Genomic DNA, 115,343 nt, shown 5'->3' with positions numbered 1-115,343 from the left:
TGTCTCCACCTTTTATAAATTTAGTACCTACTACATAAGCTTTCGCATTATTGACTGAGTCTACTGCTAAAAGCGTGTCGTCTTTAAAATACCAGACTGAAAATTTATGCCCTTCACTGGGCTCTTGTCGAACTAATATTTTATTGTAGCCTTGAGATAGGCCCACCATTTGTAATTTCACGTCGTATTGATCAGACCAGAACCAAGGTAAAGTATCGTAATTGACATCTTTGCCACAGATAGAAGCTGCAGCTATTTTTGCTTGATCTACCGCATTTTGTACTGACTCTAAACGGATGTTACGGTCGTAGTGGGGGTTGTGATGAAAACTACAATCGCCAATTGAGTATATGTCGTTATCACTGGTACGTGCTGCCCCGTCAACCGCTATACCGTTTTCTATGGTTAAGCCTGCTGTTGCTGCTAGTTCGCTATTCACTCGAATACCGACTCCTACCACAATTAGATCGGCTGGGTATTGGCTACCATCAGAACAACTGACAATATTTTTGTTATCACTAGTGACGATTGAAGATACGTCTTTTTGGGTTAGTACTTCAACACCATTTTCAGCATGCAATTTCTGAAAAAACTCAGACATTATAGGCGCGGTGACACGGGCAAGAATTCGTTCTTCACGTTCTAATACTGTGACTGTCGCACCTAATTTTTTCATAGAAGCTGCGGTTTCAAGGCCTATATAACCACCACCAATTATTACTACTTGTTTGCTGGTACTTTGCTCTAAAGCTTGACGAATATTAGTGACATCAGCCGCTGTACGCAATGGGTACAAGTTAGAAGCATTATTAATTCCTTCAATCGGTGGGATAAAAGGTCGTGCACCTGTGGCAATCACTAGTTTGGTATAACTGTGTTGTTCACCAGCACTAGTAGTGATGGTTTTGTTCGCTGTGTCTATCGCGGTAATAGATACGCCTAAATTCAGAGAAATGTTTTCTTTTAGATAACTATCAGCTGATTTTAATAGGTTTTTTTCTATGCCATCGTCACTGGTCAAATAAGCTTTTGATAATGGTGGACGGTGGTAAGGTAGAGTCGGGTCTGCATCAAATAATTTGATTTCACCTTGCCAACCTTCTTTGCGTAGGGCAAATGCTAAATTAACGCCAGCATGACTGGCACCAATGACAATACACTTTTCTTCACTTACAACCATCGAGGGCACCATTTCTATTAGTTAGCTACAGTTAGTTCTAGACCATCTAAGTCTTGTGTAATTTCAATTTGACAGCATAAGCGACTGAATTCGTTAGCGTTATCAGATAACTCTAACATGTCTGCTTCAATTTCACTGGCTTCGCCAGCTTGGGCTACTTGGCTAGGGTTAACGTGTACATGGCATGTTGCACATGAACAAACGCCGCCACAGTCGCCATCAATACCTTTTACACCATTTTCTACCGCTAGGGCCATTACAGAGCCTGAATCAGCTTCTAGGGTGATACTTTCGTTGTCTTGGGTAATAAATGTAATTTTTGCCATTTTGATATTCTCGCTTATTTGTTTAGGTTTATGCTTTATTAAATTTAACCGTTAGGTTTTCATAACCTACTTTACGGTCGAAATCGTCCCAATGCTCGATATTATCTTGGGCGTCTAGTAAATCTATGGTGCTGACTTTTTCACAAAACACATCAATCAAGGTGCTTAATATCTGCCGTGCATGGGTGGCGCCAAGGCAGTTATGATGACTAAAACCAAACCCTACATGGGGGTTTAATTTGCGGTCTAGTACAATTTCGTTCGGGTTTTCAAATACCGTTTCATCACGGTTAGCTGACGCCCAACACAGAGATATGCGAGTGTCGGCTTTGGCTGCATGTTCGCAGACTTGAGTGTCTTCTTTTACTACTCGGCCCATATGGGTAAGAGGGGAGAAATAACGAATAAATTCTTCAATTGCTCGGCCTCTGATTTCTGGCTCATCACGTAAACGTTGCAATGATTCAGGGTGGTCAGCTAAATAAGCAATGGTATTTGATACTGCATTGATAACTGTGTCTCTGCCGCCAGCAAAAGTTAATATGAGTACACCTTTGGCTTCTTCTTTGCTCATTTTTTTACCATCGACTTCTGCGCCCAATAATACAGAAAATAAGTCGTCACTTGGATTAGCTAGAGCTTCGTCAAGTTTCTCATCGAGGTAATCGTATAATACTTGTGCTTTGTCGCCGTCTAAGGCATCGCCTTCACTTCTAAATACGTGAGTTCCCCAGCTGATCCATAATTTTGAGTCTTCAAAGGGGGTGTTAAGTAATAAAGTCAGAGCTCTAGATTGCAGAACTAAAGAAAATTCTTTAATCACTTCAACTGAATTACCAGCCAAATTTTCAGTCACTAATTTATCAACAATGCTATGAAGTTTTTGTTTGTAGTCGTCTTCCAGTGGACGTTTAAACCATGGGTCAAGTAGGCCTCTAAACCCTTTATGTTTTGGAGGATCCACTTCAAATGGAATTTGTCTGGTAGTACGAATGTTCACTTCAGACGGCACCACTATGCGTCCAGGAATATCTTCCGAGCTAAAGGTTTTAGCATTATGTGCACATTTTCTGACGTCTTTAAGTCTTAACATCATGGTGACGGGATCATCTTGATCACTTACTTGTGCATAACCTTTTTGTTGTCTTGCTTCTACAAAAGGATCTTTAATGTCGCTTATTTTCATGACGCCCTCATTTAATGTATGTCAATCTGTACTGGTAATGACATAATAATGTTATTTAAATAGTATTTATGCCATCAATTTGGCTAAAAGTATCGTAATTTTGTCTTGTTAACGGTTTGTTTCTATTTGGTTGAAGAAGTGCAATGTTTTTACTAGGTTTTTATTCCAATATTCCCATTCATGACAGCCCGCTAATTCTTGATATTGATGAAGAATTTTAGCCGCTTGTAGTTTGCTGACTAAATCTCGATTACTTTCAATTAAATCGTCACTGGTGCCACAATCTAATCGTAAAGGTGGGAGATCGGCTTTATTTTGTTGGCACCAGTAAATAATGTCTGACTCATTGGCATCGGCAGTTTGATATTGGCTTAAAGGTACGTCGGTAAAAATAGCGAGATCTTCCACTTTAGTAATAGAAGAGTGGGCAGATATACCACTGAATCGTTTTGCATATTTAGCCCCTAAACGTAAGGCTCCGAAACCACCCATAGATAAGCCGCTTATATATAAATTGCTATCGCTACTTACAGAGTCCACTGTGTCTATAACAGTATTAATTACATCATCCATGATCCATTTTTCAAAATTGCCATGTTGTTGCAGCGGTAAATAACCAGAACCTTCCCAGATACCGCCATCAGACGGCATGACTAATACAAATTCACTTAAACCTTGTTTACGTAAGTTTTCGTATACTTGGTGAGCACCACCTAAATCCATCCAGACCCAGTTATTGCCATATACACCATGTAACAATATGACAATGGGTAAGTCCTTCTGTTGGCTGTAGGGATTATAAACCGTGACATCTTGACGACGGTTTAGATTATCTGAGTGCAAGGTTAAGGTTAATGTATTTTTCCGAGCATACTTGGGATTAGATTTTTCAATACGAGTGACAGTCATTATTTAACCCTTAATTTGAACCTTCAGCGGTATCCATTAACACCACACCTTTAGCAATCCGGCCATTTAATAAATCATCAAAGCCTTGCGCTATATCTTCTAATCGATAGGTTTTGGTAACTAACTCTTCGAGCTTAAGTTTACCTTGTGTATATAAATCTAATACTCGTGGAAAATCACGCTCAGGGTTACACATGCCATATAAAGGGTTAATGTAAATTTTATCCCATTCGAATAATTCACAATCAAAATCGATACGCTGCTCTATACCACTAACTTGTACAGCTGTTCCTGCACTTCGAATAAGGGTTAAAGGCGCAGAGCCTAGGGCAGGGATAGCAGTACATTCAAATGCGTAGTCTGCACCTCGTCCACCATTTATAGACATGACTTGTTGTTTTACTTTGACAAAATCAATATCGTCTTTTTCTGAAATGACGCCATGAGTGGCGCCAAATTCTTTTGCTTGGTCAATACGGTTTTGTGCAATATCGATGGCAATAATTTTTGCCGCTCCTGAGTTTTTAGCTCCTTGGATCACATTTAGACCCACACCACCACAACCTATAACACAGACAGTAGAGCCTGCTTTTACATTCGCCGCGTTAACCACTGAACCCCAGCCTGTCATTACTCCACAACCAACAATTGAGGCGGCAGCAAAAGGAATGTCATGAATCAGTTTTACCACAGCTTCTTGTTTAACCATGGCATATTCACTCATGGCACCTAAATGAAATGAACGTTCAATTGGTTGATTGTTGTGGGTAGACGACTCTATTTTTGCGTGCCCTTCAAGACCACAGCCACAAACAGGGGAGTTGGTTTCGCAAATATGCACATTGCCTTCATTACATTGGAAACAATGGCCACAGGGAATTGCCCAGTTTAAAATGACTTTATCGCCAACCGCCACTTTTGTTACGTTTTTACCGACAGAGTGAACATAGCCAGCCCCTTCATGACCCACGATAAAATTTTTGTTCCAAGTCTGGATTGAGTCCCAGTCTGTATGACATATACCAGCTGCGACAATTTTCACTAATACTTCATTGTCGGCACATTCGCCAATTTGTATTGTATCAACTTGATAATTGCCTTTGCCGTCAGAGATAACTGCTTTAGATGTGATCATACTTGGGACTCTTTAAAAAATTGTAAAAATAATGGAGGTGAATTGAAACATAGTATAGCTTGCAATTACTGTCAGTTATTTATTAAAAAATGTCATTTATTTGATGTTGAATTGTTTAAGACTGTGATAATTTTATTTTTTATAACAGAATCATGTGTGAAATGAATGAAAGCACAAAGAGTATATTGTGAACCTTTTTGTATAGAAAAAAGTCATCTATTTGAAATTCATAAAGTGGTTTATCAAGCACAAGATCCATATAGTTGTTTTATGCATTTTCATGAAGTACATGAATTTATTCTGTTTGAATCCATCACTGGCCAGTACTTTTATAGTCAGGGGGAGTCAAACCTGCAAGACAACGATATAGTGTTTACGCCCGCGATAGAAACACACAACTTTGATTGTGCTGATGGTGAAAAGTCTTGGTACATTTTGCAATTTTTACCTGCTCTATTTGATCATGAAGATTTTATTCATGTAAGAGGTGTGTTTAATCAAGCCTTACATTTGCGCTTGGAGCCTGAACATATACAGGTTGTGCAGCAACAGTTGGCTTGGCTACATCAATGTTACCTGCGGGATCCGCATAGTCCCCTGAGTTTAAACTTACTAAAAACAATAATTTTATGGATAGCTGAGTTTTCTCATACTGTTGATCTACAAGACAATAAACCGATTGCTAAAAGCCCTGGGTTTAAAAAATTACAACCTATAATTGATTTGTTTAGACATAATCCTTCAGTTGAATTATCGCTTAATCAAGCAGCTGAAAAGTGTTATTTATCACCGGCCTATTTCTCTCGGTTATTTAAAAGTGTGTTTCGTTGTAACTATTCGGAGTACAACTTAAAACATAAGTTGTACAGTGCCGCCAGAATGATCAGCCAAAGTGAAAAATCGATTACCGAAATCAGCTATGAATTACATTTTTCTAGCCCATCTCATTTTATTGCTCAATTTAAAAAACAGTTTTCGGTTACACCTAAAAAGTATCGTAGTGAAGTACTTTTGAAATCTGGTTAACCAAAAATAAAACTGGCATGACTTCTTTTTTTGTTAAAAAGTAGGTAACCTAGTACGACAAGTCTTAAACAATTATTTAACAATGAGCATATTATGAAATCAGTACTAAGTATTTTATTGTCTGTTGCACTTCTAGCGGGCTGTGTCATAGATGGACAGCCACAACCCAAATCCCTATTAGATGCTGAATTATCTCAATTTTCTAATATATACGATTACGGAACAGCCGAAATGATAGGCGATGAGTTAGTCTTGAATTCAACAGGTAACTTATTCTTGACCACTAAAAAGCGTTATAAAAACTTTATTTTAACTGGCGAGGTTATATTACCCGACGTCAGCGAATACAGTAACTCTGGCTTTATGTTTAGAGGCAGCGCTATTAAAAAGGGAAAGAGAGTAGAAGCCGCAGGGTACCAAGCTGAAGTTGATCCTAGTCCTCGTAAATGGAGTGGTGGTTTATATCATCAAGCAGGACGCCAATGGTTACACCCAGTGCATAAAACCCGTTCTAACTTAGATGCTGACTTTGAAAAGAATTTTTTGCCCAAATGGACAGATGAAATGGCTAATGCTTATAAACATCTTGAATGGAACAGCTATCGTATTGAGTGTATCGACAACGAAATTAAAATTTATTTGAATGGTGTGTTAACCACTCATGTTTTAGATAATAAATTAAAAGAAGGCTTTATCGGTTTACAGCATCACGGTAGCGAAAAGTTACGTAAAACTGGCAAAACAGATAATATTGTGCGTTTTAGAAACGTATTTGTGACTGAGTTGAAATAAATTGTCCTGAACAATAAAAGCCTATTTAATTTAGCCCAATTTATCCTTGGGCTTTTTTATTCTTGCTTGTTAAAGTTCTATCTACTCTTTCGGCATAATCGATATAGCGATGTTAGTACTTGATAATGATTATAAGAATATTTAATTGAGGACGTCAAAGTCTACCCGCTAATTTACTATTAAATTCCATTACATCGATGTATTTTTCAAAAAAACGAATCAAGGGCTTAGAGTAGATTTAGATGGTTTCTTTTTAGTTTTAATTAACTCTGAAAGGTTTAGAATTGGTACAACCGAGTGGACTCGAACCACCGACCCCCACCATGTCAAGGTGGTGCTCTAACCAGCTGAGCTACGGTTGTATTTTACTATCTTTGTAAAATCTACTACAAACATTGCGTCTGAAGCGGCGCGTATAATAACTATGGTCTGATGGCTCTGCAAGCCATTTTTTCCTATAATTGATTGAATGTTCAGTAAATGTACAATTCAAATGTATTTGATTGGCTAACTTAGGGCCTTTTCTCAAAAACAGATAAACATTGATTAACTTTTGCGCCTCAATAGTTGAGATAATCACAAAAATGGGAAAACCATATTTTCAATGGCTACTACTCAATTCTTAAAGATACTACCCGGGGCGATATTACAGCGCTTAAATAGCCCTTGCCAAAATTGTATATGTTGAGACATTGCAAATTGATATGCGCTAAAGCCTGTTTTGTTATGGTGTTTTACATACATGGTAAAACTGGTAGATAAATTCGATTGTTGACTAAGCTGTGTGAAAATAGGACTTAGTTGGTACTGATAGTCATTTATTCTGCTGGCTATCGGTTGAATTTTTTCAATAAAATATAACTGAAATACATTCGCCATATATTTAACTTTAGTTTCAGCTCTACCATTTTTACATTTTAATTGATGGTTATGCTGCTTTAGCCATTGGGTTGATTGGTTTAATTGCTTAGTTAATGTGGTTTGACTTAACCATAATTTGGCGGGTAGGGCGAAGTGTTTTATTTGTTGTAAATGATGTTCTAATTCACTAGCGTTGATTTCTTGATTTTGCTCCAAATTAATTAAATAATGAAATGCTTCTTTACTGGCACTTATCCCATCTTCTGCTGTGCCCAATACATAATGTTGATTTGTACTCAGTGCATATTTCATTTCACTACTGTTTTGAATGAGTTCTGCCCACACATTCGTGATGTTGTTTAATTTTATTTGTTGCCAGTTTTTTAGTTTTAGCAGTAATTCTTCATTGTTGATGATTTGTATGCATTGCCCTATGGCTGCTAGTAATTGATGTTCGTATAGGTACCGAGTCGAAGGTAACTGTAAGCGACCTAAAGTGGTATTTCGTTCGGCCACTAAAGAATATAACTGACAAGGTTTTAACTGATAAAACTCAAACAGTTTAATAGTCGTTTCGCTGATATTAAGGGGGCGCTCAGCCAAATGAGGGTAGGGCGCTAGACTAACTTGTTTTAGGTTTGGCGTATCTTTATCTATTATATTGGCTAAACGTTGTTGATAGTCATCTATTAAATATGGGAGTTGTTTGTTGTTATTACATGAAAATAAAAAACAACTCACAAACATAGTAATTATCAGTTTAGCTAAGATCATCTACCTTAGCCTTTTGTCTGTGAGGAAATACTTCGCCCTCCATCAACCGCAAGGATTTGTCCAGACACATAAGTTGCAGAAATTAAATACGAGATAGCATGAGCAATGTCTTCAACCTGGCCTAAACGTTGGGCGGGTATGTGTTTTAATATTTCGTTTTTATCTTTATCTGACATATTCTGTTCTGGCCACAATATAGCCCCTGGTGCCACCCCGTTTACTCTTATGCTTGGGGCCAACTCTAATGCTAATGATTGAGTCATTGTCACTAAAGCCGATTTAGCCATGCAATATAAGGTATGTTGTTTTAAAGGTTTAGCTGCATGAATATCAACCATATTAATAATACAACCATTATTTTTGGCAAGTTCTGGCTGGCAATATTGTGATAAAAATAGTGGCCCTTGCATATTACTGCCCACTAAACTGTGCCAATCTTCTCCAGTAATAGTACCGATTGGGGTAGGGTAAAATGATGAGGCGTTATTAATTAATACATCTATTTGACCAAAGGCATCTATGGCTTGTTGTCCCACTCGTTCAATAACGGATAAGTCTGATAGATCACCTTGTACTAAGCGAGCTGATTTAGGCCTGATGAGATTAAGATCTTTGCATAATGTTTCAGCCTCTAAACGGGAGTGATTACAATGCACTACTATATTGGATCCTAAATTATGTAGGTATCTGGCAGTGAATGCGCCTATACGTTTCGCACTACCAGTAATAAATGTGACTTTGTTATTCATTAGCACTTAAATATAAAGAAAAAACAAAGCATATCGTCGAACTTAACTAAAGCCCAGCAATAAAAACTAGTCATCTAAATTTTTCAAAATGACTTTGGCGCTATCTAAGTAATAGCCTTCGAATAATAGTGCATGATTAAGTGTGTGATAAAGTTGGTAAATAGGTTTGCGATATATATAGTCATTATCTAAAGGCCAAATATTATCATATCCCTGATAAAATGAATCTGGAAAACGGCCGAATAATTCTGTCATGGCTAAATCTGTTTCTCTATCGCCAAAATAAAATGCGGGATCAAATATCACAGCTTGTTGCTTATAAAAACCGGTATTATTTGACCATAAGTCTCCATGTAACATTGAAGGTAAAGGATTATGTCCAGCTAATAGTTTTTCCACTGAATGTACTACTTTATCTATATCGGCTAGTTTATGCCCTTTTTCTGCGAGTAACTGCAACATAAAACCAATGCGTTGTTCAGCAAAAAAATGGCTCCAATGTTTATGCCATTTGTTGACTTGTGGCGTCAGTCCAATGAAATTGTCTTCTTGCCAGCCATACATTTGTTGACTATTTTGTTGATGCATATTGGCCAGACATTGACCGAATTTATAATGTTCATCGTTAGACCCTGCACACAGATGTATGTACTCAAGGGCTAAAAAACTGTGATTAGATACAATCCCACTAGTAATTACTTTAGGAACCTTAAATAGATGTGTTTTAGATAAGTGTTCTAAGCCCTCTGCTTCTGCTTGGAAATTACTGAGCTTGACTTTGTCATTTACTTTTACGAAAAATCTATTTTTACCATCAGATATTCGAAATGTTTGATGACTGTTGCCTTCTGGCATTTCTCGCACATCGTCACAAATAAACTCGTGCTGGGTACTTTGACTGATTTGTTCGCTAATAAAATGCCACATAACAATAATCCAAAATAAATGAGTGCTCTTTTATTATGGTGTATTTGGCAGTTTTGTATCTTTGATTAAGTAATCAAATTCGGTTTTTTTATATCATTTAGTAATTAACTTTATGGATCTTCATTGCATAGCTAAAGCATATCTCTGTATAATATTGCGCAATTAATAGTTGTAGAATTTTATCTATTATTACTGACACCCGTTTGGGTGTTTTTTATTTTTGTCTTGGGGTTTACACCCTATTGAAAAACATTCGCATGTGGCGCTTGGTAGGTGTCACCACTGCATTAAGGATTAACTATGCCCATAATTACTCTTCCCGATGGTAGTCAACGCCAATTTGATCATGCAGTTTCTGTACTTGATGTCGCTAATGACATAGGTCCTGGTTTAGCTAAGGCTACTATTGCCGGTAAAGTCGACGGCGTTCGAGTTGACGCTTGTGAATTAATTGAAAAAGACGCTAAATTGCAAATCATCACAGCGAAAGATGAAGATGGGCTAGAAATTATCCGCCACTCCTGCGCCCACTTAATTGGTCATGCTATTAAGCAACTTTACCCCGACGTGAAAATGGCAATAGGCCCAACTATTGATAACGGTTTTTATTACGATATTGATATGGAACATTCATTAAACGATGAAGATCTAGTCAAAATTGAAAAACGTATGCTTGAACTAGCAAAAACCAACTATGAGGTGGTTAAAAAGGTGGGAACTTGGCAAGAAGCCAGAGACACCTTTGAAGCTCGTGGCGAGACTTATAAAATACAGATCCTTGATGAAAACATTGCTAAAGATGATCAACCTGCTTTGTACCATCATGAAGAATATATCGACATGTGTCGCGGTCCTCATGTACCGAACATGCGCTTTTGCCAACACTTTAAATTGATGAAGGTCGCTGGTGCTTATTGGCGTGGTGATAGCGACAATAAAATGTTGCAACGTGTTTATGGCACAGCTTGGGCAGATAAAAAACAACTTAAAGCGTATTTAAATAGATTAGAAGAAGCAGAAAAACGTGACCACCGCAAAATTGGTAAATCACTAGATTTATTCCATTGGCAAGAAGAAGCACCGGGAATGGTGTTTTGGCACAATGATGGTTGGAGTATATATACCGAACTTGAGAAATTTATCCGTGGCAAATTACGTGAATATGATTATCAAGAAGTCAAAGCGCCGTTAATGATGGACCGAAGCTTATGGGAAAAATCAGGTCACTGGGATAAATATTCAGAACACATGTTCACCACAACCTCTGAAAAACGTGAATATGCGGTAAAACCTATGAACTGCCCTGGTCACGTACAAATCTTTAATCAAGGCCTAAAATCCTATCGTGATTTACCGCTACGCATGGCTGAGTTCGGTTGTTGTCACCGTAACGAACCTTCAGGTGCACTGCACGGACTAATGCGGGTACGGGGTTTTACTCAAGATGATGCGCATATTTTCTGTACTGAAGAGCAAATTTTGGCTGAAGTAGGTGGATGTATTGATTCTGTCTATGAAATCTACAAAATTTTTGGTTTTGAAGCTATCTCTGTGAAATTGTCTACTCGCCCAGAGCAAAGAGTAGGCAGTGAAGAAATGTGGGATAAAGCTGAAAAAGAATTAGCAGAAGCGCTAACCACTAAAGGCATTGAATTTCAGTACCTTCCAGGTGAAGGCGCTTTTTACGGACCCAAAATTGAATTTACTTTACATGACTGTTTAGACCGAGCTTGGCAATGTGGAACAGTACAACTTGATTTCTCTATGCCTGGTCGTTTAGGTTCAACTTATGTTGCTGAAGATGGTGAACGAAAAGTGCCTGTTATGATCCACAGAGCAATTTTAGGTTCGTTAGAACGTTTCATTGGTATCTTAATTGAAGAATATTCTGGCTTATTCCCACTTTGGTTAGCACCCACACAAGCTGTAATTTTGAATATTACCGATAAACAGGCCGATTATTCGCAAAAAGTACTAAAAAAACTAAAAGAAAGTGGTATTAGAGCAAAGTTAGACTTGAGAAATGAGAAGATAGGCTTTAAGATCCGCGAGCACACGCTGAAGCGTGTCCCATATTTGCTTGTTGTTGGCGATAAAGAGATGGAAAGTGGTGAAATCGCAGTGCGTTCGCGTAAAGGTGATGACCTAGGTAAAATGTCCATTGAGGCATTTATCGACAAAACCATGTTAGAAGTTGACAACAAACATATCTGATTAATTTTTTGGAGGAATAACATATTAAAAGCGCTAACATGAAGGCTAAAGATTCGAATAAAGCTCGAATTAACGAAGAAATTACATTAAATGAAGTACGTTTGGTTGGTAAAGATGGTGAACCTTTAGGCGTAGTGTCTATCAATGAAGCTATGGCTACTGCCGAACAAGCAAGTTTAGACTTGGTTGAAATTAGCCCTAATGCTGAGCCGCCAGTATGTAAAGTAATGGATTACGGTAAGTTCTTGTTCGAAAAGAGCAAGACACTTAAAGAACAAAAGAAAAAACAGAAGCAAATTCAGGTCAAGGAGATTAAATTTCGCCCTGGCACTGATGAAGGCGATTACCAGGTAAAACTGCGCAACCTGCGTCGCTTTCTAGAAGCGGGTGACAAGGCCAAAGTAACGATTCGTTTTCGCGGACGTGAAATGGCACACCAAGAGATTGGCATTGAACAACTAAAACGTGTTCGCACTGATTTAGAAGACATTGCCAACTGCGAATCTTTCCCAAATAGGGTAGAGGGTCGTCAGATGATCATGGTGCTTGCCCCAATTAAGAAGTAGTTAAGGTCTACAAGTAGTTCGGATTCTGCCCCCGTTCTCACCTTGCTGCTAAATATGTAACTTAAACTTTGAGTGTCTGCAACACGATAAGTTATTAACAATGCGGAGTTTTAGCAATGCCTAAAATGAAATCACACCGTGGAGCTGCGAAGCGTTTTATTAAAACTGCTTCGGGTCGCTTCAAGAGTAAACAGTCTCACTTACGTCATATTTTGACTAAGAAGAGTTCTAAGCGTAAACGTCACTTACGTGGCAAAAAATTGGTCCATGTGGCCGACACTGCGTTAATTCAACGCATGTTACCTTACGTTTAAAACAGGAGACTTAGAATATGGCAAGAGTAAAACGTGGTGTTGTTGCACGTGCCCGACATAAAAAGGTACTAAAACAAGCCAAAGGTTATTATGGAGCTCGTAGTCGAGTTTATCGCGTTGCTGTACAAGCAGTAACAAAAGCTGGTCAATATGCATATCGTGACCGTCGCAACAAAAAACGTACATTCCGTCAATTATGGATTGCCCGTATAAATGCTGCTTCTCGTCAAAATGGTATGTCTTACAGCCGTTTCATCAATGGTTTGAAAAAAGCATCTGTTGAGATCGATCGTAAGATTTTAGCTGACATAGCGGTACATGATAAAAATGCATTTGTTGCGTTAGTAAATGCAGCTAAAGGTGCATTAGCTTAATTTTTTAAGCTAATTTTTTTAATTAATAGTTTAAGTTCTTTCAGGAAACGGCGAGCAGGATGCTCGCCGTTTTTCTTTCTATTATTTACCATCCAGCATAAAAACAATTTTACTTTTAACCCTACTGTTTTAGTTCATGCTTTAAGTTAGCTTCAATGTTACTTTGTTCAAGGTAATTATCATTACTTAAATTCAGCAAAAAATCGTTAGAAATCCGTACTTTCCGTTAATTTCACCTAGCCTCAGCACCTTGCTTTCGTGTAGAATATCTGGCTCTTAAAAATGTCCAAACTTATCGCTTTGCTGCGGAATGTTTAACAATTAAAATATAATGTAATTCGAGGAAACTATGGATCTTGATGCCATAATTAAAGAAGCAAAAACGCAAATCAATGTTGCTCAAGATGCAAATACACTTGATGCCGTTCGCGTTGAATTCATGGGCAAAAAAGGCCGCATGACAGAGTTACTTAAAGGGTTAGGGAAACTTTCTAATGAAGAACGCCCTGCTGCAGGTCAAAAAATCAATTTGGCCAAACAACAAATTCAGCAACTTATCCATGCTAGGGGTGAGTTATTACGCACTCAAGAATTAAATCAAAAATTAGCGGGTGAGAAAATTGATGTCACTTTGCCTAGCCGAGGTATAGAGCGAGGAGGGTTACATCCAGTTACTCGTACCATTAATCGAATTGAAAGTTTCTTTAGTGAATTAGGATTTACCGCAAAAACAGGTCCTGAAGTAGAAGATGGTTTTCATAATTTTGACGCGTTAAATATTCCAGCTAATCATCCAGCTAGAGCTGATCATGATACTTTTTATTTTAATCCTGATGTGATGTTACGTACCCAGACTTCTGGTGTGCAAATTAGAACCATGGAAGTAGAGCAACCACCGTTAAGAATTATTTCACCAGGTAGGGTTTACCGAAATGATTACGATCAAACTCATACACCTATGTTCCATCAAGTTGAAGGTTTAATGGTGGATAAAAACGTTAGTTTTGCGGAATTAAAGGGAATTTTACATGATTTTCTGAATAATTTCTTTGAACAAGATCTGCAAGTACGTTTTAGACCTTCATACTTTCCTTTTACAGAACCTTCGGCTGAAGTAGATGTTATGGGTAAAAATGGTAAGTGGCTTGAAGTCTTAGGGTGCGGAATGGTCCATCCTAATGTACTTAAAGCCGTCAATATTGATCCAGAAGTCTATACAGGATTTGCTTTTGGTATGGGCGTCGAACGATTAACTATGTTGCGTTACGAAGTGAATGATTTGCGTGCCTTCTTCGAAAACGATCTTCGTTTCCTTAAGCAATTTAATTAAGCCGAGCCAAGAATATGAAATTTAGTGAAAAGTGGTTAAGAGAATGGGTTAATCCTTCCATATCTACAGATGCTCTTTCTGAGCAATTGAGTATGGCCGGTTTAGAAGTTGATGGTGTAGAAGCCGTTGCTGGTGAATTTAGCGGTGTGGTAGTCGGTGAAGTAGTTGAATGTGGCCAACATCCAGATGCAGACAAATTACAAGTTACCAAAGTCAATGTCGGCGACGATGAACTCGTTGATATCGTTTGTGGTGCACCGAATTGTCGTCAAGGTTTAAAAGTTGCAGTAGCCAAAGTCGGGGCTGTGTTGCCTGGTAACTTTAAAATTAAGAAAGCAAAATTACGAGGCCAACCTTCATTTGGTATGTTATGTAGCTTTTCTGAGTTAGGCATTTCCGAAGATTCAGATGGTATTTTAGAACTGCCTTTAGATGCACCTATTGGTCAAGATATTAGAGAATATTTATCTTTAGATGATGTCACTATCGAAGTGGATTTAACGCCAAACCGTGCCGATTGTTTAGGTATCAAAGGTTTAGCTCGTGAAGTTGGAGTGCTAAATCAAACGAATGTTACTGAGCAAGTAGTCGCTGATGTCGTGACTGAAATTTCTGATAGTAGAAATATTCAATTAGCTAACCCTGAATCCTGTCCTCGATATTTAGGGCGTATAATAAAAAATATTAACCTCAATGCTACCAGTCCGCTTTGGATGGTAGAAAAATTAAGACGTTCAGGTATTAGAAGTATTGATCCTGTAGTTGATGTAACAAACTTTGTGTTGTTAGAGCTTGGTCATCCGATGCATGCTTTTGACAATGACAAGCTTGAAGGCGATGTAATTGTTCGACTTGCTAAACAAGATGAGAAGCTAACACTGTTAGATGGCAATGAAGTGACTTTACAAGCTAATACACTGGTTATTGCAGACTCTAATAAGCCTTTGGCTATGGCTGGTATATTTGGTGGTTTAGAGTCTGGCGTTACTTCAACCAGTAAAGATATATTTCTAGAAAGCGCATTTTTTGCGCGTGATGCAATTATGGGTAAAGCTAGACAATACGGCTTGCACACCGATGCATCTCATCGTTACGAACGTGGCGTTGATCCTGAGTTACAAAGAACCGCTATGGAACGAGCTACCACCTTATTATTAGATATTGTTGGTGGTCAAGCCGGCCCTATAGTTGAAGCTATTGAACAAAGCCATATACCTAAAACACAATCAGTTAAACTTAGACATAATCGTTTGACGAGTGTATTAGGTATTGAAATATCAGCAGATAAAGTATCAGATATTATTCAGCGTTTAGGTTTTGCTATGTCATTTGAAAATGGCATTTGGCAGGTATCAGTTCCTCCTTATCGTTTTGATATTAGCATTGAAGAAGATCTGATCGAAGAAGTGGCTAGAGTTTACGGCTACAACCAAATTCCGAACGTTTCGCCAGTATCGACACTTAAGATGTCTAAACATCAAGAGAGCAAAGTAGAATTAAAACAGCTAAAAACAGTTTTAGTCGAAAGTGAATACCAAGAAGCCATTACTTATTCATTTGTTGATCCGAAAATACAAACTCTTTTATATCCTGAAATTGAAGGCTTAGTTTTACCTCATCCTATTTCCTCAGAAATGTCTGTGATGAGAGTTAGTTTATGGACTGGTTTGTTGCAAGCCGTTTCCTATAACCAGAAGCGTCAACAACCTAGAATTAGACTATTTGAATCTGGACTAAGATTTATCCCAGATAAGTCAGAAAAAACCGGTGTTAGACAAGAATTAGTATTAAGTGGTGTGATAACCGGTAATCTTAATGAAGAAAATTGGGACAGTGCTACTCGCGCAGCAGATTTTTATGATGTGAAGCGTGATGTTGAAAACATACTTGATAGTGCAGGTGTGACCGGCTACTACTTTACTGCTGTTCAGCAAAACGCATTACACCCTGGTCAAAGTGCTGCAATTTATAAAGATAATCTATTACTTGGTTATCTAGGTGCGGTTCATCCACAGTTTGAAAAAGTATTAGGTTTAAATGGCCGTACTTTCGTATTTGAATTGGAAATTAATGCTCTTGGCGTAAAAAAACTACCTATTTCTGAAGAAATATCAAAATTTCCTGCAAATCGACGTGACATTGCAATCGTTGTAGACGATGATAAAGTAGTTGGTGAAATTTTGACTAGTATCGAAAAATTTGGCGCAAATCAACTAGTTGGCCTAAACTTGTTTGACGTGTATAAAGGGAAGGGAATTGCAGAAGGTAAGAAAAGCCTCGCGATTTCACTTATCTTGCAGGATAAATCTAAGACGTTAGCAGAAAGTGACATTCAGGCAACGGTTGATGGGATTGTGGCCGAGTTATCAGAAAAATTTGAAGCATCTTTGAGGGATTGATTTTATGGCATTAACCAAAGCCGAAATGGCGGAACATTTATTTGAAAAGTTAGGGCTCAACAAGCGTGATGCAAAAGATCTTGTTGAAACTTTTTTTGAAGAAGTACGTGAAGCTTTGGAGTCTGGCGAGCAGGTTAAACTCTCTGGATTTGGTAACTTCGATCTAAGACAAAAAAATGAGCGTCCAGGAAGAAACCCTAAAACAGGGGAAGACATTCCAATAAAAGCACGCCGAGTGGTGACTTTTAGACCTGGCCAGAAACTAAAAAGTCGTGTAGAGAGTTCTAAACCTTTTGAATAAATTGTTTTAATACAAAAAAAACCGGCAAATTGCCGGTTTTTTTATTTTTATAATTTGTACTGTTTATAGCACAGAAACTAAAGCTTTAGCTAACGCATCTACATTAGATTGACTAATGCCGGCTATATTTACTCGGCTCGAACCGACAAAATACACACTGTGCTGATCTCGCATCGCTTGCACTTGCTCTGGAGTGATACATAAGAAAGAGAACATTCCTTTTTGTTTTTTTACAAACTCAAAATCTTTCTGTGAACCGTATTCAGTTAACTTACTAACCAGTAGAGTACGCAGATCTTGCATGCGACTGCGCATAGCTTCTACTTCACCCATCCATTCAGCACGTAATACATCATCATTTAAGATAATATCTACCAAAGCGCCACCGTATGAAGGAGGCATAGAGTAAATACCACGAGCAATTGACTGTATTTGTGTTTGAATAGCTTGACGGGTAGCCGAGTTTTCAGTCACCATTACTGCGATACCAACACGTTCGCGATATAAACCAAAGTTTTTCGAACATGAAGCTGCAATGACAACTTCAGGTAGGTTATTCACCATTAAACGCATTCCGTAAGCGTCTTCTTCTAATCCGTCACCAAAGCCCTGGTATGCAACATCAACAAAAGGAATAAAACCAGTTTGTTGAGCGGTTTCTAAAACCACTTGCCATTGTTCTTTAGTTAAATCTGCACCTGTTGGGTTATGGCAGCATCCGTGTAATAACACCACGTCGCCTTTTTTAACTTGTTTTAGGCAATCAATCATGGCATCAAATTTTATGCTAGCACTGTCTTTATCAAAATACGGGTAAGTTTCGATTTTTAGACCAGCGTTACCAATTAATGGTATATGGTTAGCCCAGGTAGGATCACTTACCCAAACAGTTAACTGATCATCACAACGTTTGATTAACTCAGCTAAGATCCTAAGTGCTCCACAGCCGCCAGGAGCTTGAACTGCTGCTATTCTATCAGCTAATAAAGCTGGACTATCTTTGCCCAGCATTAGCTGTAACATGCCATCTATATACCCTTGCACACCTTGTGGGGTGATATAGGTTTTAGAATCTTCTTTGTCTAATAAAATTGTTTGTGCTTTAGCCACTGAACTTAAGATCGGTGTATGACCTTGTTCGTCTTTATAAACACCTACGCCTAAATCAATTTTGTTAGGATTTGTATCGGCTTTAAAAGCGGTGGATAAACCTAATATAGGATCTGCGGGTAGTTGAGGCAATACTTCAAACATGATGTTCCTTAGTGGTAAAATTGATGACTAGCGTATCGGTGCATTATGCCACTAGTATTGAAAAATTCGAGTAAAATTAACTCTATTTTATATTGAAATGGAAACTTTTTTCAGACAAACAATTTGCTTTATTGTTATACGTCCGTTCGTACCAATTTACTTGTTGATTTTTATCGACTGTAAGTACAGTTGAAGAACGAGTCCCATACTCTTCTCCTAAAATGAAAATTGGTGATAGTCGTCTTTCATGCTCCAGTGAAATGCCAGTTTTAGGAAGATGCTGATCGTCAGCTTTGTTACTATCAAATAGTAGGTCAAATAAATTTTCAGGAGTGATATTTTTTTGAGTTTGGCATAAAGTTTCTAATTTACTTTTACCTTTGTTCATTTTTGGCCAACTACTATCTAGTTTCTCATTCGAAAGACTATGGATCCCCGAAGTTAAAGAAACAATTTGATCAAAATGATTATTATATACTTCTAGCTTGTCCCATTTTCCAAACAATAGGTTATATCCATTGTATTGGTCTTTTGTTTGGCTGAGGTTTGTTGCATAATTTTGACTTGGCTGTGTAAGATAATTAGAGACCAATTTACCTCGACTGATTGCTTTTGTATTATTACGTTGAGGATTGCGAATATTGGTTAATGCAGCCAAAAATCCGCCTTGGTTAATCCCCATCCAACTCCCACCGGCTTCTAGATCTCTGCCTGCTAATATATTGTTATTATCTGACCAAAAGTTTGACTCAGCAGTCGGCCGAGCAAAAAATTCATCACGATTGGCAGCAATCATCAGTGGATAATCTTGATTTTTATTAATCGCAACAAATAATATACACATAATAAAAGCTTATAGTTTTTTCATTTTAGTCATTTCTTAATTTATCAACTCGATCAAATAAACGTTCAGAACTATCGACAAATTCAACACTTGATATAGTTCCTGTTAAATTATAACTAGGAGCAAGTAGGGTAGGATCATAATTAGGTCGACTATTAAAATCATCGTCCTTTAAGTAACCCATAGCGAAAATTGGAATAATAACCATGCATGATAAAGCCGCTGTAATAATGTTACGTCGGTTATCTGGTTGGTGAAAGGCTATAAATAAACTTAACCAAATGAAACTAACCACTATGATAGAAAATACACCCAGTTCAAGCCAATTGAACCATGCACCTGGTTGAATGTTAAAAATGACTACTTTTTCTAATAAGCTGAGGACATATACTAATAAACTAGTGATCAAGGTCAAGTTGACTTGATTCACCAAATGGCTTTCTTTCTTAGAAATTTTAGCCAATGCAGCAAAACATAATGGCCAAATACAGATGATGGCCAGTTGACTTAATTGTGAAGTTAAAACACTGATTAAATTAAATTCTTCAATACTATTGATGAATTTTGCGATTAGCATATAGCTAAGACAAACAAAGGTTAAAAATACTGTTAAGAATGCACGGTTCAACCAATTCAAATTTTCTTCTAATTCACTAAGAGGCATAGCAACAGGTAAGGGAATTTTTGTATCAATTATACGTAGTCTAGTGCGGCCAATTTTGATTATGTCATTGGACGTTAAATTTGCTTGCTTAACATACTTATTATTGACCTTAATACCATTAGTCGATTGACAATCATTAACTACCAATTGCCCCGATTCAGGGTCAATAGCAACTAACATATGGCTAGGACAGACATAAGGGTCGTCTAATCTTAAATCATTGTTAAAATCACGCCCTACACATACATAGTCTTGTTCAAACTTAAAATGTTTGAGAGGAATGTTTTTACGGGAGAGGAGCTCTAAAACTATTGCCATTCAATTGAATCCATAAATTTTTTAGTAAATGTCAAAGCTGATTCTTTTGCTACTCCAGCCAAGGTGAAATGACTTATCAAACCATTTTCATCGTGATCTAATGTGGCTGCCACAAATAATACATCATACAATTTGTCAAAGTCTTTATAGGCCCGCAAACATAAAACAGTCTTGCTTGAAACACCATGTATATTGGTGACTTTATCTTGTTGGCAACGATAATTAGTAATATCAACTTTGCCTGCTTTATTGCCAGGACCTGCACCAGTGATACTGTCGGTATAAAATGAATAGAACCTGTGTTGACCTAATGACTTTCCTTCTAACCATTCAAAGTCCAATTCAAGAGAGCCGGTATTTAAATCTGAATGCAGAAAAATTTGTTCATCTAATCGACAACGGTTTTCTACAGATAAAAACAAGGCATCTTTATTATTCGCATTTGAGTCGCCCCAGCAAGAGACAAACTCTGTAACTTGGGAAGGGACTGAGGCTTTTCCTAAGCTCGCTGTTTTCCAATTTTGATTTTTTAGACGAGAAAATAACCTTTGTTGGTTATCCATCAGTTGTTCTTGGATACGAGGTTTTAGTCGATCGTTTGAAATAGGCTCAGCATCTTGGTTACTGAGTAAATCAATGACTTTGGCTAAAGGGATAAGAAAGCCAATCTGATTACCTGCGGTTGCAACATTCACACCCATTACTTCCCCTTTGTGATTGACTACTGGGCCGCCGCTCATACCAGGATTTATGGCCCCGGTGAAATGTATCCTTTGATAGAAGCTATTTTTTTTCAATCCGTTAAAGGTTCCCGGTACCACTATCATGCCTAAGTCATGAGGGTTACCTAGTGAATAAATATCACTGCCTTGTTCAGGTAATGATAAAGCGATAGGAAAAGCACTTTCTGTATCATTTAGCTGAACTTTTCGTACTAAGGCAAGATCGTTAATCACATCTAAATCAATTAATTGTAATTGCCCTTCTTGACCTAAATGATCCATATATTCAATACGGAATTTTTCTGGATAATATATATATTCTGAAACTACATGATAGTTTGTCACTATATTACCTTGCAAATCTACTTGAAACCCTGAGCCAATTGAAGATTTGTTGCCTGATTCTAAATCAATTATTTTGATTTGATATAAAGCGTTTTGATACTGGCCAAAAAGGCTCTGAGCTGTCTGTTGACTATGCGCCGGAGCGAAAACCAAAGACAACAAAATTACTAATATTCTCAATATCTGCATTCCAATAAAATAAGGTGAATTTGACTAAGATTAAGTACTTTTTTGATGACCTAACATTAGGGCTTCTTCACAAAGAGTAATAGCCTCTATACAGTTAGTTTAAATTGCACAGAGCAAGAATGAAATGGTTTGTCGCTCGAATACAGTGTTTCTTTATAAATTAGTTATAATAAAAATCCATTTTGTTTAATAAAGGTTAACTGTTTGTTGGGTTGTGGTTAAAAATAGCGGTTTGTTTGTTTTCATGCATAACACCGCTTAAGTTACGGTACGGATTTCATGGTGAGTGATATACAATAGGTTTCAATGCTTTATATATGCATTTGATTATAAGAAAAAACATATGCGATTTTGTGTTACTCCTTAGTTGAGTAACAATATACAAAATAAATTTGCCAAATTAACCCTCATATTGAGTGAATTACTTAGGCTCTTGGTTAATTGATAATAGATCTTGTTATCGCACTGGAGATAAAGATTGAAAAATAAAGGTTTTACAACTCGTTTAGTTCATGCCGATCGTTTACTTAATAATCCTCAATATGGTGCTGTGCATCAAGCTACTAGTAATTCAGTTTTGTTTGAATTCTCTGAAGCACAAGACATAGTCGATGTTTTTCAGGGAAAAAAACTCGGTCATGTTTATGGACGTTCATCGAGTGGTTCAACTGCAGCCTTGCAAAATATATTAAACCATTTAGAAGGCGGGATTGGTGCGGTTACATTTGCTACTGGGATGGCTGCTATTTCTTCTTTAATGATGAGTTTATTCAAAGCAGGGGATCACATTATTGTCAGTCATTTTCTGTTTGGTAATACCCGTAGTTTCACCGAAACAATGGAGTTATTAGGAATTGAACTGACTTTTGTTGATGTGACTGATGTGCAAAATGTTAAAAAAGCTTATAAAGCCAATACTAAAGCTGTGTATTTAGAAACGATTGCCAATCCAGTTACTCAAGTAGCAGATTTACGTGCAATTGGACAATATTGCCAAGAGCAAAACGCCTTATTCATAGTTGATAGCACAATGACACCACCTAATATGTTTGATGCTAAATCTGTTCTTGCTTCGCTCACCGTCAGCTCGCTGACAAAATATATGTCGGGTCACGGCAATGTGTTAGGCGGAAGTGTGGTCGACACTGGCTTATATGACTGGTCTACATTCGATAATATCTTGGATATTTATCGCGGTACTGATCCAAGTTTATGGGGCTTAACTCAAATTCGTAAAAGAGGATTGAGGGATATGGGGGCAACATTATCTCCAGAAGCCGCTCATGATATTTCTATTGGCTTAGAGACGTTAGTCTTACGCACCAATAAAATGAATGACAATGCATTGCGCATTGCGAATTATTTACAAAACCACGAAAAAGTAGCCGCAGTCTATTATCCAGGTTTAGCTAATCATCCCCAACATTATTTAGCCCGAGAATACTTCCAAGGTTACGGTGGAATTTTAAGTTTTGATTTGCTTGATGATATTGACCCTATTGCTTTTCTAAATGCCTTAAAGTTGGTTATATGTGCCACTCATCTTGGTGATACTCGAACTTTAGCTTTACCTGTTGCTTCAACTATTTATTATGAATCAACGGCTAAACAGCGTGAAGAAATGGGAGTTAGTGACAACATGATTAGAATGTCTATCGGAATTGAAGACAATGATGATCTGGTTGCTGATTTTGAAAATGCTTTCGCTCAATTTTAAGCGATAACGGCCGCAAAGAGATAAAAAAAGTCAAAGAAGGCATTGTTTAAAAGACGATGCCTTTTTTGATAGATAACCTGAGTTCTGGATAAGAAGTATCGTCTAATCTGAATTTATCATTACAATTCAATAGCTTAATAACGTGCACCCAAATCACCTCTCCTGAATGCTTACTCGGTGACGAAATTTTTGTGTATAGCAAGGCGGGTTGTCGTACGTAATAACGTGTTATTACTAGACAATCCAACGCCGCTAGGCACAAAAAGAGCGTTATCTAGAGGTTCGGCTTATCCAGTATTCAGGTTAGATAGTAAAATTAAATTTGAACTAACTAAACTTGAAGCTTAGGACGCATAAAGGCCATAACCTTTTGCCATATAAACTGCGGACAAAGGTATGATCACCAAACAAGTCAGTTCCAGTCGTACCGTATTGATAATAGATTTAGGTACATTGACCAATTTTTGTTTAGCACGACAGATTTTATTAATATAAATTGTCGGATAAATGGACAGTAATGCCATTACAATGAATAGGCTCACTTTTAAATGAAACACCCAATTTTTAGCATAAAACTCAGCTGGTTTACCCACTCCAAACCAAAGGGTTAAACCAGCCAATAACACGATTAATGCACTTAGGCCATACACTCTATCGATCCTCGCTATTTTCTGCATTTGTGCCAGATTAAGCTCTCCTGTCAGCATCATATGTTTAGCGACTAAGGTACCAGCTAAAACGATAATACCTATAAAATGGCAGTAACGTACCAGTATTTCATCCATGATTTATCCTGCTATTTATCCGTTTTTTTTATTAACGTCACTTTTATTTTATCTAATAAAATACGCTTTTGTTTATATAGCGAGCCTAGCGCTTTTTTATAGACATTTTTACTGACATTAAATCGTTTAGAAATTTCATCAGCAGGGCTTTTATCAGTCAAAGTGGATAAGCCGTCGTGGGCAATAAGATCTTCTATTATTTGTTCTTCTAGGGTGTTTCGTGCAGTGGGATCATGAAATTGGAAACATAAATTGATTTTACCGTCTTCACGAATTGATTTGATATAGCCCTTCATTGAGTGGCCTATTTTGATCGGCTTGAATACTTCATCTCTAAATAATAGGCCTAAGTGAGAACCATTAATGATGGCTTTGTATCCCATATCTGTTTTACCACAAATGAGTAAATCTACTTCTTGTTTTGGTTCAAAAGTGCCGCCTTCCTCACTTGATTCTTCATATAAAAAATCACTTAAACGAGTAGATGCCGCAAGACGTCCAGTTTCATCATCACAGAATACATACACCACGTAAGAAATTCCTTCAGACATGGGGTAAGCTTGTTCGCTATAAGGCACCAATAAATCTTTTTCTAGCCCCCAATCCACAAATGCACCAATTGGGGTAATGCTCACAACTTTTAAATATGCACAATGATCAACGAACACTTTAGGACGTCTAGTTGTTGCAATAATGCGATCATCACTATCGTGGTAAATAAATGCGTGAACCATATCACCCATTTTACATCCCAGTGGTGCATTTTTGGTAGGCAATAAAATTTGCCCTTTGTCTTTACCATCTAGGTAAAAACCAAAAGGAACTTCATTGATGACTTCTAAGGTGTGAACCATTCCAACTTGTAACATAGTTTGAGCAATTATCTTTTTTTGAAAACTTAAGCGTATTGTAACTTATTCCAGTCAATAGCAATAAGCCTATAAAAAATATATTTTGACACATTTATTAGTCAATTAGTAACGGGAACCATGGCATAATCTAATTATAAATAAGTTGACTGAATTTTACGTTTTATGGGCTCTAACACGGATATAGTATTTTTAAATGGCGAATATATGCGGATGCATGAGGCGAAAATATCGCCAATGGATAGAGGCTTTTTATTTGGAGACGGAATTTATGAGATGGTACCTTCATATAGCGGTAAACTCGTTGGCTTTGCTTTGCATATTAAAAGAATGCAACAAGGTTTAGCTACAATTGGCATTCAGTTATCTAAAAGTGATAAATATTGGCGGGATATTGCAGAAAACTTAACGGCTAAAAACGGTAATGGAAATCTAGGTGTATATTTACACGTAAGTCGTGGGGCCGATGTTAAACGTTTCCATGCATTTCCTGATAAAGTTACTCCTACGATATTTGCCTTTGTGTATGAAATACCAACTGAGCCAGCTGCTGATAAAACCCTGACTAAGCAGTTTAAAGCGAATAGTGCTGAAGATCATCGTTGGAAACATTGCGATATAAAATCGACTTCGTTATTAGGTAACGTTATGCATTTTCAATCGGGTCAAGAATCAGGTGTAGATGAGACTATTTTATATAATGCCCAAAACGAATTAACAGAAGCCAGCTCGTGTAATGTGTTTATAGTCAAAGGTACTAGTGTGTTGACGCCTCCTTTGGATAAACAATTATTACCTGGTATAACCCGTTTAATGTTGATCGATATCTTACGTCAAGAGCCAACATTAACGATTGAAGAACAAGTGGTGACTATGGACGAAGTGCGTAACGCAGATGAACTTTGGGTTACCAGTTCGAGTAAAGAAATAGTGCCTGTTGTTGAACTAGACGGTAAACCCATAGGGAATGGAAAAGTAGGGGATATTTGGCAATTGGCGCAAACTTTATACAGCAAAAATAAATTTAATTATTAATCACTTATGTCACGACCTACAAAAATAATTATAGATTTAGCCGCTATTCGGGCCAACTGTCAATTGGCACAATCTTTAGCACCACACTCTAAAACACTTGCGGTTGTCAAAGCTGATGCTTACGGGCATGGTGCTGGTCAAGTGGCGCAGGCGATAGAACCTTTAGTTGACATGTTAACTGTGACTTGCTTGGAAGAAGCCTTAGATTTACGACAAGCTGGTATTAGTAAGCCCGTTTTGTTGCTTGAAGGTTTTTTTACCGTAGATGAGGTTGATCTTGCCTTAGCTAATGACTGCGAATTGGTCTTGCACACTCAAAGACAAGTCATAGAAATATTGAGTATGACATTTTCTCAACCGATCCGTGTTTGGTTAAAGGTCGACACGGGCATGCATCGTTTAGGGATATCTGCAGAGTTTGCCCATTCTGTGTATAGTATGTTGAATGACTCGCCGAATATTAGCCAAATCATTTTAATGAGTCATTTTTCTTGTGCGGATGAACTAAAAAATGGCTTTACTCGCCTGCAATATCAGTCTTTTACTGAATGTCTCGAACTAATTGAATATCACGCAGGGGTGAATAAAAACTGTATAGTAACGAGTTTTGCCAATTCAGCTGCTATATGTGGCTGGCCTGATTATCATTTAGATTGGATACGGCCGGGTTTAATGCTGTATGGAATTAGCCCATTCGATACTCCTCATACACAGGGCGACAAATTGCTCCCAGCTATGACCTTTAGTTCTGAGGTGATTGCGGTTCGCCATATTGAAGCGGGTGATTCAGTGGGTTATGGTAATACTTGGACCGCTTCCAAACCCTCCGTCATAGCAACAGTCGCGGTGGGTTATGGTGATGGGTATCCAAGAAATATAAAATCTGGTGCACCCATTATCGTGAATGGACAAAGAGCAACCTTAGTAGGCAGAGTGTCTATGGACCTAATTTGTGTTGATGTTACCGGAATATCAGATGTTGCAATTGGTGCTGATGTCGAACTTTGGGGTAAAAATCTGTCAGTTAATGAAGTCGCCAAGTGGGCAGATACTATTGGTTATGAATTAGTGACACGCATGCCTAGTCGTGTGAAACCTAGTTACATTAATGAGTAACAGCATTCACTTTGTTCATAAAGCATGGCTTCGCCATTAAAAAAACGTGAACTCAAACCTTGTCATTCCTGTGCCCTTCTAGTCCTAAGTCCATTCTATAAAGTCAGAATGTTGAGATATACACTCGATTCTTGCTATTCACTAAAATCTATCTCCTAGCTACAGCTTTGCCAGCTTTTTTCTTTTACCGAACCACTCAGTTCCAAGCCGATTTTATCTGCTTGTTTCTTTCCCTTTCTTGTAACTCGAATCTCGCTACTGTTTAACCTCTGGAATATCGATCAAAAAATCAGTGACGCCGATATCGACATTTAATTGGTTTAATAGGGTACTGACTTGCCCTCTGTGGTGAGTTTGATGATTAAACAAATGGTTGAGCAGCTCCGCAAAATTACGTGTACTTTGCACCCCTTTAGTATTTGTATATGTGTGGGGGGCTGATAAGTCTTCTTCCTTCACCTCTGTTGATAGCCATTTTATCAGGATGTTATCTAATACTTGCCTCGCCACATATAAGCTTTCTATCTCAGGATAAATGATTGTGTCTAATTTAGTGGTAATAGGAAACTCAGTTAAAGCTTGTAAACTTAAGTAAGTGTCTGAATGTGTGGCGAATCTGTTTAACCAGATCAAATCGCCTACCAATAAATGATTTAAGGTGCCAATAATAGAGCCGAAGTAAGCCCCTTTATTTTCAGTTAAGTCCTGACTTGATAGTTGACGAGCAGCTTCGAATACTTGACCATTCATTCGTAAATTATACTGCGCCATTAATAAGAAGTGATTTGGTTGCTGCATCTACATTTCTTGGTTGGTGAGTAGGTTAGCAGTGTAAAGGGTTTTTGTTGAGTTTTGAAGGAAGAGAGCAGGGGAAATAAAAATCAATAGCTGCCGAAATGCTGATGAATTATAACAGGTCGACAACTACAGACTTCTAAATCAATAATCTAGGTAAACTGAATAGCTTTATTGATCTAGGGGGGTATTAAAATCTTCTGCTAACTCAAAATCACCGGTTACTTCAGTTATTTTATTATCAACAAACTTTATTATTAACTCTTTACGAAAATCTTCTCCGCGTTTTTTCATGCCACGTTTCATTTGATATAAATAATACCAAGTGTCATGATCGAATGAATCTTCAACAACCGGCTTACCTAAGACAAATTCAACTTGTTCTTTGGTCATTTCAATTCGCAGTTTTGCGACGTCTTTTTTATCCAAAAAGTTACCTTGCGGTACATCAATTCGGAAAATCCAATCTGCACAAGATGAGAACATAAGGGTAACGGCGACTACAACTAGTAAATTCTTAAACTTCATTTTCACTCAATATTTTTAGCATTTGAAAACTGCGACTACCTATTTTTAGGTAAAGCCAACCTACTTTTAGCGGAGCATCCTAACCCAGCCCAGTTAGCTCAATCAATGCCTATTTTTCAAGAATTGCTTATTTGTAACAATTCTTTTGCATTAGCAATAGCCGACTCGGTGAGTGTATCTCCAGCTAATAGACGTGCTAACTCCTTAATTCGTTCATTTTCTTTTAAACAAATCATGTGTGTTTCTGTGGTTTTTTTATCGCTAAACTTAGTGACAAACATCTGATTGTGAGCTCTGGCAGCGACTTGGGGCAAGTGAGTAACACAAATAACCTGAGTCGATGTGCCTAATTTTCTTAATAATTCTCCTACTACAGAAGCGGTTGAACCACTGATCCCACTATCAACCTCATCAAAAATCATAGTGGCTACTTGATTGTTACTAGAACTGATAACTTGAATCGCTAAGCCAATTCGAGATAATTCCCCGCCTGATACTACTTTCTCTAATTTATCTTGGGCTTGACCTTTGTTGGTGGAAACCATAAAACTAATGTGATCTAAGCCTAATTTATGTGGCGTGCCAAATTCATCGTGTTTCACTGTAATAGTAAATTCAGCATCAGCCATATTCATTTTATGGATATGTTGTTCAACTTGTTTAGCAAAGGATTTTGCCGCTTTTTGTCTAGAGATATTTAATTTTTGGGCGACAGCACGATACTCGGTTTCAAGCACTTGTAATTGTTCTTTCAAGCCATCTAATAAAGAGTCATCTTGCACTAAGTCTTGATATTCTTGGCTTAACTCTTGGTGTAAGTCATATAAAGTTTCAGGCTGTACATTATGTTTTCTTGCTAAGTCTAGGGCTTGGGAGTAACGAGCTTCGACGTTTTGCATACGCATAGGATCAATTTCAAGCTGTTCGGTATACGCTCTGAGTTCAGTTGACGCTTCTTCAATTTGAATGCTAGCTTCAGTTAGCATAGTAACAATCGGGGTTAAACTGGCATCGTGCTGTTGCAATTCAGTTAATCTGTCTAGGCTATTTTGCACCGCAGACAGGGCATTAAACTCTTCTGCCTCATATAGTTGATGAAAACTAATTTGACTTTGTTCTAGAAGGGTTTGGCTATGACTTAATTTTTTATGTTCTAACTCTAATTCTATAAATTCACCTTCTGCTAACGCAAATTCGTCTAACTCAACAATTTGGTAAGACAGTAACTGGCTACGATCATCTCTTTGTTGCTGACCTTCTAGTAAGGCTTGATATTGTTTTTGTTGGTTCCGTAAAGTTTGGTAATGTTCACTGACCGAATTGATTAATTTTTGATGTTCAGCATATTGATCGAGTAAGTGAAGTTGGTGGTCATTTTTAAGAATTTGTTGATGGGCATGTTGGCCATGAATACTGAGTAAATAAAAACCTAAACTTTTAAGTTGTTGCAAAGGTACAGGTGTGCCATTAATAAATGCCTTAGAACGTCCCTCAGAAGAGATCACTCGTCTAATGAGTACATCATGGTCATCAGCCAATTCATGCTGTTCTAGCCAACTTAAGGCCGCAGGCAGTTTAGAAATATCAAAACTCGCACTTACTTCAGCTTTTTCTGCGCCAGTTCTGACCATTCCACTATCAGCTCTGTCACCTAAGCACAATCCCAAGGCGTCCACAGATATGGATTTTCCCGCACCTGTTTCGCCGGTGACGGCTGTCATACCAAGATTAAATTCAATATCTAGTGTTTTTACAACCGCAAAGTTTCGAATGGAAAGGTGAGTTAGCATAGTAATACCTATACCTGTTTAATTATACAGTGGTGTAAATATAACCATGCTTTGGGGTTGTGTCTAGCATTCAAATAAAAAAGTTTAAACTTTGTTCAGGAACTTGGCTTAATAAAGTTTACTACCCCAACCAAGTTTTGTTCTTAATACATTGAAATAGTTGTAGTTTTCAGGGTGTATTAGAGTAAGTTTAGCTGGGTTTTTACTGATAATAACTTGGTCGCCTGGTAGTACAGTTAATACTATATGGCTGTCACAACTCACTTGTAAGTTGTCTGAATTATCAGGAGAAACTTTTAATTTTACTATACTGTTGGCATCTACCACTATAGGGCGACTACTTAAAGTATGAGGGAACATTGGTACTAAAGTTAACGCATCTAAGGTTGGAGTAAGAATTGGGCCACCACCTGATAAGGAATAAGCAGTAGAACCTGTAGGCGTGGCGACTATTAATCCATCAGAACGTTGGCTAAAAACAAAATGGTTGTCTAAATAGACTTCAAACTCCATCATGTGAGCTACTTTCCCATGGTGTATAACTACTTCGTTGACCGCGGTATCATGGCTTTGTAATTCTCCTTGGCGATAGACTTCGACGGTTAATAAAAACCTTTCTTCTATTTGATAATTTTCATCAAAAATACTATCTAATTGAGGTTCTATATCATCGGGATTAATGTCGGTCAGAAAGCCTAAGTTCCCCCGGTTAATACCTACTACAGCCACATTGTATTCAGCTAAAATCCGAGCGGCGCCTAACATATTGCCATCCCCACCCACAACAATAGCTAAGTCTGCTTGTTTGCCAATAGTGTGAATATCAGCGGCTTCAAAACCTTGAGAGTCTAATTTTTTTGCGGTGCGTTCTTCAACTAACACCCTGCAGCCGCGTTTAGTGAGATAAACGATTAATGCTTTAAAGCTAAGATTAGCATCTGCATGTGCTTGTTTGCCGATTAAACCAACAGTATTAAATTTCATAGAATTACGATATATAGCGATATGGGCAGAAGTATACCCATTGCATGTAATGAAAGTCATTTCTTTCTGTGTATTTAGTGCATTCTTTAAGTTTTCATTGACTGCAAGAATGGATTCTTTTTATAGTCGTTCAATAATTATTATAAATAGGAAAGGATTGATGGGGCCAATAATGTTAGACATTGCAGGTTATGAACTGTCATTGGAGGAAATAGATAAGTTAGACCATCCACTTGTCGGAGGCTTAATTTTATTTAGCCGAAATTATTATGACCAAAAACAGTTGGCCGATTTAGTAAAACACATTCGCATGGTAACGCGTAATGATGTGATCATTGCTACAGACCATGAAGGAGGGCGAGTTCAGCGTTTTCGACAAGGTTTTAGTAAAATACCTGCTATGGGTGATATAGCAATAAAATCGGACTATTATGACCTGAAAGATGAAGATGTCTGTCAACATTTAGGTTGGTTAATGGCAGCAGAATTACAGGCTTTTGATATAGATATTAGTTTTGCCCCCGTGCTCGACATTCATGGCGTATCAGAAGTTATAGGCGATAGAAGTTTTCATCAGCAACCAGCACAAATTATTAAATTGGCTAGTCATTTTATAAAAGGAATGCACCAAGCCGGTATGAAGGCCACTGGTAAACATTTTCCAGGTCACGGTAATGTCTTAGAAGATTCCCATATTGCTATGCCAGTAGATAAACGCACTCGCCAAGACATTTTTGAACACGATATGGCAATTTTTGCCGCTATTCATCAACAAGGCTTGTTAGATGCAGTGATGCCAGCCCATGTTATTTACCCTGATGTAGATGATTTACCTGCTGGATTTTCAAGCACTTGGATCAAACAAATTTTGCGAGAGCAACTTGCATTTGATGGTGTGGTGTTTTCTGATGATTTATCTATGCAAGGTGCGGTACAAATGGGAGATATTGTACAGAGGGCTGAATTAGCGATAACTGCAGGTTGTGATATGGTTTTAGTGTGTAATGATGCCACTGGTGCGACCAAGGTGATTGATGGTTTACCTAGCAATATGCCCCATTCTTTACGAGCTAATAGCTTGCGTAAACAAGCCTGTTTAGATTTTAAATCTTTACAAAAAACAGATAGGTATCTAGGTGTGCAGAAAATATTAGATCAATTCCATGCAGACTAAAAACAAATTACTTCTGCTTTCGATATTTTCGTCTGTGGCTTTTTATTTTATTTTGAATTATTTAGGTAACACCTCAGTTGTTTCGGCTACTGCGGCCATCACCTTATTCACCGCTATGCTCTGGGTGACTGAAGCTTTACCTATTCCTGTTACCTCTTTAATCCCATTTTTTGCTTTTCCTATGGCCGGAGTATTAAGCCATCAACAAGCGGCATCGGCTTTAGGGAGTCATGTCATTATATTGCTGATGGGGGCATTTATGTTGTCAAAAGCATTAGAGAAGTCCAACGTGCATAGTCGTTTAGCTTATTATCTAGTAAACGTAACAGGCGGTAAAAGTGCCAAACGATTGGTGCTAGGCTTTATGTTAACCGCTGCGATTTTAAGTATGTGGATTTCTAACTCAGCCACTACTTTAATGTTATTACCTATCACCCTTGCAGTATTAAAACATGTGAAAGATCCTAAATTGACTGTTGCAATGTTATTAGGGATTGCCTATGCCGCTAGTTTAGGTGGCGTGGGTACACCTGTGGGTACACCGCCGAATATTATTTTTATGAGTGTTTATCTTGAAACCCAAGGTAAAGAAATCAGCTTTTTAGAATGGATGAAAACTGGCGTTCCTATTGTTGTCATTGGTATTCCTATTATTGCTTGGTGGTTAACCCGTAACCTAGAAAATACACAAGAATATATATTACCTAAATCAGGGCAATGGCAACCTGCCGAAAAACGCGTATTAGCTGTGTTTTTGTTTGTGGCATTAGCATGGATGTTTCGACCTTATTGGACCGTATGGCTACACGTCACCACAATCGGTGACAGTAGTATTGCATTGGCGGGCGTGGTTATGATGTTTCTGATCCCCAACGGCAATAAGCCTAAAGAGGTTACTAAAACTGCCACTAGATTTGGTGAAGTGGCTGAAAGTCAAGGATCGAATAAACTACTCGATTGGCAAACCGCAGTGTCGATTCCGTGGGGTATGTTGTTATTATTTGCTGGCGGTATCTGTATTGCTAAAGCTTTTGCTGAATCAGGTTTGAGCCTTTTATTGGGGGATGCATTGAGTGGGTTGTCTAGTTTGCCCATACCTCTATTAGTTTTATCTATTTGCCTATTCATTACTTTTTTAACTGAAATTACCTCAAATACCGCTACAGCCACTTTATTTATGCCGATTTTGGCTGCAACTGGTATAGCCGTGGGTATCGATCCTGCCTTAATCATGATGCCTGCCGCCATTAGTGCAAGCTGCGCATTTATGTTACCTGTCGCAACTGCACCCAATGCAATTGTCTATGGTATGGATAAATTCAGTATTAAAACTATGGCCAGAGAAGGGTTTGTATTGAATATTATTCTTGCCTTTGTGGTGACTGGCGTAAGTTATGTCACCTTGTAAAGATGGTTATTCCATTTTTAATATTGATTCTGTCTATTTATATCGTACAGTTTAAATTTTTGTGAAAGGTTTATTCAATATGTTTAATAATGAATTTGGTCGTTATTTAACAAAATTTTCTAGGTTGGCCACTGTCGTATTTATTTCACTTGTCAGTAATTCAAATGCTAATAAATTAATGCCCGAGATTGATGTCAATAAAGCGGATCCGAATCAACCCAGCTTTACTTCTTTTAACGATCAAACCCCTAAAGGAATGGTTTGGCAAAAAGTAGCAAGATTATCAGACGAGTTCGATCATTGGGATGCTAAAAAATGGACTAAAACTAATTGGAATTATGGCAACACACCCGTCAATATGTTGGATAAAAACTCTGGGGTAAGTGATAGTAATTTATGGATAAAAGCCACATTAAATGACAAGAGTGAAGACAGATGGTTCGAAACATCACGTGTACGCTCCATAGCAAAAATTAAATTCCCTATGTACACAGAAAGCCGGATTAAAACCGCACATATTTCTGCTTATAATACCTTCTGGTTGAATAATGGTAATGTTAATAACCGTGATGAAATAGACATAATCGAGAATAATTCGAACCCTTCTAGAGACTATGTCAATGAAGATTATCCATGGCAAATGAGTTCACAATATTTTGTGGTTAAAAATGGGCAAACGGAACGTGCTAAAGGGAATTTTGACAACCGCAATTTATCTGCTGCAAATACCCTCAAGGGCGTTAAGTGGAATGATGAATATCATGTGGTTGGTGCATGGTGGAAAGATGCCCACAATGTGCAATTTTATTTAAACGGCGAATCTGCTGGTAGCATTAAAACTAAAAAACTATTCACATTAGAGCTACATCTAATTTGGGATCTATGGACCCAAGATTCATCCTGGGTTGGCGGTTTGCCTAAAAAGACAGATTTATTAGATGACTCTATTAATACTATGAAGATTGATTGGGTAAGAACATGGAGATTGACGCATCAATAAATTTCAATTTTGTCATTTAAAAATCTTGGTTACTTCACTTTTTTGCGGTTTTCTATTGAGCTGTGAATTTAGTGAGCAAAAAGCCCAACAACAGCCAGCACCTCAAGTAGGTCAAGTTTCTTTAGCTAATGTTTTAACGGCAGGGCCATTCGGTGCTTGTGTGATTGATCAAGAGCTTAATACCCATTGTTGGGGCAAGAACTACATGCAGAAAGATGCCGATTTTGATTGTCGTTTGCATCCTGATAAGTGGGGCCAAATTACAGAGGTGTCAATAGCTGGGCAACACAAGCCTTATACTTGTTTTGGTCGGGCTTATGCTCCACATGATTTAGGTAAGGTGTTGGCTAATGCTGAAACTCATACAGGTGTTTGTTCCATTTTAGCTGAGTCAAAAAACAGCCTGTCTAATATACGATGCTGGGGCCCAGAGATGAATACTGATACTCCTAACTATAAAGATTTTGTCAGCATATCAGGTGGTGATCGCCATGCTTGTGGTATTAGATATAATGGTGATGTCATTTGTTGGCCAACCACTAGTGATGCTCAGCAAACCAATTACAATAGAAATTGGGCTGGTAAATATCCAAGGCCACCTGCAGGGCTTAAAGCCAAAGCTATCGCAAGTACGGGTGATGCAGTTTGTGCCATTCGTAAGTTGGACGATAAAGTGGTTTGCTGGGGAGGGCTACAAGCACCCCTTGCTCTAAAAGCTAAACAAATATCCGTAGGGGGTGGTTGGCCTGATTATAGCAAAATAGGAAAACCAAAGTTTCCAGCGCAAGCTTGTGCTATTGATATGTCAGACCATGTTATTTGTTGGGGATCCGGTAAAGCATTAAACGTACCTGATAGTTTAACGGCCAAGTCTATTGCCACTTATTCAACAGGTTCTTGTGCTGTGACCCTAAACGGCAAGGGAGTGTGTTGGGGGGAAGATATTAACTTGAACCCTGATTTTTATGTTGATGAAAAGCCTAAAGGGCATAATTTGCAGTATGTTTCGGCCGCTAAAGGGGCTGTTATATTTATTCGTGAAGACAATAGTGTGTATGTATATAGAGGGTACCAAAGTATTGAAAAACCTTACTTTATACCGCCACCTTTGGTTAAAGCATATACTCAGTAATAATCATATTTATCCTACTTGTTATGGGATTTTTAAATAACACTAGAAATTAATAAAAGGAAAGAAAAATGGGAAATACTGTGAATGGCAGTTGTTTGTGTGGAGCAGTAAAAAGCACAGTAACTGGTCCTTTTAATCGCTTTTATCAATGTTATTGTGATCGATGTCAAAAGAAGACGGGCTCTGCTTTTGCGGCTTTAATTTTTACGAGCCCTGATAGAATTGAGTGGCACTCAGGTCAAGAACAAACCAAACGCTTTGATTTACCTAATGCGGTACGTTTTAGTAATAACTTTTGCACTAATTGTGGCTCACAGGTGCCTTACTTGAGTCGAGATGGTTCACAATTAGTAATACCAGCTGGGTATCTTGATGGTGATCCAAAAATACGCCCTATGGCGAATATTTTTTCTGCAGAAACACCTTGTTGGTTTGAAGAAGGTCAAACTGCAGATAGGTTTAAGCAGTACCCAGAATAAGACAATGAAAAAGGCCATTGATAATTATCAATGGCCCCTAATCTTGTGATTAAGGATTACTTATCTCGACCTAAAATGGTTGTTTCCGATTTTTTCGCTGCCTTTGCTGCTTTTTTTTCTTTTGCGGTTAATAAGGGTTGTTTCTTGGCATTTTTTTTACTGTCTTGTCCTTTACTCATAATATTTTACCACCTGTTGTAGTTAAGCCATTTGTACATAATTGGATGTAAATTCGTCAGTAATTGAATTTTTAGATGGAAATTCAATTTAAAAACACGCTTCTTATTCAAAGCCCAGGTTTAGTAAAGCAATGAATAACCTGTTATTAGTCAGTTAAATTAACTTAACTTAAATTAACTAGACCCAAGTCAATGTATAACAAAATCAGTATGGCCTTATGAATGAACAATAGATAGCAATTAGTATTATCGATTTTGATAAATTATCAGCTTTTCAGTTTTTCCTTTGATCTATATACTCTTGGCGGCTCAAAATTTGTCATTAAAGGTCTAAATATGAAATCACTATTTACTATTATCATTGTTATCACATTGGTTTCCGTTGTTTGGTTTATCAAGCAAACCAATAATAGTCCCCAAGTAGTGAAAGAAACTAGTTTCCCTGTTATTTCTAGAGAAGATATTTTGAACGCTACTGATTTGAAAGCAGGCGTTAAACTAGCTGTTCAACAAGTTAATGATCAAGCAATTAGTGAGTGGCTTGAAAAAGCCAGTGATTTAGCCGAAGAAGCCGGTTTACCCGCTGAGGACATCAGCTATCTGCAATCCAATTTAGCCAAAAAATTTGTAGTGTTTCAAGCTAAACGGAGTTTGTTCAACGACGCCGTTGAACAGGCTTATTATGCAATAGAAGATATCACGCCAATAAAAGAGCAGTATCCTGAAGCGCAGGATTTATTTGTCAAAGTGGATGCTTTATTAAAAAAACGCAACAAACTGATCGAACAAATAGCCAAAGAATTGGCCGGTGATAAACCCGTTGATGATGAGTTCTTACAAGCGGCTCAACAACAATGGAAACAACAAGTTGCTAATAGACAAAAGCAATAGTCTCTTACTCGTTTCTTATCAGAGTTATTTACACTGAATATATAATTTATTTTGTGATTTCTAAATACTGTTGGCATATTACCATTTAGCATATTTGTTCATAATAATATTTATACTCAATTGTAGTTATTTTATTACACGACACACTCTTATGGTGTTGCATGAGACTTTTAACATCTGAATTTATAAATACCCAATAAAATTAACTGTTTAGATATTTTCAATAATCCATTCAACGCTATATAAAGACGATCTATCGTGTATTCTGCAAATCTTGATATTAATATATTGTAATACAATATATTTTTTGTCATTATCTGTTTTACAAATTTTTTACATCACTGGGTTAAATTTAGAATGAAACGATTAATAATTGGCTGTAGCCAAGCCTTAATGCTGGCCTTTTTTAGTAGTAGTGGAACCGCACAAGTTAACAGTGCAGAAATTAGTGCTGATGCACTCATGTTACAGGGTAGTGGTTTTTTTATCCGGGAAGGGATGATCGCTTTTCGAGAACGTGATGGCAAAACCACAGGGCAGGTTAGTTCAACAGTGCCAATGGGCAACGGTCGTTTTGATATTAGTTTACATACAGCCGGTGACAAAAATGGGCAATCTACCTATACATTGAAAGTAGGTGAAAGTGTAGTGGGTTCGTTTACTGCACCTGAAACCAATAAAGATATAGATAACTCTGATAAATTTATTGCCACTTTTAAACGTGTGGAAGTAAATGAAGGTGAAAAGTTTACTGTTAGTGTCAAAAATTCTAGTAAAAACGGCAAAGACTTTAGTCGTGGATATTGGTCAAAAATTGTTTTTAAACCGATTGATTATGATCCAGGTAAAGCAAAATCTGATTTAGCCACTTTACGTTTACAAGAAGAAATAGAAGCAGGACCTGCTTTAATATCACCTAGGCATGCTGATGGAAATGCAAGTGTAGTTATCTCGGGTGAGAAAAAACAATGGCATGATGTAATATTAACTATGGATGGACCTTTTGCTTATGAGCAAGATATCGAGCCTAATCCATTTTTAGATTATAGAATGTCAGTCACTTTTGCCCACGAGTCAGGTGTACCGACTTATACTGTACCAGGTTATTTTGCTGCTGATGGTAACGCTGCTGAAAGTTCTGCAGAATCAGGGGTAAAATGGCGTGCACATGTATCTCCTGATAAAGCTGGGAAGTGGAGTTATCGTGTGTCCTTCGTTAAAGGTGAGAATGCTTCTGTCACACCATCTGTAGGAGAATATGTTTTTCCTTATCAAGGTGTTTATGGCACATTTAAAGTGGCTAAAACGGATAAGAAAGGCAAAGATTTTAGAGCTAAGGGCCGTCTACAATATGTTGGAGGACACTATTTACGTCACGCTGGAACAGGTGAATATTTCTTAAAAGCCGGCCCTGATGCTCCTGAAACTATGCTGGCTTATGCCGATATTGATAATACTTTTGGTGTTAAACCTAACCTTGCTATTAAAACATGGCAGCCTCATGCACAAGATGCAAAATCAAATGATCCAACTTGGCAGGGTGGTAAAGGTAAAAACTTATTAGGTGCATTTAACTATTTATCTGACAAAGGATTAAATGCCTTTTCATTCTTAACCTACAATGCCGCAGGTGACGGCGACAATATTTGGCCTTATGTTGAACGTAACGGCAAGTTTCACTTTGATACGTCTAAGTTAGATCAGTGGGGGATTCTATTCTCACATGCACAAAAATTAGGCTTGTACCTGCACTTCAAACTGCAAGAAAATGAAAACGATGATAACCGCAAAAAAGGTCCAGTTATCATCAAAGAATCTTTAGATGGTGGTTTATTGGGTATTGAAAGAAAGTTATACCTAAGAGAAATCATTGCCCGTTATTCACATCACCTAGCGTTAAATTGGAATTTAGGCGAAGAAAATACACAAAGTTATGAAGAGCAAAGAGATATGGCTGAGTACATTTTAAATGTCGACCCGTATGATCATAATACTGTTATTCATTCATTCCCCAATCAACAAGAAAAAGTTTATCAGCAGTTATTAGGTGCTCAATCTGTTTTAACGGGCGCGTCACTGCAAAACAGTTGGAAACATGCCCATGAAAAAACCTTACGTTGGATTACGGCATCTAGAGCTGCAGGTAAACCTTGGGTAGTGGCCAACGATGAACAAAATCCAGCAGGTATGGGTGTACCACCGGATCCTGGTTATAAAGGATTTGATGGCTGGGCTGAAGACCGTGAAATGAAATATAACCTACATGATATTCGTAAGAAGACTTTATGGGGTAATCTAATGGCCGGTGGAGCAGGCGTTGAGTATTATTTCGGTTATCGCCTTTTAGAAAATGACTTAGTGGCTGAAGACTTTAGAAGCCGCGATAAATCATGGGATTATGCGGGCATAGCTGTGCAGTTTTTTGCAGATAATGACGTACCCTTCCATCGTATGCGTAATATGGATCAGTTAGCTGCAACGGATAAAAATGTTGAAGACCCTTATGTTTTTGCTAATGAAGGTGAAATATATTTAGTGTACTTACACACAGCAAACAAAACGACTTTAGATCTTAGTTTAGACAAAGGAAAATTCAGTGTACGTTGGTTCAATCCTCGTACAGGTGGACGTTTGGAAAGAGGCACGGTTAGCAATTTGAGTGCCGGTGGTGTGGTCAATATAGGTCAGCCTAAAACAGAAAAAAATGAAGATTGGTTAGCGGTAATCCGTAAACTATAATTTATATTGAATGTTGCCAACCTTTCGGGGTTGGCGTTTTTTATGTTCCATAAATCTGCTTTAAATCATTATTAATAATTTCCCCATTTAATTAACCCACAGTATTGTTTTTCTTTTACACATAATATTTATACGAATCACAAAATTAAACAATTTCTTGCGTCATATATGGGCTTAAGAGGATATTCTTACGTGCTATTTATTGTAAATTGTTGTAGTTTAAGTATTTATACAAAGCACATAATTTAATAATATCTTCATATAAATAGGTAAGTGGAAAAATTAAATGGCTAATTTTGCAGGCAGTAAAAATTTATCACAAAGAATGACCAGTGAATTAGGAAGAGCGATAGTTTGTGGAGAATATCCTAGGGATGTGAGTTTACCCACAGAGGCCGCATTATGCGATAAATTTGGTGTGAGTAGGACAGCTGTGCGTGAAGCAATAAAAATGCTAACCGCAAAAGGCTTAATTTCAAGTAAACCCAAACAAGGGATCAGAATTTTACCGGAAGAACATTGGAATATTCTAGATGCTGAAATGTTAAGTTGGTCTTTACAAGCTAAGCCTTCTTTAAGTGTGTTGAAAGAATTCACCCAAATGCGGATGGCTGTTGAGCCTGAAGCGTGCGCTTTAGCTGCGCGTCACGCGACTCCCGAACGCTTAGCTGATATTGAAGATGCGCTCACTCGTATGCAATTATCAGTAAAAAATAATGATCAAGCTGCTGAATTACAGGCTGATATCGACTTCCATGTGGCCATTTTGTATGCCACTGAAAACCGTTTTTATATTCATATGCGCGATTTTACTAGCACAGCTTTGAATGTCAGTATTCAACATACTACCCCTGCAATTGATGATCCTGAGGGGGTGGTTGAAGAACATGCTCGTATTTTTAATGCCATAAAAACAGGCAATGCTGAAAGAGCAAAAAATAGTATGTTTTTACTAATTGATGAAGCTCTCAGTATTATAGAAAAAAAATTAGCCCAAGCTTAATCCAGCCAATCATTTAAGCCTAATATCGATCGGTATTAGGCTTTTTTTATGTTAAATCTTTTCATTTTGTTTACATTTCAATCTAATCAACATAAACTAATTAATCATAATGTATTACAATATGATTTCGGTTGTTTACTATGTATAAAATCCTTCATATTGTTGAAATGAAATGTAAAGTCTTAGCTAAAAAGTGAGAATAACCAAATGAAATTATTATCTTTAAGTTTAATTGGCTTAAGTGTATTGGCTTCTGGCTGCAGTAATACAACTGCCGATACCAATAGTACAATGCAAACTATAGTACAAAATAGTCCTACAATCATGAGTAAAACGTTTGTCGAACAAAATGGTTTTGTAGTAATTGAAGCTGAACATTTTGCCTCCCAAACATTGGCCGATACAAGACGTTGGTTGGTGTTTAATGAAAAAGGCCAAGCTAGCGAAGCAGGCTTATTTGCTGATCCAGATGTGCCACATTTTATTGGCGCAAGTGGTAATAGTTATATAGAAATTCTACCTGATAACCGCACTAATCATGATGAAAAACTGATACCAGGTGAAAATTTTTCTAATACAGCAGGAGTTATGGCTGTACTTAGTTATCCTGTTTATTTTACTCAACCTGGCCGTTATTACATTTGGGGAAGGGCGTTTAGTACAGGACCTGAAGATAATGGTTTTCATTTTGGCTTAGACGGAATTTGGCAAGAAAGCTCACAACGCTTACAATTTTGCCAGGGTAAACACATGTGGACATGGTCTTCACAACAAAGGGTTGATAGTAACCATTGTGGTACACCTAAAACATTATGGATTGATGTCGCTGAAGCCGGACAACACAACTTAATGATGTCAATGCGTGAAGATGGTTCAGAATTAGATAAAATCATCTTAACTCTTGATGAAAGCTTTACGCCAAATGGTTTAGGTCCAGCAGAGACCATTTATAATCCTGCAAAATTAGCTGAAAAGAAAACCTACCTTGATATAGATAACTACGCCTATATCTTTCATTCAAATTCAGGGTTCGAGTACGAAAATGGGCCACTAAATAGTTTTTATTTTGATAAAGCCCGTGATGTTTTAGCGGTAAATGCAGCTAATGCAGCTATGAGAAATAAGTTTATTTCTGCTAGTCATAAAATAAAACATAACTGGGACGGTAATAAATTTAATTTAAAATTGGTGACATTAACCGAACTAGACGGTGAGTCTGAATATAAAGTTTTATTAAATGGTAAAGTGTTAGCCGAAGTTAAAAACCCTGAAACTAATGTAGATTATAAAGAGGCTACCTTTGATATTGGTCTAGTAGAGTTATCAAAGGGAGATGAAATTGTGATTCAGTCCAATGCCGTTACCAATGGTAAGATACCAGAGGGTGATATCACTGCATTTTCTCGTGGTAGATGGCGTGGTTTGGTATTACAACTCGCCGAATAAACTGTATCTGATATTGGTCAATATACATTAAGTACGATTTAGTCTTTTTATCATCAGTTGGTGGGAAAATAGTGAGTCGTATATTGGCTTTGTTATGTTAAATCACTCCACGTTCTTAGTGTAAAACCATTAAAGGAGCAAAAAAATATTTTTTGCTCCTTTTTTTATGTTTAATTTTCTCTGACCGAAGCCATCCCACCTTGTGATTCTTTAACATCAAACCATGATTGCCGCTCTAAATATTGCAGGTGCCAACGGCAACGAAATAGAAAAGATAGAAGTTAAACATCTGTATTTTGATGAAGCCACAAAAGCCCCAGTATTAGAAAAGTTAGAATTAGATAAGAGCATTACTGAATATACTGTAGACACTGAGTCAACAGCCATTCTTAAAATTACATATGCTAATGATGTGGTTGTGGATCAAACATCACAAGAAACCAAATACTATTCAGATACTTATCGTCAAACCATCACAGCTAATAACGACATTACCTTTAATGTGAATGGCGTGGATAACTCTGCTGATTTTGGTGAAGCCGTATTAAGAATAGGTCTTGGTCGTGCACATGGTAAGTCGATTACACCAACTGTTAAAATTAACGGTCATGATGTGACAGTGATTGAAGACATTCGTGGATACGATCAAAATACTCGCCCTGAATTTTTTGGTGTAGTAGAAGTGGCCATACCTTATGCTTTGTTAGAAGTTAATAATAAAGTCGACCTATCATTTTCTGATACAGGCGGTGTGGTTAGCAGTGTGACTATGCAAGTCTTTAATATGTCGGCAAGTCCTGGTAGAACTCATTAGCCCTGATAGTTTTACTTAACTAAAATTAAAATGCCGCTTACCTTAGGTAAGTGGCATTCTTGATACTAAAATAAGCATGAATAGGGCTGTTACCTGATAACCCTTGCGTTTTTTCTAAATTATTTGCCTAATACAATCCTTGATAAATTATGATCACAGAAGGCTAATAAAAAGTATATTCGTGGTTAAACGTTCCTTTTGTTGGTTTTCTATAAATGCAATATGTAATATCGAAGTAGGGTACGCAGCCAGTCTATTTGGCATATAGTTAATAACTTGAATTAACTCAAAGTGATTGGTAGATTTTGTAAAATATCTTTTCAAATAACTAGAGTTCTTAATATAAAATTGTTCTGCTGTCTCAACCTATTTTCACACTCTATTTGCTGTATTGTTTTAAATTGTGTAGACGTATGTTTATAAAATGCAGTACCGCCAAAGTCGCCAGTGTTTAAATAGTGTAAAACCGCTAAGGTATAATGTCTTGGGTTAAAAATGAGGTATCTAATAATTGGGGACGAAATCTTGTTCATTTTGTGAACTGTAAAATTATGTTTTTGATGATGGCAGTTATGGTGTTTTGGATTAATACTAAATATGCGGATTTTGTATTGGGCAACGAATTCCGGAGTAGCTACATTGTTCTGGTGGTAGATCACACATGTTTGTAGTGACCTGTTAAATCATTGCTTGAGCTGAAGACAGAAACTTATCAATTACAATGACTTGTGTTTTTTTTTATTCCCAGTTCTAGAAACTTATAAGTTAGGTTTTTTTAACTCCATGGTTTAACCATACTAAAAAATAGCAACAAAAAAGCCAATCTATAATAAAATAGATTGGCTTAAAAGTACTAAATTAACTGACTAGAATGTTGCACGAATGGCTAAACGATATGTAGCACCGCTAGCCCATTCTCGAACTGTTCTCGACTTGTTAGCTTCACCTTCTAAGGCATTACCTTCAAGCTCAAACGTCGCATCAACTAAGTTTGTATAATATTGTCTATATATACGTTCGTTTAGGTTAACTGCATTAAATGTTAACGTGAATGTTTCATTTATCTTATATGTTGCAGACAAGTCTAGAGACCCACCTCCATCATTCCAAATAGCCCCATTGCGGTAAGACCGGCGTGATAACGAATCACTTCTGTGATTATAAGCTAAACGGATTAAATTACCGTCTTTTTCCCAAAAAGTAGAAAGGTTGTACTGGTGCTTAGACACGTTTTCTAACGGTAATGATGAAAGTTGGGTGTCAAAACCAATGATTTCTGCTTCGGTTTTTGAGTCTGAGTAAGTGTAGTTAGCGGAAACACCTAATCCACTCAATATGCCGGGTAAAAAGTCATAGTTTTGGTTATAGCCTAATTCTAAGCCTTGAATTGAGGCACCTTTACCATTTCGTATTACGTTTACGTTAATAATGTCACATTGAGTAACCAAATCGATAGCGTTACTTTCCCATCTATGGCGGAAGTTAGGCATACAGTTTGGCTCTTCAAACACTGTTTTTGGTGAACCATCGTCCTTTGGTTGAATTAAGGCTTCACCAAGCGGGTCAAGCGCTTCTAATTGCTCAGTAGTATAACCACGTAAATCAATCCAGTGTTCACTACGTGTGGCTATTTCTTCAAAGTTGGTCATATCTTTATAGAAAATAGCTGCACTTAATGCGCCACCATCGTTAAAGTACCACTCATAAGATAAATCAAAATTATTTGATTCTAAAGCAATCAAATTCGGGTTGTTAATGGTACCGTTTGAATCTCCTCCACCCCATAGGTTTTGATTCAATGTATAACTTGGTTTTAAACTGTCAATTCTAGGACGGGCCATTGTTGTAGATGCTGCGGCACGTAATACCGTTTCGTCATTTAACTGGTAATTTAAGGATAAACTAGGTAACCAGTTATCGTAAGTATTTGAGCCTGTTGCTTGATACTGGGCAGGATTCTCTCCTAAGCCAGGGGCGTACCAGTAACGCGAACGAGCTAGAGGAGTCGAGTTCCAATCTGCATCATAACAACTTTGTCCTGGAGCGGGACCCCAATTACCATTTTCATCTAAGGCACCAGCAAGGTTGGCACCCTCAATATCATTAGCATCAGGGTTATAGTCAACGCCATTATTATATAGTTGCGCAGCTGTACAAGGGGCTAAGGATGAATCAGCAGCTATTTGTAATAATTTGTAATCAGAAGCAAATGGTCCTGTTTTGTGTTTAACACCTGAATAACCAATGCTGTCTACTGAGCTTTCAACATAACGAATACCAAAGTTACCGGTTAAGTCGTCATCTAATAATGAGAAGTTCATTTTGAAATAGAGTGCTTTGTTCTCTAATTCAACTTGTCTGTCATTAGATAAATCAGGTCTTCTGCGTACATCAGGCGTAGTAAATAGTAAGTCTAACGCTTTTTGACCGTCAATAGTATACCAACCATCAGTAGCGTTATCTCTTGGGTAACCTAAAATATCTAAGAAGTCATCACCGTGTTTAGTTTGCCCTTTAGTTACTTGATCTAAACGTATAGAGGCAACACCTGCGCCTAAACTAGGACTACTTTGTCCGTCAGGTACCCAAGCATCATCAGCATTTTCAAAGAAGTTATTTTGGTTAAACACATCTTTATTACGTTTTTGATATTTAGCCCCAAATTCAATTTTAGTGACTGGGCCCCAATTTGTTTCATAATCAAAATCTAAGAATACCTGTTTTTGTTTATCGCTCAAATCACGATCACGAGTGTTCACTTGTTGCAGGTGAAGGGCATTTAAGTCATCAGGGTTGAACATGGTTGTAGACGTATTATCTAAAGGATCTTCATCTGGTGCACCCGTTTGAGGAACGCCATCAATATCAGGGCCGTAGCCAACTATACCTGAGCCAAAGCGGGCCAAACATATGCCTGATGTACAGTCGTAACCTACTGGTTCAACCACACCAACCGCTAACCCTTCGGTTTGAGCATCGCTAACGTGCGCAAAGTTATTGGTATTGATGTAGGTGTAATAGTCATCATCTGCAACGGTTTTTGAATAACCTGCGCGGAACTTCATACTAAAATTATCTGTAAAATAATGATTAACATCAATGCTATAAACCCGGTTAGTGGTTTCAATTCCGTTTTCTAGTTGGGCAATACGACCACGGGAATATCGATTAAGTACTTTCTCAAACAATTGATTGTCGGGATTATATACTACCCAAGGATCATCGCCAGTTGCTATCGGATCCTCTGGTAAATATTTATCGTTAGGGCCAATAATTGTAAATGTTGCTTCATCATAAGCAACATATTGGTCTGACATGGTGATATCTAGTAGTACTTCTGTTTCTTCAGTTGGTAGCCATTGTATTGCTGTGGTAAACCCTTCGCGCTCTAATTGGTTAGTAGATAATGAATAACCATTTTGGTCATTTATAAGACCTGTAGTTGGGCCGCCCATGGGTTGACCTGTGTTTTTATTTAAAGCGTCGTCAAAAGTTTGCGTTTTATATCCATTAGCGAAAAAGCGGTCTTGACGATATGCCTGTGTTTCTTTAAATGCTGTTACATAAAAACCTAAGGTATCATCTAAGAATTTTTCAGAAAATGAGCCAGAAAGTTTATAATCTTGCTCGTCAGCAAAATCACTATGGCGTCCTTGAAATTCAACCACTCGTTTGTTTTCGCTAGCATCTAAAGGGCGGAAAGTTTTTAATATAACACTTGCACCTAAACTTCCCTCATTTTGGTCAGCCGTGGCAGTTTTTAAAACTTCAATAGAATTCAATATATCGGAAGAAAAAGCACTTAAATCTACTGTTTGGTTTTCGGAGCTACTAGTTAATGTTACCCCGTTTAAACTGATGACGTTTAAGTCAGGGCTCGCGCCACGCACACTAACGGTTGTAGAGTCACCGCCATCGCCAACACCCCCACCACGCTGAATAGATACACCAGTTATACGCTGAAGAGCTTCACCTATATCTTGGTCTGCAGATTTACCTATATCTTCAGAAAAAACAGAGTCGCTTATGGCGTCACTAGATCGCTTGTTATTTAATGAACGAAGTAGACTCCCCTTAAAACCAGTTACTTCTATAACTTCTACTTGGTCTTTTTGGGTTTCTTGAGCTTGTACAAGGCTTGTACTACTGCCTATTAGAATAGGTAACATTGCGATTGCTAACGGCTTGAGTTTAAATTTATTATTCATTTTAGTTGCCCGTGTGTTTGTGGATAAAATCAATATTTTGTATGTGCATTCTCTATACTAGGCTCATGTAAATATTATGTAAAGCATGTGGTATTTTGGTAAACAAGGATGTTTTTTAAAATGAATCTAATAAAGACACACGTAAACTGTGTTAAATTATGTGTAATTTTCTTGGTTGGTTGGCTTTTAGATTAAGCTAATGTCTTTAACATTTAGTTTACATAGTTAATTATTATGAATAATCAAACTAAAATTTATCAAATATAAGAGCTTGGTTGAGTAGAGAAATAGTGGTTTTAATACTCATTTGGGGATTGCTAACTGTGGCATAAATATATGCGCAAATGGTTAGCATGTTGTTCACATTGTTTGTCTTAATGTTCAGTGTTTGTCTTAATGTTGATAACAATGTTAATGTTGCTTTTATAGATGTAAAATAAGTTGAAATATTACAAAAATAAAATTTTTCTATCTAACTGTTTCACATTTTAGCTTTAATTAACCATCAAAATTCCAATGAGCTGGTTTTACACCTGAAAAGTTAGATTCAATTTTACCAATGGAATTACCAAGTAAACACCCTAAGGCCAAAGTCGATAAATTATTTCCACAAAAGGCTAATGAACTAATATTTTGCAGCACTTGGCTTTTGACATTATCTAGGTGAGGGCGGCCCATTGTATGGGCTTTGTAAGCTTCTTCTACCCAAGTTAAATGGGCTGCATCATTGTCTTCTAATATGACTTGGCTGAGCCCAGTTTTTGGATCGACCCGCAGCACTGTATTACTAACTATACTGGTTACCCACAAATAACCTTCAGTATCCATAGTTAATCCATCAGGAAAAATACCTTTATCGTAAGAGGCAACGACTTTTCTATTAATCAGTTGATTATCTGCTGTGATATCAAAGCTAAGTGTTTCTCTAGTAAAGGTCGCGTTAACAAAAAGTTTTGCTCCATCTTCAGTCACATACACTTCATTTGTATAACCTATGTTATCGGCGACAATTGTGGCTTGGCCATTTTCAATTAATGCAATATAACCATCACTCACGTCAGAACGATAAGCGTCAGCTCTAGGTATTTTTCGGGTACTGACTGTAAGCCACAACCTACCTTGGTGATCTAAATAAATGAAATTAGAAGGGGGTAAAGGTTTTCCATCAGTATGTGTAATAAATGGCGAAACTACGCCATCTTGCGTTAGTCTATATATGCCACCAATTTCATCGCCCAAATGAGCAATAAGAAAGTCACCATTTTCTAACAAACAGATACCGTTTGGTTTTAATTCTGGGCAGCCGTTACTTTCCTTAGGTAATATGAGTTGGTGATTACCATCAGGACCGATTTTACATACACCACCTCGAAAATCAGCAGTATAAAAATAACCATCAGCCGTGGCCAAAACACATTCGGGACGCACTAAACCTTGTGCAAAAAACTTTATGTCAGATAGAGGTAACATGTTGGGCTTCTTTGTAATTAATAACTAGGATTGATTAAGTTATTTATAGGTTGATTTTGCGAGATTCTGCGGCAGATTGATAAACGGCTTCTTCTAACAGAATATTTTGTAGATACTGCTTACCAGTATTTTCTAATTTTCCCGCAGCTAAATAATGTTCAACTATGTGCTCTATGGTATTGAATACACAATCGCCACCAAAATTTTGGTCATTCCATGAATAAACCAATTCTTTACTTTTATCTTCAGCAAAAGCACGTAACCAAATTCGAGCTTCGCCATCTAGGGTGAGTTCTCCTTTGGTTCCACAAATACTCAGCTCGCCCATAGTGCGCCTAGGGTTAGTGGTGGCGTGATCTAATAAACGGTTGCCATCAAAGATGGCCCGTAAATTATTATCGAAACCGAACAATATTATACCTGAGTCTTCACCTTTAATGTGTGGATTACAGCGGCGTAAATCGGCATAAACTGATTTAGGTTCGCCAAATAAATAACGAAAAGTATCAATAAAGTGGATAGCCGTTTCGTGCACTAAAAACTTAGGCATTTGTTGAAAATAGGGCTGGCGAGATAAATAGGCCTCGGGCCCTTGACCATCGCCAGTACGCAAGCGAAATTCAGCGTTTAAAACCTCACCTAAAACACCAGTATCCAAGGTTTGTTTGATGCTACGATACCAAGGCATGAAGCGAAAATTTTCATGTACTATAAGTTTAATACCAGCTTGCTCTGCTATCTCGACCATTTGTCTAGCCACCTCTAAGGTTTCTCCAAATGGTTTTTGGCAAATTACATCTATACCTAATTTAGCCGCTATCTTGACTGAGTTTAAATGAGTCGCTGGCGGCGTAATAATATCTAATAGATCTGGTTGAGTTTTCTTTAGCATATTTTCTAGATCATCAAAACTATGGTCTATTTGGTATTTTTTAGCAAAGTCGTCAGCTGATTGTAGGGTACGGTTGCATACCCCCACTAAGTCGACCTGATCAATTCTAGACCAAGCCTGGTAATGAAATTGACTAAAATATCCTGTCCCAGAACAGGCTACCTTTAACTTTTGTTGAATCATTTTTTGTCCTTGCTAGGTAGCAAACGCTTAAACCATGTAAATTGAGCCAAGATAAATATGGTCATAACGATGACCAGTACAACAGCGACAGGGCGTTCAAACATGGGTAGAAAGCTGCCTTCACTTAATAATAACGCACGACGTAAACTTTCATCGGCCATACCGCCTAATACCAAACCTATTACTAATGGTGAAATAGGGAATTTCATCTCACCCAAAATAAAGGCAATGATACCAATGGGCACCATGATATAGAGGCTGAACATGTTCAAGTTAAGAGCATAAGCTCCCAAAATACATAACACAGCAACGACAGGAATAAATAAGGCAGTGGGTAATTGCAGAACTTTTAATACTTGTTTGGCCATTAATAAACCATTGGCCCACATTGCAAATGAAGCCAGCACCATAATTGCGGTGACTTCAAGTAAAAAGTTAGGATGATCAATTTCAATACTGGGGCCTGGAGTAATACCGTGTAATAACAATGCACCCAGTAACATGGCGGCAGGTGGACTGCCAGGAATGCCTAAGGTTAAAAGAGGTATTAAGGCTCCGCCTACACAAGCATTATTGGCAGTTTCTGAGGAGACGATACCTGTTTCTGAGCCTTTACCAAACTCAGCTTGTTGTTCTTTGGTACTGGTTTTTTTGGCAGTAGAATAAGACACCCAACCGGCAATATCTTCACCCACACCTGGCACAGCACCTACACTCACGCCAATAGTGGCGGAACGAAAAATGTGTTTCAGATTACGCCTAATTGCTTTAAATTCAGGCATGATATTGCCGACAAATGCAGGTGGCTTTTTGACTGATTTAGTAGTTAATGCTCTGATCACTTGAGGAATACCAAATGCGCCAATCAGTACCGGCACAATTTCAAGGCCACTGTCTAATTGGGGTTGGTCAAAAGTATAACGAGGGAAAAACTGTAAAGCGTCACGGCCAACAGTGGCTAAGAATAGTCCAAGTAAGCCCATAATCCAGCCTTTAATCACTAAGTCAGGGGAGGTTAAACTACCACTTAATACTATGCCTAATAAGGCGAGTAAGAAAAATTCCCAAGAAGTAAATTGTAAGGCTAAGCTGGCAATTAATGGTGACAGTGTGACTAAAAATAGTAAACCAATGATAGTACCAATGAAAGAAGCTGTAGTGGTTAACCCTAAGGCTTTACCTGCTTGGCCTTTTAAGGTTAATGGGTATCCATCCATTGCTGTCGCTGCGGCAGCAGGAGTACCCGGGATATTAATCAAAATGGCTGGATATGAACCTCCATAAATGGCTCCCACATATAAACCTAACAATGCCAGCAAAGCGGTATCAGCACCTAAGCCATAAGTTAAAGCGGTTAACAGGGCGACTCCTAAAGTAGCGGTTAAGCCAGGCATAGCACCAAAAATGATACCTAAAAAACTGGCGACAAATAACACCACTAGATTGGAAGGGGTGCTAACCAAATCCAGTAAAATATTAAAAAACTGAGAAAACTGTTCAATCACAATTAAAGTCCTAACTGTTCGTAGATTAACCAGTTAAGAAAACTGATAACCTTGCCATATTCAACTGGCATGGGTACATAAAGTAAAAAGCTAAACATCATGACTAAAATCAAAGGCACAACAATCACCGCAATTCCCGTATAAATAAGCTTAGTTCTATGTGAACTAAATCCGTCTTTTATCTGCCAACCTAGTAAAATTAGTAGTGCTACACTTGTACTAATATCACAATATAAAATACTATTTTCTAAGTCATTAATATCCAAAATACCAATGGACGGATCTTCTTTTAATATAGTGCGTATGCTTACCAAGCTAATCACCAACAGACAATTCACTGTTATGACCCATTTTCTACAATTGTTTAGCTGTAAATAAAAGATGCTAGTCAAAGAGGCAACAAAGATTGTGGTGGCTAGATAAAAGTCAGTGGATGGGATCAATATATAAACATACACAATCAATAAAGCAATAATCAGCCATCTATCTTTTGTGTGTTGATTGTTTTTATCACCAAACCAATGAGGCAAACTAAAAAAGTTTTTTGCCCCATTACCTTTTAAAGCGCTAAAAAATAAGGCGCTACAACATAAAAATAACGCACTTAATAAAATTAACGGGAATAAAGCAGGCGATACGTACCACTGGTTATCGACCCCACCATAACTACCTGACATAGGGAACGACAGAGTAATTTTAAGTATATAAGCCAATATAAGCAGTAAAACGATGACAAACTTAAAGTCATATTGCCGGTCTTTTGCTTTGTTAGGATCCTTGTCACTCATGTTTATCATTCTTAATTAGGTTTAGAAATGTTGAACTGAGTTGGCGATATTTTGTTAGCGCCTAAATCATCTAGAGCCCAAGTAAAAATTGACTCCAAACGAGCAAACTCTTGTTCAGCTTCCTGGCCAGACATGCCCGATAGTTGATAATGATTCTGTTTAGCCCACTCTTGTACTTTATTCGATTGCATAGCTTTGTTAAATGCCGTCGATAAGGTGGATAATACTTCTTTAGGCGCTTTTTTATTAACTGCAAATCCAATTGCTTGGCTTAGCGGTAAGCGTTTAGCCAAAGCGGGGTAGGAGGTAAAAGCAGTCGTGATTTCACCTACACCTTCTAATGTGTAATTATCTGGATGTAACATGGCTAGCGCCCGCAACCTTTTTCCTCTTAACAGGGGAGCTTGTTCGGCCATAGAAGTAATAACAAAATCAACTTCCTTAGTTATCGCTGCAGTTTGTGCAGGAGCTGAGCCCGGATAAGGAATATATTTAAAACTAACCCCTGTGGCTTTTTCCAACTCTAATAAATAGATATGGTGGATGCCACCCATACCACCAGCAGAGGCATTTACAGAGGTTGTCTTTGCAGCCTGAATTAAATCATCTAAGGTCTTGTATGGTGAGTCGTAAGGTACAGACACAACATCAGGTGAACTGCCGACAATGAAAGGTGACCACACATCAAATTTTTCTTTCCATCCGCCGTTCACCGCCGCCACTACATTAGAACTTGAAAGACCGACTAAATTGTAACCATCGGGTCTTTTTCTCAGTATCGAACTCATGCCAATAGAGCCGGACACCCCACCGGTTTTATTAACAACATTGATTCGCACATCTAATTCCTTAGCCATTTCAGCCATCAACATACGATTAATAGAATCTGTACCGCCACCGGCAGACCAGACTACAGTATTAGTAATGGGTCGAATTGGATAAGCTCTTTTGGCATTGGCTTGTATTGCGACAACACATAGAATAAAACTTAACAGGTAGGCCACTTTTTTCATTATTATCGGTTCCTATTTTATAACTTGGCTAATTCAGAAAACACTTTATCGCTAATCACTTTGGTGCCAGAAGTGCCACCCAGTTCGAAAGGTAAAAGTTCTTCACTGGCATAGGCATTTTCCACAGCTTTATTAAGTAAAACTGCTGCCTTTATCAATTGTTTATTATCATGTTTATGCCCTAACCAATTTAACATCATTGCGCCAGAAAGAAACATAGCGGTTGGATTCGCTTTACCTTGACCAATTATGTCTGGCGCTGTGCCGTGACATGGCTGGAACACTGCTTTTTCGAAGCCTATATCTGCTGAAGGAGCCATACCCATGCCGCCCATTAAACCAGCACCTAAGTCAGATAAAATATCACCAAACATGTTTTCAGTGACTAATACATCAAACTGCCAAGGCTTTGCTACAAGTTGTAATGCAGCTGCATCAACATATATATGTTCCGCTTTTATATTTGTATGATTTTTAGCCGTTTCATCAAACACTTGGCGCATGAAATAAAATGAACCTAAAACGTTGGCTTTATCTACACAAGTGACTTTACCTTGATAGCCCTGAGATTTTCGTTGTGTCGCTAATTCAAAGGCAAAATCAAACACACGTTTACAACCTTGATAACTGATTTTTTGCGTATCATAGGCCGCTGCAGATTCCCCTTCGCCTTCGATCTTAAAGTTTTCGCGACTGGCGAATAAACCTTCTGTACTTTCTCTAATTAATATAAAGTCTAGATTTTTAGCGGCTTCTGAAGTTAAAGGTAGAGGTAGACCCGGCATGGTTCTAACTGGGCGGACCCCGGCAAACAAGTCCATTTTTTCTCGTAACTCTAGTTGTGGCGCTATTTCTCGACCATCTGGATAACGAATGCTCGGTAATCCCATACAAGCTAATAAAGTGGCATCACTATTAAAGGCATGTTGCATCGCTTCATCAGGTAAAGACACGCCAGTTTCTTTATAATGGGCGGCTCCAGCGGCAAAGCTTTGAAAATCTAGTTCAATATTTCCTACTTTTGTAGCGACTTCATTTAATAAGTCTAAGCAGATTTCTGTGATTTCATGTCCAATGCCGTCACCTGGAAGTACTGTGATTGTAAAATTTGTTTTTGTCATATTTATCTCTAAGTTTCTCTATATTTTTCGTTTAATTGTAATATAATAACCCCAATTGATGTTAATATAAAGTAATAGATTTGCTAATGCTAGACAAATATTAGGTAAATAATGATAAATAAATTAGTTTTAAACCCTTGGTTGGGTTGTATTGCAGATGATTACACTGGTGCCACTGATCTAGCCAGTTTTTTGGTCGCCAGTGGATTAAAAACAATACAACTTAATGGATTACCAGATAGCAGCTTAAATATTGATTTATCTCCATACGATGCAGTAGTCATAGCATTAAAGTCACGAACCTGTGCTGTCAATTTAGCCGTTAATGATAGTGTGAAATGTGCAGAATACTTAGTTCAACAAGGGTGTGAAAAATTCTTTTTTAAATACTGCTCTACATTTGACTCAACCGCTGAAGGGAATATTGGCCCTGTGATTGACGCGTTAATGGATACCTTACAGGTCTCGAGTACAGTGGTATGTCCAGCATTACCTGTAAATGGTAGAACTGTTTACAACGGTTATCTTTTTGTTAATGGACAACTGTTAAGTGAAAGTCCGATGAAAGATCATCCCTTAACCCCAATGACAGAATCACAATTGAAACGTTTATTAGAGTCTCAAGGCCAAGGACAAGCACAAGTCGTAAACGTAGATATTGTCGAACAAGGCGAAACTGAACTAACTAAAGCATTAGAAACCGCAGCTAATAAAGCTGAATACATTATTGTCGATGCTTTAAATACACAGCACTTAACTACCATTGCGCATAGTGTTAGCCAATTTAAGTTAATTACTGGGGGGTCTGGTTTAGCCATAGATTTAGCCGCGGAGTATATGGCTAAAGGCGGTAAACTTGCACAACAGCAAGATGCTGGACCTTTAAGTGATAAACCTGTGGTTATTTTTAGTGGTAGTTGTTCTGCTATGACCCAAAAACAAGTCGCTACATATAAACAACAGCATCCATCATTACAATTAAATCCAATAGACATTTATACCGGTCAGCAGAGTATTGAAACTGTCAGTCAATGGATGTTAGATAATCTGCCTGCTAGTCCAATCATTTACGCCAGCGCTGATGCTTTGAGTGTTCAAAAAGTGCATGCGGAGTTAGGCAGGGAAGCGGCTGCTGAGATGGTTGAGCAATTTTTTTGCCAGTTAGCCATAATTGCCAAACAACAAAATGTCAAAAATATAATAGTTGCGGGAGGAGAAACCTCTGGTGCTGTGGTTAAAGCTTTAGATATAACTGTTTTTGAAATAGGCTCGAGCATAGTACCTAGTGTGCCAATTGTACAAACGGTAGAAGACAACCCAATTCATTTAGTTTTAAAATCAGGAAATTTTGGTCAAACAGACTTTTTTCAAAAAGCCAAGGGGAAATTAACATGTTCTTAGACGAACACACTGCCAAACAACAAATTGTCGCTTTTGCAAAGTCAATATTCGACCGTGGATTAACATCTGGCGCGTCTGCCAATATGAGTGTCAGGATAGAAAACGCTTGGGTGATGACACCCACGAATACCTGCTTTGGCTTTTTAAATGCAGAGGAGTTATCGGTTGTTGGATTAGATGGCACTCTATTAAAAGGGTTACCTCCATCAAAAGAATTCAGATTACATAAAGCTATGTACGATCAAAGACCTAATGATCGATGTATCATACATTTGCATTCGACTTATGCGACAGCTTTGTCTTGCATATCTGCAACAGATAACAGTAATGTTGTCCCTACCTTTACCCCTTATTTAACCATGCGTTTAGGGCCTATTGCCATGGTGCCTTATTTTGCCCCAGGTGATGATGCTTTAGCTGAATCTGTAGGTAAAGTTGCGGCTAAGCATGCAGGCATAATTATGGCTAATCATGGGCCTATAGTGTCTGCCGAAACTGTTGAGTCTTGTGTTTATGGCATGGAAGAATTGGAAGAAAGTTGTAAATTAGCTTTATTATTAAAAAATGAGAATGCCAATACGTTAACGGCTGAACAAATTAATTTTTTACTGAATAAATTTAAAAAATAAAACTATCTCTTAATTGGTTATCTAGGAAAATAAAATGTACGTAGTCACAGTAAAATTTGATGTTGAACCGAGTCAACTAACAGAATTCACCGAGTTGATGCTAAAACAAGCAGAAGATTCTTTAACCCTTGAAGAAAACTGCTTACAGTTTGATGTGTGTCATGCAGAAGACAAAGCAAGTTTGATTTATTTATATGAAATTTACGCCAGTAAACAAGACTTTACATTGCATTTAGTGTCAGAGCATTTTAAATCTTTTGCAAATAAAGTGGCGCCTATGGTGTTAAATAAAGAAGTAGAATGTTTTGCCACCATCAAAACCGCATGTGATCCCATCCTTTAGTTATTCTACATATTCCTTAGTAAACCATAGTTGCTGTATTTTTATACTGCCGATAACAAATGTCATAATATTTTGTGTAAATAATCACTATTTATGCAGGTTTTGTGGCAAAACTAGCTTTAGTTGTCGGGTTTTTCTTTGGCTTTTTTAATTAATGATTTATGCTGGTTGCTGAATTGACAGTTGTAAAAAATATCAATTATGAAACTGCTAAAAAGAAAAAGAAGTAATTTAAGTGCCAAAGCACAAGTTAGATATACCCCAATAGGTTGTCGATGTGGAGGCATGCCCACAAAACCTGAACGCATTCCCGGATGCCGAGATCGTTGGCTGATTGGTTGTAAAGTTAAACGCTGTTATGCATATAACATAGGGCAAGGATTAGCTGATACTATTCAAGGTTGGAATAGACTAAGTGAACATTTATATCGCTAATATTTATCTTAATGCTGTATTCATTAGTTAAACAAAAGCAACAAAAAAGGCCGTACTTTGATTAAACTATTGTTAGTTGATGATCATGAATTAGTTCGAACTGGTATAAGACGAATACTGGAAGATGTAGACGATTTTGATGTGGTCGGTGAAGCTACCAATGGCGAAGATGCTGTAAAATTTTGTCGAGCCAATGCTCCTGATTTAGTGCTAATGGATATGAGTATGCCTGGTATGGGCGGCATTGAAGCAACTAAACAGATTTTACGTTTCTCGGAAGACACACGAGTGATTGTTTTATCAGTGCACAAAGAAAACCCGATTCCAGCAAAAGTCATGCAAATAGGTGCTTATGGTTATCTGACCAAAGACTCTGATCCTAATGAAATGATCCGAGCTATTTATAAAGTACATTCTGGACAAAAATATGTATCACCAGATATAGCCCAACAAATTGCAATAGGTCAACTCAATTTACAAAGTGGTAACCCGTTCGAAGCCCTTTCTGATAGAGAGTTAGAAATTACCATGATGTTGACAAAAGGGGCAAAAGTACCAGACATAGCAGTTTATTTGAATATAAGTGCCAAAACTGTGAATACTTACCGTTATCGTTTGTTTGAAAAATTAAATATAAGCACAGATGTAGAGCTAACTCATCTAGCTTTAAGGCACAAACTTATCCAATCAGAAATGCTGTAATTTAGACATTTTAAATGAGTACTCCAGAACCGTTTGACTACCAATCCTTTCTAAAACATTTGACTCATCAACCTGGTGTGTACCGGATGTACAACCAGAAAGAAGAAGTCATCTATGTAGGTAAAGCGAAAAACCTTAAAAAACGTGTGGCTAGTTATTTCAGAGACAAAGTTGACAGTGCTAAAACCCGTACTTTAGTTAAACAAATTGTCGAAATGGACGTCACTGTTGTACATAGCGAAACCGAAGCTTTTATTCTTGAAAACAATTTTATCAAAAAATATAAGCCTAGATACAACGTTTTATTGCGTGATGACAAAGGTTACCCCTTCATCTTTTTGTCTGCACATACTCATCCTAGGTTAAGTAATCATAGAGGACCGAAAAAACACAAAGGTGAATATTTTGGTCCTTACCCTAGTGCATGGGCTGTGCGTGAAAGTTTAAATACCATGCAAAAATTATTTCCCATTCGCCAATGTGAAGACAGCTATTATCGAGCCAGAACTCGCCCATGTTTACAGCACCAATTGCAGAGATGTTCAGCACCTTGTGTTGAAGGATATATTAGTGATGAAGATTATAATCAGCAGGTAGAACTAGCTAGATTATTTTTAAAGGGTAAAAATAAACAAGTAATCGATTCTCTAATTAGCAAAATGGAACAAGCCAGCCAAACATTAAAGTTTGAAGCTGCCGCTCGTTATCGTGATCAAATTTCTGCTCTGAATAAAGTTCAAGAGCAGCAGTGGGTCAGTGGTGAACAACAAGAAATGGATGTCTTCGGGTTTGCCTATCGTAATGGGATAGCCTGTATTCAAGGGTTGTTTATTCGTGACAACAAACTATTGGGTAGTAAAAGTTTTTATCCCAAAGTACCCAGTGAATCAACTGCCGAAGAAGTATTTCAATCTTTTATCTTACAATTTTATTTAGCTGGCAATAAACTAATCCCCCAACAAATTGTTATCCCTTGCGCGATAGAAGAGCAAACCTCTATCGAAGCTCTACTGACTGCAGAGGCTGGCCGAAAAATTCAATTTTTTAAAGGCGTCCGAGATGAAAAACGCAAATATTTAGACTTGGCCAATACTAATGCCGATACCGCACTAGAATCTCGACAAAATCATCAAAAGTCTGTGTTTGCCCGGTATCTAGAGTTAGAAAAAATTCTTCAATTTGAAACCCCAATACAACGCATGGAATGTTTTGACATCAGCCATACCTCTGGGCAACAAACTGTTGCCTCATGTGTAGTGTTTAATAGGGAAGGGCCCTATAAAACCGATTATCGAAAATTTAATATCGAGGGCATTACCCCAGGCGATGATTATGCCGCTATGGCCCAAGCGTTAGCTCGTCGTTACCGTAATGTTAAAGAAGAGAGTAAAATTCCGGATATTTTATTTATTGATGGTGGTAAAGGTCAATTGACCCAAGCTGAAGAATATTTTGCTGATTGGAAACACGCGAAAAAACCTTTATTAATTGGTGTCGCAAAAGGTACCAGTCGTAAAGCTGGCCTTGAAACCCTGATTTTGGCTGGCAGTCGCGCTACTATTCCTATGCAATCAGATAACCCTGCGTTACATCTTATTCAACATATTCGTGATGAGAGCCACCGTTTTGCGATTACAGGTCACAGACAGAGACGTCAGAAAGAAAAGACAACATCTAAATTACAATCTATACCTGGAGTGGGCGCTAAGCGTCGCCAAAGTTTATTAAAATACATGGGAGGCTTACACGGAGTATTACAAGCGAGTAAAAACGAAATTGCCAAAGTACCTGGCATTAGTGTTGAATTAGCAGATACAATTTATGAACATATTCATAATTGAGCTATGAAAAAAAGCCTGCTTATGGGTTAATAGCGATAATGAATATTTAAAATATATAACAAAGAAATACTGAGACGAGTAAATGTGGACAATTCCTAATATTATTACCATGGTCAGAGTGTTACTGATCCCAGTGTTTGTAGTGGTTTATTTTTTAGATTGGAAATGGGCTCACCAAGCAGGAGCTTTTATTTTCTGGTTTGCTGCTATAACTGATTGGTTTGACGGCTACCTTGCCCGAAAACTTAATCAAACCACTGCTTTTGGGGCTTTCTTAGACCCTGTAGCCGATAAACTGATAGTTGCCGCGGCGTTATTATTAATTACTCATAGTTACGCCAGCCTGTGGATCACTATTCCTGCTGTGTTATTAATGTTTCGAGAAATTTATATCTCGGCATTACGAGAATGGATGGGGCAGCAAGGTAAACAAGACTTAGTAAAAGTTAATTTCACCGGCAAAGCAAAAACGATGGCACAAATGTTAGCTCTAATTGGTTTGCTGTCTGAACTAGAATATTTTATGGGGGTCCCTATTTATTGGGTAAGCCTAGGTTATGGTTTATTGTATTTTGCTGCTATTTTATCTTTTTGGTCTATGCTCGAATACACTATGGCGGCATGGAAAGATCAAAAAAACAGTTAATTAGTTGGCTACAAAAAAATCAAATTGTCTGTTTTTAGCGCTTTCGGTTTAAAATTCAGCCAGTCAGTTCAAAAAGATACTTTTTGTTGTTGACACTTCTGATTGTCGATGTAGAATGCCCCCACAGTTTGAGGAGAGCAAGACAAAACGCAAAAACGTTAGTCAAAGTTACCAAGAAAACTAAGTAAAAAACGGGTTAAGTTTACTCGAATGGTGAATAACAGGATGTATTTCAAAGTAACATTTAATTATGTTACAACCTAAATAAGTCGCACAGGGTGCGCAATAAACGAAGCGGGAATAGCTCAGTGGTAGAGCACAACCTTGCCAAGGTTGGGGTCGCGAGTTCGAATCTCGTTTCCCGCTCCAAATTTTTATAAAATAAAGTATTTTTGTTTTATGATAAAAGCTATGGCGGAATGGCAGAATGGCTATGCAGCGGATTGCAAATCCGTGGACCTCGGTTCGACTCCGGGTTCCGCCTCCATTATTGCTTTAGTAATACCAGCTTGTTAATTTAGCAAGTACCCCTCGATGCCCGGGTGGTGAAATTGGTAGACACAAGGGATTTAAAATCCCTCGTTCGTAAGGACGTGCCGGTTCAAGTCCGGCCCCGGGCACCATTTTATACATTCATGTATATGTGTATTCAAAAATTTAAAATGCTTTAATATTACCAACTTACAATTTTTGTAAGTATCCCCCCGATGCCCGGGTGGTGAAATTGGTAGACACAAGGGATTTAAAATCCCTCGTTCGTAAGGACGTGCCGGTTCAAGTCCGGCCCCGGGCACCATTTATACCTTCAAGTATTTAGATCAATCCAAACATTAAAATATCTCTTAAGTTCAGGTAAATAGCCGTACTTAAACCGACGCTACGCGTGCGGTTCAGGTGTTCACAACATCCATGTTGTTCATCTGCTACGCAGACCAGCTGAAGCTGTCAAATATTGTTCCCTAAAATATTTTCCGACGCCTTGGCACCATTTATACCTTCAAGTATTTAGATCAATCCAAACATTAAAATATCTCTTAAGTTCAGGTAAATAGCTGTACTTAAACCGACGCTACGCGTGCGGTTCAGGTGTTCACAACCTTTATATTTTCATAGCTAAAGTTGATGGGCTAAAGCCCAACCTACAGAATCGAAGCACCATTTAGATTGTCATACCTCATATTCGGCTAATATTTATGTAGGTCGCCCTTTAGGGCGTCATGTTTGATAGGTCGGCATTAATGCCGTCAATAATTTGAAATTTGAATAATAGGTTGATGGGCTAAAGCCCAACCTACAATACCGTAGAACCTTTTAGATATTCATGCCTCATATTCGGTTATTATTTATGTAGGTCGCCCTTTAGGGCGTCATGTGTGGTAGGTCGACATTTATGCCGTCAATAATATCAAATTTGAATAATAGGCAGATGGGCTAAAGCCCAACCTACAGAATCGAAGAACCTTTTAGATTGTCAAACCTCCATGTTGCGCAATTATTTTTGTAGGTCGCCCTTTAGGGCGTCATGTTTGATAGATCGGCATTTATACCGTCAACATACAAAATATGAATCACAGGTTGATGGGCTAAAGCCCAACCTACAAAACCGTAGAACACCCTTGAAATAGTCAAACCTCATGTTGGGCTATTATTTATGTAGGTCGCCCTTTAGGGCGTCATGTTTGATAGGTCGACATTTATGCCGTCAACATACAAAATTTGAATTATAGCGAGATGGGCTAAAGCCCAACCTACAAAGGAGAGAACGATGTCATGGGATGATTTAAGAAAAGGCCGTTATTCGCAGGCTCACGGCGAATACTTCATAACCTTTAACACACAAAACCGACAGTGCTATTTTAGTGAATTCAATTTAGCGTGTTTGTTTTGTCGACAGATTAACGTTAATGAAACTCAACATCATTGTACTTGGTTAACCTGGGTATTAATGCCAGACCATTTTCACGGTTTATTACGCTTAGGTAATAAAGGCTCTAACTTGTCAAAAGTAGTGGGGGCTTTAAAAGGAGTCAGCGGTTTTAGAGTTAATAAGAAAATAAGTAGGAATGGTAAAGTTTGGCAGTCTTCGTTTTATGATCGTGCGCTACGGGATGAAGATGATAGAAAAACTATAGCGCGATATATTGTCGCTAATCCATTAAGAAAAGGTTTAGTGAAACACCTTAACGATTACCCATTTTGGAATTCAGTATATTTGTAGGTCGCCCTTTAGGGCGTCATGTTTGATAGGTCGGCATTTATACCGCCAATATACAAAATTTGCATATGAGGTTGATGGGCTAAAGCCCAACCTACAATACCGTAGAACCCTTTAGATATTCATGCCTCATATTCGGTTATTATTTTTGTAGGTCGCCCTTTAGGGCGTCAACAGTATAAAATTTGAATCATAGGCTGATGGGCTAAAGCCCAACCTACAGAATCGAAGCACCATTTAGATTGTCAAACCTCATGTTGGGTTATTGTTTATGTAGGTCGCCCTTTAGGGCGTCATGTAAGGTTGGTTGGCATTTATGCCGTCAATAATATCAAATTTAGATATATGATGATGGGCTAAAGCCCAACCTACAAAATCGTAGAACGCCCTTTAGATATTCATGCTTCATTATGGGGCTAATATTTATGTAGGTCGCCCTTTAGGGCGTCATGTTAGGTAGGTCGGCATATATACCGTCAATAATATCAAATTTGGATAATAGGCAGATGGGCTAAAGCCCAACCTACAGGATCGTAGAACACCCTTTAAATAGTCAAACATCATATTGGGCTATTATTTATGTAGGTCGCCCTTTAGGGCGTCATGTTTGATAGGTCGGCATTAATGCCGTCAATAATTTGAAATTTGAATAATAGGTTGATGGGCTAAAGCCCAACCTACAGAATCGAAGAACCTTTTAGATTGTCAAACCTCCATGTTGAGCAATTATTTTTGTAGGTCGCCCTTTAGGGCGTCATGTTAGGTAGGTCGGCATTAATGCCGTCAATAATATCAAATTTGAATAATAGGTTGATGGGCTAAAGCCCAACCTACAAAGCTGTAAATCAAAAGCGTTTGGTTCAGGTTCACAACATCTATGTTGCTCGTCTGTTTCGCAGAGCATATAAATTTAATCAGCCGTAACCATTATTGTTAATTATTCAAATCGTACTGTAAATTTTTCACTGTGCTGCGCTATTAAGTAATCTGATATTTATATTTTTAATACTTATTATTACCACTAACTTCATGTAAGCCAATAAAATCAAGGCGTTGTGGAATGTTATGTTACTTGGTGTGGTTTATGCTTTTGTGATGGGGAAAGGTTTATCACAGTTTTAGTTTGGTGATTTATTCAATTTTATTTCTAAGGAGAACATCATGAAAAAACATTCTATAGCCGTTTTAGTTGCTTCGGTTTCTTTGGCTCTCAGCACTGTGACTTTTGCAGGAGATAAAGAAAAAACAGTGACAATAAATGATTTAAAAACGGGTGAAAGTATTGGACAAATAACACTCAGCAATTACGACGATGATGGGGTTGTGTTTAGTCCTAAATTGGCAGGATTAACACCGGGTATACATGGGTTTCATATTCATCAAAATGGTGATTGTTCAGCGGCCATGAAAGATGGTAAAAAAGTTTTAGGTGGCGCTGCTGGGGGGCACTATGATCCCGAAAAAACAGATAAACATAGTGTTCCATGGTCTGAAAAAGGCCATGAAGGTGATTTACCTACCTTGTATGTTGATATTGATGGTAATGCCGACTTACCCGTATTTGCACCAGAACTTGAACTGGAAGACATCGAGGGGCGGGCCATTATGATCCATGCTAACGGTGACAATTATTCTGATTCACCAAAACCCTTAGGTGGTGGTGGCGAACGCGTAGCTTGTGGTGTTATTGCAAAAAGCTAGAAAGGTTGAAATCAATTTTGCTCAATGGCGAAGTGCGGCGTGACCAGAGCTTGGGTGTCGATGGTGACGCATTGATGAATGATTTGATAAATGGCTAAGTTTGTTCAGTTGGTGGCGCTAGGCAGTTTAGAGTGTAGATAATAATATATTTTTGAAATTATTATTGGCCTACAGCTATCTAATGGTTATCGAAATGACTTTAAGTTAAATATTTAATGAAAAATACCTTTATCACAGCATGTATCGTGGGTTTAATTGCTAGCATTGCTTTTATTCTTGTTCAGCCACTTTTTGGTTTGGCCACACTAACATCAAGACACGCCGCCGCTTATGTCAACCTAGGTGGTTACAGCGAATTTGCCGCACTTTGCCTATCTTGGTTGGTACACATTAGTGTCTCAATCTTTTATGCGTTGCTATCTACCATTATTTTTAATGTTAATCACTCGGTTACCGTTAGCCTAATCCAGACCCTTGTTTTAGGTTGGTTCACTACACTTATCGCAACCCCCGCTAATGAATGGGTGGTAAAACTAGTCACCACACAACAATTTCCAGATATCAGCGCTTTGGCTGGATTGAACACAGAAATTGGCCCTAAACTCTGGCTACATATTCTATTTTTTGCCTTTGTACTTGGCGGACTTTGGCTTAAAAAAATCAAAAGCCCATCAAAATAAGCTTTAATCTAAACGCAAACTTAAACTTAAACTTAAACTTAAACTTAAACGTAAACTCAACCCGTAGCCCATAAGCAAAGTGGCTAGCGGCATTACGATTTTTGTAATTTCTTGCTAAGAGCCTGTTTAAAAGGCGTATTTAGATCAACCTAGGTGTATCTATGGTATTTTTTTTATCCGAAAACTTGTTAGGATGGTGTTAATTTAAGTGGATAAACACCTCAACGGTACTAACACAAACAGCAACTAACCAGCCATGGCAAAATAAACGTTTTTTTGCCGAAGCCAATATCGCCTTACCGGGCTTAAACTCAAACAACCAATCAATCGACGACTTGTTTCAAGCGCTGGTGGTACAGCGTGGAAGGTTAAAAGAAATGCAGCAGTTGAGAGAGTGGTAGTTTGGTTCAAAACACATTAGGAATTAGTAGTTTGTACCATCTTCAGTCGGCTAATTACATAGGCCTTCGGTTAACTATAAGTTTAGGGTATTATTCACTCCACAAATACAATCAAGCCAACAACCAACAACCAATAATAAATTGTAAGTAAAACAATACATATTCACAGGTAATATAAGGTGCAGTAAAAATGGACGACCGTTTTAAACATTTGGGCCCAATAGAACACCCAGATGAAACAGGTATTTATATGGATGTATTATCTCAATGCATTGGAAATCCAGATATAAAAAATATAGCTATTGCTGGCCCTTATGCTGCTGGAAAAAGTTCTGTAATTAATAAATACCTCAAACATTATCTTGATACACCTGAAGATAATAAAAAAACTAATAATTTGTTTACTAACTGGTTCAATAATAAGACAAAAAACAAATCTCACAAAGTTCTCACAATTGCTATTGCGACCTTTCAAGAAAGACAATCGCCCCAGGGGGATGTGGAAGATTTACAGTTACAAATTCTACAGCAGATTTTATACACAGAAACTGGTGCTGAACTTCCCCGTTCTAGATTTAATCGAATAAAAAACATAAAAAGGTCTTTATTAGCGCCTTTGTTAATTACAATTTGGTCAATAATTTCTTATTTTTTGTTTGCTCATAGTTCCATCTTAACCATCTACAAACCATGGTCATATGAATATTTCCTTGTATTTCTAATGGTATGGATTAACAGCGTTCTGACAATTTTGGGATTAGAGTGGTTTTTCCATTTTTTATCTTCAAAAACCTTTAGCAAAATATCACTTAAAAACTTAGAGTTTGAAAAATCAAAAGATGATGATACGTCGATCCTCAACAAATACTTTGATGAAATTTTATATTTCTTCGATAGACACCCTTATGAACTAGTTATTTTCGAAGACCTAGACAGATTCAAAGAGCCTGAGATTTTTACTAAGCTGCGCGAGCTAAATACATTACTAAATCAAAATCGAGGGATAAAACGAGATATACAGTTTATCTATGCTCTAAAAGATTCAATGTTTGCAGTAAACGACCGTACTAAGTTTTTTGACTTTATTTTGCCGGTAGTACCTGTAACTGGTACTGCAAATTCAGAAGATGAATTTATTGCCCGAAATCAAAAACTCAGCACAGAACTCACTGTTGATAAGAATCTGCTTCGTGATATTTCACAATTCATCACAGACCCACGCACTATCAATAATACCTTCAATGAATACGTGATCTATAAAACAGCCATAAACAGTCCAAATCTTGACTCTGCACAGCTATTTTCGCTGGTCCTATACAAAAATATATTCGTAAAAGATTTTGATGAGCTACATTACGGCAAAGGAATGTTATATGACGTTTTGACTCATACTGAAGAATATAAGTTAATAATTAAGCAAGGGATTGTATCTGAGATAGATGACTTAGAAGTAAAAATTGCTAATGCTGATTATGAAAACTCTTTTTCAGAAAATGAGTTGTTAAATATTTATATAGCTCAACTTTATCGACAAGGAATTTGCAGTATTTTTAAAAATCAGTCTCGTCAGGACCTCAGTGATATTAAAACTATCGCCAAGCTTAAAGAATTAATTCCAAAAGAAGATAGTCAAATAGCAGGTGTCAATTTTAATAATCATCGTGTTCATTTAGTTACATCAGTTAAAGCCTTAGAAAAAGAACTGAACCCAGGAACCACTATTGATGCGCGTCTAATAGCCGCAAAGAACAAAACGGAGGGCAAGCTAAAACAGCTCAGAGAACAATCGCAAAAGCTCAGAAAAAAACTTAAGGATATTGAACTTAGCAAACTAAGAGAACTGTCAGAGTATGATGAAACGATAATTAAAATTATTGATGAAAAGTTTTCTGAGGATGGTAATTCTAAAGATTCACCATGGCAGCACGTTGCTTTGGTTAAGTATCTTGTCCGCAAAGGGTTACTAAATGAAAATTACCAATTGTATTCGACCGTATTCAACAACAAAGAACACTGGACAATAAAAGATCAACAATTATTTCTAAAAATTCAATCTCGTCAGAAATCTGAATATAGCTTTACATTAGACAATCCAGCTGAACTGGTAAAAAGATTGACGGGTTCTGATTTTAAATCAATTTATATTTTCAATGTTAGTATACTTGAGTGCATTCTCGAACACTGTCCAAAGAATGCTAAAACCTCGAATTTTTTACAAACCATAAAAGAACATTACTCGGAAGAGGGAGCTAAGTTTTTGAGTAGTTATTTATCGGTTGGAAATAATTTGCATACATTATCGAAACAGCTTCTCAAGGAATGGCCTGAATACCTAGAAGTCGTATTTAATCAGTCCCAAAGTGGTACTGAAGCACAATGGTTAATTAATACAATTGATAAGTATTATCTGGATAAATTACCGTCTCATGAATTACTACTAAATATTTTAGAAGAGCAGCCTGAAATTTTTATTCAAGAAGGTGACAATCAAGACTCAAGTAATGCACTTGAATTGATTATTCATTTCGAACTAAATATCCCTTCGCTTGATGCTTTAAGTCACTTTCCTATTAGCTACGCTTCGATTATTGAAGAAGCTAGATTCAAACTATCCTTAAATAATATGCAATTAGCTTTGGCACATTATGGTTTGGATACAACAAGTATTCAAAAACAAACATATCAGCAGGTTTTGAATACCAACAATACAAAATTGCGCGAACGCATTGATTCCAATATAGACACTTATGTTGAAAATGTTATGTTTCAAAATACAGAAAATACAGAAGAACCCGAAGCAGCTCTTCTTCATCTTATCAATAACATTAAGTTATCAGACAAAAATAGAGAAAAAGTAATAGATCAACAATTACACGTATTTCAAAGTTTAGAGAACGTAAATTCAGGTCATGATTTTATTTTTGAGCACCGAAAAATTCTACCTTCGTGGCAATTGTTAGCAGAGTATTATGATTCTGAAATGGTTAATAATAATACATTTGTTGATTACGTATCAGATAAAAATACTATTGAAAGGCTACTGAAAAGTAACATCAATGAAATAAAACAGAATATTGATGTTTTTAGTGATTTACAAAATTTTCTTTTGAATTCTAATGATATTAATGACACTGCCTACAGTAAGATAGCCAACGTTATTATAGACAACTCCCTAGATCAGTGGCCTAAAATTTCAGATGAAAAAATGCAGATACTACTGGATTTAAAAGTAGTAAAACTGAATTCAAATACTTATGAAAATATCGCAGATAAACCAACACTGTTGGCACACTTAATTGTAAACAACACGTCGGAATATTTGAAACATAACAATGAATTATCTTCGTTGGACTTTAAAGATATTTCAGAGATATTGAAGCTTAATCCTGAATATAGTTTGGCCGTGTTTATTGCCGAGCTACTACCTAGCTTTTCTCTCGAAGAATATAATATTGACGGCGATAAGCTAACTGAAACATATTTATTACTTGAACCTGATAATACTAATCCCAAATTCATTGAAACCTTGATTCTTCACACATCAAAGAATACAAATATTAGTGACTTGTTTGACAGACTTTTATCATTAGTTCCGGAAAACGAATACACTCAGATTATTGTTAAACTTGGCCACAAGCTAACCAAGTCGAAAATTAAGAATGCTTTATCTAAACACCCAAATGAAAAATTAAGTGATTTAACCAGCAGTGGAAAACGTCCAAACTTGGCAGTAACTGAAATTAATAGACAGTTACTCGAAATACTAAAAGAACAAAAAATTCTTTCAGATTATACAAGCGAAAATGGGGTCTATCCAATTAGGAAAAGCAGAGATTGGCTTTAAGAATTAGAATAAATTTCGGGGTAATAATATCGAGGCCAGAACAAAAAAATTACGAAAAAAATTACGAAGACACCCACTGTAACAAAATAGTAAAAACCAAATTACAAAATTACGAAGACACCCACTGTAACAAAATAGTAAAAACCAAATTAAATCATATCGTTATGGTTTATTTGTGTGGGTGTTTAGTTTTATCTTTTTCCTAAAAAGCACAAGAAATATCAGGTTCAGAACAAGGTTGTTTTAGACGACTAGACCTGCGGGGTAGGTTGTCAGTCAAGCCTGCATTTGCTCTTTCCTCAGTGTTCTCTGTGCAGCGAAGCGCTCTGTGGTGATTAGCTTTTGTCTTTTGCTTTTTCTACCAACTATTTACTGCTCAAAAGAATGGATTCCGGCTTAAAAGCACACCGGAATGACGAATTTTTAACCGTGGTTATTCTATTTTCTATCTCCTATTCACTGCTTTATTCTGCTTCACTCAGCTCCATTCTGATTTTATCTGCTTTTGCTGCATTTACTCATACCAATCGAATTTCTATCTTTTTACCTAAAGCAGATGCAAAACGTTCAAGTGTGGATAGCTTTACATCATCTGAATGGTTTTCAATTCTGGATATCGCACTCTTTTGAGTGTGTAGTATTTCGGCCAATGCTTGTTGGGTAATGCCTGATTCTTTTCTAGCCGTTTTCAGCATGATGCCAAATTTTAAATTTTGGTAACCTTCATCATATCCTTCGGCAAAATCCTTATCATCGGCTTTGCGTTTGGCTACGTACTTTTTTAGATCGCTCATTGTTTTTTCCTCCGTAGATAATCTCTACGTCTTTGTTCTGCAAGTTTGATATCTTTAGCTGGCGTTTTTTGAGTTTTCTTTTGAAAACCATGGTTAAGTACCACTAAGTTATCACCATCGAAAAAGCCTAATAATCTAAAAATATTATTGCCCACTTGCGCTCTTACTTCCCAAATGTCTTGGGTATTAACCAGCTTCTTTAAATAAGAGACTTGCGGGGTCAGGTTCGTTGAAAGTAAAAGCCATAAAGACTTGCGGGGTCAGGTTGAAAGTAAAAGCCATAGATAAGGGCAGGGCTTAAACCTATCCAATATTAGATCTTTTCTCCGTGTTCTCTGTGCAGCGTAGCGCTCTGTGGTGAATGGCTTTTGCTTTGATCTTTTGCTTTTACTAGCCGCTATCTCCTAGCTACTATTTACTGCTTCAACAGAATGGATTCCTGCTAACAACATGCAGGAATGACGAATTTTTAACCGTGGTTTTTCTATTTTCTATCTCCTATTAACTGCTTTATTCTGCTTCACTCAGCTCCATTCTGATTTTATCTGCTTTTGCTGCATTTACTCATACCAATCGGATTTCTATCTTTTTACCTAAAGCAGATGCAAAACGTTCAAGTGTGGATAGCTTTACATCATCAGCATGGTTTTCAATTCTAGATATCGCACTTTTTTGAGTGTGTAGCATTTCGGCCAATGCTTGTTGGGTAATGCCTGATTCTTTTCTAGCCGTCTTCAGCATGATGCCAAATTTTAAATTTTGGTAACCTTCATCATATCCTTCGGCAAAACCCTTATCATCGGCTTTGCGTTTTGCTACGTACTTTTTTAGATCGCTCATTGTATTTTCCTCCGTAGATAATCTCTACGTCTTTGTTCTGCAAGTTTGATATCTTTAGCTGGCGTTTTTTGAGTTTTCTTTTGAAAACCATGGTTTAGTACCACTAAGTTATCACCATCGAAAAAGCCTAATAATCTAAAAATATTATTGCCCACTTGCGCTCTTACTTCCCAAATGTCTTGGGTATTCACCAGCTTCTTTAAATAAGTAGTAGTAATAACATCTAGCTCTTCAACCAATTGTAATACCCAAGTTATTTTTTGAGCTTTGCTGTTAATGAATCTAAGAACTCAACAACGGGTGTTTTACCTTCTTGTGTTGTATAAAACTTAATAGTTTTCATCTCATTGTTAACATACATGTGAACTTCTGCAGGTTTCTAATAAGGTATATATAGATAAGTGATGATAGATACGTCCAATAATAAATGCGTTGAAATGAATATTCTGAGAGTGTCATCAAAAATGGTGTGAGGAGAGGGGATTAAAACAATCCTGTGTTTTCTATTTTCCGCCGGGTCTTTTGTTCAGCGTAGCGCTCTGTGGTGGTATTTTTTTGACTGAAGGAGCTAGCTGGGTATTAGCTTACCTAGTTCACGAATACATTACCTGATAACTCTAAATTTTCAGTCTTTGGGCTTGTTTCAATGCATTAGAAAAGATAGCGTCCTGGATCCGAACTGGGATATTAGGGGGGATGCGCTGTTGGAGTTTTTCAATTGCAAGTGGAAGGCTAACTGCGAATTCATCCATAATATCTTTCATGCGACTAGTGTCAAAGCCAACTGCTTTAGCCGTGCTAATAAAATGCCGAGGAAAGATCATTTCGAGCTTGCGCTTTTTGCCTTTGGTTGCGGTTAATCCCATTGCGAGACTGAGTTCACGAATATTCAAACCTGTGCCACCCAGTATGGGGTATGCCGATAAGATGTCGTAAAACGGCGTCATTCGATATGCTCCTCCCGCGTCCAGAAAAATAGAAAAGTTTTTAGCATGTCCATCTGTAGCACCTATTAGCCATTGGAATACCTGAAATCGCATAAAAGAATCTCTGTCTAGCAGAGCATTTTTTGAACCCATTAGTAGTTTCATTATTTCTGCTATACCCGGCCCGCCGTCAGATTCATATTTAATAGCTGGTGGTACACCGTGAGCCTGGCACATGTCTTCCTGCGGTAATCTAATAAGCCAGTTTTTATCGGCACTCCAACGCCGGTCGAAGCGCTCTACCGCTAAGGCTTTTACATCAGCAACCTTAATGATTTCAATATTAGGCACCGAAAAGCCCAGCTCTCTGGCAAGTTCAATGCATAACCATTCGTTTTCTACGCTATCAGATAAATCTAGTGTAGCGCTCGGACCTTTTATTTGACCAATAGGTAACTTAATAATATGGCTAGTAGGGGTCAGCCCCTTTGGCACACACCACGAATCGTTAATCTTTAGTAGCGCTGTTTTTTCCTGTGCACCGGCAACGGAAATACGAAAATCTGTTTGTTCTTGTATCATTCCCAGTGGCGCATCAGCTTTATGGCCTTGCAATAAGGTTATCAATTGCTCATCGGCGAGTTTGGCATACAACAATGTTCTGTTATTTAGTGGTAAGGATGTTTGCGCAATCGATTCAGTTAATAGGGTAATCGCACCTATGCTGTCTTTACCTATTTCACTGAGAAGGTCGAAAGGCTGTGCTGATGCTGCCGTGAATCGTTTCACTATTCGTTCACGGACCAGCTGAGAGTCAGGTAACAAGTTATCGAAATAGTTATATACCTGTGCGGAAGTGATTTTGCCTTTTTGCAGCGGCAGTGACAACGATAATGGCCGCGCTTTAGGATGCGTTAACCAATCAGTAGCATAGTGAAGTTGATGCGCCCCATTAGCACTTTTTACTAATTCGCCAACGTATTCATCATTCATGTAAATCGATAACTTTGTCATCTACCAGTCCTCTGTGACCTTTTTATCTTCGGCATCGCTTAAAGGATATTGAGATCCATTGTCTTGTGTTTGAATTAACATACTGACATGTAACGCTTGCATTATCTTGAACAAGGTTTGAAGTTGACAACGATCGGGCTCGTTTTCAAAATTTGAGATGGTAGCCTGCTTAACACCCACACGTTTCGCAATTTCTGCTTGCGACCAATTGTTATTGGTTCGGATTAATTTGAGGTGATTTGCTAATTGTTGAGGGCCGTAAATCATGTTTGCATTTCCACGTAATTATCCTCTCTAGAGGATATCGATGTTTATATCCCTTGTAAAGGATATTTAAGCAAATATACCCTCTAAAGCATAGCATGGTGTGTATCCCCTGTAAGGGATAATTATTCCAGAGTAATTAGCTTGCGTTACACACATTAAATCGACGTTATTCACTTTTTTAAAATAATATTACTATTTTATTTTGTAAAATTTGGTGGCTTAAATGGCATTCCTTGTTTTGCATCTTATTGTGATGAGTGTCTTCGTAATTTTGCGTTTAATGTTTCAAAAGAATGGATTCCTGCTAAAAACATGCAGGAATGACGAATTCTAACCGTGGTTTTTCTATCTCCTAGCTACTATTCACTGCTTTATGCTGCCATCTCCTAGCTCCTATTTACTGCAGTTACCTGCTCAACATCGATACAATATTTTTGTACTCTTTTTTCTCGGCCAACTCAATAGGGGTGAACTGGGGCGGGTAGTATCTTTCGGTTTTAAAGTTTGCCTCATAACGCCATTTCAGTTTTGCGGGTTCACTTTGGGTTGTGCTATTTGCGCCTAATGTTAATAAATTCGACACTAACTCTGCTTGATTGGCTTTTACCGCGGCATGCAGTAGTTGGTAACCATCACGATCAAAGGCAGTTAGAATTTGTTGGATGGCTACAGCGCCCATAAGTGTATTCAGTTCACTGGCATACCAGGTTAAAAATTCATAATTCTTGGTATACACACCCAACTGCGTCGCTGTGGTGCCATCTTTAGTGGTGGCAAACAAATCAGCACCTTGAGCTATCGCCGCTTTGACTACTTCTAGGTTGTTGCTTTTTATGGCGAAAAACAAAGGGCTGTAACCTTGTTGGCTTTGCTGATTAATGTTGGCACCTTTACTCACTAGGTAATTGAGATTTTCTGCTTTAGCAAAATTGGCCGCCCACATTAAAGGCGTTTGGCCATCACTATTTTGGGCGTTGATATTCGCACCTAGGCTGACCATTCTAGCCAGATCCTCTGTGGTCGCCGAGCCAGCACATAGCTGAAAAGCGCTAGTGCCGTCTTCTATTGTGCTACTTGCATCTGCGCCCTTATCTAACAAGGCATTGATAATTGCAGAATTACCGTATCGGCACGCCTGAATGATGGGAGTAAAACGGTTGCTATTAGCAAGCTGTACCTTTGCGCCTTTTTTAAGCAGTAGCTCAACTAATTGGGGCTCTTGTGTTTCTACCGCCCAAGCTAAAAGACTGGAATGGTCGCGAAGTGGCTGATTGATATCGGCTTTAGCCGTTAACTTATCTACCATGGCTAGATCTAAATTTAAAATGGCTTGTTTGGTTTCTAGTAGTAACTGCTGGTGCTCTTGGTCTGTTAATTTTTGCTCAGTGGAATTGAGTTGAGACTCAGTGTTGCAGGCAACTATGGTGGTCATAACAAAGCTAAAAACACACATTTTGATGATGCTTTTTACTTGAGCGTTTTGGTGCTTATTGGTTTTGAGTAATCTGTTTGTTTTCATCATTAAAACCTTAACCTAGCAAGCCAGCAAGTGGCGCGGAACTGTCGCCAAAGCTTTGTGCAGGTACGCCCATTTGTTGTAAAACCGAAAGCAGCAGATTGCACATTGGCGTATGTTTTTCAGCGGCGATATGTCTGTTACCTTCTAACCCGCCACCTGCGAGAATAATGGGCAGATCCATATGATCATGATCGTTAGATTCACCTATACAGGCGCCTCGTACTACAAAGGTATTGTCGAGTAAATTGGACTCTCCATCGGGAATGTTTGCCATCTTTTCAAGGTAGTCAGCAAATAGCTGCATGTGGTAAGTATTGATCTTAACCAGCTTGTCTATTTTGTCGGGTATATTGGCATGATGGCTTAACTCATGGTGACCGTCAGAAACGCCAATATTGGTGTAAGCATGATTACTGAGCTCTCGTCCGAGCATAAAGGTACTGACTCGGGTCATATCAGTTTGCAAGGCTAACATTTGCAGATCTAGCATAATTTTGACGTGTTCTTCATAGTCGCTAGGAATGTTGGCCGGCACAGAAAAACCTTCTAAATTCATTTCGATTGTAGTTTCTCGTGCTTTTACAATGCGCCGCTCGACATCACGAATAGATTCGAGGTACTGGGCCATTTTATGGCGATCGTTCACTCCTAATTTTTGATTGACCCTTTTGGCTTCTTGATTGATAAAGTCGAGAATACTGGCTTTGTGAGTCAGGCGCATTTGACGGGTGGTTTCGTCGATTTTATTGCCGTCTCCAAATAGGTGTTCAAACACATCACCTGGGGCCACCATAGCGGGTAAGGCTTGTGTTGGGCTTTTCCAAGAAATGGTATTGGTGTACGTACAGCTGTAGTTAATGTCGCAACTGCCTAGCAAACTTGGGGGCTCGATGCCTAATTCTAAAGAGGCAAGTTGGGTGTCTTTCGCAAAATAGTTGGCGGCGACCTGATCGGCAGATATACCACAATATATATCAGAGCCTTCAGTAGCTTTGGCATGTACACCGGTTAAAAATGCAGGACAACTTCGACCATGACCCGCTGGCGGCGCACCAAAAGCGCTAGCCTGATAATGCGCCAGTCCTGAGATCACCGAAAATTTGTCTCGTACTTTTTCCAGTGGTTTTAAAATGGGTGTCATGTGGTAGTTTTTACCCACAGTTTTAGGTGTGTAGGATTGCACTCTCACGCCATTAGGCGAATAAAATACTGTCATGCGCTTGGGGCGTTTTTCTAAGGTTTTAGCCATAGCTGCAGGCACTAAAGACTCCATCACAGGCAGCGCAACGGCGGCACCTAAGCCTTTTAGAAAAAAGCGTCGTGATGGGCCGGTATTAACGTGTTTGAGCGATCTGTTGATTTTCATTGCTAGCCTCTGGAGCTTTTTTAAAGTTAAACGGAGTGCTGCTAACAACAGCTTCAATAATACTATGGATACGATAATTTTCGGGACTTGCTTGTCTGGCGATACTTCTAATAGTGGGTTGATCTGAGGGCTCTAAGCCTCTGCCAAGGGCGTAGGTGAGCAAGCGGTCAATAAAGGCTTGGGCGAAACGTTCTCTGCGATCCCATAAAACCGAATGTAAGCCGTTTAATCCTTCAAAGTGGGTGCCGTCTGGCATTTGGGCGGTTACATCAATTTTTTGACCTGCGTACATAGTGCGCTGAGCGCCTACGGCATCGTATTTTTCTAATGCTAAGCCAAGAGGATCCATGCGCACATGACATGCTGCACACACTGGGTCGGCTCTGTGCCGGGCTAATTGTTCTCTAGCTGATAAGGCTAATCCATCGTGCTCAGCTATCAATGAAGGTACATCTGGCGGTGGCGGAGGAGGGCTGGCTGCGAGCAGGTTATCTAATATCCATTTACCTCGTTTAACGGGAGAGGTGTGACTTGGATTCGATGTTAAGGTCAAAATGCTAGCTTGGCCTAATAAGCCGCCACGATTAGTGTGTTTGCCTAAGGTCACTTTTCGAAACGCACTGCCTTTTACGCCCTCAATACCATAGTGATTGGCTAGCTGTTCATTGAGATAGCTATAGTCGGCATTAAGAAAATCAAAAATCGCCAGATCGTCTTTTAAAATACGGGTGAAAAACAATTCAGTTTCCCGTTTGATTGCATGTCGTAACGGTATAGTAAATTGCGGAAATTCAAATACGTCTGGAAAATGATGGGGAAGGTTACGCAAATACAACCATTGGCCAGCAAAGTTATCGGTAAGGGCTTGGGCTTTTTCTGACTCAAGCATGCGTTTAATTTGCTGGCGCAGAATGCTTGGCTCTCGTAGCTTTCCTTGTTTGGCTAAATTAGTTAATTCTTGGTCGGGTAAGCTGCTCCATAAAAACAGTGCCAGTCGCGCTGCAAATTCATACTCATTAATTTTGTAAATACTTCCGGCTGCGGCGGTGTTAGGTGTGGTTTCTTGTAGGTATAAAAAGCTGGGCGCCACCAGCAATGCCTGTATGGTAGTGGCAATACTGGCTGTAAAATCTAAGTCTGCTCTTGCTTGCTTAAACACATGCAGTAGCGGCTGAATATCAGCGTTATTTGTTGGGCGGCGGTAAGCCTCGGCTGATAGTTTGGCAATGATCTGGGTGGCACAATCAATTTCTGCCTTGCTGCTCTGCTGTGTTGGCACTGCAGAGTCTGCCGAGTCAGGCAAGCAAACAAAAATTTTAGCCAAGCTTGGGGTTTTATTGATGTCAGTCTGGATTGTGTTTGTATCGATAGCGTCAGTCTGGGTTGTCTGACTTGTCCTATCTGTATGCTGTGATGGATTGTTTGTATCCAGTGGGCCAATGACTTCTATTTCGAGAACATCTCGTAAAAAAGCAGCTTGGGAAAACCGTGATGACATATGATACGAGGGCACTTTTTTAGTATGTACACGGCTGCCATTAAGAATAAAGTCTAGGTCTAATTCGGTAGGCTCACTTTCAGGCAGCACTACATAGTCGGTACCTTCGCGCGCAGTCGGCACGTATTCATTCAGTGCTAAACTTTTACGAAAGCTCAGGCCAATATTATGGCTGCCGGCGGGTAAGGTAAGAGTATAACTATGACGGTGAATGTCTAGGCGATCTACTTCGTTATTGGTGTTGGCATTGATAAAACCTGCCACTTCATACAGGCCAGCTTTTGGCGCATAAAAATCAAAACTGCCACCGCCTCGAGAGTCCAAAGGTAAATCATCATTCATGCGAAGATCAAAAGCAGGCACACCGCTATTTTGTAAAGGGCCATCTTTAGGCACAAGATAGCTTTTTTTACTGGCCGTACTTCCAGCCACACCCGTGGCGAGTTTACTGAGTTTTCCGGCTACAGACAGGTATCTTTCTAGCAGCGTAGTCGACACGCCTAGTACGTCGGCATTGTTATCGAAGCCATAACCAGAGTCGTCACCCGGCAAGGAGTCGGTCACATCCACATCTAATGCCAGTAAATCTCTTACTGAATTAGCGTACTCACTGCGATTTAAACGGCGAATGGTCGCGCGACCAGGGTTGGGATTTTGCTTGCTGTAACTATCTAAAGACGTTTCAAGCCAAGCTAATAATGACGTTTTTTGCTGTGGAGTTAGTTGTTTTTTCTTGGCAGGTGGCATGTCTCCCATAGACACGGCTTTGAGCATGGCTTCCCATAGTTTTTGATTTTTGCCATGGGCGATATCGCTGGCGTCAACGTCTTCTACCGACCAGTTACCGTCAAAAATATAATCATTGTGGCAACCTTCGCAGCGGTCATAAATTAACTGGTATGCCTGCTCTGGTGTAAAGCTTTGGTCTTCTGTTTGTGATAAAGAAGGGGAGCTAAGACCCAAAAGGGTCAAGCCAAACAAGATATAAAAACCAACAGGTAAACGCTGGGCACACCAACTTGGTGAGATATTAAGGGTCATTTGCACTCTCTTTGAGCAACTGCTGCTGTAAAAATAAGAAAAACGAGTAAGTCATGGCATAGAGCAGCTTCTGTGCCAAAAAGCTGTCCAACTGGTCAGGAAGGTGTGTGGGTGAAATTAACGATTAAAAAGGAGAGTTATTAGGGCGTGTTGATCTTTGCTGTACGATTTTGCAGCGAGTTGTGCGGTATTTATACAATAAAGCGCGATTGTGATGTAGTTGTTCTACATGAATGAGTGCTGAAGCAGTAGAAATGCCGCACAAACGCTGCCCGAAGGGTTCGTCCTAAACGCTTTTTACTCTTTGTTGCTGATTTTTGACTTAGCCCACTAGGCCTACAAACCAGCGCCGCGATTAAAAGGCGTTTAGTTAGAACAAAATTTATACAGCAAAGATCAACACGCCCTAGTTAACCATGCTTGTCTTTACATATCGGAAGTAGCATGTACTGTAGGATATAATGGGTTATGCGTAACTATTATTTGTTAATGTTCAATATAGTCTCGTGAGCTTATCAGGCAAGCCTTTATATTATGCTTAAAAGATCGTAGCTGTTTCAAATCTTGGTTAACCTCGCAACTTGAATTTCGTAACCCGCAGCTAATCTTTTCACTCTGTGATAAGCTTTTATAGCTGCCTATATAATCTACAAGCTAATTTCTCAAAGTGAGATTTAGTGAAATAAAAATGATAATTATCTTTTAAATCATGATGAAACCATGACAATAAACGATAAACAATTGCCTACCATGATCTCATTAGCCTAAAAAAGGAAATTACAATGAGAAACAATCGACTGAAGTTGCTATCACTCACTATATCAACGGTCTTAACAATATCTAGCTGTTCAACCTCTCAAAATAAAAATAAAAACACAGAGTCTGAAGCGGTACCAGCTCAATCGTCAGATGTCATTGCTGAAGAAGCTAGGCAGCAACAAAAAGCAAAAAATGACAGAGAGTCTGAAATGATTGAAGTCTCAGGTTATAGGCGCTCAGTTGAAGAACAAAATATTCGTAAGCGCCATGAGAAAGGTATTGTCGATTCTATTATCGCTGAAGATGTAGGTAAAATGGATGATGCCAACGTTGCAGAAGCTTTGCAGCGTATATCTGGTATTTCTATCAGCCGTGATGAAGATGGCAACATTGATAGTCAGCCTAGCAATGTGAAAAAAATTGAGCAGATAAACCTTCGTTCCCCTTATCAGATTTTCAAGAAATACGGGGTGAACCCCACAATAGAGACCTCAAACAAAGCTATTTCAACTTTTTCAATGGATGTTGACTTCAGCTTCATATAAATTAGCAGCAAACATGTTGAGTAATAATAGATTCCCCAATGCTGCTGGTATCCGCATTGAAGAGTTTGTTAATGCGTTTGACTATAACTATCAAGAAAGTAAGGACGTATTTGGCATCAGTGCACAGGTATTTCCTTCACCTTTTAGGGAAGGCTATCACGTTCTTCATTTAGGCGTACAAACAAAAAAATTAACAGATAATGAGCGCAACCCAAGTAACCTGGTGTTTAGTGGCGGATATATCAGGCTCAATGCGCGGCTATAATTTAGCCTTATTAAAGAAAGCATTTACCACCTTGGTTTCACAATTAGATGAGCAAGACAGCATTGCTCTAATTACCTATAGTGACTCTGCCACTATTGCTCTACCTGCAACTAAAATAAGCGATAAAGGTAAGATCTTTCAGGTTATTAACTCGCTATCTACTGAAGGTGGCACTAATGCCGCTGCAGGTATAAAACTGGCTTATCAACAAGCTGAAAAAATGTATATGCCAGGGTTTAATAACCGCGTTATTTTAACGTCAGATGGTATGGCTAATGTAGGTGATACTTCACCAGAAATGATTTTAAATAAAATTACAGAAAGTAAAAATAAAGGCATATTCCTCACGACTGTTGGTGTAGGGAAGGGTAATTACAATGATCATTTACTTGAACAACTAGCCAATCAAGGGAATGGTAATTATTTATACATGGGAAATGAGAAAGACATTCAAGAAAACTTTGTTGATGGGTTAACCAAAGAATTACAAACCGTGGCTAAAGACGCTAAAGTTCAAGTGAAATTTAATCCAACAACGGTGCATAATTATCGTTTATTAGGATACGAAAATAGAGCATTAAAAACCGAGGACTTTACTGATCCAAATAAAGATGGCGGTGAGATTGGTGCAGGTCATAGTGTGACTGTTATCTATGAAGTAAAACTAAAGCAGTTAAGCCATACCAGCAATTTAGCTGAGGTCGCTGTTGCTTATAAAAAGCCAATGGGCAATAAAGTACAGTACATTAAAAAGAACATCCCCAGTAAAGTGGTTACCGATACCATGAACCAAGCTTCTCCTGATAGTCAGTTAGCATCAGCAGTCTCTGCTTTTGCTGAAAAATTACGCCAAACTTATTGGTCTAGGAATTACCAATACCATGACATCTCAACAATGCTCAACGCATTACCCATTCAATATCGTCAACAAACTCAAGTGCATAACTTACTGGAGTTAATAAGTCAGGCGCAAAGACTTGATAACAGAGTCGATATTTATGAAGCAAACTATCCAATTGCGGGTATGAACTTTGACAGAGTGCCTTTACTTGATTAACCACAATCAATCTAAACTTACCTTACTCATTTACGTCATTATTGGCGTAATTGCAGTAAGCATTGCTAGCTTATTTGTTGTGGAAGCACAGCAAAATAAGCGCCAACTTAATAGCCATAAACAATTACTCCATGACACGGTACGAAAAACATTAGTCGCACAATTAGCAAGTTCCTTAGAGCAATATCCACAATCAATGGAAGAGGTCGAAAAACACTGGCAAACTATTGCTACTGAAGTGTTTCTATATCAGCAAGGTAAACAGATATACCCCTATGCTTTCTTAGGTAATAACACCTTGAAAATGTCACCAAAGTGGCAGCAATTTACAACAATGAGTGCTGAACTGTCTGAAGCAGAGCTTAAACGTTCATCTGTGCTTAATCGATTACAATTAGCTATACATAATAAAGCCAGTAGTGATATCAATGCTCTCACCCAAGAGTACTTCAATTTAGTCGCAAATTATCAACTTAGCCCGCTAAGTGAAGTTGTATCAGCGTTAACTTTTTTAACCATTGACCAACAAGAACAATGGAATCCTGAATTAATTAAACAGGTATTAATGACAGGGAATTCACTCTTTAAACCTGTTTCTTATTACATTTTCAAAGAAAACTCAGGTTTTAGCCAAGCCGATCTACAGCATATGCAAACTACTATTAAAAGGTTATTAGAAACAGCGAACATCAGCACAAAATGGTTTATAAAAAACAGTGAACTAATGACACTCGCCCCCCCTGAATTTAACCAGCATTCTGCAGCAATAGAAAACTTCACATTATTAAGTAAAGAAAATAAGCAGTTTATTTATGTGGAGCTAAATCAGCAATACAACTTGATAATGCCATACAACATTATTGAGGCACTTGCAGAAACAGTAAAAGAACTAAGGAAACAAGGTGTATTGTCTTACGAAGACAGTATTCAATTGCAGCCAAATAGTGCTTTAACTACCTTGCATCATTTACTTTTGGTTATAGACAAACCCGAGTGGAAAATGTGGTCGTCACAACAACAACTGTTTTTGATCAGCAAATTTACTTTACTGTTAATCTCAGTCATTTCATTAATATTTGTGACCAGATTGTTGATTAATCAACAAAAGAAAAAACAAGATTACTTAGCCATGCGAGAACAATTTATTAGCTTAGTCAGCCATGAGTTAAAAACCCCATTAGCTGCAATAAGGGTGATGGCAGAAACAGTTGATAAACGGCATAAAAGGCTACTGAGTTTAAAAGACTACCCTAACCGAATAGTCAATGAAGTCGACCGGTTATGGTTAATGGTCGATAATTTGTTATCTATGAACCGACTTAAATCAAATGAAATTAATCTTAATTATCAACGTATTAACTTGCATGTAATGGTTAACTATTGTTTAGAAAAGTCGAGTGAGTATTGTGATCTTCCTTTAGAACCAATAAATAATATTGGCAAAAGTATTACTGTTAATGCAGACGAATTGTTATTTGAACTTGTAATATCAAACCTGATTTCAAACGCAATAAAATATAATGATAAAAGCATCATTCGAATTGAGTTTTCATACGACAAAACTAAAAACGAATTAACTATTATCGATAATGCTTGTGGTATTGATTCGACTCAATGGTTGTCGGTTTTTGACGAGTTTACACGTTTGCCACAACAAAAATCGGTGAGTGGTAACGGTATTGGCTTATCACTATGTAAGTTGATTTTACAACAGCACAATGCTGAAATTGAAATTCATCACTCAACTTCACAAGGAACCACGTGGAAAATCATATTTTAATTATTGAAGACGATGACAACTTGCGGGATTCATTAGTTGATAATTTAGAAATTGAAGGATATCAAGTTCATTCTTTTGCGCTGATCGAAGCGGGCCGTCAATGGCTGTCGAATAATAATGTGGATCTAGTGATATTAGATATCATGCTACCAGATGGTGATGGCTATGAACTAGCCAAATGGATCCGAACACATTGCGACGTATTGATACTGATGCTTACCGCTAGAAGCTTAGAAAAAGATGTTGTGGAAGGGTTTATTTCAGGTGCAGACGACTATGTTAGTAAGCCATATAGAGTTAACGAATTACTACTTAGAATAAAAGCGCTATTAAGAAGAAAAAGTAAAACATCGATTGCTCAGGTAACCATGATAAATGATTATTCTGTTAACTGGCAGCTGCGTAAAATTCAGCATAATGAAAAAGATATCCATTTAACGAAAACCGCTTTTGATATTTTGAGTTATTTATTTGAACACATGAATACTACCTGCAGCAGAGAGCAGATCTTAGATGCGGTGTGGGGTGAAAATGTGTATGTTGACAACCGCACTATCGATAACTTTATATACAACTTAAAAAAACAACTCGCACTAACAAATGGTACTCAACATCAAATAAAAACTATCAGAGGTATTGGTTACAGTTTAACGACTCAATAAATTATATATATTACAGAATGTCCCTAAGGTGAATAGCTAAAAGCAGCTACGAGCAAGAAGTAAAAAGAAACGAATTACATTGAAAGCCAGAGGCTAATACGGGGCCATTTTTTGGATCTGATCATTGAACATTGTTTTTCCTATTCCTAGCTACTATCAACTGCTTTTATGTTTTCTACTGTTACATCAGTATATAATCTGTCGATAATTAAAATTTGAAGAAAAATTGGAAATCTAAAGCATGAGAAAACAGTTAATAACAGCGCTGATGTTGATTGGTATCAGTACATCGGTGAATGCAGATTTTGATAAAGGCGTAGCGGCTTATACTGGCAATGATATTCCTTTGGCATTAATAGAATTTAAATCAGCTGCCGAGCTTGGGGATCCAAGGGCACAATTTAATTTAGGTTTAATGCATGAACAAGGTATAGGTACTGAGCAAAGTTTTGAAAAGGCGTTAATTTGGTATAAAAAATCCGGCGAGCTTGGCAATATGTTCGCACAATACAATGCTGGGGTTTTTTACGAAAATGGAAAAGGGACTAAAGTTGATTTTGCTCAAGCGAATGACTGGTATCGAAAAGCTGTTTTGCAAGGAGATGGCTTAGCTGCCGGTAATTTGGGGATGTTGTATATTCGTGCCGATGGTGTGGTAGAAAATAAAGAAGCAGGTTTAGCGTTATTGATAATGTCGACTACTTTAGATAGCTCACCAGAAAACATTGCGAAAAGAAACATTTCAATGATCCGTAATTTAACGCCAGATATGGTTGCTGCCGCGCAAGAACTTTCCAATCAAATGATTGACACTCAAACCCCCTTAATTGTTTTAGACAAATATCTAGCAAAACGCTAAACACTAAAATTTGTTGAAGCCTATATATAAAATTGTAGAGAACCTGCGCTGCAGGTTCGTTTAATATAATAAACCTAAGTTCTGGATAAGAAGTATCGTTCAAGCTAAATATTAACAATATAATTCAATAGCTAAATCCCATTAACCCTCTGTCTAAGACCATTTGCTGTCTTTTAATATATATAATTAGACTAAAGTTTGTGTTGATTTGCAGAAAATCATTATGTTTCGATGTATCATTATAGGCAGTTCTATTCAAGTATGTCTCTATGGTTATTATATTTAATAATGTAATTTGCTATTGAACTCTCAATTCCCTTTGCTTGATGATATTTGTTGATTTTCTAGGAAGTATTTTTCATGCAGTTCATTTGTTTTTCTCGACTTGTATTACGGATGTTATTTTTCATTCCATTGGTCTTATATGCTAATAAGGCTTTTCTTCAACAAAGTACTACATACTCGTCATTAGATACTCTTCAGCAGCAGTCACATTCTTCTACCGAATTTTTAGCTAAGGCTCAAAGTGTTAGCGATATTGATCCCGTATTAAGCAAAAGTTTAGTGAATAAAGCGCTTAAATTAGCAGAGAGTAATAATAACCACCTTTTAGCAATGCAGGCTCACACATTACTTGCAAATATAGCCTTTCAAGAAAAGCAAGCTGGTCTTTCATCACTGCATTATCTAAAAGTTTTGGAGCATTTAAACAATATTAATGACAAGGATAATCACATTTTTCTTGCGATTGATTTTATTAAAAACATGTGGGGCGAAAAATACTACGAACAAGGGCTGCAGTTAATTAATACGCTTCTACCTATTGCTGAACGGAATGGCGATAAATATTCTATTGCACAAGTTCTTGTTGTTAAAGGGGATGGTTACTACAGTCAAAAAAACTACCAAGAATCAATTGACAGCTACATTCTCGCTACAAGCTATCTAACTAATGAAAATGAAGTGATTCAGGAAAGACTAGGTGATATTTATAAAAGGATTGCACAGTCATACAAACGATTAGTCAATAGAGAACAATCTGCATTTTATTATAAAAAAACACTAGACGTTTATACTGCATTAAACATTAAAAAATCAATGGCCCGCACCCTTACATCTCTTGCTGAAGCTGAGCGTTATTTAGGGAATTATATGCAGGCTCTTGATTATTCAAATCGCTCAGTAAAAATGTATCATGATCTTGATGACCCAATTGGCCTAGCTAAGGCGCTAAATGGAGCCGGTATCATACTTAGACATATTGGTCGTTATGAAAAATCACTAGAGCAAATTCATCAGGCATATCTTTATTATCAGGACGTTGGAGACACTAATGGGATGGGCAAAACATCAAATCAAATGGGATCGATATACACAGAATTGAAACAGTTTGATCACGCCCAATCATTTTATCAACTTACCATTGATTTGGAGGGGGAGGAGGTTGATAGAAACACCCTAGCCTCGGCCTATAGAGAAATGGCTGTTATTTATTTTGAATCAGGCGGTTATGAAAACGCCTTAAATATGGCGCAAAAAGCCCTACAATTATACATTCTTGAAAAGGATAAAAATAAAGAAGCTATAACTGAACGAATTATCGGCCACATTTACCAGAAACAAGGTGCTGTTAGTGACGCTATATCTCATTTTAGACAGTCAGTAGCCGCGGCAACCCAAGCGAAAAATACATTAAACATAATAAAAGCCCAAACGGCACTTGCTAGTTTGCTTATTGCTGACAACCCTGAAAATGTAATATTTTTATTAAAACAATCAGAAAAATTAGCTATGGAAATAGATGACATACCTGAGGCCTTGTATGTTATTCACTTGTTACTAAAAGCTGAAAAAAAATTAGGGAATTTTAAACAAGCGTTAAGTTACGCAGAAAAACAAATAGCCTTAACTAAAACTATTCAAGCTAAAATAGACGAAGATGAAATTATACTAGAAACCGCAAATTTACATTCACATAAAATGGAAATAGAACTGCAAACATTGCGAGAAAAAGAAAAATTGCATCTGCTTGATATAGCGAAAAAAAATGATGAAATAGAAATTGCTGAGCAAGCTAAAATCATAACAGATTTGCAATTGATGAAAAATAAATATGCAAGTATCGCGTTAGCATCTTTATTGGTCTTGAGTATTTTATTAGCGTTATTTATTTATATTCGTTTTGTAAAATCGAAAAAGCACAATAAAGAGCTTAATGTATTAGCAATGCGAGATCCGCTAACAAACTGTTACAACCGTCGAGTTTTATTTGATTTAATGAATAAGGATTTTGCCAACTTAAGTCCTCTTGATGAGTATTGTGTTGTTATGCTAGATATAGATCATTTTAAGGCGGTCAACGATACCTATGGCCATAGTGTTGGGGACTCTGTATTGAAAGGTGTTGCCAATATTTTAATAAATGGCGTTCGTAAAAATGATATTGTTGCTCGCTATGGTGGTGAAGAGTTTTGTATTGTTTTATCTTCTGCAGACAAAAATCAGGCCATATTGATTGTTGAGGCCATAAGAAAAACTGTACAAGAAGCATGTTTTGAAGATATTAAAGTCACTTGTAGTATTGGCGTTTCTTCAATCAAATTCAAAGCTAAAACCCCCCGTGAGCTAATTGAACAAGCAGATTTCGCTTTGCTTAAATGTAAAGCTTTAGGGCGTAATCAAGTAATGCTTTGGGGGAGTGTTGAGTAAAGCAGTAAAATCATATTGCAACCAACTAGAGGCTGTTGATCTTTAATATATACATTTTGTTTCAACTAAAGGCTTCGCTATTTTAAAGCTATAGTAAAGGCTGATAATTTAGCGGCCTTTATTGATAAAAACATAAGTGGTGTAATGTCTAATACGGTTTAACGCATGCGTTGTCTAACTTTGCGTGAATGCCATATTGCGGGGATAATAACCAGTACCGCAATCAGCCCTAACACCCAAGGTGTGGTTTGCCCAACCATTGCTAAGTTAGTTAAATCGGCAGCTTGCTCATTGTTCACTTGAGAAGCATAACCAATGTGTCCAATAGCCCCTTCGACCGCTGTCGAAAAACCATTACTCAAAGCGCTTTCCCAGCCCAATGCCGAAAAGGCTCCGTAAGCTTTATATGCAATGGCAGCAGAGCCAAAACCTATAATGCCAATGCCAACAGTTCCCAAACCAAATACGCCCACACCTATTGCACCTACACTTATTATTCCCAGCGAAACTATACCTACACTAACCGGGGCTATTGCTACTCCACCCCAAGCAAAGAGTAAGCCATAGGCTTTACTACCGCCTGCTATCCAGCCATATGCGGGGTTGTCGTCAGCTTCAGGCATGCCAAATTGAAAGTGGCATAATGGCACACCAAAAAGACACAGTTTACTTTTGTATTCTCGTTGTTTAGCTCCGGCATGATGTGCCTCGTCTAAAAACGCTTCTGGGTGAAATATACGCTCTTGTGCTCTGAGTTTTTGGGCTTCTTTGAGCATGCGGTGGGTAAGGATTAAATAGGCAGAAACCAAGCCAAATACCAAAATGTGTGCTGCAATTGCGTAGCCAAGCACTGAGCCACTGGCATTAATAGCCAAGTGTTTGAGTGCGAGCATTCCTAATATATAGATAATGGCAATCATGAAATACAGCGACACAACCTTAATCACTTGGTGACGTTCTCGTTTGGTACGGGATTGAGCAAGACCGGCCTTTACACCAAAATATGAGCTGATTAGGCCAGCAAAAGAGGCTAACAAAACTAAAATGGTGGTGAGCTTAAATATTGAACCTGTTTTTGCCACCCCTGCACTCAATAATGCGGCTTTGGCGGGCGGAGATATACTGCTAATTGTGGTCATGACAATGGCGGTAAATGCGGCTCCTGGTTTGCTGCTCTTTAAGCCATCTTCGACGAAAGTTGACATGGCTGACTTCAGTAATTTTCGGCCACGGGATAATCGTTGTTTTACGGTCTCGAGGGTTAAGTCTAGTTCAGCTGCTACGCGCTCAACAGACTGTTGTTCACGATAGAATAATATAAGGGGTTCACGGTAGATGTCATCTATTTGCTCTAGCACTTTCCACAACAGGCTTTGTTGCTGTTGTTGTATCGCCGCGTACTCAAGTTCTGTTTCTTCTGCCTCAGGCAGGTGGTGCTGGGCTAATTCATCGGCGCCTATTGTGGGTTGGTTTGCTTCTTTGCGGCGGTAACGACTGACTTTAAACCGCAATATGCCACATAACCATGATTTTAATTTTTCAGGATCGTGCAAGGTATCGAGTTTTTTCCACGCTTCTACAAATGACTCTTGTGCAATATCTTCACTGTGTTTGATATCACCTACTGCCGAATATGCAATAGAGCATAATAAGTTTTGATAGCGAGCAACTATTAGGCAAAAGGCATCGCGATTACCTCCAAGTGAATACATCACTAAGCTTGAATCATTTGCATTCAATATCGGATTTTGTTTTTTAAAAATACTCATAAGTCACATATCTCTTGGCTGATATTAGTAAGTGCCGTGCTTTGGATAAAAGGTGACAACTTTTTTATAGAAAATCTAAATAAAAATAATTTTAATTTTTTTGTCACCTTATTTCCTGGTGTTGGCACTTAATTACCATCGCACTGATGCAGCCATAACGCTTCAATGTGTCACGATTTTTTTTATCTAACTTACACAGAGTACATTATGAAACCAGTAAACAAATCAATTTATCAGTCATTTAAAACATTTAGTCTAGTATCAGTCCTTGCCTTATCAGGTAGTGTTTTTGCGGCCCCACTTAATTCAGTTATCGATGACTTTGACAACACCAGCAATAATAATCTAGGTATTCCTAGAATGTCCTTAAGTGACATCACGGCTGGCGGCAGTACCACTACTGAATTAATGGTATCAAATGGCGTAATACAAATTAAAGGAGAAATTGTGCCACCACGCGGCCAACCGGGTTGGTCAAGTTTGATTTTGCCTCTTGGCCCAGAAGGGGAGGGTCAAGATGCGAACAAGTTTGTTGGTATTAAGCTGCTGGTAAAGATTAGTAACGGCTCGATTTCAATCTCGGCCAATAGTACTGAAGTAGTTAATTACGATTACCATTCGGCACAAATCGCCGTGAATTCAGACGGTAAATTTCATGAAATTAAAATCCCTTTCGATTCGATGAAACGTATGTGGTCTGAACAAACCCCGTTAAACAGACAAACCCTTAATAGTCTCAGTATTGTAGCTTTTGGCATGCAAAAAACGCTATATGACTTTGAAATTGATCAAGTCAGTTTTTATTAATACCAATATTGATTTGAGCGGGCTTTCGCGTGAAAGCCTTATTCAGTTAGTCATTTTTAAATAAGGTCACTTATTATGTCTTTCGATACCAGTACCAGGCTCGACTATCTCGATGCCGTCCGTGCTTTTGCTTTAATTTTAGGCATAGTGTTTCATGCTAGTTTATCTTTTATGCCTATATTTATTGGCTGGGCGGTAATGGACATCTCAACCAGTCATCTTGTCGGTATCTTTGGCTTAATTAGTCATTCATTTAGGATGGAACTGTTTTTCCTTATCGCTGGATTTTTTGCCCACATGACCTTCCATCAAAAGGGCATGAATTCTTTTGTTCGATCACGATTTATGCGCATTGCGATTCCCTTTGTTATAGGTTGGTTTATCCTTCGTCCGCTGGTGGTATCGGCATGGGTAATGGGGGGCGAGAGCTTGCGAGGTGATGTGCACATTTGGGCGGGGTTAAGCAATGGTTTTGCTAGTTTAGCCAGTATTCCTAAAGATCTTTTTATCGGCACACATCTCTGGTTCTTGTATTACTTGCTTTTAATCTCGACAGGCGTTGTGCTGTTGCGCAACTTGATTAGTGTTAGCACACCACTTCAGCAATTCTTAAGGCAATTTAGCGACAAGGCCATAGCTTGGTTATGCCACTCGCGGTTTGCCATTTTGTTGCTTGCTATTCCTACCGCCTGCTGTCTGTGGTTTATGCAATATTGGGGGGTAGATACACCCGATAAGTCATTAATTCCTAATATTCCAGTGTTCTTGCTTTATGCTGGGTTTTTCTTGTTTGGTTGGTTACTGCATAGGCAAGCTGCGTTGATGGAGGTCTTTTGTTGTTTGTCTTACCGTAAAGTGGTTGTGTGTTTAGGGGCTATTATTGCTGTTATCTTATTATCCAAATACGAAGGGCAAATAGGTCACCCAGAATATACATTATTCAAGATCAGTTATTTACTGAGCTATGCCATCATGATGTGGTCGTTGGTTGGACTGTGTATTGGTGTCTGTAAATACTTATTCAAACGTTCCAGTAAGAAAATCCGTTATATTGCCGACGCATCTTATTGGCTTTATCTGATACATTTGCCCGTAGTTGTGTGGTTACAAATCGCCTTTGCAGAATTACCTTTTCATTGGACGCTAAAGTTGCTGAGCATATGTGTCATTACGATAGTTATATCTTTGCTGATGTATGATGCTTTTGTTCGCTCTACATTTATTGGTGCAACATTGAATGGCAAAAGGCGGAACAGAGCATTATTTAGCAGAAAAGTAGAGCCGACCAAAGCAAGCTTTGATAGTGCGCAATAATAATTCACTCTGCCTAGCTTTATAACAAGGTTAGGCAGGTTTGTAAGGGGAGGTTGTTGTTTGTCTTTAACTAAGCCTGTGTTATGGATTCTATAAATATTTATATCGCTACTATTCTTTGCGCCATTTGCCTTTGGTTATCTCCATGAAAAATAACTCATTTAACTTTGTAGTTGGTATCATCCGTTTAGTCTAAAATGCAAAGAATGAAATTATTGGTGTGAAGTTTATGAAACTGAGGTGGCTGATCCTACTGTTTTTTTAATTGGGGCATTGATTTATATTCCAGCATAGATATCGAGGCAATATATGAAAATTGAAAAGTCTTATTCTTTACCTTTTCCTTTAGAAAAGGTCTATCAAGCTTGGATCTCGTCAACGACTGTTATTGCGCCTGCGACGAGGATGGACATTGTTGGCAAAGTTGGCGGGCATTATCGTTTATTTATTGACTCAGCTGATTTCACAGGAATTAATGAAGGAACGTTTTCACGTGTTGAGCCAGACTCTCGATTAACTTATACATGGGAGTGGAACAATGACGGAGATATTTCAATTATTGATGTTAAATTCACTAAGATTGAAGCAGGTACACAAGTGGATTTAACCCATAGTGGTTTTTCATCACAACAGAGTCTGGCTGACCATGATTCTGGGTGGGATAGTTATATACAAGGGTTTTCTGAGTATTTGGCTGATCGACTCACTGCTGAGTGAAGCTAAAAAGCTAATGTATCCTTGTTATTTAATGTTTGTTGAATTGGTTATTATTGAGTACTTTCTTGTGTGAAAGTAAGGTTAAGTTTTTCAGGGAATCGATGGTTATATGAGAAGGAGTTATTGTGTGCCCATTTCCGATCTTGAAATCGTTAACACAGAGTTGATTTTGCATATACGATTTACTTTAGCAGTACAGGGATGTATCAATTTTACGGTCTCACTTGATAAGATTTACCCTCTTAAATTCAATCTATATAAAGAGTTTGTTAATCAAGCTGCTTTGATATTCACCAAGCAAACATTCAATTATCTACATGGTGCTAAGGCACTTTTAAAAGACATAATAAAATAAGTGTGAGCGATTAAAATTACAAGCTATGACGTCAATCAACAATACTATATGCTGCAATTTCTAAGTTTATGTTTGTTTAATAGTCACGTTAGTTAAATAAGGTAATAGACATTATTTTTATGAATAAAACACCATACACTAAAGGCCATATACGCAGGGGGAAATCGTTTGTCTTTTTGTTTATGGCAGTGTTATTTACTGTCGATATTCATGCTAGTGAAGTCGTATTTTGTAAAACTACCGAAAGTAAAATAAATTCCTATGCTGTAGGTTTATTGAAGTTGGTCTTAAAAAATACCAATGGTGAACACAGATTATCTACTTTAAATGTTCCATATATGAATAAAAAAAGGCTATTTACCCAAATGAAGGATAAAGATGGTCCTTGTTCAGTGGTGATAAATGGAGCTTCAACTTTATTTAACAATAATATTGATATGGTGGTTACATTTCCTATAACGCGAGGTTTGTTAGGTTACCGGGTATTAGTATTTAATCAACAAACAAGAGCCAATTGGACGAATATCAATAGCCTAGAACAAATTAAAAACAATTTTACAATTGGCTCAGGTGCACATTGGCATTCATCAACATTGTTTAAAGAGCATGGATTTACAGTTGTTCATGGCAATACAACTCAATTACTTTGGCTGATGTTAAAGTCAAATCGTTTTGATTTACTTAATCGAGGAATTTTAGAGTCTGAAGAGGAAGTGAATCAAAGACTAGCTTTAGGAGATGAGGTTTATATTGATAAAAAGTTTGTGTTTCATTTGAAATTGGATTTCTTTTTTATTGTTAAAGATGGTGATACAAATACAAAACAACTTTTAACCCAAGGTCTTGAAACTGCATATAACAATGGAAGTTATCAACAATATCTTGATCAGTATTTAGAGTCTCTGTTTATCAATAAAAAAAATATTTTAGATGGCAGAAAGGTTTTAGAGTTGGAGTACCAAGACATGCCTGAACTTATCAAAGTGACCCCTGATAAATATTGGTATAAGTTTGAGAAATCCAATCATTAATTGCCAGATGCAGTGATATCAAATAATAAAGGAAATTTACAAGCAAATAATTTTGTGCAAAAAGCTAAACAGTTTGATAGCACAGCGTAGTTACTTTTCTTGTGTCTTTGTGACTTTTATTTTCGATAAGACTTGTGGTGACCTTAAATATAGTAATAATCGGCCTAAGTTTTTTGGGTTGAGTTTAAATAGTGCATTTATTAGCAGTAGAGTGTTTAGGTAAAATATTAAGATTAGAAGGGTCAATGGCTGGCTGGCAGCAATTGTTTTGGGGTGATGAGTGCGTTTCTCAAATCAGTGCCAGTGCAGACAGTGAAAAATTTTCACATCAATTTTCGTTACAAAGTGAGCAGGGCGATCTTCAAGTTGAGTTAAGTGGCTCGTTGCAATGGCAGCCCTTTACTTTACAGTTCAAGCTTTTAGTTAATGACGAACTCGTACATGAAAATACCCTGTTTGAAAAAGACATCGAACAACGTCAAATCACTCAAGGCGAAAAACAACCGATTAAATTTAGTTTTATCGGTATGGCAAGCCTTGGTTTAAAGTTATTCAAAAGTGCTAAGGTGATTAAAGTGTTGTTTGCTGCTGGCAGTTTAGCGGCCTATAGCTGGTTGTTTTCTATTGAGTTTGCTATTGCTTTGATACTTTGTCTGGTGTTCCATGAATATGGTCATATTAAGGCAATGAAGTACTTCGGTTTAAAAACCAAAGGTATTTACCTTATTCCCTTTGTGGGAGGCTTGGCCCTTAGCGATGATAAAATTAACACTCGCTGGCAAGATGTTGTTATTTCCATTATGGGGCCATTTTTTGGCTTGCTTCTATCTATTGCTTGCCTAGTGGGTTATTGGATCACCGATATTGAAATTCTCGCTGGTCTAGCCGTATTTAATGCGCTGCTTAATTTATTTAATTTGTTACCTGTATTGCCTCTAGATGGTGGTCATGTGTTAAAAAGTATCGCGTTTTCAATTAACTCCAAGGTGGGTATTATTGCCTGTGCATTGGGGGCCGCTTTAGGTGTTTATATCAGTTACCACTTTGGTTTGGCTTTGTTAGGTTTTTTACTGGCGATTGGTAGTGTTGAAATTTTCTTTGAATATAAACGTCGTCATTTAAGTGATTTGCTGCCCCTTAATCGTTATGCACAAATTGTTTCTATCTTTTGGTATGTGATCACTATAGGTGGTTTAAGTGCGATTATTTGGCTTGTGGGTCAAACAGATAACGGTGCTTTGTCATTACCTCTTAAAATATTAGCGAGTTAAAACCTTGTCTGATGCTTTCGTCTCTAAAGCATTAGATATGGGTTATTTACTGCTACTTATGACCCAATTAAATTTGCTCATAAGTGGTAGGTGCTCAGAAATTTTTGCAAAACCTTTAGCTGCTAAACCTAATTCATTTTGCTGTTGAAGTGATAGATTTTCAGGGTTGAACACATAACCTGCAATTAGCTCTAAACTTTGCGGACTATACAGAACTAAGTCCATGACTCGAGATGGATAGTCAGTACCGCGACCGTCCCATGTCCAGGTTTGTTGGCCGTTAATATGTTTTAACTCGGCTGCCAAAAGTGCTGCATGGGGCTGTTGATAGGGGCCTGCGATAATGACTAACGGCATAACCGTACTCACTAGGTTGAAATCACCGGCCACAATGATGCCATCAACTTGGGTTCGCTTTATGATGTTCTGTATCAATGTACGTATGGCCGTTACTTCAACCCGTCGTTTATCTTCTTCCCAACTGCTAGGCTTGCTGCCACAGCATTCTAGATCAACTGAAACCAGTAATAAGCGTTTATTGTCACTCCTGACAATGGCACCGTTGACCGGTATGCCTAAATCTAAACTCTCGGCATATTTTAATTCACCTGCTTGCGCCATACGTTGTCTTAAACGTATTTTTTCAGGCTCAGGATAGGGCACTATTTGGGAAAATTCGGTCAATGGTTGCATAGGTAAACGACTAGCAATAATTGCTCTTTGTCTGCCGCCACTTTTACCAAAACTCAGTTGCCAATCGTCGTCGTTATTCTGAGATATGGGTAATGCTGCGCGTATTTGCGATAAAGTAGTGTTACCAGACACTTCGTCGAGTAATAAAATATTGGCTTGAGCTTGGTTTATCAGTGCTTTAAATAGTGCCGGATTTTTAATAAAGGCATCGCCTGACACATTCCAAGAAAAGACTTTTATCTTAGCTGTAGGAACTGGCGTACTGTGCTGACTTATAACTTGTAGCTCATCAGATGTCATAGACGTAAACTTGTTCGTCATCTGAGCCAAGGCTGATGTCATCTGTGTGATCAATATGAATAGAACAAGAGTAGGGGATTTTCGTACCATTTCTCGTAATATTTTTCGTGATATTTTTTGTAACATGGCAATTCACTCCATGAAGATGTGTATGGATACTAGCATAAACATTTTGCTTGAAGGTATACCTAGGGGCTGTTTTTTCGCCATATTTACAAGGGATTTTATTTTTAATCATAGTCATGGGTATTAGTAGGTGACTAAAATAAATAACTGTATATAATTACAGTATATGTTGAAATTTATTCCTATTAAAGCCCATGCGGGCATTGTTGGTTTTGAGTCTCCGGCAGCTGAATATAGCCAACTAAGACTTAACTTAGACCAACTTCTTATTGACCACCCATCAGCGACTTATATTGGGATTGCTGAAGGAGAGTCAATGAAAGGTGATGGCATTTTTTCAGGGGATTTACTGATAGTGGATCGTTCCCAAACTATTAAAGATCACGACGTGGTAGTCGCCAATTTAAACGGGGTGTTTGTCTGTAAAAAGATAGATAAGGTACAAAAATGTTTGATTTCATCAGGTAAAGGTTTTGCGCCCTATTATCTCTGTGAAGGTGATGAATTTCAGATTGAGGGTGTGGTGACACGGTCAATTCGGTTACACCGCGCATTTAAGAAAAAGCTCTGATGTACGCTCTTTGTGACGTAAATAGTATGTATGCCAGTTGCGAAAAGGTGTTTGACCCTGCAATACGGAATAAACCTGTGGTGGTGCTGACCAACAACGATGGTTGTATCTGCGCCGCTTGCGGGATTGCCAAACAGATGGGGGTTGGTAAGAAGTTTGTACCCTATTTTCAAGTAAAAAAAGAGCTTGAAGCTGTGGGGGCAGTGATACGCTCCAGTAACTATGAGCTTTATGCTGATCTTAGTCAACGTATGATGGATACCTGCGCTCGGTTTGCTCCTGATATGAATATTTATTCAATCGATGAATGTTTTCTGTCTTACGGTAAAAGTGTTTCAGCACCTGCCCAAGGGTGGCACAAGTTAGCTGAAGCTATTCGCAAAACAGTATGGCGTGAGGTGAGATTACCTATTTGTGTGGGAATGGGCAGCACACCTACACTGGCTAAGGCAGCCAATCATGCGGCAAAAAGAATAAGTGGATTTAATGGCGTAGCAGTCATCGACAGTGAAGTTAAGCGCAAGGATATTTTGTCGCAAATGTTAGTCACTGATATCTGGGGAATAGGTAGTCGCTTAGGTCGGCGACTGAATCTAATGGGGATCAACAACGCATGGGATTTAGCCAAGCAAAATCCTACAAAAGTAAGAAAAGACTTTTCAATTTTAGTGGAAAGTACAGTAAGAGAGTTAAATGGCGAGGTGCGGCATAATTGGGATAATGTTAGAGCGGCAAAAAAGGAAATATATAGTACACGCAGTTTTGGACAGCGGATCACCGAGATTGAGCAATTACAATTTGCTATGGCAACCCATGTTGAAATAGTCGCGGCAAAATTAAGAAAACAAAAAAGTTTAGCTGCAGCTGTGACCTTTTTTGCGTCTAGTTCGCCCCATGACTATGATGGCTATTTTAGCGAGTCTTACTTCCATCGATTTACTGTGCCAACCAATGACACCATCAATATCATTAAGCTTACCCAGGCGGCTTTAAACAAGGTGTTTAAGTCTGGAATTCGATATTATAAATGTGGTGTAGGCTTAATGGATTTACATTCAGAGCAGCTGTTTCAGTATGATCTTTTTAGTCCGTCTACAGATAACCCCAAACTCATGTCATGTATGGATACTATCAATGCCAGATTTGGTCGCTCAACATTACATACTGCAGCAAAAGGCTTTGAGCAAAAGTTTGCTATGCGCCGTGAATTTTTATCACCGCAGTACACGACCAAATGGAGTGATATTCCTAAGATCCTCTGTTAAATTTTGCTTTACTGTAGCAGAAAAATATCAAAATATTCAGAGACTAAGCTCCAGCCTCAATAATTCTCAGCCAGTTTTTCCAAATCCCTAACTCGGTTAATACTAACTTAATACATACTAACAAAGGCACTGATAGAAGTACGCCTGCAAGCCCCCATAACCAACCACATAATAGTAGCCATAAGATCACCACTAGTGGATTAAGTTGCATGTTTTTTCCTAGTACCATAGGTGTGATAAATTGTGATTCGATAAGGTTCAGGGTGAGGTAAGCACCAATAGGTATTAACACTGTGACGGTAAAACCATATTGTACTGTACCGGCAAGAGCTAAAATACAGACACCGAATATCATGCCAGCATAGGGAATAAAGTTTAGGACACCTACAATTACACCCCATAATAATGCATCTTCTAAACCTATGATTGATAGGGCAATAGCAGTGGATAAACCCAAGACAAAATTGATGATACTGACAGTACTGATATAGCGAGATAGCTGACTTTGGATGACTCCCACTAGATCTAAGGCTTTTTGTTGTTGTTTTTTATTGGGTAACTCTTTAACAAAAGCAGCAAATAAATTTGGGCCAAAGATCAGCAAGAATAAAATCAAAATTATGCCCGTTAATATCTGAGTCAGAATAAAGGGGGTGGCACTAATGACTTCAATAATAACTTCCATACCACCTTGTTTGATGCGTTCGGTAACAACATTAGTGTCAGACTTATTTTTTTGTTTATTTGCATCGTCATCATTACTAAACCAGTCAAATAAACTGAGGCCTTTTTTTGGGGACGATTTTTGCTTTTCGATTTGTTGCTGTTGTTCAAAAGAGCTGCTGATGGATTCAAATTGTTCTGTCACTTGTAAAGATAGTTTGGGCAAGAGTTTGGCCCATTTCTCAGCCGGTTCAGTGAGCTCTATCGTAATCAGAGTAAAAGGTGTGGCTAACATGCTTAATAACACAATAGAGGATATCGCACGGGGAATATGGATACGTTTACAGGCAGCCACCAGTGGACTGAGTAATAAGGCAATTAAAATGGTTAATACAATAGGGATAATTAAAGACTGTGCAAAATATAAAGTATATAAAACAGCTAAAAACAGAATCCATTTAATACAGGGGATATTAGATAAGCGTTTGACTTCATTCCCTTTAGAATTATCTGTTATGAGTTGGCTACTTTCAGTTGAATTATCCATCATTTTCCTAAGGGCTAATGTTAAAAAGCTCGCCCATAGATAATAATATGGGCGAGAGAAGAGGACTAAAATGCAATTTTTTTGTGGCTGCCCATTTCTTCGGCTGACAAAGTGGCGCCTGTGGTTAATTTTATTAAGCCCACCATACTAGGATCAACTGTCCATATTTCGGCACTATCCAGTTCAAAGCGCATCATACTTAATTTTGGATCCTTTTTGCCTTCTTTATACCAAGCTTCTACTGAACTTGACCAATATTTTTCAATAATTTGTTCGTCGGTTTCGGCAACTAACTGACCTGCAATACAAGCAAATAATTCGTGGTCTTTGCTGGCGAATTGCAGCATAGCAGATCCACCTTGAGCTATACGGTTATCTATAGTGGTATAAAACCAAAAATGACCTTTAGCGTTTTCATCTAATTGCGCCCGCATGGGTTCACTATGCTCACTATTGTTATTAAGTCCAACCATGACTAAGGGACTATCTGCTAATTTTTGCCACATGGTATTTAGTATATCCGCTGACATAAAAGACTCCTGTTAAATTTTCATTAAGGTGAATACTCAATTGGCTTGATTAAAGCAGCATGTATACCAGTTAAGTAGTTGAATTAAAATCCTTTTAATTCAGTTGGTTAAACGGTTTTTTCTTGGGATGGTTTGGAAGCTTATCAATATAAGCATGTAATAATTTCACTACTATTTGTAGAAATGTCTCAATTGGGCGGGATGCATCGAATATCAGAATGAATATTGGAAAAGATACCTTGTTTGAATGGAATGCAGCGAACATACTACGCCATTTTTTCTGGTAATTAAGCAAAAGATAAAATACTCAAAGGCAAAACTAGACAATGGATATCTGCAAAAATTATCAAATAATGGTCGCTTCTTAGGAATATATTTATGCAACTAATTAAAACGGCGTTTCATCCTGATGTCTCTCCTGCGGACATTTGCGTAACAAGTGAGTTAAAACTAATAACACGCCATGCTGCACGAGGGATTGTAGTGAAAGGTGATAAAATTTTACTGTTATTTACCCAGCGGTATCATGATTACAGTCTACCCGGTGGCGGTATAGACGAAGGGGAAGATGAAATAGCAGGTTTAATTCGTGAGTTACAGGAAGAAACCGGTGCAAAAGGCGTACGTAATATACAAGCTTTTGCCCGTTATGATGAATACAGACCTTGGCATAAGCCTAACGCTGATATTATTCATATGGTGTCGTATTGTTATGTGTGTGATATTGATGATGAGTTAGGGGAGACTGCCTTTGAGTCATATGAAGTGAGTAACGGTATGACTCCGCTTTGGGTAAATATTCATCAGGCAATTGCTCATAACGAAGAGGTGATGACTAACAGTGATAAAAAAGGACTTTCGATTGAAAGAGAAACCTTTTTATTGAAGATGATTGCCGAAGAGTTAATACGTGAAAAATGATGATGACTCGTTAGTACTGGAAATACATAAAGTAGAAAACTAACAGCAATAAACTAAAGGTTAATCTAACTTCTCTGTATAAGTAACGCTCGGAGTAATTTTATAGAAGAGCTTGGTTATTCGAATCAATTTACCTTAAAACTTCTGTTGCTAGCCATGAATCATCTGCTTTCCAGTTAGATATCCAATTGGGTATTTCGTTTCCTGACATAGGACGGGCGATGCCGTACCCTTGCGCCAATTGGCAGCCCAATTGTAAAAGGCTAATCCCATGCTCAGTGGTTTCTACCCCTTCGGCAATGACTTCTCGCTGGAACGCTTTAGCTAAACCCACTACACCTTCAACAATCGCTAAATCATCAGCGTCGTCTAACATATCTCGTACAAAGCTTTGACCAATTTTAATTAAATATGCAGGTAAACGCTTGAGGTAAGAAAGTGATGAATAACCAGTGCCAAAATCATCTAGGGCAAAACATACACCTAGTTCATGACATGCTTGCATAGTGGCAGAGACTTGACCAATGTCATGTAATGCACTGGTTTCTAATATTTCTAATTCTAAATAGTTCGGATTGACATCTGGATGAGCGGACAACAATTCAGCTAATCGATGGGTAAAGTTACTTTGTTGCAGTTGATAGGCACTAATGTTGACACTAATTGGCAGATTGATGCCAAAGTTTCGCCATAAAACTATTTGCTGTAATGCGGTTTCAATCACCCATTCACCCAGTTCAAGACTAATATCATGGTTTTCTATCACAGGTAAAAAATCTAATGGGGGAATCAAGCCATTTGTAGGATGTTGCCAACGAATTAGTGCTTCGGCACCTATCACTTCACCAGTATGCATATTCACTTTAGGTTGATAATGCAAAACAAACTCGTGTTTAATTATTGCTAATCGAATACTGGCAATGCTTTCACGTTGTGAATTAATCGCATTATCTTGCTCTGTATCAAACAGGTGATAATGGTTTTTACCTGCTTGTTTAGCCGCATACATGGCTTGATCGGCATGTCGCATGAGTTGTTCTGCGTCTACACCGTCTTGAGGATAAAGAGTGACACCAATACTAACTGAAACTTGCATAACTGCATTCGCTAATTTAACTGGGGTAGAAGCAGCATGTAGTAGGCGATCTAATATTAGCCGACTATCATCAAATTTTTCCAAATCAACTATTACTGCAATAAACTCATCACCGCCAATTCTTGCTAGGGTATCTCCTTCACGTAAAGCCTCTTTCATGCGTTGTGATACTGCAATGAGTAGTTCGTCCCCTATATCATGACCATAGTTATCATTGATGGCTTTGAAGCCATCTAAATCCATGAATGCTACAGCTAATGACTGATTACATCTTTGATTGTGAACCATAGCTTGACTTAGACGGTCTGCCAGTAAGACTCTATTAGGTAAGTTGGTGAGTGAATCATAATGGGCAATACGCTCTAGTTGCCCTTGATAGGTCTTCATATTGGTAATGTCAGTAGATAATGAAACGTAGTGCTGTACTATGCCAGCCGTATCTTTTACTGCGCTAATGGTGATCCTTTCTGGATAAATTTCACCGTTTTTACGGCGGTTCCATATCTCACCACTCCAATGACCTTTGTCTAATATAGTGATCCACATATCATTATAAAACTTGGCAGAATGGTTTCCAGATTGAAGTAATTTTGGATTGTGTCCTTGTACGTCTTCAAATGTGTAACCAGTAATAGCAGTGAAGGTATCGTTGACTTCTATTATCGTAGCATTGGCATCTGTTATGATAATGCCCTCATTGGCGTGGGTAAATACGCTAGCTGCTCGTGTTATTTTTTCATTAGATTGTTTTTGTTCAATGGCAATACTTGCCAAACTTGCAGTTTGTTCAATTAAGGCCAGATCAGCGTTTGTTGGATAATTGATATTGTGGTGGTAGATAGCAAAAGTACCTAAAACTTTGCCTTTTGTGGAACGTATCGGTTCAGACCAACATGCGGCCAATTTTGCTTTACTTGCTAGGTCTTTAAAAGATACCCAATAAGGATGAGTTTGAATATCATCGACAATAACACGTTGATTAGTAAAAGCAGCGGTGCCACAAGAGCCTACACCCAAGCCAATAGCCATACCATCAACGGCTTCATTATAGAAATCAGGCAGGCTAGATGCGGTGCCACTTAATAGATGTTTGCCAGCATCGTCAAGTAATAATACGCTACATAACATGTTGGGATTGGCTTGTTCAACAGCGCCTACTATAGCCTCTAAAATAACCGTCAAGGCTTCCCCCCTCATGATTAATTCTAAGACAAGGGTACGAGATTTTTCACGTAATTCGGTTTGCTTAGCTTCAGTAATATCGTAAATCACCCCAACCAGAAAATAATTTCCAGAGGAATCGATAAATCGACTTTTTCTAGTTTGAATAGTTTTAGTTTGTGTTCCATTTGTGGTGAGCGTTTCTTCACATAGTATTTCGTTACCGTCTTGGAGTACTTGTTTATCAATAGATAAAAAAAACTCTCTTTCTGCTAAAGGAACTTTTTCGGCTAGTGTTTTGCCAATTATTTCATTTCTAGCTAAGCCAAAAATTTTACAAAATGCATCATTAACAAGGAGTAATCTACAGTCTTCATCTTTTACGAATATTGGGTCTCTGGAATGGTAGAAAACAGCGTTGAGATAAATCTCAATGGAAGGCGATTGAGGTTGATGAAAGTTTAATGGGGTAGTGTTTGTGTTTTGTTTAGATTTCATATTACAAGCCCATGTTTGATAATGTAAGCACCAGAAATGTATAAACACTATCGATAATTGTAATAATTTACAGTTGTTAAATATACTCTACATTTACAAACTCATTGTAATAACCACTCCCTTGGTAACATCTTATATTTAAATGTTGTTTTATTAAAAATGAATTATTCATAGTATGGAAAGTATCTTCTTAGAACGTTAGTTTATTTAAATATACTTTTTGTTAATTTGGGGCCGTGGGGCTATATGCAAAACGAAATAAAAATTAAAGTGTCAGTTCAAGTTTCAGATGACAATAGATGATGTCAATACAGAAAAAATAAAACGGAAATAACATTATTCACGATGAAATAGATGATTACTACCTGATCAAGCAAGTCAAAAGCGGTGATGTAAATGCTTATTCAGTGTTAGTTAAAAGGTATGAAGTGTCAGTTCGCGCCTTTCTAATTGTTCGATTGTCTGAGCCTCATGAGGCTGAAGATCTAGCTCAAGAAACTTTTATACTGGCCTACAATAAAATAACTGATTTTGAGGAAGACCGTTCTTTTGGGGCTTGGTTAAGGGGGATTGCCTTTAACTTATATAAAAACCATATTCGCAAACATAAACCAATTGCTGTGGGCAGTGACACTGAATTAGATGACTTGATAAAAAATGAGATAGATCAACATTACAATCAGTCTAATGAATCGGCTTCTCTTGATGCACTTAGACATTGTCTCAAAAAGCTCAATACAAAAATGCAAACACTAATGACTGATCATTATGTTGAAGGTTTTTCCATGAGCGAAATGACAGAAAAATATCAAGTGAAACATTCAGCTATGACTATGCAAATGTTTAGAATAAGAAAACGTTTAAAAGATTGTATCGATTCTTCAATCGAGGGATTTAAATCGTGAGTTCATTACCGACGTTAACGGAAAAACAAGAAATATTAATCGCTGCTTATTTAAATGGCGAAGATGTCTATCAAGCACTTTTAACTGAGTGCAAACAAAACCCAGCATTATTAACCGAACTGGCAAAAGTGGTTGCCACAGATCGTTTACTCGCCAATAAGTTAAATGAAGAAGATAGAGAGCTATTTGTTAAAGAGGTCATCGCTCGGATTAATATCACGCCTAACGCGGATATTTCTAGCAAGGTCATAAAATCAATTGATAATCATAGCCAAGTTAAATCACCCCCCCCAAGGTTTTGGAATACTTTTTCTATGGCCGCCAGTGTTGTTTTATGTACAGGCCTAGTTATTTATTACACTGCCTTTATGTTGAATAAAGATATTGCAACGATTACTAAAGTGGCATCGGTTGTGACCAATTATGTAGATTATAGAGTAGGGAAAACTATCAAAAAAGGAGGAATAGTTTTATCCGAAGGATATAGTGAAATAGTCTTAACTAATGGGGTGAAGTTGGTTTTAGAAGCACCTATTGATTTGTATATTAAGTCTGAAAACTTGGTTGTGGTAAATAAGGGAATTTTAGTGGCAAGAGTCCCTGAGCAGGCTATTGGATTTAAAATTGACACACCTAGTTCAGAAATTGTTGACCTAGGAACTGAATTTGCAGTTCGGGTTGATCAAAGCGGTGACTCACAAATTCACGTAATTGAAGGTGAGGTGAAAGCCCGCTCAAATCGTTCACAAACTTATAAACACATAAAGAAAGATCAAGCATTAGGTTTTAATAAACAACAAGAAATGTTTGAGATTACCAGTGAGTCTGCAAAGTTTATGCGTGCTTTACCGGGAAAATCAGCTAAAGCACCAGAATTTTTACATTGGACATTTAATGAAAAAATCAATAATGGTTTTCCATCCATGGGCAAAGGTATTGATGATAAACAATATTCAGCAATGGATAGAAATATCACTGAAGGTAAAAAAATAACCCAAGGAAATGGCGTGTTCGGTGAGGCAGTATTTTTTGATGGTAATGGCAGTTGGTTAGAGACTGAGTTTCCAGGTATAGCTGATGACAATCCCAGAACTGTGGCTTTTTGGCTGAAAATTCCCCATCACTTTTCTGTTAATAATGCCTATGGAATATTGAGCTGGGGATTACAGGAAGATTATGCGTCATGGCAAATATCACCTAATCCTGAACATGTTGATGGCCAAATTGGCTGTATTCGAGTTGGCACGTATAACGCACAAGTAGTGGGCAGTACGGATTTAAGAGATGATAAATGGCATCACGTGGCAATTGTCATGTATGGAGGGGAGAGCTCAAATATAGCTACCCATGTTTTATTATATGTAGATGGAATGTTAGAAAAAACCAAGAATAAATCTTTCGCAAAAGTGTTAACTAAACTTAAACATCCAAAATCAAAATCCTTATCTATGGGACGTAATATAGGATTTGACGAGAAACAAATACATTATCTAGATAAGTATTTTAAAGGTTGGGTTGATGAGTTGTTTGTGGTGAATGCAGCGTTAGATCAAGAACAAGTACAACAAATAATGGTAAACAATAAAATTAATTAAGCAAATAACTGCTTAATAAGTGTCAAAAAAGCACTATTAATACAAATGTCTTACAAGCATAAATAATAATAAGGTAAGTAAATGAAAAATATTAAATTGGCAGCTCAATTGATGCTGTTAGTAGGTGTGAGCAACGGTGCATTGGCAGATGTAGATAAAGTACAAGGCATTAGTCTTGAACCTGCCACTATGTCAATTGCAGTTGGTCAGGAAAAATATGTTGCCACCCTAATTAGTCCCACTAGCGCGGAAGATAAATCGGTCACCTTTAAATCAAGTGATCCCACGATTGTTGCGATCAGCCAAAATGGTGAAATTAAAGCTAAATCAGCTGGGGATGCCACCATTCAGGCTACCACTACAGATGGCAATTTTACCGCTAATTTAGCTGTTACTGTTAAAGACCGATTAGCCCTTGATGAAAACAAAACAATAAACTTAGCCGACTGGGATTTAGAGTGGGCAGACGACTTTGACTACCCAGATGAACAATTAGACGAAAAGTGGGTTTCTCAAAATGGGCCAACTGAAAACCCTTATGTATTGTGCAGCCGTTGGCGCGATAATGCCAAAGTGCATGATGGCATATTGGAATTAAAAGCAATAAAGGAGAGTCGTGGCGGTCAAGATTGGACTTGTGGCAATATTTGGACAAAAAGAACATTTAAATATGGTTATTTTGAAGCAAAATATAAATATGCAGGGGCTAAAGGGACCAATAACTCGTTTTGGTTATGGCCAAAAACCAAAGGTGTAAAGGAAGGAGAAAAAGCCTTTGAAATCGATATTAATGAAGGTCATTACCCAAATGAAATTAACACCAATATCCATAACTGGACGGATGTAACTACATTACAAAATGGTAAAGTTAACCACTTTAAAGATCATATAATTGATACTGCAGATGGTGATTTTTCTGAAGAGTACCATACCTATGGATACGCTTGGGACGAAAATAGACACGAGTTTTATTTTGATGGTAAGTTAATTCGGGTCGAAGAAAATGATTTTAATCACTCAGAAACAAACATTCTACTTAGTTTAGCGATTCTATCAGCCGAAATAGCCGGTACAGTATCTGATGATATTGATGGCACAAGTATGAAGTTTGATTACGTCAGATATTATAAGAAAAAACCAAATGTAAAGTAACTAACCTGAGCTCGGGATAATCCGAGCCTCAATATCGCTTTTTTGCGCCTAGCAGTGTTGGATTTTCTAACAATAGCCAGCTATAGCATACGAAAATCCACCTTGCTATCCACGAAAAACTCCGTTACCGAGTGAGAGTTCAGTTGAGGAATTTTGGCGAATGTATTTAATCTATTGAGTTATATTGTTAAATTTAGCTTGGACGATATTTCTTATCCGGACTTAGATTTATGTTTGCTATGGTCAGATATTCCCAAGATAAAGATTATTTGTTTTCACTGATCCGATCTGTTGTTATGATAACAGAATGAAAAAAATACATTTTGCCCACGCTAACGGCTTTCCCGCATTGTCTTATGAATACTTTTTTAGTTTGTTAGAGAATGCCAGTATCGACTTTATCAATACTATGGGTCATGCTGGATTTAAAAATAAACACAATCTTACCTTTCTAAAAGATGAATTGATTGAATATATTGCTAGCCATAATGATCAACCAGTAGTTGGCATGGGGCACTCAGCTGGAGCCGCCGCCACTTTACTTGCAGCGGCTGAAAGACCTGAACTATTTGAGCAATTGATACTGATTGATCCTGTGACCTTAGGCAGTCAAAAGCGTTTCATTATTAAAATGGCGCAAACATTGGGCTTGTGGGAAGGATTCAGTCCAGCCAAACAAACCAGAAAAAGACGCTTCCAATTTACTGATCATCAACATGCATTTGATTATTATCAAAATAAGTCGTTGTTTAAAAACTTCCATAAAAATTGTTATCAAAGTTATATCAATCATGGTTTAGTCAAAGTAGGTTCACAATGTGAACTGACGTTTTCGCCGCAAGTGGAAGCAGATATTTTTAATCACGCAGTGACCCGATTACCTAAAGATCTGTCAAAGGTGAAAGGCACTATCATTTATGCAAAACATAGTAATGTATTTGGTCAATCAGACGTAAAGTGGTGGCAGAAAAACCATCCTCATTTTAAATTGATTTGTTTTGATGGTTATCATCTTTTCCCGTTAGAACAGCCAGAAAAATCTGCAAAAGCCATCAATCAAATATTGATGGCTGATATTCATTCAACTTAAAGCTAGTAATATTATGCCTGCTTATTTTTGAGTACTGTAACCAAAAGTGCAGGCAAAAAAGTTAATGTCAGTAGTGTAGAAAATACTATGCCACATAAAACGATAATACCCACCCCCCGATAAAGCTCAGTACCTTCTCCTGGTATTAACACTAAAGGGGCCAGACCAAATACCGTAGTAAAAGTAGACATCAGTATTGGCATTAGACGTTTTTGCACTGCTGCTTTGACTGCCGCTAATACATCGGTATTGTCTTGCATTAGGTTTTTACGGGTTTGATCAACAATTAAGATAGGGTTGTTGACCACAGTGCCGAGCAAGATTAAGAAACCTAACATGGTGATCATATCCAGCGGTTGATGAAAATTGGGTAAGCCCATTTGGGCAAACAGGCCATTGATACCATTAATTGAAATGAGTCCGAGTAATCCGCCTGCCATACCAAGTGGGATAGTCGCTAAGATAAATAAAGGTAATCGCCAGTGTGTAAAAATAGCGACCAGCAATAAATAACTGAGAATGATAGAGATAATAAAGTTGCTTGATAGTGAGTTTTTGGTGGCTTCTAGCTGATCAGCTGCGCCACTAATGGTCAAGTTGATGCCTTGCGCTATTTTGCCTTTTTGTTGTAACTCAGTTAATAGCTCTTGTCTGACTTTCTGTTCAGCAATTTCTAAAGCCACATTCCGTGGGGGAATTATATACACTGACACAGTACGTTTACCGTCCACCCGTCGCAAACTATCGCTGCTATAACTGGATCTCATATCGGCTAAGGCACTTAATGGCAAAACTTTTCCCACAGGGGTGATGATAGATGAATTGGCTAGCTGGGCTAAACTTTGTTCATTTCCAGCTTGGCTAAAAAGGAAAATATCGACTTTATCATCGTCTAATATAAATTCGTCAACATATGCACCGTCACTTAAGGCTGATATGGCATAGCCGAGTTCAGCATTATTTAAACCTAATTCGGCTAATCTTTCCCATCGTGGCAACACTTCAATTAGTGGCTGATTAAGACTTAAAGAATTGGGTTGGGAGTTAATTTGTGGATCATCAAAAATTACTTGTGCTTGATCATAGACAGCTTGCGCAGCTTGATATAACTCAACAAGGTTAGCGCCTGATATATCAACCGCTACCGCTCTGGTGCCTCCATCGTTACTAGAAATGATGGAGCCTCTAGAAGAAAAGGCTCGCATATTATCGTAACTTTTAAATTTGTTGGTAATGGCTTCCATCATTTGATGAATATATTCAGCTTCAATAGGGCTACTTAATAACCAAATTCTACCGGCTGATATAGACATCATATAATAGGCAAGGGGAGGCATGTCAGTTTCGCCTTGTTCAAAACGATCACTGGGATCTTTCACGTATTCATCAAGATAGCTTCTTATCTCTTCTCCAATTCTAGCCATTTCAGTTAAATTGTAACTTGGCGGGGCAATCATAATTGAAAAGGCTTTAGGCTCTTCTCCTTCGGGTAAATATTCTGCTGCGGGCATCAGTAAATAAGCTAAACCCATAGTGAAAATAATAAAACTAACGACAGTCGTCTTGGCTCTTTTGGGCGTTTTAATAAAGGTTTCCACAAATATTAACCAAGTTTTGGATAATACTTTTTGCTTAGGGGGGGAACTTGATGAGTGAAAATTAGCTGTGGTGACTGGCACTACAAATATGGCGACTAACATTGACGCTATGATAGCCCCAGATATAGCAATGGCAATATCCGAGTATAACTGTCCGGCTTCTTGCTGAACAAAGAGTATGGGAGCAAAGACTAAAATAGTAGTGGCTGTAGAGGCCAGTACAGCAGGCCAAACATCTTGTACACCTTTTAAAGCAGCTTCTAGACTGTTTTTACTGCGTTGTTTAGCCTGCATAATACTTTCTAATACGACTATGGTGTTATCGACTGTCATACCAATGGCAAATGCTACCCCTGCTAAAGAAATCACATTGATAGTTCTGCCAAACATCAGTAAGGCTAAAAATGCGGCTATGGTACAAATAGGGATCCCTATTATACCAATTAGGGTGACCTTAGCTGAGCGTAAAAAGTAATACATAACGGACGTGGCAAGAAGCGCCCCTAATATTAAGTTAACCCAAACATTGAACAAAGAGCTTTTAACGTACTTGACATCATCACTGGTTAAAATGAGTTCCAAGCCATTAAATTGCAATAAATCTGCATTAATTCTTTCAACTACAGTGAGCATTTGTTCTTTGATATTTAAAACATTGGAGCCATTTTCTCTGCGCACAGATAAGCGGATAGTGCGTTCGCCATCAAAATAAGATAAGCCTCTGGTTTCATAGTGATCTAGCGCTATTTCGGCTACATCTTTAAGATAGATATTAGTGTTATTGGTACGCTTAATGATAAGAGCTTCTAATTCGGATACTTGTTCGAATCTGCCTAATACTCGAATTAAAAACCGCTCTTTAGTCGTTTCAATATCACCAGCTGAGGCGTCGGAATTTCGATTCCGTACCGCATCTCTTACTTGAGCAATACTTATCCCTCTTTGCGCTAAACGAGATGGGTCAATTTTGATTTGAATTTGGCGAGCTGCACCGCCACTGACACTGACCTCAGAAACACCTTTGACACTTTCCATTCTGGGCCGAACATAATCCTCGGCGTAATCGAGAATTAAATCCATATCTAAATTGAGAGGGTTACCATTTTGCGGTTTTAAGGTGTAATACATGAAGGCATTACTAGAGAAAGAACTTGAGATCAGTCTTGGCTGATCGACATTTTCAGGATAAGACGATACTTGGCTCAAAGCATTATTAACGTTGATCATGGCGTCATTAATATCAACACCAAATGGGAACTCAAGTTCTATACTGGCACTGCCCATAGAAGCATAAGAAATCATTCGTTTTAAATTGGGAAGGTTGCGTAAATACCGCTCTTGTTCTAACAGTATTTCTTTTTCGATATCTTGGGGCGTAGCACCAGACCAACCTGTTTGTACAGAAATGGTTTTTACTTCAAGGTCTGGGATCATTTGCACTGGTATTTTTAGTGCGCCGACTATACCTAGGACACAAATAATAGTAACAATAACGGCGACTATGGTGCCTTGATTGATAACTTTTTTAAACACCTGATTGACTTCCCTTGGTGATGGTCACTGACAAGCCAGTCTCAAGTATACTGTCAGCAGTAGTGACGACTTGATGTAAAGGAGAGAGTCCTTTGACTTCTACTTGCTCAAATTGACTATTAATTAGTTGTACAATCACGCGCTGTAATTTACTTTGTTCAACAATAAACACGCTGTAGTTACCATCGGGATGGCGTTTAATCGCTGATTTAGGAATAACCATTATAGGTTGTTGCTCAGGAGAAGGGAGATACAAAGTAACATTCACTGCCATGCCTGAAATGAGTGATGTATTTTGTGGTAAATCTATTCGGGCCCTAAAGGTGCGACTACTGGGATCTGATATAGGGATCAACTGTGATATCGATAAAGACTGAACTTGGTGAGTATTCGTTGTGATATCAGTTTGGATGTTGGCATTTTGCTTAAACCTATTAAAATATTCTTGGGGGATATCAACATAAATGCGTAAATGGCTATCCGAAATAAGCTGTAATATTGGCGTTTGAGGAGTAATCCATTCACCTAGGCCAACAAAGCGCTGGGCAATAACACCAGCAAAAGGCGCTTTGATTGTATGTCGGTTTAAAATTTCTTGTTGTAAAGCAATAGCTGCTTGAGCTTGTGCGACCAACGCTTGGCTATTTGCTAGGTTGGCTTTGCGCTCTGCTAATAAGGTTTTTGCGATGACCTGATGCTTAGTAAGATCAACGATTTCATCGTATAAACGTTGACTTTCTTGCTGCTTAACTTGCGCAACTAACAGGCCTGCTTCGGATTGTTCTAAGTGTAATTTAGCTAAGGCTAAATCGAGTTGTGCTAACACTTGTCCTTTTTGTACTTTTTGTCCCGCATCGACGAACACTTTTTCAATGACTCCAGACTCTAAACTGGTTAATTGACTGTCATTTAAAGCTTCAATACTGCCGGTCAAGGTTAGCTCTAATTGCTGACTTTTTATTTTAGGAGTAATAACCTCAACTTGTATGGCATATAGATATGAAGAAAAAAGGTAAAAACTAACAAAAGCGATACTGCGAACCATGAGAATTAGCCTGTTATTGTGTTTTATGACACTACAAACATACCTTTTTTGGTGTTAAAAATGAATAGGTGATAATAGTTCTTATTAAGCAGAATTAATATGCGTTAATTGTTTACTCTTTTCTGAAATGCCTGTATGTACATTTTTCGTTAAAAGTAATTGTTGAACTTTTAGCGGTTCTAGCGGTTTTGAAAACACATACCCCTGGAAGTTTTCACAGCCTAACAATAATAATTTATCCACTTCTTCTAAGCTTTCAGTTCCTTCAGCAAGTACTTCTATATTTAATACTCGGCACATTGCAACTATGGCTTCCACGACTTTAGATTTACGTTCATCTAAATGAATATTAGTAACAAATTGCCTATCAATTTTGACTTGTTTTACTGGATAGGAAATGAGTTTCGATAAGCCAGAATAACCTTCGCCAAAGTCATCTAAACTGATAGTGAAGCCCCAGTTTGAAAGGTCTTTAGTGGTTTTTAATGCTTTTTCTTTATTACTACTAATTGCTGATTCAGTCAATTCTAATTCAATCAGTTTTGGATTAATTTTATATTCTAGTAATGAGTAGATCAGGTGTTTCTGAAACTTATCTTGGTCAAGATCAATACCAGAAATATTTAAAGCGATTGGCACTAAATCTAATCCTTGTTTTTGCCAACGAGAAATTTGTTTGCAGATAGTCGTTATGAGCCATTTTGTGATTTTGGGCACTAGCCCAGATTTCTCAGCGATGGGAATAAACACACTAGGTGAAACTAAGCCAATAACTGAAGAGTTCCAGCGCATGAGAGCTTCTAGCCCAGAAAGTTGTCCGTCAGCTTTGACCTTAGGTTGATAAACTACGGTCAACTCATCAGCTAAAATCGCTTCTTCAAGTAAAATATTAATTTCTTGATGTTCAATAAATCGTTGTAAACTCGATGTTTCGTAAAAGGTTATCTTGGATTGGCTTGAATTGACCGTATACAAAGCATTATTGATTAATTTCTCGGCGTTACATTTTGTTGAGTCTGGGAATGAAATTCCAGCTTTCAGATCAACTGGAATAATATGTTCTTCTATTTTAATCGCTTTAGGTAAAGTGTTAAAAAATGCTTGAATAGTATTGCGGACTTCGATGATGGAAATTTCACAAATAATAGTTAAATTTTCATTATCAACGGATGCAAAGTAACTTTTCTGGTCCTGCCCAATTTGCCAATATTTAGCAAGTTCTTTAAGCAAGATAGGTAAAATTCTAAAACTGTATTTTTGTTCTATAAACTGAGCATTGTTTATTTTAAAAGCAATGACACAAAACTGGATTTTATTTTCACTTAATACTTTATTGAGTTTATCTTCTAACCAGATACGGTTTGCTAAGCCTGTCTCTTGACTAAGTTTATGTTGTCTATTGATGATGGTTTGTGCCGCTAAGGTCTTATGTAACATCACTTTGGCTGTAATATCGTGTAGGGTAAGAATGAAATTATCTTTATTAAACATCGTACTACGGGTTAATTTAAATGCTTTCATTTTGCCATCTATACTACGGTTGACGGTTTTTTCGCCAGCTTCGCTTGGAAAGTCATCGAATAAATCAGTTAAGTAAGTGGGGGGATTATTGGATAATTTTTCGTAGTTAAGTAACTGCTTTGCCGCTAAATTTACTTCCATGATTGTATTATTTTTATCGATAACAAATTTGGCAATATCCGCATCTACAAATAGCGTTTTATAAAAATCATTCTGAGTTTGTAGATCTTGGTTTTTGCTCAGTATTTCTTTATTTAAACGTCTTGCCGCCATACTTGACCGTGCTACACCTAAAGGCCCACATATATTAAAAAATATAAAAATTAAACTCAAAACATAGACATTTGCATATTGAAATTGTTCATGTGGTGGGAAGTACTGGCTAAGGTGAAAGCCAGTTAATAAAGCGATAAAGGGAATGACATTAAGCAGCATACAAACCAACCCAACCCGTGCATTCAGCAAAGTGAATGCAGCCAAGGGTAGAGAAAATATAAATATAGATCCGTAAAGCGCTAAGGTTGGAGTTTGTGAAATAGCATTAATTGAAATAGAAGCAGCGAAGATTAATAATAAAAGGCTGTAGGCACAAATGGTATAGTACTTACTAGAAAACCATAACATTAAACCTGCACCAATATAAAAAGATAATGTTAGTGGTACGATAAAAAAGAGATTCAGCTGGGTTGCTATGATGCAACTATGTAAAGCAATTAATGAGTATGAAACAAAGCCTGTTAAAAGTACGATTCGTAATGCACTGATACGCCATTTTTCAATTCCATTTAAATTACCATCTACATCAGATAACATAATATAAGTGATAAATTTTGTTATCAAATACCTAATCCAATATGGTGCCATTTACTTACCTTCCTAATGTAAGTCTTAGAGACTTATTGGTATGATATTACTCGTCGGTAACTATCTAATATTAAACATTATTTTTTATTTTATACAATCATATTTTTGATTCGATTACATTTTGTAGCAAAACCTAAATAAATATTTATGGCTGTTAGGCCACTTTGTAATTTTCTACATAAATACCTTGGTGTACTTAGGATTAATCGGTAATACTATGGTGAATTTAAAGATACTGACTTCTAGTATCAGAGCATGTTAGTTAAGTTCCACTTAAGGTTAAAACATATGTCCAATGCAAAAAACACATCCGCTAGTTACGATAAGGTGTTTGCTGAGCAGCAAGAATATAAAAGTAAACGTGCGTCTGGTTACCGTGAACAAGCATTAAATATATATCCTTGGATCTGTGGTCGTTGTCGTCGAGAATTTACCCGAAGAAACCTATCCGAATTGACAGTACATCATGTGGATCATAACCATGGTAATAATCCAACTGATGGCAGTAATTGGGAATTGTTGTGTCTATATTGCCATGATGAAGAACATACTAAATTTGAGAATTTGGTGCGCTATGGTAGTACCGAAGAAACTGAGATTAAAACGAGCACTTACAATCCATTCGCTGACTTAAAAGAGCAGATGACGAGTAAAAAACAATAATACTTGTTATCTACTATTTGTAGGATATTTGTCCGTTAACAGCACTAGAATCCTCGAATTACATACTTTTGTATCACTTATTAGATCAATGTCGTAAGATGCCCGCCATTAACTATCGGAGACATCGATGAAAAGTAAAAGCCTATTGCCGTTATTGATCCTGATGGTTATTTTTAGCCCTTTAGCGATTGATATCTTTTTGCCTGCGTTACCTATGATGGCAAATGAGTTTTCAGTTTC

The 115,343-nt window shown here is 37.8% G+C and carries 99 protein-coding genes and 5 tRNA genes (2 of these 104 only partly in view); 58 read left to right on the top strand and 46 right to left on the bottom strand.

Annotated features, from left to right (window positions below):
* From GQR87_RS11965 to GQR87_RS11945, 5 genes are all read right to left on the bottom strand, one after another.
* Window positions 1-1,180: the 5' portion of an NAD(P)/FAD-dependent oxidoreductase gene (locus tag GQR87_RS11965; RefSeq protein WP_233267253.1), read on the bottom strand. 65 nt of this gene lie to the left of the window's left edge; the window shows 1,180 of its 1,245 coding nt (coding positions 1-1,180); it begins with the start codon at window positions 1,178-1,180; the stop codon falls past the left edge of the window.
* A gap of 17 nt (window positions 1,181-1,197) precedes the next feature.
* Window positions 1,198-1,506, bottom strand: a complete 309-nt coding sequence (locus GQR87_RS11960; RefSeq protein WP_158969590.1) for a 2Fe-2S iron-sulfur cluster-binding protein — start codon at window positions 1,504-1,506, stop codon at window positions 1,198-1,200.
* Window positions 1,507-1,534: 28 nt separating this feature from the next.
* Window positions 1,535-2,692: a cytochrome P450 gene (locus GQR87_RS11955; RefSeq protein WP_158969588.1), complete on the bottom strand. Its 1,158-nt coding sequence runs from the start codon at window positions 2,690-2,692 to the stop codon at window positions 1,535-1,537.
* Window positions 2,693-2,800: 108 nt separating this feature from the next.
* The gene (locus tag GQR87_RS11950; protein WP_158969586.1) at window positions 2,801-3,601 is read right to left on the bottom strand and encodes an alpha/beta hydrolase family protein; all 801 of its coding nucleotides are present in this window, start codon (window positions 3,599-3,601) and stop codon (window positions 2,801-2,803) included.
* Between the two features lie 10 nt (window positions 3,602-3,611).
* On the bottom strand, window positions 3,612-4,736 hold the full coding sequence (locus GQR87_RS11945) for an alcohol dehydrogenase catalytic domain-containing protein (RefSeq protein ID WP_158969584.1): 1,125 nt from the start codon (window positions 4,734-4,736) through the stop codon (window positions 3,612-3,614).
* A gap of 165 nt (window positions 4,737-4,901) precedes the next feature.
* Between GQR87_RS11945 and GQR87_RS11940 the strand changes: the two genes are divergently transcribed.
* Window positions 4,902-5,762, top strand: coding sequence for an AraC family transcriptional regulator (locus GQR87_RS11940; protein ID WP_158969582.1), 861 nt, complete (start codon window positions 4,902-4,904; stop codon window positions 5,760-5,762).
* A 93-nt stretch (window positions 5,763-5,855) separates the two neighbouring features.
* Window positions 5,856-6,554, top strand: a complete 699-nt coding sequence (locus tag GQR87_RS11935) for a DUF1080 domain-containing protein (protein WP_158969580.1) — start codon at window positions 5,856-5,858, stop codon at window positions 6,552-6,554.
* Between the two features lie 285 nt (window positions 6,555-6,839).
* Here the strand turns inward: GQR87_RS11935 and GQR87_RS11930 are convergent.
* The 4 genes from GQR87_RS11930 to GQR87_RS11915 all read right to left on the bottom strand — a co-directional run bounded on the left by GQR87_RS11930 (window position 6,840) and on the right by GQR87_RS11915 (window position 9,865).
* A tRNA-Val gene (locus GQR87_RS11930) sits at window positions 6,840-6,916 on the bottom strand.
* A gap of 253 nt (window positions 6,917-7,169) precedes the next feature.
* Window positions 7,170-8,189: a DUF3080 family protein gene (locus GQR87_RS11925; RefSeq protein WP_233267252.1), complete on the bottom strand. Its 1,020-nt coding sequence runs from the start codon at window positions 8,187-8,189 to the stop codon at window positions 7,170-7,172.
* Window positions 8,190-8,194: 5 nt separating this feature from the next.
* Window positions 8,195-8,938, bottom strand: a complete 744-nt coding sequence (locus tag GQR87_RS11920; RefSeq protein WP_158969578.1) for a pteridine reductase — start codon at window positions 8,936-8,938, stop codon at window positions 8,195-8,197.
* Between the two features lie 66 nt (window positions 8,939-9,004).
* Window positions 9,005-9,865, bottom strand: a complete 861-nt coding sequence (locus tag GQR87_RS11915) for a fructosamine kinase family protein (RefSeq protein ID WP_158969576.1) — start codon at window positions 9,863-9,865, stop codon at window positions 9,005-9,007.
* 300 nt (window positions 9,866-10,165) lie between these two features.
* Between GQR87_RS11915 and thrS the strand changes: the two genes are divergently transcribed.
* The 7 genes from thrS to ihfA all read left to right on the top strand — a co-directional run bounded on the left by thrS (window position 10,166) and on the right by ihfA (window position 17,363).
* Window positions 10,166-12,079 (top strand): threonine--tRNA ligase, encoded by a 1,914-nt coding sequence (thrS, locus tag GQR87_RS11910; RefSeq protein WP_158969574.1) that lies wholly within the window; start codon window positions 10,166-10,168, stop codon window positions 12,077-12,079.
* 38 nt (window positions 12,080-12,117) lie between these two features.
* Window positions 12,118-12,645 (top strand): translation initiation factor IF-3, encoded by a 528-nt coding sequence (gene infC / locus GQR87_RS11905; RefSeq protein ID WP_158969572.1) that lies wholly within the window; start codon window positions 12,118-12,120, stop codon window positions 12,643-12,645.
* Window positions 12,646-12,761: 116 nt separating this feature from the next.
* On the top strand, window positions 12,762-12,959 hold the full coding sequence (rpmI, locus tag GQR87_RS11900; protein WP_039989589.1) for a 50S ribosomal protein L35: 198 nt from the start codon (window positions 12,762-12,764) through the stop codon (window positions 12,957-12,959).
* Between the two features lie 17 nt (window positions 12,960-12,976).
* Window positions 12,977-13,333, top strand: coding sequence for a 50S ribosomal protein L20 (gene rplT, locus GQR87_RS11895; protein ID WP_158969570.1), 357 nt, complete (start codon window positions 12,977-12,979; stop codon window positions 13,331-13,333).
* A gap of 349 nt (window positions 13,334-13,682) precedes the next feature.
* Entirely contained in the window at window positions 13,683-14,663 is a 981-nt protein-coding gene (gene pheS / locus GQR87_RS11890; RefSeq protein WP_158969568.1) for a phenylalanine--tRNA ligase subunit alpha, read from the top strand.
* 14 nt (window positions 14,664-14,677) lie between these two features.
* Window positions 14,678-17,062 (top strand): phenylalanine--tRNA ligase subunit beta, encoded by a 2,385-nt coding sequence (gene pheT / locus GQR87_RS11885; RefSeq protein ID WP_158969566.1) that lies wholly within the window; start codon window positions 14,678-14,680, stop codon window positions 17,060-17,062.
* 4 nt (window positions 17,063-17,066) lie between these two features.
* On the top strand, window positions 17,067-17,363 hold the full coding sequence (gene ihfA, locus GQR87_RS11880; RefSeq protein ID WP_158969565.1) for an integration host factor subunit alpha: 297 nt from the start codon (window positions 17,067-17,069) through the stop codon (window positions 17,361-17,363).
* A 63-nt stretch (window positions 17,364-17,426) separates the two neighbouring features.
* Here the strand turns inward: ihfA and GQR87_RS11875 are convergent, their stop codons facing one another.
* The 4 genes from GQR87_RS11875 to GQR87_RS11860 all read right to left on the bottom strand — a co-directional run bounded on the left by GQR87_RS11875 (window position 17,427) and on the right by GQR87_RS11860 (window position 21,690).
* Entirely contained in the window at window positions 17,427-18,617 is a 1,191-nt protein-coding gene (locus GQR87_RS11875; RefSeq protein ID WP_158969563.1) for an amino acid aminotransferase, read from the bottom strand.
* An 82-nt stretch (window positions 18,618-18,699) separates the two neighbouring features.
* A complete protein-coding gene (locus GQR87_RS11870) occupies window positions 18,700-19,461 on the bottom strand; it encodes an NRDE family protein (RefSeq protein ID WP_158969561.1) in 762 nt (253 codons plus the stop codon).
* Between the two features lie 25 nt (window positions 19,462-19,486).
* Window positions 19,487-20,443, bottom strand: a complete 957-nt coding sequence (locus tag GQR87_RS11865; protein WP_158969559.1) for an FHA domain-containing protein — start codon at window positions 20,441-20,443, stop codon at window positions 19,487-19,489.
* Window positions 20,434-21,690 carry a serine protease gene (locus GQR87_RS11860; protein ID WP_158969557.1) on the bottom strand — a complete coding sequence of 419 codons (1,257 nt, stop codon included), beginning with the start codon at window positions 21,688-21,690 and terminating at the stop codon, window positions 20,434-20,436. The genes GQR87_RS11865 and GQR87_RS11860 overlap by 10 nt, the downstream gene beginning before the upstream one ends.
* A 487-nt stretch (window positions 21,691-22,177) precedes the next feature.
* On the opposite strand from GQR87_RS11860, the gene GQR87_RS11855 reads away from it, so the two are divergent.
* A complete protein-coding gene (locus GQR87_RS11855) occupies window positions 22,178-23,416 on the top strand; it encodes a cystathionine gamma-synthase family protein (protein WP_158969555.1) in 1,239 nt (412 codons plus the stop codon).
* 344 nt (window positions 23,417-23,760) lie between these two features.
* On the opposite strand, the gene GQR87_RS11850 is transcribed toward GQR87_RS11855, so the two are convergent.
* Window positions 23,761-24,201: a DUF2214 family protein gene (locus GQR87_RS11850; RefSeq protein WP_158969554.1), complete on the bottom strand. Its 441-nt coding sequence runs from the start codon at window positions 24,199-24,201 to the stop codon at window positions 23,761-23,763.
* Between the two features lie 11 nt (window positions 24,202-24,212).
* Entirely contained in the window at window positions 24,213-25,070 is an 858-nt protein-coding gene (locus tag GQR87_RS11845; RefSeq protein WP_158969553.1) for a S1 RNA-binding domain-containing protein, read from the bottom strand.
* 165 nt (window positions 25,071-25,235) lie between these two features.
* On the opposite strand from GQR87_RS11845, the gene GQR87_RS11840 reads away from it, so the two are divergent.
* Together GQR87_RS11840 and alr are read left to right on the top strand one after the other, a co-directional pair.
* The gene (locus GQR87_RS11840) at window positions 25,236-26,105 is read left to right on the top strand and encodes an aminotransferase class IV (protein ID WP_158969552.1); all 870 of its coding nucleotides are present in this window, start codon (window positions 25,236-25,238) and stop codon (window positions 26,103-26,105) included.
* 6 nt (window positions 26,106-26,111) lie between these two features.
* Window positions 26,112-27,221: an alanine racemase gene (alr, locus tag GQR87_RS11835; protein WP_158969551.1), complete on the top strand. Its 1,110-nt coding sequence runs from the start codon at window positions 26,112-26,114 to the stop codon at window positions 27,219-27,221.
* A 255-nt stretch (window positions 27,222-27,476) separates the two neighbouring features.
* Here the strand turns inward: alr and GQR87_RS11830 are convergent, their stop codons facing one another.
* The 4 genes from GQR87_RS11830 to nadK form a co-directional block, all read right to left on the bottom strand.
* A complete protein-coding gene (locus GQR87_RS11830; protein ID WP_158969550.1) occupies window positions 27,477-28,019 on the bottom strand; it encodes a DinB family protein in 543 nt (180 codons plus the stop codon).
* Between the two features lie 168 nt (window positions 28,020-28,187).
* Window positions 28,188-28,544, bottom strand: a complete 357-nt coding sequence (locus tag GQR87_RS11825) for an outer membrane protein assembly factor BamE (protein ID WP_158969549.1) — start codon at window positions 28,542-28,544, stop codon at window positions 28,188-28,190.
* Window positions 28,545-28,660: 116 nt separating this feature from the next.
* Window positions 28,661-30,334, bottom strand: coding sequence for a DNA repair protein RecN (recN, locus tag GQR87_RS11820; protein ID WP_158969548.1), 1,674 nt, complete (start codon window positions 30,332-30,334; stop codon window positions 28,661-28,663).
* Window positions 30,335-30,442: 108 nt separating this feature from the next.
* Window positions 30,443-31,318, bottom strand: a complete 876-nt coding sequence (nadK, locus tag GQR87_RS11815) for an NAD(+) kinase (RefSeq protein WP_158969547.1) — start codon at window positions 31,316-31,318, stop codon at window positions 30,443-30,445.
* Window positions 31,319-31,490: 172 nt separating this feature from the next.
* On the opposite strand from nadK, the gene nagZ reads away from it, so the two are divergent.
* The 5 genes from nagZ (at window position 31,491) to GQR87_RS11790 (ending at window position 36,511) form a co-directional block, all read left to right on the top strand.
* Entirely contained in the window at window positions 31,491-32,492 is a 1,002-nt protein-coding gene (gene nagZ / locus GQR87_RS11810; protein ID WP_233267251.1) for a beta-N-acetylhexosaminidase, read from the top strand.
* Window positions 32,482-33,900: an SLC13 family permease gene (locus tag GQR87_RS11805; protein ID WP_158969545.1), complete on the top strand. Its 1,419-nt coding sequence runs from the start codon at window positions 32,482-32,484 to the stop codon at window positions 33,898-33,900. The genes nagZ and GQR87_RS11805 overlap by 11 nt, the downstream gene beginning before the upstream one ends.
* Before the next feature lie 79 nt (window positions 33,901-33,979).
* Window positions 33,980-34,900 (top strand): beta-agarase, encoded by a 921-nt coding sequence (locus GQR87_RS11800; RefSeq protein ID WP_158969544.1) that lies wholly within the window; start codon window positions 33,980-33,982, stop codon window positions 34,898-34,900.
* 55 nt (window positions 34,901-34,955) lie between these two features.
* Window positions 34,956-36,032 (top strand): RCC1 domain-containing protein, encoded by a 1,077-nt coding sequence (locus GQR87_RS11795; RefSeq protein ID WP_158969543.1) that lies wholly within the window; start codon window positions 34,956-34,958, stop codon window positions 36,030-36,032.
* Between the two features lie 68 nt (window positions 36,033-36,100).
* The gene (locus GQR87_RS11790) at window positions 36,101-36,511 is read left to right on the top strand and encodes a GFA family protein (protein WP_158969542.1); all 411 of its coding nucleotides are present in this window, start codon (window positions 36,101-36,103) and stop codon (window positions 36,509-36,511) included.
* A gap of 56 nt (window positions 36,512-36,567) precedes the next feature.
* On the opposite strand, the gene GQR87_RS22545 is transcribed toward GQR87_RS11790, so the two are convergent.
* A complete protein-coding gene (locus tag GQR87_RS22545) occupies window positions 36,568-36,690 on the bottom strand; it encodes a hypothetical protein (RefSeq protein WP_255456423.1) in 123 nt (40 codons plus the stop codon).
* 336 nt (window positions 36,691-37,026) lie between these two features.
* Between GQR87_RS22545 and GQR87_RS11785 the strand changes: the two genes are divergently transcribed.
* The 5 genes from GQR87_RS11785 to GQR87_RS11765 all read left to right on the top strand — a co-directional run bounded on the left by GQR87_RS11785 (window position 37,027) and on the right by GQR87_RS11765 (window position 43,583).
* The gene (locus tag GQR87_RS11785; protein ID WP_158969541.1) at window positions 37,027-37,581 is read left to right on the top strand and encodes a hypothetical protein; all 555 of its coding nucleotides are present in this window, start codon (window positions 37,027-37,029) and stop codon (window positions 37,579-37,581) included.
* 357 nt (window positions 37,582-37,938) lie between these two features.
* Window positions 37,939-40,320 carry a DUF5060 domain-containing protein gene (locus tag GQR87_RS11780; protein WP_158969540.1) on the top strand — a complete coding sequence of 794 codons (2,382 nt, stop codon included), beginning with the start codon at window positions 37,939-37,941 and terminating at the stop codon, window positions 40,318-40,320.
* Window positions 40,321-40,606: 286 nt separating this feature from the next.
* Entirely contained in the window at window positions 40,607-41,323 is a 717-nt protein-coding gene (locus GQR87_RS11775; protein ID WP_158969538.1) for a FadR/GntR family transcriptional regulator, read from the top strand.
* A 207-nt stretch (window positions 41,324-41,530) separates the two neighbouring features.
* Complete coding sequence (locus GQR87_RS11770) at window positions 41,531-42,769, top strand: hypothetical protein (RefSeq protein WP_158969536.1); 1,239 nt, start codon at window positions 41,531-41,533, stop codon at window positions 42,767-42,769.
* Between the two features lie 223 nt (window positions 42,770-42,992).
* The gene (locus GQR87_RS11765; RefSeq protein ID WP_158969534.1) at window positions 42,993-43,583 is read left to right on the top strand and encodes a hypothetical protein; all 591 of its coding nucleotides are present in this window, start codon (window positions 42,993-42,995) and stop codon (window positions 43,581-43,583) included.
* A gap of 153 nt (window positions 43,584-43,736) precedes the next feature.
* Here the strand turns inward: GQR87_RS11765 and GQR87_RS22655 are convergent, their stop codons facing one another.
* From GQR87_RS22655 to GQR87_RS11730, 9 genes are all read right to left on the bottom strand, one after another.
* Entirely contained in the window at window positions 43,737-43,925 is a 189-nt protein-coding gene (locus GQR87_RS22655; protein ID WP_370459635.1) for a DUF6445 family protein, read from the bottom strand.
* Window positions 43,904-44,116, bottom strand: a complete 213-nt coding sequence (locus GQR87_RS22650) for a DUF6445 family protein (protein WP_370459602.1) — start codon at window positions 44,114-44,116, stop codon at window positions 43,904-43,906. Before GQR87_RS22650 ends, GQR87_RS22655 begins: the two co-directional genes overlap by 22 nt.
* Before the next feature lie 333 nt (window positions 44,117-44,449).
* Window positions 44,450-47,791, bottom strand: a complete 3,342-nt coding sequence (locus GQR87_RS11760; RefSeq protein ID WP_158969532.1) for a TonB-dependent receptor — start codon at window positions 47,789-47,791, stop codon at window positions 44,450-44,452.
* A 498-nt stretch (window positions 47,792-48,289) separates the two neighbouring features.
* Window positions 48,290-49,261, bottom strand: a complete 972-nt coding sequence (locus GQR87_RS11755) for an SMP-30/gluconolactonase/LRE family protein (protein ID WP_158969530.1) — start codon at window positions 49,259-49,261, stop codon at window positions 48,290-48,292.
* A gap of 43 nt (window positions 49,262-49,304) precedes the next feature.
* Window positions 49,305-50,336 carry a Gfo/Idh/MocA family protein gene (locus GQR87_RS11750; RefSeq protein ID WP_158969528.1) on the bottom strand — a complete coding sequence of 344 codons (1,032 nt, stop codon included), beginning with the start codon at window positions 50,334-50,336 and terminating at the stop codon, window positions 49,305-49,307.
* The gene (locus tag GQR87_RS11745) at window positions 50,333-51,841 is read right to left on the bottom strand and encodes a tripartite tricarboxylate transporter permease (protein ID WP_233267250.1); all 1,509 of its coding nucleotides are present in this window, start codon (window positions 51,839-51,841) and stop codon (window positions 50,333-50,335) included. Before GQR87_RS11745 ends, GQR87_RS11750 begins: the two co-directional genes overlap by 4 nt.
* 2 nt (window positions 51,842-51,843) lie before the next feature.
* On the bottom strand, window positions 51,844-52,629 hold the full coding sequence (locus GQR87_RS11740; protein WP_158969526.1) for a tripartite tricarboxylate transporter TctB family protein: 786 nt from the start codon (window positions 52,627-52,629) through the stop codon (window positions 51,844-51,846).
* Between the two features lie 11 nt (window positions 52,630-52,640).
* Window positions 52,641-53,642 (bottom strand): tripartite tricarboxylate transporter substrate binding protein, encoded by a 1,002-nt coding sequence (locus tag GQR87_RS11735; protein ID WP_158969524.1) that lies wholly within the window; start codon window positions 53,640-53,642, stop codon window positions 52,641-52,643.
* A 17-nt stretch (window positions 53,643-53,659) separates the two neighbouring features.
* Window positions 53,660-54,763 (bottom strand): isocitrate/isopropylmalate dehydrogenase family protein, encoded by a 1,104-nt coding sequence (locus GQR87_RS11730; protein WP_158969522.1) that lies wholly within the window; start codon window positions 54,761-54,763, stop codon window positions 53,660-53,662.
* A gap of 111 nt (window positions 54,764-54,874) precedes the next feature.
* Between GQR87_RS11730 and otnK the strand changes: the two genes are divergently transcribed.
* The 15 genes from otnK to GQR87_RS11655 all read left to right on the top strand — a co-directional run bounded on the left by otnK (window position 54,875) and on the right by GQR87_RS11655 (window position 69,601).
* Complete coding sequence (gene otnK, locus GQR87_RS11725) at window positions 54,875-56,164, top strand: 3-oxo-tetronate kinase (protein WP_158969521.1); 1,290 nt, start codon at window positions 54,875-54,877, stop codon at window positions 56,162-56,164.
* Entirely contained in the window at window positions 56,155-56,793 is a 639-nt protein-coding gene (otnC, locus tag GQR87_RS11720) for a 3-oxo-tetronate 4-phosphate decarboxylase (protein WP_158969519.1), read from the top strand. Before otnK ends, otnC begins: the two co-directional genes overlap by 10 nt.
* 34 nt (window positions 56,794-56,827) lie before the next feature.
* On the top strand, window positions 56,828-57,136 hold the full coding sequence (locus GQR87_RS11715; protein ID WP_158969518.1) for a putative quinol monooxygenase: 309 nt from the start codon (window positions 56,828-56,830) through the stop codon (window positions 57,134-57,136).
* 201 nt (window positions 57,137-57,337) lie between these two features.
* Window positions 57,338-57,571 (top strand): hypothetical protein, encoded by a 234-nt coding sequence (locus GQR87_RS11710; protein WP_158969516.1) that lies wholly within the window; start codon window positions 57,338-57,340, stop codon window positions 57,569-57,571.
* A 57-nt stretch (window positions 57,572-57,628) separates the two neighbouring features.
* Window positions 57,629-58,273 (top strand): UvrY/SirA/GacA family response regulator transcription factor, encoded by a 645-nt coding sequence (gene uvrY / locus GQR87_RS11705; RefSeq protein ID WP_158969514.1) that lies wholly within the window; start codon window positions 57,629-57,631, stop codon window positions 58,271-58,273.
* Window positions 58,274-58,287: 14 nt separating this feature from the next.
* Window positions 58,288-60,114, top strand: a complete 1,827-nt coding sequence (uvrC, locus tag GQR87_RS11700; RefSeq protein WP_158969512.1) for an excinuclease ABC subunit UvrC — start codon at window positions 58,288-58,290, stop codon at window positions 60,112-60,114.
* An 82-nt stretch (window positions 60,115-60,196) separates the two neighbouring features.
* Entirely contained in the window at window positions 60,197-60,760 is a 564-nt protein-coding gene (gene pgsA, locus GQR87_RS11695) for a CDP-diacylglycerol--glycerol-3-phosphate 3-phosphatidyltransferase (RefSeq protein ID WP_158969510.1), read from the top strand.
* Window positions 60,761-61,054: 294 nt separating this feature from the next.
* Window positions 61,055-61,129 (top strand) — tRNA-Gly (locus GQR87_RS11690).
* A 44-nt stretch (window positions 61,130-61,173) separates the two neighbouring features.
* Window positions 61,174-61,247: transfer RNA gene (locus GQR87_RS11685), tRNA-Cys, on the top strand.
* Window positions 61,248-61,296: 49 nt separating this feature from the next.
* Window positions 61,297-61,383: transfer RNA gene (locus GQR87_RS11680), tRNA-Leu, on the top strand.
* 86 nt (window positions 61,384-61,469) lie between these two features.
* Window positions 61,470-61,556, top strand: a tRNA-Leu gene (locus tag GQR87_RS11675).
* Between the two features lie 969 nt (window positions 61,557-62,525).
* Window positions 62,526-62,978 (top strand): transposase, encoded by a 453-nt coding sequence (locus tag GQR87_RS11670; protein ID WP_158969508.1) that lies wholly within the window; start codon window positions 62,526-62,528, stop codon window positions 62,976-62,978.
* 1,158 nt (window positions 62,979-64,136) lie between these two features.
* Entirely contained in the window at window positions 64,137-64,676 is a 540-nt protein-coding gene (gene sodC / locus GQR87_RS11665; RefSeq protein ID WP_158969506.1) for a superoxide dismutase family protein, read from the top strand.
* 215 nt (window positions 64,677-64,891) lie between these two features.
* Complete coding sequence (locus tag GQR87_RS11660) at window positions 64,892-65,356, top strand: hypothetical protein (protein WP_158969504.1); 465 nt, start codon at window positions 64,892-64,894, stop codon at window positions 65,354-65,356.
* A gap of 591 nt (window positions 65,357-65,947) precedes the next feature.
* Window positions 65,948-69,601, top strand: a complete 3,654-nt coding sequence (locus GQR87_RS11655) for a Yip1 family protein (RefSeq protein ID WP_158969502.1) — start codon at window positions 65,948-65,950, stop codon at window positions 69,599-69,601.
* A 518-nt stretch (window positions 69,602-70,119) separates the two neighbouring features.
* Here the strand turns inward: GQR87_RS11655 and GQR87_RS11650 are convergent.
* The 9 genes from GQR87_RS11650 to GQR87_RS11610 form a co-directional block, all read right to left on the bottom strand.
* Window positions 70,120-70,395 carry a helix-turn-helix domain-containing protein gene (locus tag GQR87_RS11650; protein WP_158969500.1) on the bottom strand — a complete coding sequence of 92 codons (276 nt, stop codon included), beginning with the start codon at window positions 70,393-70,395 and terminating at the stop codon, window positions 70,120-70,122.
* Entirely contained in the window at window positions 70,392-70,589 is a 198-nt protein-coding gene (locus tag GQR87_RS11645) for a type II toxin-antitoxin system RelE/ParE family toxin (protein ID WP_255456475.1), read from the bottom strand. The genes GQR87_RS11650 and GQR87_RS11645 overlap by 4 nt, the downstream gene beginning before the upstream one ends.
* A 370-nt stretch (window positions 70,590-70,959) precedes the next feature.
* Window positions 70,960-71,235, bottom strand: coding sequence for a helix-turn-helix domain-containing protein (locus GQR87_RS11640; protein WP_158969498.1), 276 nt, complete (start codon window positions 71,233-71,235; stop codon window positions 70,960-70,962).
* A complete protein-coding gene (locus GQR87_RS11635; protein ID WP_255456474.1) occupies window positions 71,232-71,492 on the bottom strand; it encodes a type II toxin-antitoxin system RelE/ParE family toxin in 261 nt (86 codons plus the stop codon). The genes GQR87_RS11640 and GQR87_RS11635 overlap by 4 nt, the downstream gene beginning before the upstream one ends.
* A gap of 360 nt (window positions 71,493-71,852) precedes the next feature.
* Window positions 71,853-73,175: a type II toxin-antitoxin system HipA family toxin gene (locus tag GQR87_RS11630; RefSeq protein ID WP_158969497.1), complete on the bottom strand. Its 1,323-nt coding sequence runs from the start codon at window positions 73,173-73,175 to the stop codon at window positions 71,853-71,855.
* Window positions 73,176-73,442, bottom strand: a complete 267-nt coding sequence (gene hipB, locus GQR87_RS11625; RefSeq protein ID WP_158969495.1) for a type II toxin-antitoxin system antitoxin HipB — start codon at window positions 73,440-73,442, stop codon at window positions 73,176-73,178.
* A 406-nt stretch (window positions 73,443-73,848) separates the two neighbouring features.
* Window positions 73,849-74,964 (bottom strand): ankyrin repeat domain-containing protein, encoded by a 1,116-nt coding sequence (locus GQR87_RS11620; RefSeq protein ID WP_158969493.1) that lies wholly within the window; start codon window positions 74,962-74,964, stop codon window positions 73,849-73,851.
* Between the two features lie 7 nt (window positions 74,965-74,971).
* A complete protein-coding gene (locus tag GQR87_RS11615; RefSeq protein WP_158969491.1) occupies window positions 74,972-76,327 on the bottom strand; it encodes a DUF1552 domain-containing protein in 1,356 nt (451 codons plus the stop codon).
* Window positions 76,296-78,866 (bottom strand): DUF1592 domain-containing protein, encoded by a 2,571-nt coding sequence (locus GQR87_RS11610; RefSeq protein ID WP_158969489.1) that lies wholly within the window; start codon window positions 78,864-78,866, stop codon window positions 76,296-76,298. The genes GQR87_RS11615 and GQR87_RS11610 overlap by 32 nt, the downstream gene beginning before the upstream one ends.
* A 782-nt stretch (window positions 78,867-79,648) precedes the next feature.
* Between GQR87_RS11610 and GQR87_RS11605 the strand changes: the two genes are divergently transcribed.
* The 7 genes from GQR87_RS11605 (at window position 79,649) to GQR87_RS11575 (ending at window position 87,502) form a co-directional block, all read left to right on the top strand.
* On the top strand, window positions 79,649-80,170 hold the full coding sequence (locus GQR87_RS11605) for a hypothetical protein (protein WP_158969487.1): 522 nt from the start codon (window positions 79,649-79,651) through the stop codon (window positions 80,168-80,170).
* 13 nt (window positions 80,171-80,183) lie between these two features.
* Complete coding sequence (locus GQR87_RS11600; RefSeq protein ID WP_158969485.1) at window positions 80,184-80,435, top strand: von Willebrand factor type A domain-containing protein; 252 nt, start codon at window positions 80,184-80,186, stop codon at window positions 80,433-80,435.
* Entirely contained in the window at window positions 80,422-81,492 is a 1,071-nt protein-coding gene (locus GQR87_RS11595; protein WP_158969483.1) for a YfbK domain-containing protein, read from the top strand. The genes GQR87_RS11600 and GQR87_RS11595 overlap by 14 nt, the downstream gene beginning before the upstream one ends.
* A complete protein-coding gene (locus GQR87_RS11590; protein ID WP_158969481.1) occupies window positions 81,467-83,272 on the top strand; it encodes a sensor histidine kinase KdpD in 1,806 nt (601 codons plus the stop codon). Before GQR87_RS11595 ends, GQR87_RS11590 begins: the two co-directional genes overlap by 26 nt.
* A complete protein-coding gene (locus GQR87_RS11585) occupies window positions 83,254-83,934 on the top strand; it encodes a response regulator transcription factor (RefSeq protein ID WP_158969479.1) in 681 nt (226 codons plus the stop codon). Before GQR87_RS11590 ends, GQR87_RS11585 begins: the two co-directional genes overlap by 19 nt.
* 241 nt (window positions 83,935-84,175) lie before the next feature.
* Window positions 84,176-84,793: a tetratricopeptide repeat protein gene (locus GQR87_RS11580; RefSeq protein WP_158969477.1), complete on the top strand. Its 618-nt coding sequence runs from the start codon at window positions 84,176-84,178 to the stop codon at window positions 84,791-84,793.
* A gap of 360 nt (window positions 84,794-85,153) precedes the next feature.
* Entirely contained in the window at window positions 85,154-87,502 is a 2,349-nt protein-coding gene (locus GQR87_RS11575; protein ID WP_233267248.1) for a tetratricopeptide repeat-containing diguanylate cyclase, read from the top strand.
* A gap of 158 nt (window positions 87,503-87,660) precedes the next feature.
* Here GQR87_RS11575 and GQR87_RS11570 read toward each other — a convergent pair whose 3' ends face one another.
* Window positions 87,661-89,271, bottom strand: a complete 1,611-nt coding sequence (locus tag GQR87_RS11570; RefSeq protein WP_158969475.1) for an RNA polymerase sigma factor — start codon at window positions 89,269-89,271, stop codon at window positions 87,661-87,663.
* Between the two features lie 207 nt (window positions 89,272-89,478).
* Between GQR87_RS11570 and GQR87_RS11565 the strand changes: the two genes are divergently transcribed.
* From GQR87_RS11565 to GQR87_RS11545, 5 genes are all read left to right on the top strand, one after another.
* Window positions 89,479-90,078 carry a CIA30 family protein gene (locus tag GQR87_RS11565; protein ID WP_158969473.1) on the top strand — a complete coding sequence of 200 codons (600 nt, stop codon included), beginning with the start codon at window positions 89,479-89,481 and terminating at the stop codon, window positions 90,076-90,078.
* Between the two features lie 75 nt (window positions 90,079-90,153).
* Window positions 90,154-91,392: an acyltransferase family protein gene (locus GQR87_RS11560; protein WP_158969471.1), complete on the top strand. Its 1,239-nt coding sequence runs from the start codon at window positions 90,154-90,156 to the stop codon at window positions 91,390-91,392.
* A 309-nt stretch (window positions 91,393-91,701) separates the two neighbouring features.
* On the top strand, window positions 91,702-92,109 hold the full coding sequence (locus GQR87_RS11555; RefSeq protein ID WP_158969469.1) for an SRPBCC domain-containing protein: 408 nt from the start codon (window positions 91,702-91,704) through the stop codon (window positions 92,107-92,109).
* Window positions 92,110-92,583: 474 nt separating this feature from the next.
* Window positions 92,584-93,495 carry a hypothetical protein gene (locus GQR87_RS11550; protein ID WP_158969467.1) on the top strand — a complete coding sequence of 304 codons (912 nt, stop codon included), beginning with the start codon at window positions 92,584-92,586 and terminating at the stop codon, window positions 93,493-93,495.
* Between the two features lie 191 nt (window positions 93,496-93,686).
* Entirely contained in the window at window positions 93,687-94,766 is a 1,080-nt protein-coding gene (locus GQR87_RS11545; protein WP_158969465.1) for a site-2 protease family protein, read from the top strand.
* A gap of 42 nt (window positions 94,767-94,808) precedes the next feature.
* Here GQR87_RS11545 and GQR87_RS11540 read toward each other — a convergent pair whose 3' ends face one another.
* A complete protein-coding gene (locus GQR87_RS11540; RefSeq protein WP_158969463.1) occupies window positions 94,809-95,885 on the bottom strand; it encodes an endonuclease/exonuclease/phosphatase family protein in 1,077 nt (358 codons plus the stop codon).
* Window positions 95,886-96,051: 166 nt separating this feature from the next.
* Between GQR87_RS11540 and GQR87_RS11535 the strand changes: the two genes are divergently transcribed.
* On the top strand, window positions 96,052-96,456 hold the full coding sequence (locus GQR87_RS11535) for a S24 family peptidase (RefSeq protein ID WP_158969461.1): 405 nt from the start codon (window positions 96,052-96,054) through the stop codon (window positions 96,454-96,456).
* Window positions 96,456-97,721 (top strand): Y-family DNA polymerase, encoded by a 1,266-nt coding sequence (locus GQR87_RS11530; RefSeq protein ID WP_158969459.1) that lies wholly within the window; start codon window positions 96,456-96,458, stop codon window positions 97,719-97,721. Before GQR87_RS11535 ends, GQR87_RS11530 begins: the two co-directional genes overlap by 1 nt.
* A 43-nt stretch (window positions 97,722-97,764) precedes the next feature.
* Here the strand turns inward: GQR87_RS11530 and GQR87_RS11525 are convergent, their stop codons facing one another.
* Entirely contained in the window at window positions 97,765-98,931 is a 1,167-nt protein-coding gene (locus GQR87_RS11525) for an AI-2E family transporter (RefSeq protein WP_158969457.1), read from the bottom strand.
* A 65-nt stretch (window positions 98,932-98,996) separates the two neighbouring features.
* The gene (locus tag GQR87_RS11520; protein ID WP_158969455.1) at window positions 98,997-99,461 is read right to left on the bottom strand and encodes a pyridoxamine 5'-phosphate oxidase family protein; all 465 of its coding nucleotides are present in this window, start codon (window positions 99,459-99,461) and stop codon (window positions 98,997-98,999) included.
* A 378-nt stretch (window positions 99,462-99,839) separates the two neighbouring features.
* On the opposite strand from GQR87_RS11520, the gene GQR87_RS11515 reads away from it, so the two are divergent.
* On the top strand, window positions 99,840-100,382 hold the full coding sequence (locus tag GQR87_RS11515; protein ID WP_158969453.1) for an NUDIX hydrolase: 543 nt from the start codon (window positions 99,840-99,842) through the stop codon (window positions 100,380-100,382).
* A 130-nt stretch (window positions 100,383-100,512) separates the two neighbouring features.
* Here GQR87_RS11515 and GQR87_RS11510 read toward each other — a convergent pair whose 3' ends face one another.
* Window positions 100,513-103,137, bottom strand: coding sequence for an EAL domain-containing protein (locus GQR87_RS11510; RefSeq protein WP_158969451.1), 2,625 nt, complete (start codon window positions 103,135-103,137; stop codon window positions 100,513-100,515).
* 335 nt (window positions 103,138-103,472) lie between these two features.
* On the opposite strand from GQR87_RS11510, the gene GQR87_RS11505 reads away from it, so the two are divergent.
* From GQR87_RS11505 to GQR87_RS11490, 4 genes are all read left to right on the top strand, one after another.
* A complete protein-coding gene (locus GQR87_RS11505) occupies window positions 103,473-104,042 on the top strand; it encodes a sigma-70 family RNA polymerase sigma factor (RefSeq protein ID WP_158972990.1) in 570 nt (189 codons plus the stop codon).
* Entirely contained in the window at window positions 104,039-105,637 is a 1,599-nt protein-coding gene (locus GQR87_RS11500) for a LamG-like jellyroll fold domain-containing protein (protein WP_158969449.1), read from the top strand. Before GQR87_RS11505 ends, GQR87_RS11500 begins: the two co-directional genes overlap by 4 nt.
* A gap of 81 nt (window positions 105,638-105,718) precedes the next feature.
* Window positions 105,719-106,789 carry a family 16 glycosylhydrolase gene (locus GQR87_RS11495; RefSeq protein WP_233267246.1) on the top strand — a complete coding sequence of 357 codons (1,071 nt, stop codon included), beginning with the start codon at window positions 105,719-105,721 and terminating at the stop codon, window positions 106,787-106,789.
* A gap of 307 nt (window positions 106,790-107,096) precedes the next feature.
* Window positions 107,097-107,879: an alpha/beta fold hydrolase gene (locus tag GQR87_RS11490; RefSeq protein WP_158969447.1), complete on the top strand. Its 783-nt coding sequence runs from the start codon at window positions 107,097-107,099 to the stop codon at window positions 107,877-107,879.
* Window positions 107,880-107,890: 11 nt separating this feature from the next.
* On the opposite strand, the gene GQR87_RS11485 is transcribed toward GQR87_RS11490, so the two are convergent.
* From GQR87_RS11485 to GQR87_RS11475, 3 genes are all read right to left on the bottom strand, one after another.
* On the bottom strand, window positions 107,891-111,010 hold the full coding sequence (locus tag GQR87_RS11485; protein ID WP_158969445.1) for an efflux RND transporter permease subunit: 3,120 nt from the start codon (window positions 111,008-111,010) through the stop codon (window positions 107,891-107,893).
* Entirely contained in the window at window positions 111,003-112,055 is a 1,053-nt protein-coding gene (locus GQR87_RS11480) for an efflux RND transporter periplasmic adaptor subunit (RefSeq protein WP_158969443.1), read from the bottom strand. Before GQR87_RS11480 ends, GQR87_RS11485 begins: the two co-directional genes overlap by 8 nt.
* A gap of 84 nt (window positions 112,056-112,139) precedes the next feature.
* On the bottom strand, window positions 112,140-114,440 hold the full coding sequence (locus tag GQR87_RS11475; RefSeq protein ID WP_158969441.1) for an EAL domain-containing protein: 2,301 nt from the start codon (window positions 114,438-114,440) through the stop codon (window positions 112,140-112,142).
* Window positions 114,441-114,728: 288 nt separating this feature from the next.
* Here GQR87_RS11475 and GQR87_RS11470 point away from each other — a divergent pair, with 288 nt between their 5' ends.
* Window positions 114,729-115,103, top strand: a complete 375-nt coding sequence (locus GQR87_RS11470; RefSeq protein ID WP_158969439.1) for a YajD family HNH nuclease — start codon at window positions 114,729-114,731, stop codon at window positions 115,101-115,103.
* Window positions 115,104-115,230: 127 nt separating this feature from the next.
* Window positions 115,231-115,343, top strand: the 5' end (the start) of a protein-coding gene (locus GQR87_RS11465; RefSeq protein WP_158969437.1) for a multidrug effflux MFS transporter. Its footprint extends 1,069 nt past the window's final position; 113 of the gene's 1,182 nt are visible here — the first part of the coding sequence; its start codon is at window positions 115,231-115,233; its stop codon lies off the right edge, out of view.

This window comes from Paraglaciecola sp. L3A3 (assembly GCF_009796765.1).
GTDB lineage: Bacteria > Pseudomonadota > Gammaproteobacteria > Enterobacterales > Alteromonadaceae > Paraglaciecola.
This window is presented reverse-complemented; position numbering and strand designations above follow the sequence as displayed.

Excerpts from the sequence above, each read along its gene's own strand:
- GQR87_RS11640 (WP_158969498.1), bottom strand. The coding sequence starts at position 71,235 with ATGAGCGATCTAAAAAAGTACGTAGCAAAACGCAAAGCCGATGATAAG.
- GQR87_RS11510 (WP_158969451.1), bottom strand. The coding sequence starts at position 103,137 with ATGAAATCTAAACAAAACACAAACACTACCCCATTAAACTTTCATCAA.
- GQR87_RS11565 (WP_158969473.1), top strand. The coding sequence starts at position 89,479 with ATGAAACCAGTAAACAAATCAATTTATCAGTCATTTAAAACATTTAGT.
- GQR87_RS11775 (WP_158969538.1), top strand. The coding sequence starts at position 40,607 with ATGGCTAATTTTGCAGGCAGTAAAAATTTATCACAAAGAATGACCAGT.
- recN (WP_158969548.1), bottom strand. The coding sequence starts at position 30,334 with ATGCTAACTCACCTTTCCATTCGAAACTTTGCGGTTGTAAAAACACTA.
- GQR87_RS11840 (WP_158969552.1), top strand. The coding sequence starts at position 25,236 with ATGGGCTCTAACACGGATATAGTATTTTTAAATGGCGAATATATGCGG.
- GQR87_RS11740 (WP_158969526.1), bottom strand. The coding sequence starts at position 52,629 with ATGAGTGACAAGGATCCTAACAAAGCAAAAGACCGGCAATATGACTTT.
- GQR87_RS11825 (WP_158969549.1), bottom strand. The coding sequence starts at position 28,544 with ATGAAGTTTAAGAATTTACTAGTTGTAGTCGCCGTTACCCTTATGTTC.
- GQR87_RS11470 (WP_158969439.1), top strand. The coding sequence starts at position 114,729 with ATGTCCAATGCAAAAAACACATCCGCTAGTTACGATAAGGTGTTTGCT.
- GQR87_RS11475 (WP_158969441.1), bottom strand. The coding sequence starts at position 114,440 with ATGGCACCATATTGGATTAGGTATTTGATAACAAAATTTATCACTTAT.
- GQR87_RS11670 (WP_158969508.1), top strand. The coding sequence starts at position 62,526 with ATGTCATGGGATGATTTAAGAAAAGGCCGTTATTCGCAGGCTCACGGC.
- GQR87_RS11660 (WP_158969504.1), top strand. The coding sequence starts at position 64,892 with ATGAAAAATACCTTTATCACAGCATGTATCGTGGGTTTAATTGCTAGC.
- GQR87_RS11755 (WP_158969530.1), bottom strand. The coding sequence starts at position 49,261 with ATGTTACCTCTATCTGACATAAAGTTTTTTGCACAAGGTTTAGTGCGT.
- GQR87_RS11750 (WP_158969528.1), bottom strand. The coding sequence starts at position 50,336 with ATGATTCAACAAAAGTTAAAGGTAGCCTGTTCTGGGACAGGATATTTT.
- GQR87_RS11800 (WP_158969544.1), top strand. The coding sequence starts at position 33,980 with ATGTTTAATAATGAATTTGGTCGTTATTTAACAAAATTTTCTAGGTTG.
- GQR87_RS11790 (WP_158969542.1), top strand. The coding sequence starts at position 36,101 with ATGGGAAATACTGTGAATGGCAGTTGTTTGTGTGGAGCAGTAAAAAGC.
- alr (WP_158969551.1), top strand. The coding sequence starts at position 26,112 with ATGTCACGACCTACAAAAATAATTATAGATTTAGCCGCTATTCGGGCC.
- GQR87_RS11525 (WP_158969457.1), bottom strand. The coding sequence starts at position 98,931 with ATGGATAATTCAACTGAAAGTAGCCAACTCATAACAGATAATTCTAAA.
- GQR87_RS11805 (WP_158969545.1), top strand. The coding sequence starts at position 32,482 with ATGCAGACTAAAAACAAATTACTTCTGCTTTCGATATTTTCGTCTGTG.
- GQR87_RS11870 (WP_158969561.1), bottom strand. The coding sequence starts at position 19,461 with ATGTGTATATTATTTGTTGCGATTAATAAAAATCAAGATTATCCACTG.
- GQR87_RS11710 (WP_158969516.1), top strand. The coding sequence starts at position 57,338 with ATGAAACTGCTAAAAAGAAAAAGAAGTAATTTAAGTGCCAAAGCACAA.
- GQR87_RS11780 (WP_158969540.1), top strand. The coding sequence starts at position 37,939 with ATGAAACGATTAATAATTGGCTGTAGCCAAGCCTTAATGCTGGCCTTT.
- GQR87_RS11555 (WP_158969469.1), top strand. The coding sequence starts at position 91,702 with ATGAAAATTGAAAAGTCTTATTCTTTACCTTTTCCTTTAGAAAAGGTC.
- pgsA (WP_158969510.1), top strand. The coding sequence starts at position 60,197 with ATGTGGACAATTCCTAATATTATTACCATGGTCAGAGTGTTACTGATC.
- GQR87_RS11580 (WP_158969477.1), top strand. The coding sequence starts at position 84,176 with ATGAGAAAACAGTTAATAACAGCGCTGATGTTGATTGGTATCAGTACA.
- GQR87_RS11480 (WP_158969443.1), bottom strand. The coding sequence starts at position 112,055 with ATGGTTCGCAGTATCGCTTTTGTTAGTTTTTACCTTTTTTCTTCATAT.
- GQR87_RS11560 (WP_158969471.1), top strand. The coding sequence starts at position 90,154 with ATGTCTTTCGATACCAGTACCAGGCTCGACTATCTCGATGCCGTCCGT.
- GQR87_RS11605 (WP_158969487.1), top strand. The coding sequence starts at position 79,649 with ATGAGAAACAATCGACTGAAGTTGCTATCACTCACTATATCAACGGTC.
- GQR87_RS11715 (WP_158969518.1), top strand. The coding sequence starts at position 56,828 with ATGTACGTAGTCACAGTAAAATTTGATGTTGAACCGAGTCAACTAACA.
- GQR87_RS11490 (WP_158969447.1), top strand. The coding sequence starts at position 107,097 with ATGAAAAAAATACATTTTGCCCACGCTAACGGCTTTCCCGCATTGTCT.
- GQR87_RS11760 (WP_158969532.1), bottom strand. The coding sequence starts at position 47,791 with ATGAATAATAAATTTAAACTCAAGCCGTTAGCAATCGCAATGTTACCT.
- GQR87_RS11915 (WP_158969576.1), bottom strand. The coding sequence starts at position 9,865 with ATGTGGCATTTTATTAGCGAACAAATCAGTCAAAGTACCCAGCACGAG.
- thrS (WP_158969574.1), top strand. The coding sequence starts at position 10,166 with ATGCCCATAATTACTCTTCCCGATGGTAGTCAACGCCAATTTGATCAT.
- GQR87_RS11845 (WP_158969553.1), bottom strand. The coding sequence starts at position 25,070 with ATGTTACAAGTTGGAATGGTTCACACCTTAGAAGTCATCAATGAAGTT.
- GQR87_RS11550 (WP_158969467.1), top strand. The coding sequence starts at position 92,584 with ATGAATAAAACACCATACACTAAAGGCCATATACGCAGGGGGAAATCG.
- pheS (WP_158969568.1), top strand. The coding sequence starts at position 13,683 with ATGGATCTTGATGCCATAATTAAAGAAGCAAAAACGCAAATCAATGTT.
- rpmI (WP_039989589.1), top strand. The coding sequence starts at position 12,762 with ATGCCTAAAATGAAATCACACCGTGGAGCTGCGAAGCGTTTTATTAAA.
- nadK (WP_158969547.1), bottom strand. The coding sequence starts at position 31,318 with ATGAAATTTAATACTGTTGGTTTAATCGGCAAACAAGCACATGCAGAT.
- nagZ (WP_233267251.1), top strand. The coding sequence starts at position 31,491 with ATGTTAGACATTGCAGGTTATGAACTGTCATTGGAGGAAATAGATAAG.
- GQR87_RS11530 (WP_158969459.1), top strand. The coding sequence starts at position 96,456 with ATGTACGCTCTTTGTGACGTAAATAGTATGTATGCCAGTTGCGAAAAG.
- GQR87_RS11940 (WP_158969582.1), top strand. The coding sequence starts at position 4,902 with ATGAAAGCACAAAGAGTATATTGTGAACCTTTTTGTATAGAAAAAAGT.
- GQR87_RS11630 (WP_158969497.1), bottom strand. The coding sequence starts at position 73,175 with ATGACAAAGTTATCGATTTACATGAATGATGAATACGTTGGCGAATTA.
- GQR87_RS11620 (WP_158969493.1), bottom strand. The coding sequence starts at position 74,964 with ATGATGAAAACAAACAGATTACTCAAAACCAATAAGCACCAAAACGCT.
- GQR87_RS11535 (WP_158969461.1), top strand. The coding sequence starts at position 96,052 with ATGTTGAAATTTATTCCTATTAAAGCCCATGCGGGCATTGTTGGTTTT.
- hipB (WP_158969495.1), bottom strand. The coding sequence starts at position 73,442 with ATGATTTACGGCCCTCAACAATTAGCAAATCACCTCAAATTAATCCGA.
- GQR87_RS11770 (WP_158969536.1), top strand. The coding sequence starts at position 41,531 with ATGAAATTATTATCTTTAAGTTTAATTGGCTTAAGTGTATTGGCTTCT.
- GQR87_RS11865 (WP_158969559.1), bottom strand. The coding sequence starts at position 20,443 with ATGGCAATAGTTTTAGAGCTCCTCTCCCGTAAAAACATTCCTCTCAAA.
- GQR87_RS22650 (WP_370459602.1), bottom strand. The coding sequence starts at position 44,116 with ATGAACAAGATTTCGTCCCCAATTATTAGATACCTCATTTTTAACCCA.
- otnK (WP_158969521.1), top strand. The coding sequence starts at position 54,875 with ATGATAAATAAATTAGTTTTAAACCCTTGGTTGGGTTGTATTGCAGAT.
- GQR87_RS11615 (WP_158969491.1), bottom strand. The coding sequence starts at position 76,327 with ATGAAAATCAACAGATCGCTCAAACACGTTAATACCGGCCCATCACGA.
- GQR87_RS11960 (WP_158969590.1), bottom strand. The coding sequence starts at position 1,506 with ATGGCAAAAATTACATTTATTACCCAAGACAACGAAAGTATCACCCTA.
- ihfA (WP_158969565.1), top strand. The coding sequence starts at position 17,067 with ATGGCATTAACCAAAGCCGAAATGGCGGAACATTTATTTGAAAAGTTA.
- GQR87_RS11785 (WP_158969541.1), top strand. The coding sequence starts at position 37,027 with ATGAAATCACTATTTACTATTATCATTGTTATCACATTGGTTTCCGTT.
- GQR87_RS11765 (WP_158969534.1), top strand. The coding sequence starts at position 42,993 with ATGATTGCCGCTCTAAATATTGCAGGTGCCAACGGCAACGAAATAGAA.
- GQR87_RS11650 (WP_158969500.1), bottom strand. The coding sequence starts at position 70,395 with ATGAGCGATCTAAAAAAGTACGTAGCCAAACGCAAAGCCGATGATAAG.
- GQR87_RS11540 (WP_158969463.1), bottom strand. The coding sequence starts at position 95,885 with ATGTTACAAAAAATATCACGAAAAATATTACGAGAAATGGTACGAAAA.
- GQR87_RS11945 (WP_158969584.1), bottom strand. The coding sequence starts at position 4,736 with ATGATCACATCTAAAGCAGTTATCTCTGACGGCAAAGGCAATTATCAA.
- GQR87_RS11925 (WP_233267252.1), bottom strand. The coding sequence starts at position 8,189 with ATGATCTTAGCTAAACTGATAATTACTATGTTTGTGAGTTGTTTTTTA.
- GQR87_RS11595 (WP_158969483.1), top strand. The coding sequence starts at position 80,422 with ATGCGCGGCTATAATTTAGCCTTATTAAAGAAAGCATTTACCACCTTG.
- GQR87_RS11735 (WP_158969524.1), bottom strand. The coding sequence starts at position 53,642 with ATGAAAAAAGTGGCCTACCTGTTAAGTTTTATTCTATGTGTTGTCGCA.
- GQR87_RS11920 (WP_158969578.1), bottom strand. The coding sequence starts at position 8,938 with ATGAATAACAAAGTCACATTTATTACTGGTAGTGCGAAACGTATAGGC.
- GQR87_RS22545 (WP_255456423.1), bottom strand. The coding sequence starts at position 36,690 with ATGAGTAAAGGACAAGACAGTAAAAAAAATGCCAAGAAACAACCCTTA.
- GQR87_RS11955 (WP_158969588.1), bottom strand. The coding sequence starts at position 2,692 with ATGAAAATAAGCGACATTAAAGATCCTTTTGTAGAAGCAAGACAACAA.
- GQR87_RS11575 (WP_233267248.1), top strand. The coding sequence starts at position 85,154 with ATGCAGTTCATTTGTTTTTCTCGACTTGTATTACGGATGTTATTTTTC.
- otnC (WP_158969519.1), top strand. The coding sequence starts at position 56,155 with ATGTTCTTAGACGAACACACTGCCAAACAACAAATTGTCGCTTTTGCA.
- sodC (WP_158969506.1), top strand. The coding sequence starts at position 64,137 with ATGAAAAAACATTCTATAGCCGTTTTAGTTGCTTCGGTTTCTTTGGCT.
- GQR87_RS11730 (WP_158969522.1), bottom strand. The coding sequence starts at position 54,763 with ATGACAAAAACAAATTTTACAATCACAGTACTTCCAGGTGACGGCATT.
- GQR87_RS11520 (WP_158969455.1), bottom strand. The coding sequence starts at position 99,461 with ATGTCAGCGGATATACTAAATACCATGTGGCAAAAATTAGCAGATAGT.
- GQR87_RS11570 (WP_158969475.1), bottom strand. The coding sequence starts at position 89,271 with ATGAGTATTTTTAAAAAACAAAATCCGATATTGAATGCAAATGATTCA.
- GQR87_RS11515 (WP_158969453.1), top strand. The coding sequence starts at position 99,840 with ATGCAACTAATTAAAACGGCGTTTCATCCTGATGTCTCTCCTGCGGAC.
- GQR87_RS11600 (WP_158969485.1), top strand. The coding sequence starts at position 80,184 with ATGTTGAGTAATAATAGATTCCCCAATGCTGCTGGTATCCGCATTGAA.
- pheT (WP_158969566.1), top strand. The coding sequence starts at position 14,678 with ATGAAATTTAGTGAAAAGTGGTTAAGAGAATGGGTTAATCCTTCCATA.
- GQR87_RS11830 (WP_158969550.1), bottom strand. The coding sequence starts at position 28,019 with ATGCAGCAACCAAATCACTTCTTATTAATGGCGCAGTATAATTTACGA.
- GQR87_RS11610 (WP_158969489.1), bottom strand. The coding sequence starts at position 78,866 with ATGACCCTTAATATCTCACCAAGTTGGTGTGCCCAGCGTTTACCTGTT.
- GQR87_RS11875 (WP_158969563.1), bottom strand. The coding sequence starts at position 18,617 with ATGTTTGAAGTATTGCCTCAACTACCCGCAGATCCTATATTAGGTTTA.
- uvrC (WP_158969512.1), top strand. The coding sequence starts at position 58,288 with ATGAGTACTCCAGAACCGTTTGACTACCAATCCTTTCTAAAACATTTG.
- GQR87_RS11850 (WP_158969554.1), bottom strand. The coding sequence starts at position 24,201 with ATGGATGAAATACTGGTACGTTACTGCCATTTTATAGGTATTATCGTT.
- GQR87_RS11655 (WP_158969502.1), top strand. The coding sequence starts at position 65,948 with ATGGACGACCGTTTTAAACATTTGGGCCCAATAGAACACCCAGATGAA.
- GQR87_RS11950 (WP_158969586.1), bottom strand. The coding sequence starts at position 3,601 with ATGACTGTCACTCGTATTGAAAAATCTAATCCCAAGTATGCTCGGAAA.
- GQR87_RS11495 (WP_233267246.1), top strand. The coding sequence starts at position 105,719 with ATGAAAAATATTAAATTGGCAGCTCAATTGATGCTGTTAGTAGGTGTG.
- rplT (WP_158969570.1), top strand. The coding sequence starts at position 12,977 with ATGGCAAGAGTAAAACGTGGTGTTGTTGCACGTGCCCGACATAAAAAG.
- GQR87_RS11935 (WP_158969580.1), top strand. The coding sequence starts at position 5,856 with ATGAAATCAGTACTAAGTATTTTATTGTCTGTTGCACTTCTAGCGGGC.
- infC (WP_158969572.1), top strand. The coding sequence starts at position 12,118 with ATGAAGGCTAAAGATTCGAATAAAGCTCGAATTAACGAAGAAATTACA.